Here is a 90529-nt window from a genome sequence, read left to right on the forward strand (position 1 = left end):
GCACCTGCGAGGCGCCGGCTGCAGCGCCGGCGGTGGCGCCGGAAGGTGCGGCGGGGGTGGCGTCGGAAGGTGCGGCGGGGGTGGCGTCGGAAGGTGCGGCGGGGGTGGCGTCAGGGGCCGGTTCGTTCAGCGAAGTCACCGTCCCAGTCTGCCACCCCCGACGCCGGAGTTGCCCTATCACTATTGGTCCCTAAAACGCTCACATAGGAACCAAAAGTGATAGGGCAACGGGAAGGGTCTAGCCGCGGAACACCTGGATCACGGACGGCCGCGGTGCGCGGGCCTGGCCTAGAGCGGGCGTCGCCCCTGCCGGGACGTAGTCCGGGAAGAAGGACACCTGGCTCTCGAAGGAACCGTCCTCGCCCGGGTGCTGCACGGCAACGAACACGGTCCGCTCTTCGTCGTGGATGACGGGGCCGCACGTCTCGGCATCACGCGGGACGGCGAGGAACTGTTCGACCTTGCCGCGCTCGGGGCCCTCAACGGTGACCTTGAACAGGCCGTCAGCCTTCTTGATGCCGGAGGGGGCGCCGTCGGTGGAGATCCAGAGGTTGCCCACCGAGTCGAAGGCCAGGTTGTCCGGGCAGGAGATGGGCGAGACCTTGTCCACCGGGAAGCCGGAGAAGTAGGTGACGTCGCCCTGCTTGGGGTCGCCGCAGACCATGAGCAGGTTCCAGTTGAACGTGGTGGAGGTCTGGTCACCGGTTTCGATGATTTCCACGATGTGTCCGTCGCGGTTCTGGTTGCGCGGGTTGACCTCGGTGGCGCCTTCGTTCGAACCCACGCCGCGGTTGGAGTTGTTGGTGCAGGCGACGTAGACCTTGCCGGTGTGCAGGCTCGGCTGGACATCCTCTGCGCGGTCCATCTTGGTGGGGCCAACCTTGTCGGCGGCCAGGCGGGTGTAGACCAGGACCTGTTCCACCGTCATCCCCGGAACGGCGGACTTGCCGTCGACCACCAGGGGCAGCCATTCGCCGATGCCATCGAAGGCGCCGTCGGCCGGGACAGCTCCCGTGCCGGTGATCTCGGCGGCAGGTGAGTTGCCCGTGAACCGGGCGACGTACAGGTTGCCGGCGGACAGGAGGGTCATGTTGTGCTTGCGGTCACCCTCGATGTACTTGTCCTTGGAGACGAACTTGTACAGGTAGTCGAAGCGCTCGTCATCTCCCGAGTAGGCCACCACGTGGCCGGACTCGGCGATGATGACGTTGGCACCCTCGTGCTTGAAGCGGCCCAGGGAGGAGTGCTTCTTCGGGGTGGAGGTGGGATCGAAGGGGTCCACTTCCACGATCCAGCCGAAGCGGTTGGCTTCGTTTTCGTAGCCGGGGTTCCGGGTGTCCCAGCGCGGGTCGTCCAGTTCCCACTGGCGGGCGGTGGCCTTTGAAGTCAGGCCGTAGCGCTTGTCCTCGGCGGACGTGCCCGGGGCGACAAAGTAGCCCTGGAAGTTCTCCTCGCCCGAGAGGATGGTGCCCCACGGGGTGGTGCCGCCGGCGCAGTTGCCCAGGGTGCCCTTGATGAAGCGGCCGGCGGGGTCCTCAACCGTCTTGACCAGCGCGGAGCCGGCGGCCGGGCCGGTGAGTTCGTAGACGGTGGAGTTCAGGAAGCGGCGGTTCAGCCCGGCGCCCTTCACATAGGTCCACGGCTTGTTCTTGTTCTGGCGCTCGAGCTCCACCACTGACAGGCCGTGGGCGGCGGCGCCCACGGCACGCTGCTGCTCAGCCGGCATGGTGGGCGGGAACATGATGGCGTCGTTGGTGTACTCGTGGTTGGAGAAGAGCACCGCGCGGCGGCCCTTGCTGCCCGGAATTTCCAGGATGTCCGTGTAGTCGTTGTTGTAACCGAACTGCTTTTCCTGGGCTGCCGCCGTCTGGTTGTTGAGGTCGAACGCCGGGGCGTCGTTGAAGATGGGGTCGCCCCAGCGGATCACAGGCTGCCAGGTGAAGCCCTCCGGCACGGTGACGGCGTCGACCATCGCATCCACCGGGGGAATCGCCGTGAACTGAAGCTTGGAAGCACCGAAGCCCTCCTTGGCGGCCTTGGACAGACCCGCGGCGCTTGCGGAGTCCGGCGAGGTGACGGCGCTGCCGAGGACGACGGCGAGAGCACCGGCGGCGCCGAAGCCCAGGGCGGCGCGGCGGGAGATTGTGGCGGAGGCGATGTCGCGGAAGTAGCTGTTGGAGCTGGTGTTGCAGACGTCGCCGGCGCAGGCGTTGTCGCACTTGAGCGCGCAGGTGACGGCGCTGCGCTTGCCCTTGGTATGGCCGAGCATCGGCAGCAGGGTGAACTTGCGGGCAGTCGTTTCAGACATGGGTGCCTTCCAAAAAAATCGATGCGGTGCAACCACCCTTCCAGCCGGTCTCTACGTGAAGTAGTCGGTGAGGTGAACCGGGGGTAAACCCGCCGGTAACCCCCGGTGACCTGCGCGAATGTGCCTCGGCGACGGCTCAGGAGGCGAGGAGCGCGTGGACCCGACGGAGCCGGGCCAGCCACCAGTCCTGCCGGTCAGGCGACGCCGCATACCGCCGAAGCAGCCCTCCGTCGGCCGTGACGTCGCGCAGGCGGATGGCGCCGTCGTCGGCCACCAGCGGATCCGTGGTGACGTCCGACTCAAACAGGGACACCGTCCCCAGCCCGCACGCATACGGCAGCTCCGGAAGCGCCGCGGCCAGCGCCAGTCCGGCCCGGATGCCCACTGACGTGTCCAGCGCGGAGCTGACGACGGCGGGCAGGCCGGCCCGTGCCACGATGTCCAGCGCCCGCCGCACTCCCCCGAGCGGTGCTACCTTGACCACGATCAGGTCCGCGGCGCCGGCCCGGGCAACACGCAGCGGATCGTCCTCCTTGCGGACGCTTTCGTCCGCGGCAATGGGCACGGGGACGCCCTTGGCACGCAGCTGCGAGCGCACCTCGGCAAGGCCTGCAATGGTGGGCACGGGCTGCTCGGCGTATTCCAGCCCGACGGCGTTCAGCCGGGTCAGTGCCGCCACCGCGGCGGGCACGTCCCAGCCGCCATTGGCGTCCACCCGGATGGCGGCGTCCGGCAAAGCGGCGCGTACGGCGGCGACCCGGGCGGCGTCGTCGTCCAGCGTTTGCCCCTGCTCGGCGACCTTGACCTTTACGGCGTCCACCCGGCCAAAGCGGGCCAGGACCTCCGGTACCCGGTCCGCTGGAACGGCGGGGACCGTCGCGTTGACGGGAATGACTGACCGCAGCGGGGCGGGGAAGCCGTGCCAGGCGGCCTCGACGGCGGCGGCCAGCCAGCGGGAGGCCTCGGCGTCCCCGTACTCCGGGAAGGGGCAGAACTCGCCCCAGCCTGCAGGACCGCGCAGCAGAAGCGTTTCGCGTTCAAGGATGCCGCGAAACTTTACGCGCATGGGCAGCGAAACCACGCGGGCGCCTGCGAGCAGTTCATCAAGCGGCGGGACCGGGGTATGGGGCGCAGGCATGGGTTTCACTGTACCGGCGGGCGCAGGACTGCCAGCGGAAGAGGTCGAAGCCGTTCCGGCTCAGATCCATTTGTTGTGCCGGAACGTCCAGTACAGCGCCAGTCCCATCGCCAGCATGAGGCCCAGCGCGAACGGGTAGCCGAACACCCAATTGAGCTCCGGCATTGTTGTGAAGTTCATGCCGTAGATTGTGCCCACCAGGGTGGGTGCGAACAGGATGGCCGCCCAGGCGGAGATGCGTTTGACCTGCTCACTTTGGGCAAAGCTGGATTCGGTCAGCCGGCGCATCTCGTCGTTCTGCCGCTGTGCCACCAGGGCGGCGTTCACGGCCAGGGCGTTCTGGAGCAGGGTGCGGAAGGACGCCACGCGTTCGTTGAGCCGCAGGACATGGTCCAGGACGTCGCGGAAATGGTCCTGCAGCTCGGGGCCGGGAACCCGCTCCGGCGTGCCGGCCATCAGGACCTGCAGGATCCCCACGAGCGGGCTGGTGGCGCGCTGGAACGTGATGACCTGGCGGGACAGCTCGTAGATCCGGCGGGAGACGTCCGGGTCCGCGCCGAAGAGGTCGTCCTCGATTTCGTCGATGTCGTTCTCGAGTCCCGCCGCCACCGGCTCGTATTCGTCCACCACTTGGTCCAGGATGCCGTAGAGGACGGCGTCCGGGCCCAGGGCGAGGAACGCCGGCATGGCCTCCATCCGCCGGCGCACCCGGGCGAGGTCCGGCGATTCGGCGTGCCGGACGGTCACCACGTAGTCCTGCCCCACGAAGACGTGGATCTCGCCGAAGTCCACCTTCTCGACGTCGTCCAGGTAGCGGGCGGGCCGCAGGACCAGGAACACGGATTCGCCGTAGTGCTCCAGCTTGGCGCGCTGGTGGCCGGCGAGTGCATCCTCCACGGCGAGGGGGTTGAGGTCGAACTCCTCGGCGACGGACTGCAGTTCCCCGGCGTCGGGCCGGTACAGCCCGATCCAGGCCATTCCCTCGCGCTGCCGGAGGATGAAGTAGGTTTCGTCCAGGCTTCCCGGATCCTCTGTGCGCAGCCCGCCGACGTACACGGCGTTGTCGATGATGGTCAATGCCGCGCCTCCTTTCGGAGTGTCCTTCTCGGTGGAAGCGTAGACCCTTCAGGGACGAAGCGACAGGCTCTTCCAAAGCATATCCATATAGATATACAATTGGCCCATGGCACGGGCTGCAACAACCGCGGACACCTTCAATGCGGTGGCTGAGCCCCGCCGTCGGGAAATCCTGGACGCCCTTTCCGCCGGCGAGAGGCCGGTTAACGAACTGGTGGACCTGCTGGGCCTGGCCCAGCCGCATGTCTCACGCCACCTGCGCGTCCTGCGCGAGGTAGGGGCCGTCGTCGTCCGTGACGAAGGCCGGAAGCGCCTCTACCGGCTGAACCCCGAAGCCCTGAAGCCCATCCATGACTGGGTTGCGGGGTACCGGCACCTTTGGGAGGAGCGGTTCGACCTCCTGGAGGACGTCCTGGACGACCTGGAAGAGGAAGACACACAAGGCTAAGGAGCACGGCAATGGCACAGACCAGCACCATGGACATCAGCTTCCCCAGTGACACCGAAATCCTGATCACCAGGACCGTGGACGCGCCCCGGCACCTCGTGTACAGGGCCTGGACCACGCCGGACCTCGTGAGAAGGTGGTGGCCCGGCCGCCGCGGAGAGATGACGGCAGTCGAGATGGACTTCCGGGTCGGCGGGCGGTGGCGGTATGCCATGCTGGCCCATGGACAGTCCGAGGTGGCCTTCCACGGGACCTACCGCGAGATCGTGCCCAACGAGCGGATCGTGCACACCGAGGTGATGGAGTTGGACGGCGCCGCCCCGGACAGCGAGGAAGGCGCGATACTCAACACGGTCACCTTCGAGGAGGCCGACGGCGGCGCCACCAGGGTGCGCATCCGGACCGATGCGGGCAGCAAGGCCGTCCGGGACATGATCGCCCAGTCCGGCATGGAAGGCGGCGTGCGCGAGCAGTTCGAGATTATCGGGGAGATCGCGGCTTCACTTTCCTGACACGGCGGCAGGCATGTCCCCGGGTTCGCGTTCATGCGGCGGTCACGGCCTCAGCATCTATTCAGCGCCTACCTCGCGCCTGCGCATCAGTCCGGCGGCGGCCGCTGTGCAGAGGACGGCGATCGCCAGCATCCACCAGGCCCCGCTCCAGTCCGTGCCCGGTCCGCCGGGAACGGGTGAGTGGGTGAACGGGGACAGGTCGCGGACCGACTGGTCCAGCCCCACCATGCCGCCAAAAATCCCGAACACCACGCCGATCCCCAGAAGGACCCAGCTGAGGCCAATCGTTGCAGCGGGCCAGAGGACAAAAACCAGGGCGGGTACAGCAAGATAGATCAGCGCCGCCGGGACCTGCGCAGCGGCGGTCTCCCAGACCGCCGAGGCCTCGACAGAAGTATCGCCCGAACCTGCCAGCGTGGCCCAGGCGCCGAGCCCCGCCAGGGCCATGACCAGCACAACCGCCGACGTTCCAAGCAAGAGGTAGCCGGCCAGCCACTTCACCCGCCCCACCGGCGTGGACAGCAGGAGCTCGGCGGTTCCGGCGGCCTCCTCCTGCCGCATCCGGATGACTGCCTGCAGGGCGCATGTGGCAGCCAGGACCCCGGCCATCGAAAACAGCACCGACACCACAAGCTGGGTCAGGGATGTGCCTTGTGCCTGGATGATCGCGCGCAGCGCGGCGGTCACGTCGCTGTCGGCGAGGTCGACGGCGGCGATCGCCTTCCCCAGCGACCCCGCCAGGAGGCCGGCCGCCAGGCCGCCCAGCCCCCAGCCGATGATTGATCCTGCCTGCAGCCGCGACGCCAGCGCCCCCGGACGGTTCAGCCAGGGCCTGGCAGCTGTCCGTGCGGGCCGGGCACCCCAGACACTGTCGCCGGTGTCCCGGACGGCCATGATCCGCCAGGCAGCAGCCAGGCACACCACGGCGAGCGCCAGCGGCAGGAGCAGCGGCCACCAGCGGTTTCCGGAGAAGGCGAAGGTCTGCTGGCCCCAGCCAATCGGCGAAAACCAACTTGCCGCGCCCTCCGTCATCCTGGTTCCGGTCGAATCGGGCGTTCCCATGGCGTCACCGATGCCGCGCAGCACATAGGCGAGGACCACAAGCGCCGAGGAAACACCGTTCGCGCCGCGGGACGTGCCCATGAACTGGGACACCAGCAGTCCCACGGCCAGGAAGGCAATTCCGACGGCGCCCACGGCGGCTCCTGCGGTCAGGGCACCTTCCGGGTCCAGGCCCTGGGAGGAAAACCCGGCGGCCACGGCTAGCGCCACCAGGACATTGGCGGAAAGGCCGTGCAGGCACGTTGCGATCATCGGGATGAGGCGTCCGGCCGGTGTCGCGCCGATCAGCTCGGCGCTGCCGGTTTCCTCTTCGGCCCGTGAGTGCCGCACCGCGAGGAACGTGCTCATCAGGCCGGCCAGCAGAGCCAGGAACGCGTAGATCTGGAAAAACGTGAACGCACCCTGGTCCGCGCCGCGCGGCAGGCCACGCAGCATCAGGATTGCAGGAGTGGCCGTGGCGACTTGCAGGATCTCGGCGCGGTCGGCCTGGTCGCCGTACGTCTGGTGGATCGCCGCGGCCGAGAACATCGCCAGCGCGCCAATGCCGGCGGCCCAGGTGAGCAGCTGCCAGCGGTCCCGGCGCAGGCGCTGGCCCCACAGCACGGGAAGGACGCCCATCTCAGCCACGTCCCCGGGCGCCCAGCAAGTGCCGCCCGCGCCTCTGGCTGTCGTCCGCGCCGTCCGTTCCGGACTCCGCGCTGATGGACGTATCGCCGTAGTGTCTCAGGAAAAGCTCTTCGAGCGAGGGCGGAGTGATGGTCAAGCCCTGCACGCCAAGGGCGCCGAGGACCGGAAGCACCTCGGAGACCCGGTCAGAATCCGCACCGAACCTGACCCGTCCGCCGTCGACCATCAGGTCGTGGACCGCGCCGAGCTTCGCCAGCGCCGCGGTGTCCACACCGTCCGCGGCGAAGGAAACTTGGGTGCGGGTGAGGTGGCGCAGGGAGTCCAGGGTGCCGCCGTCGACAATCCGGCCTGCCCGGATGATGCTCACCCGGTGGCACAGGACTTCCACTTCCGAGAGGATGTGGCTGGACAGGAGGACGGTGGCGCCCCGTTCCACCACAGCCAGCGTCTCGCGGCGGAAGACCGCCTCCATCAGCGGGTCGAGGCCGCTCGTGGGTTCGTCAAAGAGGTAAAGCTCAGCGTCAGTGGCCAGCGCGGCGATCAACGCAACCTTTTGGCGGTTGCCCTTCGAATATGCCCGGCCCTTCTTGCCCGGATCGAAGTCGAACGCATCGCAGAGGCGGGCCTTGCGGTGCCGGTAGCCCGGCCCGTCCGCCGTGCCCCCGCGCAGCCGTGACAGCAGGTCGATCGTCTCCCCGCCTGAAAGGTTGGGCCACAGCCTGACATCCCCGGGGACATAGGCGAGGCGCCGGTGCAGGTCGACCGCCTGGGTCCAGGGCTCGAGGCCGAGGACGCGGGCTGAGCCGGAGGTGGCCTTTGCGAGGCCGAGCAGGATGCGGAGGGTGGTGGATTTTCCGGCGCCGTTGGGGCCGAGGAAACCGTGGATCTCTCCGTGCTCGACTTCGAGGTTGAGCCCGTCCAGGGCACGGACCCTGCCGAAGTGCTTATGCAAATCAACGGTCTGAACAACGGTGTTCATACTCGAAGGCTACGCCTCTTCCCAAAGTTCTGAGGAGTCCGAAGCCGGGACCGGCCACACTGTATCCAGTAACAACTGTTACACTCACGGATGTGATTTCCAATGCGCCTGACTCCTGGCTGGTGATGTTCGTACAGGTCCCGTCCGAGCCCTCCCGGCACCGCGTGGCCGTGTGGCGGGAACTCCGGCGCTTCGGCGCCGTCCCCCTGGGCCAGGGGGCATGGACCGCCCCGGATGTTCCGCTGTGCCGGGAAGGCGCCGGAAAGGCGAAGGCGCTGGCGCGCAGCGGCAACGGCGAACTTCTCCTGCTCACCACCGCGGCGGCGGAAGACGACGCGGCCACTCTTCGGGCCGCGTTCGACGCAGCCCGCGCGGAGGAGTGGGGCGAATTCACCGCCGATTGCGGCAAGTTCACGGCTGAGATCGCCAAGGAAATTGCCAAGAAGAAGTTCACGCTGGCCGAACTCGAGGAAGAAGAGCAAAGCCTGGAACGGTTGCGGCGCTGGTACCGGGCCATCCGTGGCCGTGACGTCTTTGGCAGTCCGGCAGCGGACCAGGCTGAACAGCAGATGGCTGCCTGCTCGGCTGCCCTGGATGGGTTCGCCGCCCAGGTTTACAAGGGAGTGCATTCGTGACCGGCGGTCCGGCCGGAAGCACCGGAACAAGCGCCGCGGTCAGCCGCGCCGCCACCGCCCCGCTTTACGCCGCGGGCTTCGTTACCGCCTTCGGGGCCCACAGCATCGCCGCGGGGCTGGGCACGGAAAGCGGCAACATCGGCCTGACCCTGCTGAACCTTGGCATCCTGCTCGCCCTGTACGACATCTCCGAGGTCTTCCTTAAACCTGTCTTCGGCGCGCTGAGCGACCGGGTCGGCGCCAAGCCCGTCATTGTGGGCGGGCTGTTGGCGTTCGCCGGGTTGTCGCTGATCGGCCTGTGGGCAGCAAATCCGCTGATGCTTGCCCTCGCCCGGCTGGGACAGGGCGCCGCGGCGTCGGCGTTCTCGCCGTCGTCGTCCGCCATGGTGGCCCGGCTGGCGCGGGGCGGCAAGGCTGGAACCTACTTCGGGCGGTACGGTTCCTGGAAGAGCCTGGGGTACATCATTGGCCCGGTGCTGGGCGCGGGGCTCATCCTGGTTGGAGGCTTCCCCCTGCTGTTCGGCACCCTCTCGGCGCTTGCCGCGGTCACGGCGGTGTGGGTCCTGGTGGCGGTGCCGCACCTGGCCCCGCTTCCCCGGCAGCGTTACACGGTGATGGACCTGGCACGGCAGGTGGGTGAGCGCCGTTTCCTGGTGCCCACGCTGGTCCTTGCCGCCTCCACCGCCGCCCTGGGTGCCGCCGTCGGTTTCCTTCCGGCACTGGCCACGAGGCACGGCCTGGACACGTTCGCGGGAACCGCCGCCGTCAGTGTTGTGGCGCTCTGCTCCGTGCTGGTGCAGCCGCGGGTGGGGAGGCTGCGGGACCACGGCAGGGTCAGCGACAACAGGGGTACGACGGCGGGGCTCCTCCTGATTGCCGCCGGTGTGGGCCTGCTGGCGGTTGCCCCCGGCGTGGTCACCATTTTTGTTGCGGCTGCGGCCATCGGTACGGGCATCGGCGCGGCCACCCCGCTGGCGTTCGCGCACCTGGCGGACAGCACGCCGCCGGAGCGGATGGGCCGGACGATGGGCTCGGCGGAGCTCGGCCGCGAACTCGGCGACGCCGGCGGCCCGCTGCTGGTGGGCGGGGTGGCGACACTCACGGCCCTGCCGATCGGACTGGGGGCACTGGCGCTGGTGGTGGCCGCGGCCTCTGTCCCCCGCCTCCAGCAGCCTTCCAGCTTTTTATGACAACCTTGAAGCGATGACTCTTTCACGGCCGGCACGCACGAGGATTGTTTCCCAGCCCGCCCCGGGCTCGGGTTTCCTGTTTTTGCTGTCCACCCTGGCGTGCGTTGCGGGCCTCATGGCCACCTATTACTTCTTTGTCCAGACCACCACGGGCCAGTTCATCGACGAGTCCGCGCTGGTGGAGGCCGTGGCCATCCACGGCCCGGCGGGCAAGGCGAGCACCAGGTTCCTGGACCTGCTGCCCACCATCTCACTGGTGATGGCCGCCGTCGTGGTCCTGTTCGTCACGGTCATCCGGCGGCACTGGACCGAGGCCGGCATTGCCGTGGCCGCCTGCATCGGCGCGAACATCGCCACGCAGGTGCTGAAGGCCCTGCTGCCGGCCCGGCCGGACAAGGGCGTGGTGACCCTGGAACTGAACTCGCTGCCGTCCGGCCACACCACGCTGGCGGCGTCGGCCGCGGCTGCGGTGTTCCTCATGGCCTCGCCCCGCTGGCGGCCGATGGCCGGTTTTGTGGGCGGCACATTTGCGATCGCTTCCGGCGTGTCCACCCTGATCAACCAGTGGCACCGGCCGGCGGATGTGGTGGCGGCGTTCCTGCTGGTGGGCGCGTTCATGATCCCTGCCGGCTGGCTCATCATCAAGCGTGGCGCCTGGAATGCCTGGGACGGCTTCGGCCACCACATCGGCTCGGCGCGGGCCTGGGTGACGCTCCCGGTGCTGATCGGGCTGGCCTCGGCCGCGGTGGCGGTGTACTCGCTGATCAGGATCGCACCGAGCCCCTGGCAGGAGACCAGCACCACCAACTACTTTTGGGCCGGGATCTCCCTGATTGTCATCGCCGGGTACCTGGCCACCGTGGCCACCACATCCCTGTTCGCTTTCGCCGCCCGGCGCCGCAGTTCTGGTTAATATTTCCGCATCGCGGATTTATCTTTCCGGAAACAATGGTTCCTTAGCGTGGTGGTGATCCCGCGGCACGTACTGTGCCGTTGTCCCCCACCGAACAGGCCACGGCATGAACAGCACTGCGCCCTCAGCGGCACTTCCGACACCGAGGAAGCCGCTCTATCAGTCCCTTTTCTTCCAGATTCTCGTTGCAGTAGCAGCCGGAGTTGTAATCGGTCACTTCTGGCCGGATATCGGCGCGGCGCTCCGGCCGTTGGGGGACGGGTTTATCCAGCTCATCAAGATGATCATCGCCCCGTTGATCTTCCTGGTCATCGTCACCGGCATCGCAGCTGTCAGTGACGTCAAAGCCGTGGGCCGCGTGGGCGTCAAGGCGCTGGTCTATTTCACCGCCGCCACGTCCTTCGCCCTGGTGTTCGGACTGGTGGTGGGAAACCTCGTCCAACCAGGCGCAGGGTTGAACATCGATCCCGCGTCGCTCTCCCAGGACGCCCTCAACGCGAAGACGTCCACCGCACCGCCCAAGGATGCAGGTGCTTTTGTGCTGGGCATCATCCCCACCAGCGTCGTCGGCGCCTTCGCCAGCAACAGCCTCCTCCAGGTGCTCTGCTTCGCGGTGTTTTTTGGTGCGGCAATCGTTGTTGTAGGCCGCGAGCGTTGCCTTCCGGTGCTCACGCTGATGGAAACGGTGCTGGAGCTGTTCTTCAAGATCATGGCCTGGGTCATGCGGGTAGCCCCGGTGGGCGCCTTCGGCGCGATGGCGTTCATCATCGGCCAGTACGGACTGGGCTCGCTGGGCACCTATGCTCTGCTGATCGCAGCCTGCTACGGCGCCGCAATCGTGTTTATCGGCCTGCTGTTTCTCGTGGCCTGGGTGTATCCGCGGGTGCCGTTGTGGCAGTTCATGAAGTACACCCGCGAGGAATTCCTCCTGGCCCTGGGTACCGCGTCCACCGAATCGGTGCTGCCCCGCATTATGACCAAGCTGACCAATGCCGGATGTTCCCGCGCCACCACGGGTTTGGTGGTTCCCACCGGTTATTCCTTCAACCTGGACGGCGCCGCCCTGTACCTGTCCATTTCTCTGCTGTTCCTGGCCCAGGCCTTCGGATACAACCTCGACCTGGGTCAGCAGCTTGCAGCGCTGGGCGTCCTGATGTTGACGTCCAAGGGTATGGCAGGGGTTCCCGGATCAGCGTTCCTCGCGCTGTCCGCCACGGCAGGTGCACTCGGGATTTTCCCGGTCGCCGGCGTCGCACTCCTGCTCGGAGCTGACCGGCTGATGGACTCCATGCGGGTTGTGGTGAATCTTCTCGGCAACTGCGTTGCAACGTTCGTGGTGGCCAAATGGGAAGGCCAGTTCGACCGCGCCGCCATGCTGCACGCGTTTGCCGGAGGACCCACGCCGGTCGAGGAAGCCGGGAATCCTGCCCCGATTTTGAGCGCTTCTTGAGGGATTACGCCTGTTTTATTGATCTCTTGGCTGGATAGTTTCTTTACCGGCGGCGCAAGCCCCGGTCCAGGATGGCTCTCCTGCAAGCCATGAGACTCCTGGCGGCGTCTTGAAGTGGGCGCCGCCAGGAACCCCTTCTGTCAGAAATCCCGGCCGTTGGGTCCCGGACCGCCCGGCCACGGCACGTGCTTCCGGGCGTACTACGGCAGCGTGAGGATCTCCGCCCCGTCGTCCGTGATGGCGATGGTGTGTTCGCTGTGTGCGGTCAGGCAGCCCGTGGCGCTGCGGAGCGTCCACCCGTCGGCGTCGGTGACGAGTTCGGCAGTATCTGCCATCACCCACGGCTCCAGTGCCAGCATCAGCCCGGGCCGCAACTGGTATCCGCGGCCGGGCCGGCCCGTGTTGGGAACGTGCGGATCCTGGTGCATGGTTGATCCGATGCCGTGCCCGCCGAACTGAGTGTTGATCGGATAACCTGCCTCTTTGAGGACCGAGCCGATCGCGTACGAGATGTCGCCGATCCGCGCGCCGGGCCCTGCCGCGGCGATACCGGCTTCGAGCGCCCGCTGGGTGGCCTCGATCAGTGCCGCGCCGGCCGGAGGCTGCGTGTCACCCACGATGAAACTGATTGCCGAGTCAGCAGCAACGCCTCCTTTGGACACGGCAAGGTCAAGGGTCAGCAGGTCGCCGTCCCGAAGTGCGTAATCATGCGGGAGTCCATGAAGCACCGCGTCATTGACCCCGGTGCAGATGTAATGGCCGAACGGGCCGCGCCCGAAAGACGGTGCATAGTCCACATAGCAGGACTGCGCCCCGCCGTCGACAATCATCTCCGCCGCCCACCGGTCGATCTCCAGGAGGTTCGTACCCACCGTGCTGCGGTCCTTCAGGGCCTGCAGGATGCCGGCCACCAGGGCGCCTGTTTCTTTTGCCTGCGCCAGTTCGGCGCGGTTCAGGATCTCGATCACGGCAAGCCTTTCTCTCGAATGCACCCATCATGTCGCACGCGGGCGCATCCGCAGAACCGGGCCGCTTAAAAGGGCCAAGCCCGGCAGAAGCTGGCGCCGCTACGTAGGGGGGGGAAGTAGCGGCGCCTGCTTCCGCCGAGCTGGGCGGGTGGGTCAGGCCAGGGGCGATACGCCCCGCTGGCGACAACAATGCCTGCCCATACTCAGGAACTGCCGAGGCAAAGAGTCAAAGAACCCTCAAGGTATCCGAAAGGCAAACCAGCCCTTCCCAGCCCTTTTGTCCTGCCAACTGCGCCTCCTCCCCCAACTAGGTAGCAGTAGATGTCGTTATCAGGGCTCAAAACGACACTTACTGCTACCTAGTTGGGGGAACTGGCGGATGGGCGGCCGGGTTCAAACAGGTCGATGATCGGCAGGTGCCCGTCGGTGCGGATGGCGTCGCCGCCGCCGTTGCGGTGGTGGTAGCCCGTGGAGTAGTTGAGGATGACGTGCACCGATTCCACAGCCCGCGCGGCCCGGAGCGTCTCGATGATGAAGTCGCGCTCCTCATCCGTCCGGTCGGCGATCTTGTGGGTGATCTGGAACGTAAAGAGGGACAGGCCAACGCTCCGGTCGTAAGTGCCGGCACCCACAAAATCGACGGCAAGGCCGCCGGGCAGCATCCACCCCTCCGGGCATTGCCAGAACCTGACGTGGTGCCGCTTCCGCGGATTGCCGTCGATCTCCCGCTGGAAGGCCAGGTCCTGCCTGTTGCCGAACACGTAGAGCGAACTGACCGGGGCCTGCGGATAGCTGCGGCCCAGCAGCGTGGAGGTGAGGGTCCGCCAGGTCGTGGCCGGCGTGATGGGGTCCGCTTCCACCCAGCCGGCGGACAGCATGGCCCGGCGCAGCTCCGCCTTTGTTCCCACCACGGCCAGGTTCACGGGGTCGCCCAGCACACCGTCGCCCGTCCGGGTCCGGCCAATGAAGTAATCCGGAATGTAGAGGCTGCTGAGGATTTTGTGGATGCGCGGCAGCAGGGCGTAAGCCAGGATCAGCCACACCGGCAGGAACACCCACGCCTGCTCCGGCCCGCGGGACAGCCGGGACAAGAGGAAGAACCACACGGCCCAGCCGACAGCAACAGTGACCAGCAGGTACAGCAGCCGCTGCAGCACCGCCAGGACGGTGGCCCACCGGCTCTGCCGCCGCTCCCCCGCGTTCCCGGCACGCGAGTGGTCAGGCTCCTCCGGAGCCGGCCGCCCGGCGTCGTACTCCTTACCCAAAGAACCTCCAGCCAAGGGAAGTCACGTGGCGTCCGGGGTCAGCCGCTCCACGATGATCCGCGCCGTCTCCGGGTCGCCCAGGATCCGGAAATGCCCGGCGGCGGGCAGCTCGATGTTGGTTGCGCCGGGAAGGACGCTGCCCTCAGGAATGTGCGGATCGAAGGGGCCGTAGACGGAGGTGATCCGGCTGTTGATGGTCTCCTCACGGGCAAGCTCGAGGGTGAGGGCGTTGCGCGGCGAGAAGATCCGCAGGCTTGGCAGCAGCATGTAGCGGGCATAGCTGGAGCCGGAGAACGGCGTGCAGACCGCGACCATCCGGGAAATCCGCTGCTCGGGATCCAGGTTCAGCATGGCGTACTTGCCGATCAGGCCGCCCTTGCTGTGCGCCACGATTGCAGCGTCCCGCAGGCCCGCTTCCTCGATGTGCTGGGCCACCAGCCGGGCCGCGGCCGGGACCTTCAGCTTGTTCCGCTGCAGCACCGTGACCACGTGGACCGGATGCCCGGCGTCGTGGATGGACTGGATCAGCGGCAGCATGAACTGCCAGTTCTCGTAGACTCCCGGAATGATGACAACGGGGTTCCGGTGGCCCTGGTGGAAGGAGCCCGGCTGCACCCGGGACAGCATGCCCTGGACCTGGCAGACCGCGGCGTAGGCATAGTCCTGCAGCCACCACAGGCCCTTCTGCAGCGCACTGATCCGAGTGGGGATCCCCGTTTCACTCATCTGTCGAGGATAACGCGCACGTCAGTAGTTGCGGCGGTGCTTGAGTCGGGGAATCACGACGGCGAACACGGCCGCCGCCGCAAAGCCCAGGACGCCGGTGGCTGAGATCCCCGCCCCCAGGGAGGCGAGGGCGGTCACCCCGGAGAGGAGCACCGGCCCGCCCGTGGAACCGGCGTCGGCCATGAACCGCCAGAGCCCCAGGAACTGGCCGCGGCCGGGGCTGGGTGAGAAATCCGCGCCCAGCGTCATCACCAGCCCGGAGCTGATGCCGTTGCCGAAGCCGATCAGCAAGGCGGCCAGCAGCAGCCCCACAAAGGACCCGGTCAGCGGAATCAGGAGCAGCGCCGTCCCCATCAGCAGCGTGGACGGGACGGCCACGAACTGCCTGCCCTTGCGGTCCATCAGTTTCCCGGCCGGGTAGAACACCAGCATGTCAATGGCCCCGGAAAGCCCGTAGATCAGGGAAGCGGAGGTGGCATCCATCCCCAGGTGGTCCGCCCAGAGCGGGATCACCACCTGCCGGGAGGACCGCAGCGCACTCAGCAGCAGGATGCCCGTGCCCAGCGACAGGAACACGCCCGCATGCGACACCGCCACGCTCCGGAGCGTCGGCTGCGGACCTGGCCTGCCGCCGTCGTCCGGGTCAGCGGCGGCGAGGTCCGGGATGGTGAGCGACAGCAGCGCGGCGGCCGCCATCGCCACCACGCCCACCCAGTACGCCCCGCCGATGCCGGAAAACTGCATCACCGCGGCGCCAAGGAACGGCCCGATGAACACGCCGATCCGGTTCACCCCGCCCAGCGTGGACAGCGCCCGCGCACGGAACTGCACCGGCACGGCCTCCGTGAGGTACTTCTGCCGGGCCAGGCCAAAGACGCTGCCGGCCATCCCGACGACGGCCATTGCAGCCGCGAGCAGCCAGAGGCCGTCAGGCACCAGGAAGGAGAGCCCCGCTGCCGCCATCGCCAGCCCGGCCGCGGCGGCCGCACCAACAATCGACCAGCGCTCACCGAACCTGAGCGTCACCAGCGAGGCGGGCAGGTTGAAGATCCACGAGCCCAGCCCCATGAGGGTGACGATCAGCGCGGCCACGGCCACTGTCGCCCCCAGGTCCCGGGCGGTCAAAGCCACCACGGGAAGGATGGCGCCCTGCCCGATGCCGAACAGCAACGTGGGCCCGAAGGCCGCCACGGCAATGGAGCGGAGGCTGAAGGGCTGCGGGTCACCGGGGGAAGTCATCAGATTTATCCTAGGGCCGCCGAAGGCCCCGCATTCTGCCGCCGTGTCCGGATAAAGATGCGCGCCGCAGAGCCACCGCCCGCCGTGCGAGCGGGGAAAGTTATTGCCTGGTCCGGGGCGCGAAACCTGCCAGGGACCGGAACAGGGCGCCGATCTCCACCAGGGCACCGATGCCGGAGCCCACGAAGCCAAGCACCAGGAGCACGCGCACCACCACCGGCCAGCCGGACCAGCTGCCACCAAAATCGAAGGGGAAGACATCCCAGAGCCGGAACAGGGCGGCCGTGCCGAAGCCGATAACCACCAGGTTCCCAATGGCCTGCAGGCCCCTCGACCGGACCACCACGAAAATGAGGTTCACGACCATGCCCGCAACCAGGGAGGCGTTGACGGCGTCGAGGACGCGGGCCATGTCCGCGGTCAGGAACGGGACGGCCTTCCATCCGGGCCAGATGTTGATGGCCCACAGCAGCAGGGCATTGACAATAACAGAGCCAATGCTGCCGCTGCGGGTGGTCGCTGCCATACCAGCAGGGTCGCTCCGGACTGTGTGGCGCAGAAGTGCCGAAGGTCCCGCTGGACGTTGGTCCCACCCGCGGATCCCGCCTTCCACACGGGAAAAATTCGGGGGTCACAAACGGTCCGCGGAGGAGTAGATTTCGCCTTAGGGGCGCTGATCCGCGCCCGCAGCCAAGGGGAGGTCATTCGATGGGTGAAGTGTGGATCCGCACGCTCGGCAACGGGCTGGTCCGGGCAAACAGAGTCACCGAAATTTCATCCACCCGCGGATCCCTGCACGAGGACCAGGGCTACTCGCTCAAGGTCATCGTGGACGGTAAAGGCCACGTCGTGATCGACGACGCAGACCTGCAGGGTTCCCTGGCCGAGCGGCTCGAGTATGCACGGCACATGGAGGACGCGCTGCTCCTCGCCATGGACGAGGCACGCGACAGCGAAGCCTCCGTGGTCATCTCCTACGAGCCCGAACGCGAGCGCTGGTCCTCGGCGTCCGTCTCGGTGTTAACCGGCCGGCTTCCCGAGGTGGTCGGCTGAGCCCAGCGGTTCCCCCTGCCTGCTGGCATGTACGACGGCGGGCAGCGGCCGGGGCGGTGCTGTGTCCGGTTCCGGCGCCACCGTTCCTGCAGTAAGAGCCTGCTCCGGCGTGCGTGCCGGCAGCCCGGTGATGCTGGTGCGGGTGAAACAGAGCGCCCACAGCGCCACAACCGACACCACCACCAGGACCCACGGCAGGTCCGGCCAGGCCAGCATGAACGGCACAGCCACCGCCACCACCGTCACAATGACCAGGTACCAGGTGACGGACCACCACGGATTGGCCGGCAGGTTCCGCGTGGGATCACTGGATTGCCGGACGGAGGGCTTCCGGAGGCGCTGCAGCCGGTTGTGCAGCACACCCCACACCGGCCCGTTCAACAGCCCGATCAGGGCCCCGGCGAACACCACCGTCGTCAGCAGCAGGACGCCCCAGTCCTGCCAGTGCCCCCAATGGTAGGACGGGCCGGAGCAGAGCCAGGAGGACCACCATGGGTCCTCCCCTGCGCCGGGCGGACCGCACCGGACCAGGTTCCGCGCCCACTCCTCGGAGCCCAGCCATGCCAGGGCGGCCGGAGCGCTGAGCGCGGAGGTGACCACGGACAGCAGCCGCGTCACGCCCAGGCTCTTGACCATGACGCGGTGCGGACGAAGCCGCCGGTCGCCGTCGAGCCCCCGGAATGCCAGGCTGTGCCCGTCCCCTGACTGGTCCGGCGGCGGGTCCAGGATCAGCCGGGCCAGCGGGTCCAGGACCTCCACGCGGTTCCTGGAGTACACGATGTGGTCGTAGATGAGCCCGGACCGGTTGTAGACCGGATGCTCTTCCGGGCCGGGACCGCCGTCACCCGCCGAGTCACGGGCGTAGATCTTGCCGAACACCGGCAACGGCCCATTGGCGTGGGTGGAGATGGGCCCGGCCGGGACAAAGTCGAACTTGCCCCACACGTTGATCCAGCGTGGCCGGCACGGGTTGGCGAGCCAGTCGGTCACCGGGTCCTCGCCCGTCCCGCCGCCCCACTGTGCATAGCCCAGCAGGTCAAGGCCGCTGCCCACGCTGACGAAGTTGGTGGCCCGCGCCTGGTTCTGGAACAGCACCTGCCCGGTGATCGCGGCACCCTGGCTGTGCGCCACCACCGTTACCTGGGTGCCGCCGTCGTGGTCCCACCGCCGCAGCGTGTCCACCACGCGCTGCCGCATCGCCGCAGCCTGCAGCGGCCTGCGCTTCCACACCTGCGGGTCGCCCAGGAAGTCCGCGAACAGGGACACCAGTTTGCCCACCCACCGGCCCGGCCCGGGAATCCACGCCAGGATGATGATGAGCAACAGCACCAGCAGCACAGCCAGCAGGATGAACAGGCCGGCAAACGCCACCATGGCGGTGAGCAGCAGCTGCCGAAGCCGCGCTGCGGCCCAGCCGATGCTCGCGCGCCGCTGCCCGGGATACAGGTTCCAGCGCAGCAGCTGCAGGGAGCGCTTGTAGACGCGCAGCGCGGTGCGCAGCGCCCACGAGTAGGTGGAAGCTGCCGACGCCGGCTCGAAGTCCGTGCCCCAAGACGCCTCTGTCATCAGGACGGTGAGATACTCCGGGGTGCCGTCCGCCGAGCCGTGCAGCACCTTTACTTCGACTTCGGGTGCGTCGCCGACGGCGTTGGCCCGGGTGATTACCAGGTGCGGGTGCGGGACATCAGGGACGAGGTCGAGGGAGAGGTCGTGGAGGCTGAGCATCAGCGGCTGCGCCCACTCCTGCAGCGTTCCGCCCTTCAGGGCGCGGCCCATGCCGTGGACAAAGACGACCGCATGGTCCGGCCGGTTCCCCGTCCTGCTTCCGCTCCTGTCCGTTGCCGCGTCCCCCAGGCCGTCGCTTCCGCTCGTGCCCATGGGCTAATGATGGACCCGGCGGTGCAGGAGGGGAAGAACGCGCGGGTACTAAGAAAGACCATTGGATGTAATAAAGGTCACGGTGTTGCGTGTGTCACATCCTGCCCCTACTCTGGATGAGGCTGATGCAAACGGCCATAGCAAGAAGCTGCAGCGTCGCAGCCAATGCCGGGGAAGGCTTTACAACTTGAACTCAAAGCTCAACATTGTTGTCCGAATCGATCTCGACCAAGCACGTGCCAAGGTGGTTGCAAAGGGGCATATCACCGTTCACAGCGTCAACGCCCTCTATGTAGTCGCAAAGCGGGCCAATTCATTGAAGGAAGGCCTGGACCTGGAGCTGGATATCTCCCACGCCCGCGTGGATGAAGCAGCGCTGGAGATGCTCCAGGCGTCCTCCGAGACCCATCACTTACCGGTAAAGATCGATCCGCAGCAGGCGCCGTGCACCATCAGCGTGCTGGCGCCGCGCGGGAAGGCCGCCGCGCCGGCAGCCGCCATGGCCGCATAGGCCGCCGCACCGCAGACCCTTAGCGCCCACTGTGGGGCCCCGGGCCTGCCACCCACCCGATTTCCGCCTCTTCCGCCCTGCTCACCATTTACGGTTGTATCCGCCAATACGGGTAGCCGTAGGAGCAGGGCGGTGAGCGCGGAGCAGCACGTTTTCTTTTTAACCACCCACGTAATGCCGTCCGGCATGGGCGTCCAGCCACTCCTTGAGCAACGGTGCGGGAAGCGGACACGCAAAATGGAAGCCTTGGGCCAGGTCACAGCCCATGGCACGCAACGTCTCCAGCTGGCCCCGCGTTTCCACGCCCTCGGCCACCGCCCGGATTCCAACGGCATGCGCCAAACCGATGCAGCTTCCCACAATTGCTGAATCGCCCGAATCCGAGCCCAGGCCCGTGATGAAGGACCGGTCGATCTTCAATTCATCAATCGGGAACTTCTTCAGGTATGTCAGGCTCGAGTAGCCGGTACCAAAGTCGTCAACCGCCAGGCTCACGCCAAGGTTCTTGAGCGCGGTCAGGGACTCCAGGGCCGCTGAGGGATCGGACATGAGGGCCGTTTCCGTGATTTCCAGCAGCAGGAGGGCCGGGTCCACCCGGCGCAGCTGCAGGGCGCCTTTCACGGTTGCCACAAGTTCGGGGTCGTTCAACTGCCGGGCCGAGAGGTTGACCGCAAATTCCAGGCCCGCCTTGTGGGGGTCCTCCCGGCGCAGCATGTCCGCCTGCCGCATCGTTTCGTTCAGCACCCAGGCCCCGAGCGGCCGGACCAGGCCGGAGTCCTCCGCCATGGTGATGAACTCCGACGGCGGCAGCAGCCCCCGTGTCGGATGCTGCCACCGGACCAGTGCCTCCACCCCGCTGGTTCGCCCGGTACGCAGGTCGATCCGGGGCTGGTAGTGCACACGCAAGGCCCCTTCCCTGATGCCGCGGCGCAGTTCACCGAGGGCCCGAAGCCGGTCCACCGTGGGATCCGATGCGGCGGGCTCATGCAGCTCCCACCGGTTGCGGCCCCTCTCCTTTGCCCGATACATGGCGATGTCCGCCCGGCGGATCAGGTCCTCGAGGGTTTCGTCAGCGCTGTCAGCCACGGCGATACCGATGCTGGCGGAGGTGACGATTTCCAGCCCCTCGATCTGCATCGGCGCCCTGAGGACGTCCAGCAGCCGGGCAGCCACCGCCGTGGCCTCAGCTTTGTCGGCGACGTGCCCCGCCACAACGAACTCGTCGCCGGAGAGCCGGGCGACCGTCCCCCGCTCCGGCGCCGCTGCCAGCAGCCGCCGGGCCGTGGCCACCAGCAGCTCATCCCCCGCTGCGTGCCCCAGGCTGTCATTGACTGCCTTAAAGCGGTCCAGGTCGATGAAGTGGACCGACGGCGACCTGCCGCCCGGGCCGTCATGGAGGAGCGGTCCGATTGCAGCTTTCAGGCCGGCACGGTTGGGCAGGCCGGTCAGGCCGTCATGGTGGGCCAGCCGCTCGAGTTCCTTCTCGGCCTGCCCGCGCCGGGCATCGGATTCCTCCGCTGCGCGGAGGGCTGTCACGAGTTCCTTCTCGTACATCCGCCGCTCGTGCGCACTGAAGATGATCACCCGGACCGTGCCGGTCCCGTCCTCAGTGTCCCGGCTGCGGGACGCGGACAGAAGGGCGGCGCGGCGTCCGCCGTCGGCCGCGATGATGTCCACGGCTATCTCGGAGACGGAGCCGTTGATGCCCAGTTGCGGGATGCAATGCGTGGAGTACAGGATCTGGTCACCCACGGGCATGAGGCTCTGCAGCGTCCGCCCCTCCAGCTCCGCGCGGCTGTAGCCGGTCCAGCGGACGAAAGTGTCGTTGACAGCGGTGACGCGGCCGTCGTCGTCCGTCACCAGGTACCCGCACGGCGCCTGGTGGAACAGCGCCTCAAACTGGTCCGCGGGCGGGCCGGGCGTGTCTGTCACGGACGGGAGGCCAGGTAGTCGAGGATGGCGGCTGCCGTGTCTGCGGGAGCGCTGACGTGCGGGCAGTGGCCGGTGGCCTGCAGCTGCACCAGGGTGCTCCGGCCCAGGTGCCGGTGCACGTAGGAACCCACTTCCGGAGGCGCGAGGAGGTCGTCCGAGCATTGCAGGATCAGGCTGTCGCACGCAACCTCGTCCAGCAGCGGCCGGGTGTCCGAGAGGAACGTGACGCGCGCGAAGTGCCGGGCGATTGACGGGTTGGTGCGGCAGAAGCTGCTGCGAAGTTCCTCGGCGAGCTCGGGCGAATCGGGGTTCCCCATGGCCATCGGTGCGAGTGCTTCCGCCCAGGCGAAGTAGTTGCTGTCCAGTGAGGCCAGCAGTCCTTCGATGTCCTCCTGCGAGAACCCGCCCACATAACCGTCGGCGGCGTCGTTGGTGTAGCGGGGCGACGGGGCGACCAGGACCAGCCGGGAGAACCTGTCCGGTTCCCGGACCGCCGCGATCACTGCGATCATTGCGCTCACGCTGTGACCCACGAGGATAACGTCGCGGAGGTTTAGCGACTCACAGATCTCCAGCAGGTCCGCCGCGTAGCCGCCGAGAGTGCCGTACTTTTCCCGGTCATAGGCCTCCACGTCCGAACGGCCCGCGCCCACGTGGTCGAAGAGCACCAGCCTGTAGTCGTCGGCGAAGTACGGTACCAGCCTGCGCCACATGTCCTGGTCGCAGCCGTACCCGTGGGCGAACACCATCACCGGCCCGTCGGGACGACCGGACAGCGTGACGTTGTTCCGGCGGATCACTTCCGAAACGGCTTCCGTTGCTGCTTCGACCATTCTTTACCACCTGGAAGTAGTAAGCAGGGTGAGTTTCTTCCTCTGATAGTAGCGGCGGAGGGCGCCGGGCCGCCCGGATTAGCCGAAAACAAGTGCCGGCAGTGGGAGGGCGTGCCGGGACTTGGTGCGAAAGGTGAGGGAGCGCGCCGGAGGGGGCGGCATCCGCCGGCGCCCCGGGGGAGGCACCGGCGGACGTTTTGAGACCTCGGGACTGTTCCCGTGAATTTTGTCCCCCGCCCGGCCAGCCGGGCTGTGCCGCACTCTGCTGCACGGCGTGCCTTTACTGTCGCTTCTTCTCCTCAAGAAAGGCTCAAGATGCGCGCAAGGCTTTGCCATTTTTCGGCGGCGGGTCCCGGCTCCCCGTCAGGGGGATTTTTCGTGGCAGCCACGCCAGCGGTGAAGAATGGTCCCATGGCACCAGGAACACCTCGAAAGCACTCGGGGAACGCACCGTGACGGACACCGTGCCCCGCCAGGAGAAGATCGTGGTGGGCGTCAGCGGAGTTTCTGCGGACCAGGACCTGGTCAGGCGGGCCGCCGGCCTGTCGGCTGCCGTCCCCGGCGGAGAACTCCACGTGGTGAACGTCCGCAGCGCAACTCTCGCGGCGGACCAGCCCGGCAAGGAGATGGAACGACTTCGCCAGCTCACCCGTGATGCCGGCGGCACCTTCTATGCCATCGGCGGGCAGGATGTCGCCGACTCGCTGCTGCGGTTCGCCCGCAGCGTGGACGCCACCCAGATCGTGTTGGGCACGTCCGCTTCCCGGCGGCACCGCGGCAGCGTCGCCGACCGTGTCCGGCAGCAGGCCGGCGGCCTCGATGTCCACCTTGTATCCCGGGAAACCGCCCCTGCCCAACCCGACCGGCGCAGCAGCCCCCAGACGCTGGGGAGGCGGAGGAAGACCGCGGGATTCATCCTGGGAGCGGTGCTGCCGCCGTCCCTGCAGTTCATCCTGGACGAACTCCCGCATGACCAGCTGTCCACGGACATGCTGGTCCAGATGACCGGCGTGGTGGCCGTCGCCCTTGTCGGCGGGTTGTGGCCTGCCGTTGCCACGGCGGCGCTTGCAAGCCTGGTGGTGAATTACTTCAGCGTGCTGCCGGTGGGTTCCTTCGAGATCCTGGACCCGGAAAATGTCCTGGCCCTGGTGGTGTTCCTGCTGGTGGCGGTGGCCGTGTCCCTGGTGGTGGACCGTTCCGCCAGGCTCAGCAAGGAAGCACGCCAGGCCGGAGCCGAAGCGGCCATCCTGGGCGAGATGAGCCGCCGCGCCGTGGCGGAGGGGAACAGCATTCCGGCGTTCCTGAACCAGGTCCGCGACCACTTCCAGGTGGATAACGCGGCGTTGTGGGCGAGGAACCGGGAGGCTGCCGGCGGAACGGCCGGCTGGACCCTGCTGGCGCACTCGGGGGCGGCAGCCCCGCCGTCGATCTCCGCCGCGTCCACCGTGGATGACCTTGATGCGTGGCGGGCCCTGGCCTTGACGGGCCGGGAGCTGGGGGTGGACGAGCGCCGCCTGCTGGCCGCCTTCGGCGCGCACCTGCTGGCCATGCTGCAGCGGGAGGAACTGTCCGCGAGCCAGCAGGAGAACCTGCGCCTGGCCGAGGGCAACAAGATGCGCACGTCCATCCTGCGTGCCGTCTCCCACGATCTCCGGACTCCGTTGGCGGGCATCAAACTGGCCGCGAGCAGCCTGCGGGATCCCGCCATCACGCTGCCCCGGGAAGAACAGCAGGAACTCCTGGCCACCATCGAAACCGGCGCGGACCGGCTCGACCGGCTGGTCAGCAACCTCCTGGACATGTCGCGGATCACGGCCGACTCCATCTCCCCGCTGATCCGCCCCGTGTACTGGGCCGATGTGGTGGGTGAGGCGGTCCGGGGTGCAGACCCGGACCGGGTGCGGATCCTCCTGCCGGACAACATGCCCCCGGTGGAGGCGGACCCGGGGCTGTTGGAGCGGGTCATCGCGAACCTGGTGGAAAACGCCCTCAAGTACGCGCCCGAGTCGGACGTGGTGATTGCCGGGGACGTCGGCGGGGCGGGCAGCGCCGTCATCGGCGGGGTTCCGGCCAGTGAGCTGAAGGTGGTGGACCATGGGGCCGGCATCCCCGCCAGCCAGGTCCTGAGCATGTTCCGCCCGTTCCAGCGCGCCGATGACACGTCTGCCGGGTCAGGAATCGGGTTGGGCCTGGCGGTGGCCAAAGGCTTTACCGAGGCGATGGGCGGTGTGCTGGTCGCCGAGCAGACCCCCGGCGGCGGGCTGACCATGGTGGTTCGCCTTCCGCTGTCCACCGGTGCAGCGCCCACACCGGTTTCCGGAGGACACCATGGCTGACGTGCTCATCGTCGACGACGAAATCCAGATCCTGCGCGCCCTGCAGATCAACCTCAACGCACGCGGATATTCGACCTTCACCGCGCTCACGGGACACCAGGCCCTGGAGGAGGCGGCCCGCCACCGGCCGGACGTCATCATCCTCGACCTTGGCCTGCCGGACATCGACGGCGTCGAGGTCATCCGGCGGCTGCGCCGCTGGAGCGGGGTACCCGTCGTCGTGCTGTCTGCCCGGCACGGCTCGGACGACAAAATCCAGGCCCTCGACGCCGGCGCGGACGACTACGTCACCAAACCCTTCGGCATGGACGAACTCCTGGCCCGGCTCCGCGCGGCCCAGCGCCGCGGGTCCGCCGGCCAAGACACCGTTCCCGTGGTCAGGACGGCAGGCTTCACCGTGGACCTGGCCAACAAGGAGGTTATCCGGGCCGGGACGCAGGTGAAACTTACTCCCACGGAGTGGAACATCCTGGAGCTGCTGGCCAGAAACTGCGGGGCCCTGGTGACACACGCACAAATCCTGGCTGAGGTGTGGGGCCCTGCCTATGCCGACGAGACAGCCTACCTCCGGGTCTACCTGGCCCAGTTGCGCCGGAAGCTGGAGGTTGATCCGGCCAATCCAAGGCACCTGCTGACCGAAACGGGGCTTGGCTACCGGCTGCGGGAATAGCGGTATTCCATGGTGCCAAGGGGTTGCGACGGCGAGCGTTAAGAAAGCATTAAGAACCCGGATTCGACCCCATTGGGGTGTAAATGCCGGTGCTACGCTCCGGGAGTTAGCAGCACTGAGGCCTGCCCGGAAAACCGCGGCAGGCAGCACAGAAAGACACTCCGTTGACGGCTCCTGCCCAGTTCTCCATTCCCGCGACCCTCCCCAATCCCCAGCGGGAAACCGACTCCGGCAATCCCCTTGTCCGATGGCTGCTGGAGCACCGGGTCCACCAGCCCGTGGGCCCGGAGACCGCAGAAGATCATGGCGCCCAGCAAAGCTGGTGGAAGGTCATGTGCCTGACCGGGGTGGACTACTTCTCCACGCTGTCCTACCTTCCCGGCATCGCCGCCTTGGCAGCGGGCGCCCTGTCCCCGCTGGCCACCCTCCTCATCGTGGCCCTGACGCTGCTGGGCATGCTGCCGATGTACCGCAGGGTGGCCAAGGAAAGCCCGCACGGCCAGGGGTCGGTGGCGATGCTGGAACGGCTGCTGCCGTTCTGGCGCGGCAAGGTGTTCGTCCTGGTCCTGCTGGGCTTCGTCGCCACCTCCTGGATCGTCACCATCACGCTGTCAGCGGCGGACGCCACCGTGCACCTGCTGGAAAACCCCTATCTTCCCCCCGCCCTTGAGGGCCAGGCCGTTCCCATCACCGTGGTCCTGCTCCTGATCCTGGGCGGCGTCTTCCTGCTCGGCTTCTCCGAGGCGGTGGCCGTCGCCATCCCCCTGGTGGCTGTGTTCCTCACCATGAACGCCATCATCATCGGTGCAGGCGCCGTTGAAGTTTTCACCACTCCAGCTGCCCTGTCCAACTGGACTGACGCGCTCACAAGCGCCGGCGGCGGATTCGGCGGCGTCCTGGGACCGGCCCTGGTCGCGTTCCCGCTCCTGGTGCTGGGGCTCTCCGGGTTCGAAACGGGCGTGAGCATGATGCCGCTCGTGGCGTCCAAGGGCAGCACTCCGGAGGAGAAACTCGCCAACAGGGTCCAGAACACCCGCAAGCTCCTCACCGCGGCAGCCCTGATCATGAGCCTCTACCTGATCGGGAGCAGTTTTGTCACCACGGTGCTGATCCCGGCTGAGGCATTCCAGGAGGGCGGGGAAGCCAACGGACGTGCCCTGGCCTACCTGGCCCACGAACACCTGGGCAACGGCTTCGGCTCGGTCTACGACGTCAGCAGCATCCTGATCCTGTGGTTTGCCGGTGCATCCGCGATGGCGGGCCTGATTAACATCGTCCCCCGTTACCTGCCCTCCTACGGCATGGCACCGGAATGGTCCCGCGCGGTGCGCCCGGTGGTCCTGGTCTACACCGCCATCAGCATCCTCATCACGCTCGGCTTCAAGGCCGACGTCAACGCCCAGGCCGGCGCCTACGCGACAGGGATCCTGGCCATGATGGTCTCCGGCGCCATCGCCGTCACTATCTCCGCCATCGGCAAGAAGCAGCGCGGACCCGCCGTCGGCTTTTCCGTCCTGACCCTGGTCATGCTTTATGCCCTGGCCGCGAACGTCATCGCGAAGCCCGACGGCATCACCATCTCCGCGTTCTTCATCCTGGGGATCGTGGTGGTGTCCCTCGTTTCACGTGTCAGCAGGACCACCGAACTGCGGGTGCACAGGATTGAGTTCGACAACACCGCGCGGCAGTTCATCAGCGACACCCTGGCGTTCGACGGGCGCATCAACCTCATCGCCAACCGTCCGCAGGCCCGGGACGCGGCAGAATACGCCGGCAAGGAAGAGGAACAGCGCGCCAACAATCCGGTCCCCGGCACCGCTGATGTGATATTCCTCGAAATCGACGTCAGCGATCCGTCCGGGTTCAGCGATGTCCTGCAGGTGCGGGGCGTGGACGTGGACGGCCACCGCGTCCTCCGCGCCGAAAGCCCTGCGGCACCGAATGCCATCGCCGCGATACTCCTGGCCCTGCGGGATAACACCGGAGTCAAGCCGCACGCATACTTTGAATGGTCGGAGGGCAACCCGCTGGCCCACCTCATGCGGTACCTGCTCCTGGGCCGGGGGGACACGGCGCCCGTGGTCCGGGAAATCATCCGCGAGCACGAACCCGATCCCGACCGCCGCCCCGGCATCCACGTGGGATGAGCCAGAAATCGGAACGGCTGCCCCGGGATCCGGGCAGCCACGCCCCCGCCAGCTTCAACATTGCCCCCGAAGACCGGGAGGCCGTGCGGAAGATGACCGGCCGCGACGGTACCAGCCGGAAGGAGAACTTCGCCAGGCGCCTGCTCTCCCATCCGGTGCGGGCCGTCCCTGTGGCGTTCCTGCTGGCCATACTGGCGGGCGCGGCACTGCTGATGCTGCCTGCGGCTCGGACCTCGGCTGAGGGCGACGTTGTCCTCACTGCCCTTTTCACCTCAGTTTCGGCTGTTTGTGTCACTGGCCTCATCACTGTGGACACCGCCACTTACTGGACGCCGTTCGGTCAGGGAATCATCCTGTGCCTCATCCAGGTGGGCGGGTTCGGAATCATGACACTTGCCACCCTCCTGGCCCTGCTGGTCCGGAAGAACATCGGGCTGCGCGGGCAGCTCGTGGCCCAGACGGAAACCCACACCGTAAACCTGGGCGATGTCCGGGCCGTCCTGCTCCGGGTTGCGAAAATCATGCTCGCGTTCGAGGGCGCCACCGCCGTGGTCCTCACGGCCCGGTTCTGGCTGGCCTACAACCAGGACCCCGCAACGGCCGTGTGGCACGGCGCCTTCCACGCTGTTTCCTCGTTCAATAACGCCGGTTTCTCCCTCAACAGCGACAACCTCATCGGGTTCGCCGAGGACCCCTGGATCATCCTGCCCGTCTGCCTGGCAATTATCGGCGGTGGACTAGGCTTCCCGGTCATCATCCAGCTGGTCCGCGGCGAAACGCGCCCCCGTAACTGGACCGTGCACCTGCGCCTCACTATCTACGGCACACTCCTGCTCCTCGCGGCTGGCACCGCCCTGTTCGCCGCCTTCGAATGGAACCGCGCCGAAACCCTCGGGAACATGTCCGTGACCGGCAAGCTGCTGAATTCCTTCGCGGGCAGCGTCTTCCCCCGCACCGCCGGCTTTAACAGCATCGATTACGGGGCCGCCGCGCCCGAAACCCTCCTGGTCACCGACATTCTGATGTTCATCGGCGGCGGCAGCGCAGGCACGGCCGGCGGCATCAAGATCACCACGTTCCTGGTGCTGGGCTTCGCCATCTGGAACGAGGTCCGGGGGCGCGACCAGGTGACTGTCGCGCACCGGTCCATCAGCTCCTCCTCGCAGCGGCAGGCGCTGTCCGTCGCGCTCCTGGGGGTCGCCGCCGTCGTCAGTGGCACCCTGCTGCTGCTCATGTTCACCGACCACAGCCTGGAAAAGGTGCTCTTCGAATCGATTTCCGCGTTCGCCACGGTTGGCATGAGCACGGGCATCACCTATGACATGCCGCCGGCCGGGCAGTGGGTCCTGATGGTCCTGATGTTCACCGGGCGCATCGGCACTGTCGCCGTGGCGTCTGCCCTGGCCCTGTCCGCCAGGCCCCGCCTGTTCCGTCTCCCGGAGGAACGGCCGATCATCGGCTGACATCCGCCTTTACGAAGGCAGGATCTGAGGGAGCGTCTACAGCTCGGGTGCCGGACGTGCGTTGGGGGTGGGCCAGGCTCCCGGGCTTGTTCAGAAGCCGCCCCGTGAAGGTTCGGATCTGCGAACAACGCCCGTACGGCGGGAAGAAGAACCTAGGCTTCCGCGGCTGCGCTGTCTGCGGCCGCAGCCTCGGTGTATTCCTCCGACACCCGGCGGTACACCGGGGTGAGGAAGGCCAGGAGCGCCGCCGCGATCAGCAGGATCCCGGCCACCAGGAACACCAGGGCGATGCCCCGGGAGGTGCCCTCCCCCAGCAGCGGCGCCAACTGGGCCGATCCCTCCGCGGACCGCGCGTACGGGATGATCCAGAACTGGGCGACTGGAGCGATCAGGAACGCCGTGATGGGCGCGGCCGCGGATTCGAACGCCATCGCAAACCCGAACACGCGGCCCTGTTTGGGCAGCGGAACCACCCGCTGGATGACAGTCTGCTCCGCGGCCTCCACAACGGGCACCAGGGTCAGGTACAGGAAGATGCCCAGGACATACAGCCACGCCCACTCGCGCACTGTGAAGACCGCGCCGAGGAAGCCCATCACCACCACGGCCCAGAGCAGGGTCCGCAGCGGGTTCTTTCCCAGCCCGAACTTCGCGACCAGCCCGCCGCCCACCAGGAACCCGCTGGACCCCACAGCCAGGAAGATCCCCCACAGCTCCACGGGGAACATCTCCAGGCCATACGGGTCCATCAGCGCCATGTAGACGCCGCCCACAAAGTTGTTGAACGTGGAGAACAGGATCAGGGCGAACAGGCCGGAGATGGCGAGCACCGCGGCCAGGGCGCCGCGGAAGTCGAACCCGCCCTGGGCGTCCGACGCTGCGGCGCGCACTTCCTCGGGCATGCGCAGCGTCAGCAGGTGGGCGAGAGCCACGGCCGTCAGGGCGATGGCGACGGCGATGGTCCAGCCCATCCCCAGGAGCCCCACCGACAGACCGGACAATACCGAGGTGACCAGGAACATCAGCCCCTGGACCATGCCCACCATGCCGTTGGCGTTGGCCCGCCGGTCCGGCTCGATGAGGATGGTGACGGTGGTGGACAGCGCAATGTTGCGCAGGTTCTCCACCACCGCGCCGATGAGGATGATCAGGGTGAAGATCCAGAACCAGGGCTGGGCCAGGTCCAGCAGCCGGGGACCCGGGACCAGCAGGAACACCACGCCGGACAGTGCGAACATCCCCAGCGTGAACACGGCCGCGAACCGCATGACGGCCAGCTTCCGGTACCGGTCCACGAACGTGCCGAAACTGATGCTGGACAGTGCGATCAGCAGCATGTAGGCACCACCCACTACACCTGTGGCGATGACGTTGCGCGTCTCCAGGTACACCCAGAACGTGAGGGCGAACCACAGGTAGCTTGTGGTGATGTTCGCCAGCGCCGTGTTCACCAGGATCCCGGCGAAAGTCCGGGAGCGCTGCGCCGGGGTGCGCAGGGAAGTGTCGACGGCGGCCGGATCAGCCAGGTGCCCGTCCCCGCCTTCGCCGGGCGGCCCGGACGCGGGCGCGGCGCCGCGTGGAAGACGGGCGTCGTCGTCGTAAGCAGCGGCCCTCCCCCGGACCGGTTCCTGCTCAGTCATGCGTTCCAGTCTAGGAGAACCGGCCGGGGGACACACCGGGAATTTCCCCCTATGTGGACGGACTCCTGCTGCAGTCCCCGTTCCCGGCGGGCTTAGGATTCCCGTATGAGGATTGCCGTTGCAGGGGGAACCGGTACCGTTGGACGCCACGTGGTGGAGCTGGCGAAGGAACGCGGGCACGATGTGGTGAGCCTGAGCCGTGCGGAGGGTGTCGACCTGGCTGCCGGCCGCGGCCTGGATGCGGCACTCGAGGGTGTTGACACCGTCATCGACGTTTCCGGGATCAACACCATTTCCACGAAGAAGGCCGTGGACTTCTTCACGAACGCCTCGCAGAACCTCCTGGCCGCGGAACAGCGGGCGGGCGTAAAGCACCACGTGGTGCTTTCGATCGTGGGCATCGACAAGGCCCCGTCCGGCCTCTACGCCGGAAAACTGGTCCAGGAGGATACCGTCAAGCACGGCGACATTCCCTGGACGCTGCTGCGGTCAACCCAGTTCCACGAGTTCGTCCCGCTCGTCCTGAAGACCGCTTCGGCAGGGCCGGTGGTGGTGGTGCCCAAGATGTTCACGCAGCCGGTGGCCGCCCGTGAAGTGGCCGAGTCGCTGGTCGCGGCAGCGGAGGCGGGGCCGCAGGGACGCGTCGCAGACCTGGGCGGCCCCCGGACGGAGGAACTCGACGGCATGGTCCGCGCATACCTGGACAGGACCGGCCAGCACAAGAAGGTGGTGGAGATGCCCTTCCCCGGCCCCATGGGAAAGGCCATGCGGAGCGGTGCGCTGGTCCCGGCGCCGGGTGCCGCCGTCGGACGCCAGACGTTCCGTGAGTGGCTCGAAGCAAGTAGTACCCGCAGCGGGCAGGAAAAGTAGAGTACCCGCTACTCGTGCCCTCACAGGTGGCGCCCCCTAAATTCAAGGAAAAGCCTGCACCGTGGCAGGTGGGACCGGGGACCGACGGGGGATGAAACGTGGCAGTACAACCGATAGCGGGCAGCAAGCGTAGCGGCCGCACCGGCTTCCTGCTTGACCTGATCACCGGTGCTGAAACCGACCACGCGTCCGTGCAGCGCCTGGCGGAGGCCGCCGCGCTGGCGCTGAGCGGGTCGGCAGGGATTGACTGCGCGGCCACGCTGCACCGCCCCGGCAATCCGCCCGTTACCGCCGGGAGCGTCGGCACCGCGGAGTGCCTGGCCGAGTCGGAGGACAGGTACGGGGACGGGCCCATGGTCCAGGCCGCCTCGGCGGCCGAGCCCGTGCAGATAACGGGGGACGGTGCGTCGCAGCGCTGGCAGGCATACCGACGGCGGCTGGTCGCCTCGGGCTACGGGGCTGCACTGGCCGTCCGGCTCGAGCTGGAGGGCCGCACCTCCTGCACGCTGGTGTTCCTGGGGCCTGTGGGATTCGACTTCACGCCGGACCTGGTGGCCGAAGCCACGTGGTTTGCGGCGGTGGCGTCGGAGAGCATGAAGCTGGCCATCGAGGTGCGCAGCGTCCGGTCCGCCGGTGACAACCTGAAGGCAGTGCTGGAGAGCCGGACTTCCATTGACGTGGCCTGCGGCGTGATCATGGCCCAGAACCGCTGCTCCTACACAGACGCCTTCGGCAAGCTCGCCGCCGTCTCCCGCCAGCGGAACCTCAAGGTCCGCAACGTCGCCGAAAACATCCTCAAGGCCCTGACCGGAAGTTCTCCCGCCACCCGGTTCGAGCCGCCGGCGCTGGCTTAGCCGCCCGCAGCGGTTCCGGCGCTTTACCCGGGCACTGGCCCCTTACCTGGTCATCGCGTAGATGGCGACAACCAGCCCGATGCCGAGGACGATGTTGACCAGGACATAGGGCTGGATGCCGCGTTTGATGTCCGCCCTGCGGCGGCCGTGCTTGCGGGCGATTACTTCTGCCATGGCTCGAACTTAGGCAGCATCCCCTTCCGTGCACCCGCGTAATCGCTACTCGTTTTATAAATGCCTGCTACGTGGTTTTCTTTCTTGCGCTGCAGCCGCAGGCCCCGGGCAACGGGAAAGCCCCTCCTAAGAGGGGCTTTCAACGTAGTGGTCAATTGTCATTCGGTTATGGTCAGCGGTGATGCACTCCCCCTTCCCGGACGCCCCCGGCGCCCATCCGGAATATGACAACAACGACTTTAAAACCTCGGCACAGGATCCGTAAAGGGGTTCCGGGCGGTAACTTTTCATGCGCATCCGGGTGGCAGGGCACGCCACGCCCCTGGGTAGGCACAGCGGCTGTTCAGGGGCCCTTGTGGGAAGCCGCAGCGGGCCCTTGACATCGCCGCCGGACAGGTCGACGCTGTGGGAATGTTCCACGAACCCGAGGTCCGGGCACTGCTGGCCATCGTCGAGCGGCTTGCCGGGCGGTTCCCAGGCCACGAACGTTCGGTCATTGAGCAGATTGTGGCCGAGGAGCACCTGGTGTTCGACGGCGTCGCCGTCCGGGACTACGTTCCGATCCTGGTGGAGAAGGCCGCCAAATCCCGCCTTACCCGGGCAGGGGCCTCATCCGTTGAAGCCTGGCGCTAAGGGTTCCTGGCCCAGATCGACACCCAGTCAACGTACACATGGCCGGCGGTTTCGGGTGCCGGGCAGCCTGTCAGGCACGACTCGGTCTGCAACAGGTAGCGCATCGGCTTGTCCGGAACCATGGAGTTGGCGACGCCGATGGACTTGCCGTCCAGGAAGAACTCGATCCGGCCGGGACTCCACTCGGTGGTGGCAACGTGCCAGGACGTGAACGGAACATTGGGACGGAAGACGTCGAACTTGTGGCCCTCCGCGGTGACGCCGTGCAGCGCGGCATAAATGACCTTTGACAGGTCACCTTCGGGGAAGTCGATTTCGCCGTCCTGCGGCCACTGCTTGCTGACGGGCCACAGCAGCCAGGCCACCTTGAACCCGGCCAGGGCATCGGCCTTGAACCGCACGGAGTAGCGCCCGTACAGCTGGCTGTTGTACGGGGCCTCGGTGACTCCGGCAAACCTGGGCGAGGGTGCCGCGCCCATGGACACGCCGTTTTCGGAGTGCAGGTACATGTCCAGGAGCCCGTCATGGACGCTCAACACCTTGGAGGGGTAATAGCCGGACGTTCTGGCGTCCTTGTCCTGCGTCTTGGCGTGCGTGTCCGGCGTGCCGTCGCGGTACGTTTCGTGCCAGCGCTGGCCATATACAGGCCCGGGGAATCCGCCCAGCGGAACATCCCCGTCCGTGAAGTCTTCTGTGAACACCTGCCGCCAGCCGGGCAGGTCACCCACCGGCATGGCCTCCCCATACGTAACGTCAGCGTTCGTGGAAGCCCCGGGCGTGCTGGAGTCCGCAGAGGGCGTTGCTGATCCGGAATTGGCGGTGGCTTGCGCGGAACCCGTGGAGGGCGGCGCCGGCGCGGCGTCCGTGGATGGCGCAGCAGAGCCTGCGTCCGCCGTCGGCTCCGCGGATGCGGAGCTGTTGGTCGGCCGGGCGGAACTGGTCGCCGTGGTGGCCGGGCCGGCGCCGTCCGACTGCGTGCTTTGGGTGGGAGTTATGTCAGCGGCGACGCTGGCCGTTCCGATGGCGAGCGCCGACAAAGCCACCACCGCAACGAGCGCACGGGCCCTGCGGTCATGACTGATTGCCTGCCATGGCGTTCTTTTGCCTTCAGCCGGTTGCAGGTGCGCCTTCCGCTGCTCATGACCCCACGGAAAGTGGGAGCTGCGCCGGCTGTCTGCCATGGTGTCCTCCCATCCCTGGTCCGGAGCAGGAAAGGCGCGGCGGCCTCATCCCTGATGCGGTTCATTTTAGGAGGGCTGTCCCGTCCGGGTCACGAGTACCCGGCTACTCGACTTTCAGGTCACCTTACCTGCACCCGGCTACCCGGATTACTTGGTTTAGGAGACCTGGTGCCGTGCCTTTACCCGGATCACTGCGGCGGCCAGGAGCCCGACGGCCCCGAGTGAACCCAGCATGCTTGCAAGTGCTGCGACGTATTCAGTGATGGTCATTGCGTCCGCTCCCCCTGGACCTGGAACTGCCTTGATGGCCCCAAGCTACGCCTGCAGGCCCACGGAGGGCCGAAGGATCGCCCCAGTCTTAGGTCAAGATTTGGAAAAGTCCTGCGGGCCCGCCAAATTGAGCAACTCTTGATGCCTTCTTGATCAGAACCCCACAAACCCTTGAGGAGGGCAGGCCACAGTAGTCGGTGAAAGGCTTGGCGCATGGGGGTGCAGCTGGAACTGGGTCCAGTAGTACCAGGCCTTGATTCGGGAAACCGAGGGTCTCAGCGTGGGGCGGCGCCGCAGGAAGCGGCACGCCCCACGCGCCACCCGAACCCCTCTCTAAAGCAAGCAGGCTGGGGCCGATGACGGAGGCGGCGGATCAGCGTCGATCCGCAAAAAGTCATCGGCCCCCTGCACCTGCACCCCGACGGTTGAGTCAGCTTGCGAGGATTCGCGGGTGGAACTTGGCCCCGCCCCCTGAAGAGCATCAGCGGGCGGAGGACCGTTCAGTCGAACCCTCCGACCGCACTGCTGCTTATTCGATTTATTGGGCGGACCCCTGCGCTAGGAAAGTTCCTGGCAGAGATCAGTCACATCTCCGGTGCCACTGAAGACCCTCTCTTCGGTTCCATCCGCCTTGAGGGCAAAGTTGAAGTTCCCTTCCAACAGGTAGATTCCAGGGAGCACGGAATTGCTTTCCCTCGCGTTGAGGACGATATTCAAACCGGTCACCGTGAATTCGGTGGTTCCGTCTGCCTGCAGCTCGGCGTGGGTGGAACCCGTGATGAGATAGGTTGCCTCCTCACCCGTTTTGAGATTCGTGATGGTCACTCGTTGACCTGGTGAACCGACAAAGAACCGGTCATTCGGAAGCTCAAAGAAGTTCGACTTGCCGGTTACCGTCAACTGGACCGGGTACTTACAAAGCTCGTTAGCCTTGTAGGTCAAAATCACCGAAGCATCACCAGGGGCCGCAGCCGCAGGTCCGGTGCCTGCAATAACCGCGAAGAAAAGGGCGCAGAAAACTAACAGTTTCTTCACCGGGAACTCCAATCATTAATCTGAGTTGGCACACCAAACGCAAAGGGAAAGCGGATGTGCACACAAAGGCTGCTGAATACTCGACCTTGAAAAATTTCAGCATCGGCAGAATCACCGGGTAGTGGCAATCCCGTTGATGGCTTGCGGGGATGAGGCACATGAACCCGACCTGCCCGCACATTTCTTACTAATCAGTAAGTTCAGTTGCTGCATCGGCTGATATTGCGATGGCTAGCTGGATATTAACCCACGCGTTAGTCACGTGTGAAGCATTAGGTAGACATGTGGGGGGCTTTGACTGGAAATAGGGGGCTGTATCCCCCGCGACTGGCAGCGCCGCCGCCGAGGACCCGCCGCGTGCGTAAACAGTGGGAGAAAACTGTGCAGATCCTGTCCCGAATTGGCCACGCCATCCCCCGACTGCCCAGCAGACTTAACCGGTGGGGGTTTTGGTCCGGCCCCTCCTCCAGCGCGCCCGTTCGCCGCCCTTCAAAGCCGGACCAGTAAAAACGGAGGTCTCGTGAAACTACTCAGAAACATGCTGTGCTTCGTCCTGCTGCTTGCGTGGGCGGTGCCCCTCGGCGCCGCCCCGGCCCAGGCCGCAACACCCATCCTCACCCTCAGCCCGGACAGCGGCCCGGTTGGCACGTCCGTAACGGTCACCGGTACGGGCTTCCCCAAGAAGGCGTCCGGAACAGTCACCGCCGGCACCGCGAGCGTACCCTTCAAGACCAGCGCGTCCGGCTACTTCACAGCGGAGCTTGTCATGCCGGAAAGCGCCGAACCCACCATAACCGTCAGGGCCACCTCAGGCACGGCGGGCGCCTCGGCACCTTTCACGCTCACCTACAGTTCCCCCTCCGCCACAGAGGAAGAGGCACCGGCCGCCGCACCGGCGCCGGTAACCCAGCCGGCACCCGTGGCGCCTGCCCCTGCCACCCTGCGGTTCGGCGTCGGGACCCCCGGAGGGCCGTTCGCGGCAGCCGAACTTGACGAGGTGGCAGCGCTGGCGGGCGAGGCGCCGTCCATCATCCTGTCCTACAAGGACTTCAACCAGGCTCCCCCGCTCGCCGAACTGGAGGCAGTCCGCGCCCGCGGCGCCGTCACCCTGCTCACCTGGGAACCGTGGGCCTGGGGCGGCGGAACCGACCAGCCCGCCTACACCCTCGACAATGTGGCCGCCGGCAACTTTGACGCGTACCTCGCCACCTGGGGCAAGGCCCTGGCCGATTGGGGCCACCCGGTAATGCTGCGGTTCGGGCACGAGATGAACGGCAACTGGTACCCCTGGTCCGAGCAGGTCAACAGCAACGGTTCCGGGGACTACGTGGCGGCGTGGCGGCACGTGCATGACGTGGTCACGGCGGCGGGTGCCACCAACGTCACCTGGGTGTGGAACCCCAACGTCCCGTATTGGGGCTCCATCCCCCTCACCGGGCTCTACCCCGGGAACGCATACGTGGATGCGGTAGCCCTCGACGGCTACAACTGGGGCACCTCGGCGTCGTGGAGCAGCTGGACCGCCCCGTCGCAGCTCTTCGGCGACGGACTGTCCCAGCTCCGCGCCCTCGCCCCCGGCAAGCAGATCCTTATCGCCGAAACTTCCTCGGCCGAACAGGGCGGATCCAAGGCCGACTGGATCACCGCGCTCTTCAGCTACCTCAACGCCCAGCCGGACGTCACGGCCGTGACATGGTTCCACTACAACAAGGAAACCGACTGGCGCATCAACAGCAGCACCGCCTCCGCCGATGCCTTCAGGCAGGCCATGGCGAGCCGCCGCTAGCCGGCCGCCGCTAAAAGGGGACGTACGACGTCGGGACGCCTCCGCCGTCGTACGTCCCTTTGGCCGGGCCCGGCAGCAGGGTCAGGAAGCCCGTCCGGCGGACACCAGTCCAGGCACCCGCGCCGGAGCGGGCTGCACGACGGCGGGGGCGAACCGTGCGTTGGCCCAGCGGCGGACGGGCGCCTCCACCAGCCGGTGCGAGACAACCGCGGCCAGCACCGTCAGGGCAGCGGTGAGCGGCACGCACAGCCACGGCGAAGGAACGAGCGGCAGCAGCAGGAGGTACACCGGCATGTGCCACAGGTACATGCCATAGGAAAGCTCGCGGCCGGGCCAGGCAAGCCAGGGATGGCTGAGGAACCTGCCCAGGAACCCGGCAGGCTGAAGGACCAGGGACCCGATCAGCAGCGCGGCCAGCACGGACAGCACAGCGGGTCCCACAGCCCAGAAGACACTGAACCACGGGCCGGCGTGGGTGGGTTCTTCCAGCAGGAACACTGCGGCCAGCAGCGCCGCCGCGGCCAGCGGACCGGCCCGGCGGGCGGCGGCCGCAAGGGATGCGTGGAGCCTGGATCCCTGGCGGAGGCAAGTGAACATCAGCGCCAGGGCGCAGCCAATGAGCAGCTCGTCCGCCCGGGTGTCGGGGCCGTTGTAGAGCCGGTTCAGAGGCGCCCCCGCTGCCACCAGGATGATCCGTTCCAGCACAAACGCCCCGGCCAGGCCGGCGGTGATCCAGGCGGCCGTCCGCACCTTCCAGAACCGCAGCAGCGCCAGCAGGAGCAGCGGCCACACCAGGTAGAACTGCTCCTCGACGGCGAGCGTCCAGGTGGGGCCCAGCGTTCCGCCGGTGATGGATTCGGCAAATGCTCCGGTGCGGGCCAGGTTCATGACGTAGGCCGCCGCGGGCAGCACGAACCCGGCCTCCCCGCCCCACCCCGACGACGGGAAGAGGAGCCCGCCGGCAAGAACCGCTGCGCACACCACCAGCAGCGCCGGCCACAGCCGGGCCAGCCGTTTGCCGTAAAAGACACCCAGGCCCAGCCGGCCGGTGGCCAGGCGTTCCTTCAGGATCAGGAGCGTGATGACAAACCCGCTCAGGGTGAAGAAGACGTCCACGCCGATCGAGCCGCCCGGCACCAGGGCGGTGGCGGTATGGAACAAAAAGACGCCCGCCACGGCGATGGTCCGGATCCCGTCGAGCGCATGCATGCGCCCCGAAACCAGGCTTGTTCCGGGGTGTGAGGGGTACTCCGAAGATGACAAATTTCCGCTGCTTGACCTAAAAACCACCTACCCAGCCTACATAACGTTTCGGTAACTGCGCTGGACGGAAGCTGGACGTATGCTCAAAACGGCGGCCTGGAGCGGGTGCCGTGCAGGTGCCTGCTGCCGAACGGAACGTACGACGGCGGGGGCCTCCGCCGTCGTACGTCACCTCCCAAGGCACCCCCACAGTCAAGAGTTTTTGTCCAGATAAGCAGGGCTAATCGACTTATAACCCTGCATATCTGGACAAAAACTCCGAGGGAAGGGGGCTACATAATGCCGGTCGGCACCAGCAGCGCCCAGGCCAGGACCGGGGCGGCCAGCACGATCGCGCCGGCGTAGATCATCAGCTGGCGGTAGACCCGCTGCCGGTCGTCCTCCCGGGCGTTGGCCACCACCAGGGCGCCGTCGGTGGAGAAGGGCGAGACGTCGACGACGGTCGCGGCCACCGCGAGCGCCGCAACGGTTCCGGAGGCGCTGAGCGTGCTGGTGGCCAGCAGCGGGCCCGCCATCGGGATGAACGCGGTGAGCAGGGCGGTGGAGGACGCGAAGGCGGAGCCGATGCCGATGACGTAGCAGAGCACCAGGGCGATCAGCAGCGGCGCACCCAGGGCCAGCGCCATCTCGGCGAGCGTGTCGATGACGCCCACGTGCTGCAGCAGCGAGACGTAGGTGATCATGCCGGCCACCAGCAGGACGGTCGACCAGGAAATGCCGCCGATGAAGGTGTGGTGCTCCTTGATGTTGACCAGGGCCAGCAGCAGGCCGGCGGAGAGGGCGACAAACCCGATGGGCATGTGGAAGCCCAGGGTGCAGACAAGCATCACGGCGATCAGCACGAGGGTGAGGATCTGCTGGCCCCGCGGACGGACGGCTGCCGAGGTGTCGAGGTCCATGCGCCCGCCTTCACCTTCGTGGAGCCTGCCGAGCAGGGCAAAAGCGACGATGGTGAGCACGGACAGGATGAGGTTGATCGCGAAGCTGGCGGCGAACAGCGAGCCCTGCGAGATGGGGAAGCCGTTCTCCTCGGCGATGTTGTGCACCAGCACGCCGGCCACGGACAGCGGGGAGAAGCCGCCGGCGTGGGCGCCGTTGATGATGAAGGCACCCATGACCACCGGGTGGATGCGGGACTCGTACGCGAAGCCAATGGCTGCCGGGGCGAGGAGCGCGACGGCGGCCGGCGAGAAGGTGCCGAGCGCCGTCAGGGCGGCGGCCAGCAGGAAGAACACCCAGGGCAGCACCATCGTCTTGCCCCGGACCAGGCGAACGCAGGACTGCACAACGATGTCGATGGTCCCGTTCCGCTGCGCCATGCTGAAGAAGTAGGTGACGCCGATGATGGTCAGGACGATGCTCGCCGGGAACTCGCCCAGGATTTCCTTGTCGCTCATGCCAAGCATGAAATAGCCCACCCCGAACGAGGCCACGAGCCCCATCACGCCGATGTTCAGCGGCCATTTGGTGGCGACGACGAACATCACCACGAGGATGGCAAGCGGGATAATCTGGGTCGCGGTCAAGGTCGGCTCCGATCCGGTGGCGGCCGCCGGGTCGAAGAGGCTCCCGCCCAGCACGAGCGCGGCCAGGCCCAGGATCAGGAAACCGGCCACTGCCACCAAAAGCATACGGCGGCGGGGGCGGCGCCCGGGGTTTTGCTCCGCGGTTCCGGCCGCGGGTGCGGCGGTGCGGTCCTCTGTCTTGATCACGGTTCACTCCTCGTGGCTTTGGGTGCGCGCCGGGATACGGTGACGCCGTCGCTGTGCAGGAACAGGGCACGGCCCTTGCCATGGTCTTTGTGGATCCACAACATGCTGCCGTCATGGGCGAGCAGGTCGATGCGGCCGGTGGCTATCGTCCGGCCGTTGTGCCGGATCTCCACTTCGTCCTTCTTGGACAGGGTGCACCAGTTGGGGACGGGTTGGGGCCGTACAGGTGTCCTGGCCGGGCCTGGCTGGAGTCGGGTGGTGGACAAGGCAATCGTTCCTTTTATTGCTGGCATGACGGGATGTAGGAAAGGAGGCAGGGGCCGCGGGGCCTCCTGCCTCCTTCAACTGCGCGCCCCTCCCCCGCGCCCGTCCTTCGGGGTTCCTGTTGCGATGGAATGCGGGGTGGGGCTGCGCCTGCCGGACAGGACCCGGCAGCCGGAGCGGGGCCGCCGGGCGGCCCCGCCGGAGGGTTCAGTTGAGCCGGTCGGCGCGGACGGCGAGGACCGGGCAGGTGGCGTCCAGCAGGATGCGCTGGACGGTGCTTCCGAGGATGAGCTTGCCCACCATGGAGCGGTGCCGCAGGCCAATGACGATCATGTCCACGTCCTTGTCCTGCGCAATCTGGATGACTGCGTCTCCGGGGTCGGAGAGGACCGAGGACTCCAGGGTCAGGTCCTGTCCTGCAGCCCGCAACCGGGCTTCGATGTCCTGCACTTCCTGGGGCTCGAGGCCGTGGTGCCCGCGGCCCACGTTGACGATCAGGAGGTCGGTCTTTCGAAGGACTGCTTCGGCAATGCCCTGGGTGAGGGCTTCCCGGCCTTCGGGGGCCGGGGCGTAGGCGACGAGAACCGTCATGGTCTTGCTTCTTTCCGGTAGGTGGTCAGGGCGGGTTGGGCTAGACGAGCGTGTTGAGCCAGCCCTGCGGCAGGTCGATGGGGAGCAACGAGGGCAGGGCGAGCAGCACGATGTACAGCGCCAGTGTGTAGATGATGGCCACCTTGAGGCGTGCCCTGGCGACGACCAGCAGGAACGCCGGGATGAACACCGTGACGGCGACGAGGTAGCCGAACGCGGCGGTCAGGGCCAGGAACGCCGTCATCCACAGGAAGGTCTTCATGGCGAAGCCGGCGTCGAGCGTCCATCCTGCTCCGGCTGTCCTGGCCCGGAGCCGGGTCCTGACCTCGGTAAAGAGCAGGATGCCGGAGAACACCAGCCCGCCGATGCTTACCAGTTGCGGCACCAGGCGTGCTTCGGGTGAGAAGGACTGGGAGGCAATCAGCGCTGCGGCGAAAGCGACGACGAAGATGCCTGCCGCGGCGAGGGACCAGGTGGAGTTCTTCAGCGGGCTCTCGTCGTCTTCGGGGCGCTCGTCGCGGTGGCCGTCGTCGAGGTTGGTGTTGCGGCGGGCGCGGATGAACTTAATGAACGCCCAGATCATGGGCAGCACCAGGATGGCGAGGAAGACGAGCACGCCGGGGCGTGCCATCCAGTCCAGGCCGTTGTAGAGGCTGTCAGTGAGGAAGTAGTAGCGCTCCAGCGGGATGGCCAGGACGAAGCCGATCAGGAACGGTGCCCGCGGGAAGCCTGTGGACTTCAGCAGCCATCCGAAGACGCCCAGGATGATCATCACCCACAAGTCGCCAAGCTGGCCGCCCTCCTGGAAGGAGCCGAGCAGCATGACGGCGACCAGGCCAGCCGCGAGGACGGCGAAGGGAACCTTGGTGAGCCGGGCGAGCTGCTTGACGCTGAGGAAGCAGAACAGGGCGCCGAGGATCGAGGCGATCGCGAAGGACCACACGATCAGGTACATCAGGTCCAGGTGCTCGGTGATGATGGACGGGCCCGGCTGGATGCCGTAGGTGAGGAGCATGCCCAGGAGCATCGCCGACGGGACGCCGCCGGGAATGCCGAACAGCAGGGTGGGGATCAGGTCGCCGGCCTCTACCGAGTTGTTGGCGCTTTCGGGGCCCACGATGCCGCGCGGGTCGCCCTTGCCGAACTTGCGCTTGTCCTTCGCGGTGGCAACGGCCTGGCCGTAGGCCAGCCACGTTCCTGCGGTGGCGCCGACGCCGGGCAGGACCCCGGCCCAGATGCCGATCAGGGCGCCGCGGATGACCTGGGTCCAGTGGGACAGCCATTCCTTGATGCCCTGGCCCCAGCCGCCGCCGAGGGTGATGTTCTCCTTCTGGCCGCGCCGCTGGCTGGCGCGGGAGGCGATCTCGGCCAGGCCGAAGATACCCAGCGCCACCGCGACGAGGGAGAGTCCGTCGCCGAGGAACAGGCTGCCGAAGGTGAAGCGTTCCTCCGCGGTGGTGGGCGAGGTGCCCACCATGCCGAGGACCAGGCCAAGCAGGCCGGCGGAGATGCCCTTGATGATGTTGCCGCGGGAGAGCACGGCGGCGAGGGCGACGCCGAGGACCGTCAGCATGAAGAGCTCGGGGCTGGCGAAGGAAAGGACCAGGGGCCGGGCCAGCGGAATAGCCAGGGTCAGGCCGATGGCGCCGATGATGCCGCCGGCCATGGAGGACAGGAACGCCAGTGTCAGTGCCCGGGCGGCCTGGCCTTTCCGGGCCATGGAGTAGCCGTCCAGCATGGTGACGCTGGCGGATGCGGAGCCGGGTGCACCGAGCAGCACGGCCGAGACGGTGTCGGAGGTATGGACGACGGCGAGCGCGCCGATCAGGAGCGCGAGCGCCTGGGGCGGTTCCATGCCGAAGGTGATGGGCAGGAGGATCGCGACGGCGCCGGTGCCGCCCAGTCCCGGGATGAGGCCCATGACAAGACCGGCGACGACGCCGATCAGGAGCATCAGCAGCAGGGACGGATCAGCAAGTGATGCCAGCGCTGCCATAGCGGAATCAAGCATGGTGGTCCTTATTCAACGTGGATGTTGTATTTGCTCTCGAGCAGGTCCTTGACGTAGGTCCTGACGGAGCTGCTGACGGTGTAGGCGGCCCGGACGCGGTCTGCCATGTCGGCGTCCGCCACCAGGGGGTAGCCGCCGAGGACTTTGGCGGCTTTGGCCTGGAAGTCCTTGTCCGCGCCGAGTTTTTCGCTGGATTCGCGGAGCAGCGTCACGGCCTTTTCGGGTGTCTTTTCCGGGACCCAGAGGCCCTTCTGGTAGGTGTAGGTCAGGCCCAGGAGGGTCTTGTAGGCTTCGAACTTTTCGCCGGAGGGCTTCTTGCCGTGCAGCTCTTCGTAGGCCTCGGGGACCGTGGGAACATCCGGGAAGTTCGGGTCCCGGACGACTTCGCCGGAGCTGTCCAGCTGGCCGAAGGACATCAGCACGGTGGCTTTGCCCTCCTTGGCGATGCCTTCGACCGCGGACCCGTAGGCCGACGTGGTCTGGTAGTCCAGGTCGATTTCGCCGCGCTGCAGCGCCAGGTTGACCGGGCCGCGGCCCTCAAAGCCGAAGGTGGAGGTGACGTCGGCTTCAAGGAGGTCGAATGCCACCAGGGTGGTGATGTCCAGGCCGGTGGCGCTGATGCCGCCGAACTCGAGGGGCTTGTCCCGGTTGATGAGGTCCTTGACGCCGGTGACGCCTGCTTCGGTCCGCGCGTAGATGACACCGCCGGTGCCGTTGACGACGACGGGCTGCAGGTTTTCGAAGGAGTACTTCACTGCGGTGCGGCCCAGGACCCACGGCACCACGGTCGAGGCGGTGCCCACCAGGATCTCGGTGCCGTCGGTTTTGGCGGACCGGGCGAACTTGTTGGTGCCGGAGATGCCTTCACCGCCGGGCTCGTTGACGGGCGCGAACCCGGGACGGCCGGGCACGTAGTTGGTCAGTTCGGTGCCGATGAACCGTGCCCAGGTGTCGGTTCCGCCGCCGGATGCCAGCGGGATGAGGAATTCCAGGGTTTCCCCCTCGAAGTTTCCGTCTTCGGTGCTGGACGGCGGGTTGAGGAGGCCCTCGCCCAGGACCGTGGTGCCCAGCCCAAGGATGGCCAGGGCGCCCACTGCGGTGAGGATGGTGCGGCGGGAATGCTTCGGCGGATCGGGGAGTTCCGTGGGCTCAGGTGACTGCATGTCCCCAGGAGGTTCCAGGGAGGATTTTTGGCTCGTCATTGAGGTGTCCTTTGTTGGGAGACCGGCGCCTTGCGGCGGCCGGAGTGGTGTGGACTGTTACCAGGTGTCGGGGAGCAGCAGTTCTGCGTCTGCCAGGCGGCGGGCGCTGCGGAGGGCGCCGACAACCGGGGTGCCGTCCCGGTTTTCGGCCCAGGTCTGGACCAGGCCGGCGGGGGTCCGCATGGTGACTCCGGCGGACACATCCCCGGTGATGAGGTTGGAGGCAACGGTTCCGGGGTGCTGGGCGGCCATGGTCAGGGCGACGCTTCCGGTGATCGCGAGGGCGGGGTGGAGGCGGCCCATGGAGAGCATCCGGACCACCAGGTCGGCGTCGTCGCCGTCGCCGGCCCTGGCCACGAGGGCAAGCTTGGGGATGGCGCGTTCCGCGTCCGCCCGGGTTTCCGCGAGCCCCATCTGGACGGCGGCGTCCCGGCGCATGTCGTCCAGGTGCACCAGGAGTTCGGTGCGGGAGTCAATCTCCGCGGCGGTCTCGTGGCCGGTGAGTCCGACTGACTCGGCTTCGACGATGACGACGGGGGCGCCGGCGTCGATGAAGGTTGCAGGCACCTGGCGGCCGTCGAAGGTGACCTTGTCCTGCGGTTCCCCGGTGGGGAACAGCTTGCCTGTGGTCCTTCCGGCGGGGTCGAAGAAGCCCATGCCGACCGGCATGCCGGGGAACGGGACGCCGGGAATCATCTGCGTGCCCGAGTGCCCAAGTTCGCCACCGGGGGTATCCACCTTCTGCAGGATGAGCTGGTTGGTGTTCGTGTTCAGGGTGCGCACCGCCGTGGTCTCAGGGCCGGCGGCGACCCAGCCGCGCTCGATCGCGTAGGGGGCGACGACGGCGGAGCAGTTGCCGCAGTTGCTGCCCCAGTCAACGCGCTGCTCGTCGATGCCGACCTGTGCGAAGGTGTAGTCGACGTCGGCGTCCTCGCTGACGGACCTGGCCAGGATGACGGCTTTGCTGGTGGTGGACGTGCCGCCACCCACGCCGTCGATCTGGCGGTTGTCGGGGCTTCCGAAGAGGCGAAGGAGCACCTCGTCCACGGTCTTGCCCGGAACCTGGAGGCTGTCCCATTCGAAGACCCAGCACTTGCTGGTTCCTCCACGCATCCACGTAGCTGGGATCTTGAACATGTTTGCTTTCACCTTTCCCGGGGCCCGGATTGAGGCCCTCAGCCGTACTGGCTTAACCAAGTGTGATGCGCACCGCAGATGAATTACAAACGCTAAAAAATGCAGGTCTATGCACTTTTACTTCAATCATCGGCGGTGAAAATGCCCTGGTTGGACTGACTTTCGGCAGAGCTGGCCCGCGAGCCCGATAGAACGCCCGCGAAAGCACGCCAAAGATGAAGTACTTGTATAAAATCAGCAGGAGGGTGTTACAAACGCTTCAAGGAGGAACGGGCTGTGCTGAACATTAGAAGGCTGGAACTGCTGCTGGATGTGGTGGAACTGGGGTCCATCACCGCCGCGGCGGACAAGCACGTGTACTCGCCGTCGGGTGTTTCGCAGCAGCTGCGCCGCCTGGAGGCAGAAGTGGGACAGCCGCTCCTGCAGCGCCAGGCCCGGGGCATGGTGCCCACGGACGCCGGGCACGTCCTGACCGCGCACGCCCGCCGGATCCTGCGCCAGATGGCGGCCGCCGAGGCGGACCTGGCCGAGATTGCCGGCCTGAACCGGGGAAGCCTCACCATGGGGACCTTCCCCACCCTCGGCGGGTCCTTCCTTCCCCTGGTCATCAGCAAATTCAAAGCCCAGTACCCGGCCATCGACCTGCACGTGCGCAGCAGCCGGTTCAACGACCTCATTGAGATGCTGGAGAACGGCCAGGTGGGCATGTCGCTGTTGTGGGACTACGAGTGGAACCGGATCAGTCCGGAAAACTTCGCGCTCACCACCGTGTTTGAGGACGCCACTGCCCTGATCGTCGGCAAGGACCACCGGTTCGCGCGGCGCAAGCAGGTGGACATGGCGGACCTGGCCGGTGAGGAATGGATCGTCCGCGAGGAGGAGCACCCGGTGGTCGAGGTACTGCACCGCAGCGCCCAGGCCGCGGGGTTTTCGCCCAGGATCTCCTTCCACGCCAACGACTACCAGGAGGCGCAGGCGATGGTCAGCGTGGGACTGGGTGTGGCACTCGCGCCGCGGACCGCCGTCGTCAACAAGCATCCCGGCGTGAGCATCGTGTCGCTGGGCTCCAGCGCCCCGTCCCGGCGCGTGCTGCTGGCCCACCGCCACGACAGGGTCCGGGCCGCGGCAGAGATCGCGTTCCAGGCGACCCTGCTCGAAGTGGCCAAGGAGAACAGCGCCGACTTCCGGTAAACACCTCCCCCTCGGAGTTTTTGTCCAGGTATGCAGGGTTCACCTGTGCTTAACCCTGCATACCTGGACAAAAACTCGATCTCGGCGGGGTTATTGGACGAGCGCGCGCCAGGCTTCCAGGAACTTCGCCGCGATATAGGCGTGTCCGGCAGCGTTCGGGTGTGCCCCGTCGAAGTCGTACCCGGGGCTGTTGGCAGCGGTGAACCAGCCGCCCTCGACGGCGTCAACAAAAGGAGCGCCGGCCGCTTCGGCTCCGGCGCGGACCGCTGTGTTCACCGTGCGGAGTTCCTCGGCCAGCGGCTGCGGCGCAGACGGCCCCAGGACCACCACCTGCACGCCCGGCCAGAACCGGCGTGCGGCTTCAATGGTCTGCGTGGTGGCAGCCCGGACTTCATCCTGGCTCGTGACCTGGGCATCGTTCTGTCCGCCCTGCAGGATCAGCACGTTGGGGACAAAGGAGGGATTGGCCGCAACGGCGCGCAGCCGGGTTTCGTACTCGCCATCCAATTCGTCCTGCGCCCCGCCGCCCCAGGCGAACCCGGTTCCGCCCACGCCGTCGATGTTGGCGGGATAGCCGAGCTCCTTGGCCACCACGTTTGCCCATCCCTGGCCTGGGCTGCCGGCACCGTCCCCGGCCGTGTACGAATCACCGAGAATCAGGACGACGGGCTCGGCCGGCAGCGCGATCTTTGGCCGGGACACGGGTGTACCTGTGGCCGTAACTGTGGCGGTCGCGGTGGGTGTGGGCGTCGCAGCGGGGGTTGCCGTGGCTGCCGGTACCACAAGCGAAACTGCGGGTTCGGGGGCAGCTGCGCCGATACCGCGCGGGTTCATCAGGGCGAGCGCCGCCACCCCGAATGCCGCCACGGCCAGCACGAACAGTGCAGCGTACTTGATCCAGTCCCGCTTCGTCATGCCACGCCCCCATTTCCCTTAATCGGGGCCATATTACCGTCCGGGCCACGGTGGACCGGCATACCCGGGCGGCGGTCGCGGGGCACTTTGGCGGCTGCCGCCGTCGTAAATCAGGAAGAAAGGCGGCGTGTCCGTGTGAAAGTGCCCCACGACGGCCGTAACGGTGCAGTAACGCTCCTCTGGTGCACTACTTGCTGTGGGTTCCCTCGCAGCTGAGGACGGGGTAATGGGGCAGCCATGGAGTTCGATCCGGGTGGCGGGCTTGGTGATGGACGTCCCTGGCCAGTTCGCGCCCTCGGCCGAGCGCGGCATCGAGGGCAGCGCCGCCGTCCTCGAAGGCGCCGGAATGCGCCTGACCGTTGACGCCAGCCCGTTCGCCGACCCGCTTACCGGCTATGCAGCCAAACCCGGCTACGCGCATTGGCGGGAGTCCCTGGGCACCAGTACGGCGGACTTCGTCCTCTTCGAGGAGGAGGGCATCCTCACCGTTGCCGCCAGGATCCCGGGCCAGGGCACCGCCGTCATCCATCAACGCGCCGGTGCAGGCCGGGATACCGCCCTGCAGATCCTGCGCAGCATCCGAACAGATCAAGGAGAGTCAAATGCCTGAAGAGCAGTACAGTTCGGCCCCTTACCTGGCCGCCGTCGAAAACACCTCCCCGGGTGAACGGAGTCCGGGATTCAGCAAGGTCCAAAGCTACCTGGAACGCTTCGGCTACCTTGGACCGTCAACGGCCAGGGAACTCGGCGTCCTGGACGATCCCACCGCCGGGGCCCTGCGCAGCTTCCAGGAGTTCTTCCACCTTCCGGTGACAGGGGTTTTCGACGACGCCACCCGGGAAGCCATGATGCGGCCCCGCTGCGGGCTTCCGGACATGCGCAACGGCGACCTGGCGTTCTCCACCACCTGCGCCTGGGCGGACCGGACGCTCACGTTTGCCTTCGACACCGGAACGGATGATGTGGCAGGCAGCGCCGAGTTTGATGCCATCCGGCGGGCCATCACCACCTGGCAGAACCTGGGCGGGCTGACGTTCACCGAGGTGGCCCTCGGCTCCAGCCCGGACATCAGGATCGGCTGGCGGCCGGCCGCGGACCCGGACCACTCGATGGTGGGCGGCGTCCTGGCCCACGCCGACTTTCCGCCTGGCTGCAGCGTCATCACCAACACGCTGCCCAAACCTGTCCACTTCGACGACAGCGAACACGTCTGGAGCGTCGGCGCCGTAGCCAGCGCCTTCGACATCGAAACGGTGGCGCTGCACGAGTTCGGCCACATCGTCGGGCTCGCGCACTCCAGTGTGGCCAACGCCGTGATGGCCCCCACGGTGTCCGCGAATTTCACCAAACGGGCCCTCACCCAGGACGACATCGACGGGTTCCGGGGACTCTACCCGCCAGCCCCGGAGGCCTGGTCCGGCTGGAACTCGCTCGGCGGCGTCATCACCTCCGATGTCACCCTGGGCAGGAACAAGGACGGCCGGCTGGAGGCCTTCGCCCGCGGCACCGACGGCGCCGTATGGCACCGGTGGCAGACGGCGCCCAACGGCAACTGGGCAGGCTGGAACTCCCTGGGCGGCGTCATCACCACCGAGATCGCGGCGGCGAACAACCTGGACGGCCGGCAGGAAATTTTCGCCCGCGGCACGGACAACGCCCTGTGGCACCGGTGGCAGACCACACCCAACGGCAACTGGGCAGGCTGGAACTCCCTGGGCGGCGTCATCACGGGTCCCCCGGCCACCGGCCGCAACGCCGACGGCCGGCTCGAGGTGTTCGCCCGCGGCACCGACGGCGCCGTGTGGCACCGATGGCAGACCACGCCCAACGGCAACTGGTCCGGCTGGGCGTCACTGGGCGGGGTGATCACCTCGGAGATCGCGGTGGGCAAGAACGCGGACGGCCGGCTCGAAGTCTTCGCCCGCGGCACCGACAACGCCCTCTGGCACAAGTGGCAGACGGCGCCCAACGGCAACTGGTCCGGCTGGGTCTCCCTGGGCGGCGTCCTGACCTCCAACATCACTGTGGCCAGCAACGCCGACGGCCGCCTCGAGGCCTTCGTCCGCGGCACCGACAACGCCCTCTGGCACAAGTGGCAGACCGCACCGAACAGCGGCTGGTCCGGCTGGGCGTCCCTTGGCGGCATCCTCACCTCGGATATCGCCGTGGGCAAGAATGCAAGCGGCCGCCTCGAGGCCTTCGTCCGCGGCACCGACAACGCCCTGTGGCACATGTGGCAGACCGCACCCAACAGCGGATGGTCCGGCTGGCACTCCCTGGGCGGCATCCTCACCTCCAACATCACGGTGGCGAGCAACGCCGACGGCCGCCTCGAGGCCTTCGTCCGCGGCACGGACAACGCGCTCTGGCACCGGTGGCAGAACCGGCCATTCCTCACCGAAGAGACCACTGGTGCTGCCGGCGCCGCGGCCATGACCGGGGACACGGACCGGGAGAGCAGCGCTGGCGGCGCCCTGAAGACGGCCGACATGCCGGCAGGCGCCATGGGCGGGACGGCCACCAACGGCCAGCGCCAGCCGGCCGCCCCGGGCATGCCCGCCGGGGCCATGGACAGCGGAGCCCAGGACGGCGGGGTGAAGGACAGCGGAAAGAAGGACGCCGGTACCGCTGGCAGCGCCCCGGAACCCGCTGCGGAACTGATGCCGGCAAACGGCATGCAGGCACCGGTTGGTTGAGCCGGCCCGGCACGGGGTAAGAACCGGACGAAGAACCCCGCGGACAGAGACCCGATGCGGGGTTCTTCGCTTGCGTACGACGGCGGCAAGCGTCCGCTGTCGTGACCTCGCCTGGGGCGGTGCTAGCGGTCGGACCAGCCGGTGGGCGCGGGAGCGTCAAGGAACGTGAGCACTACGTCACGGACGAGGTCAGTCCGCGCCAGCCCGAAAAAGTGCGTGGTGCCGGGGAAGACCGCAAGCTGGGAGGCGGGGACGCCCTCGAAGTCGCCGTTCACGTCTCCCCCGCGGAGCTGGAGGAACTTCACGGCGTGGTCCAGCCTGACCATGTCGCAGTCGCCCACGGTGATCAGGGTGGGGGCGGCGATGCCGCGGATCTCGTCGTCGCTCCACCCGGCCTCGCCCTCACCGTAGTGCGCGAGTTTGTCCAGGAGGCCCTGCAGGTGCTCCCGGTCGGGATGCGGCGACACGGCGAGGTAGCGTTCCTCCATTGGGGTGCCGGCGATCATGTCCACCGTCATCTCGGCGACCGCTTCGCTGTTGCCGCCCCGGTCGCCGTCGGGCCGGAATGCCACCGACGACACGATGAGCTTGCGCACAAGCTCCGGGTGCCTGACCGCGAGGTGCAGGGCCACTGCACCTCCCACGCTGAACCCGAACACATCAACCTTGCTGACGCCAAGGTGCCCAAGCAGCCCGACGACGTCGGATGCCAGGTCCGCCGTGCGCAGCGGCCGGTCGATGTCGTTGGTCCGGCCGTGCCCCTGGAAATCGGCGGCGATCACCCGGCGCCCCGCCAACAGGGCGGGAATCAGCTGCCCGAACTGCTGTTCAATGTCGAAGAGCCCGCCGTGGAGGAGGAGCAGCGGAGTAGTGTCGCTGCCGGCATTGCCGTGCAGCTCGTGGTACATCCGGAGCCCGTTGACATTGGCGTATCCGGTTTCGGGTGCGGCAGGTGCCTCGGCGGTCATCCTCGAACTCCTTTGGCCTGGGTAGGTGGCGGATTCTCAAATCCTGACACGGTCTCCCAGGTTTGGCCGTACACGATTGCGTGAATACATCCATGGATGTACTTTGGGTCCATGGAGACGCTCACCCACGCGCCGGTGCTGTCCCGGTTCGGTTTCGCGGTCTCGGACCCGACCCGCGCCCGCATCCTTTTGGCACTCTCGGAGGCGCCGTCCTGTCCCTCGGATCTGGCGGAATCACTCGGTGTTTCGAGGCAGAGCATGTCGAACCACCTGGCGTGCCTGCGGGGATGCGGGCTGGTCGTCGCAGTGCCGGATGGGCGGCGGACCCGGTATGAGCTCGCCGATGCGCGGCTGGGACATGCCATCAAGGACCTGCTCGGCGTTGTCCTGGCCGTCGACCCCGCCTGCTGCGCGCCTGATGGGGAGTGCGTCGCATGAGCACGCTGGTGCGGACGCCTGATGTGGAACGCCGGGCGGTCCTGACCCGCCGGATCCGGCTGTTCGCTGCCGCAACCATCACCTACAACCTCATCGAAGCTGTCGTGGCGCTCTGGGCAGGCGGCGTCGCCGACTCCTCGGCGCTGATCGGCTTCGGGCTTGATTCGGTGATCGAGGTGGCGTCCGCACTGGCCTTGTCGTGGCAGTTCTCGGCAAAGGATCCTGAACGGCGGGAGCACCTGACCCTGCGGATCATCGCCGTCTCCTTCTTTGCCCTCGCCGCCTTTGTGGCAGTGGACGCTGTTCGTTCCCTCACTGGGGCTGGCGAAGCGCAGCACTCGACGCCAGGGATTATCATCGCGGCGCTGAGCCTGGCGATCATGCCCGTGCTTTCCTGGGCACAGCGCCGGGCGGGCCGGGAGCTTGGGTCACTGACGGCTGTGGCCGATTCCAAGCAGACCCTTCTCTGCACCTACCTCTCAGCCTTCCTGCTGGTGGGCCTGGTCCTGAACAGCGCCCTCGGCTGGTGGTGGGCTGACGCAGGGGCCGCCCTGGTGATTGCCGGTATCGCCGTTCGGGAAGGCATCAATGCCTGGCGGGGTGACGCCTGCTGCACCATCCCTGGAACGGGCGCAGAGGACAACAACGGCTGTGACTGCTGTGCTGGCGCTGCAACGGATTCCAAGCCCGCTCCCGTCCCGGCGAGGATCACCCTCGACCAGGCCCGGGAAAGCGGTGAACGGTGTCGGAACGATGGTTGAGTGCCGTGCAATGTGAACTGCGGGTCATCCCCCACTGCCCCCATGCCACTCCCGCCCTGGAGCTGTTCCGCGGGGCCCTGGCTGCCGAAGCCATGGATGGTGCCGTGCAGGTTGTCGAGGTGGTTGATGGGCAGGGTGCGGTGGCGCTGATGTTCCGCGGTTCGCCCTCGTTTATCGCCGATGGACGCGATTTGTTCCCCTCGTCCGCCCCGCCGGGCTTCGCATGCAGGGTCTATCCCACCGCCGAAGGACCTGCCGGGCTTCCGTCCCTGCAGGACCTCAAGGCCGCCCTGCGCTCCGTGGAGACCCGCCGCTAATGGACTCTTGCCCGATTTCGGCCAGCGGTGCCGCTGCGGCGGCAATAAACACCGCCACGCCGGCGGCTGCCGCCATGGCCCAGGCCATGGCGGTGTAGCTGCCCAGCCAGCCCGCTATTGCCGGCCCGGCGGCCGGTGCAAGGGCTGCGACGGCGGTTAGCGGGGCCGCGAACATGCCCTGCAGGGTGCCGAGGTTTTGGCTGCCCCACCGCTGGCCCACGATTGTGGCCTGCAGGAGCGTTTGGCACCCGCGGACAGCACCGGCCAGCACGCCGGCAGCAATGAGAAGGGGCGCGGGCCCGGGAAGGAGCGCAAGCAGAAGGGCAGCAGCGGCGGCGGTTCCGGTGATCACCAGGATGCGCGCGCGGGCAGGGATGGCGGCAAAGAGCAGGCGGCCGCCCACCTGTCCGGCCCCGACAAGTCCCAGGCCGAGTGCGGCCGCTGCGTAGTCAACGCCCTTTTCCATGAGCAAGGGAATGATGTTCAGCGTCACGGGTACAGCCCCAGGCAGAGCAGGACCATGAGTGCTTGCAAGCCCAAGAATTCGCGGCTGCGCCGGATCGCACGGACGGTCGCCCGGCTACCGTCCGTCAAGGCCTCCGGCAGGGGCGGAGCCCAGTCCCGGTTCAGGTAGCGAACATGCAGGGGCACCGTGACCACGGCCAGCACAACGGCGAGGGCAAGGAAGGCGCCACGCCAGCCCAAAGCGGAACAGAGGGCAGCAGTAAGAGGGGCGAAGATGGTGGACGCGAAACCGGCAACAAGCGTCAGGACGGTGAGCGGCCGCACCCGGGCAGGCCCGTACCAGCGGCTGATCACGGTGAACGCCGGCTGGTACAGCACCGCGGCCTGCGCCGTTCCGGCCAGCAGCCAACCCGCCGCGAACAGGGGCAGGTTCGGCGCCGCGGCCACCACGACCAGCGCGAGCACACCCCCGAGGGACCCCGTGGTCATCAGGTTCCGCGGACCGGCCCGGTCCAGGAATCGCCCGACGGCGACCCCCGCCGCCGCGGACACAACAAGGCCCGCGGAAAAGGCTGCCGTAATCAGTGTGGGGTCCCACCCGGTGTCGCTGCTGATGGGCCGGACCGCGGCCAGCAGCGCGTAGTAGAGCACGCCCCACGCGGTGGTTTGGGTGATGCAGAGCGCGGCGAGGCCGCCGCGGGGTGCTCCTTCCGCGACCAGGATCCGGGATACCGCGGGGGCGGGCACGGCTACTTCCCGGTGAGCTCCGGGTAGAGGGCCTGCACCCGGGTTTTGATGTCGTCCCGGACCAGCCGCATCCGCTCCATGCCTTCGATGCCCCGCTCCGAGGGTTCGTCGGTTTCCCAGATCTCGAAGCGTTTGCCCTCACGCGGTTCGAGCTGGGCTTCGGTGCCCAGGACGATGATTGCATCGACGCTGTCCAGCACCTCATTGGTGACGGGTTTGGGGTGTTCGCCTTCAACGCCTATGCCGAGCTCGGCGAGGGAGTCCACGGCCTGGGGGTTCAGGGACTTGCCGGGTTTGGTGCCGGCGGAATGGACGGTGACAGTATCGGCGGCCAGGTCCCGCATGAGGGCGGCCGCGAGCTGGGATTTGCCGCCGTTCTTGCTGCAGACGAACAGCACAGCCGGTTTTTTGGATGTGGTTTCTTCAGTCATGAGTGGGAAGTTTCCTTGGTGAGTGAATCGACGAGGGTTTTGACGTGGTCGTGGATTTGGTCGCGGATTTCCCGCACTTTCTCGGGGGGCTGGCCTGCCGGGTCGGGCAGGTCCCAGTCCTCGTAGCGTTTGCCCGGGTAGATGGGGCAGGAGTCCCCGCAGCCCATGGTGATCACGACGTCGGACGCGCGCACCACGTCGTCGGTGAGGGGCTTCGGATAATTCCGGGTCAGGTCCACGCCCATCTCGTTCATGACTGTGGCAACGGCCGGGTCGAGCCGCTCTGCAGGCAGGGAGCCCGCGGAACGGACGTGGATCCTGCCCTTGGCCTCGACAGTGAGCAGCGCCGCGGCCATCTGGGACCGCCCGGCGTTCTGTACACAGACGAACAGGACCTCGGGGACCTCCGACGCGATGGCGCCCTTGGATTTGGCCAGGGCGCTGAGCCGGTCACCGGCGAAATGTTCGGTCGTGGCGGGCAGATAGGCGCTGATCTTCGCGGTCCGCGCCAGGGCGGTGTAGGACTCGAAGACGTACCGCTCGACCGTTTCGGCAGCGAAGATCCCGGCAAACTTTTCACCGAGGCGGGCACTGATCCGGTGCAGGAGCTCGGTATTGTCCTGCAGCCCAAGCTGTACTTGATGTTCGTTCATCGCAGCGCTCCAGTGTCGAGGTTCATGAGAGGCTCGGGTCAGTCAAGGCCGGAGCGGCCGTGGGTCAGCCCCGTGGGGAACCCGACGAGCACCGGTTCCGGCGTGCCGCAGCAGCCGTCCGCAGCGGCGGCCGACGGCGGGATGGCACCTTCCGCCGTCGTCATTCCCACCGCGGCGGGGACATCGCAGCTGGTGCCGGCGTCAGTGGAGCAGACGCCTGTTTCCGGAAGCTCGAGCTGGACGGTGTCGGCGGCTTCGCGGTCCCCGGCGAGGGCGGCGACAACGGAGCGGACCTGTTCGTAGCCGGTGGCCAGCAGGAAGGTGGGTGCCCGGCCGTAGGATTTCATGCCGACGATGTAGAAGTCCTTGTCCGGGTGGGCGAGGAGCTTCGCGCCGTGCGGCGGGACGGTGCCGCAGGAGTGGAATTCGGGGTCGATCAGCGGGCCCAGCTCCATGGGCGCTTCGACGGCGGGGTCGAGGTTGAGCCGGAGTTCGCGCAGGATGTCCAGGTCCGGGCGGAAGCCGGTACACGGGACGATAACGTCGGCTTCCAGGGTGCGGCCATCCACGGCAGCGACGGTCACGCCTGAGTCCAGGGCTTTGAGCGACGCGATGCCGAAGCCGGTTTGCAGCCCAATCTTGCCGGCCTCGACGAGGCGCCGGAGCCGGCCGCCCAGCTGGCCCCGGGCGGGCAGCCCATCGGCGTCGCCGCCGCCATAGACCTTCTCAGCGGTTGCTCCGCGGACGGCCCACAGGATGGTGGTTGCCGGCGCCTCCTTGGCAAGGTCGGCGAGGCTGATCAGCGTGTTGGCCGCGGAGTGTCCCGCGCCGACGACCAGGACGCGGCGGCCGGCGAACGCTGCCCGGTCCCGGCCGGTGACGTCAGGAAGGGGCGAGGAGATCCGGTCCGCGGCGGTGTCTTCGCCGATGGCGGGCAGGCCGGAGGTCCCCAGCGGGTTGCGGCCGGACCAGGTGCCGGACGCGTCGATGACCGCCGCGACGGTGTGGTCCCGGGTTTCACCGTCGGCGTGCTCGACGCGGACCGTGAACGGGGTCTCGTCCCGGTTCCGGACGTGGGTTTTGTCCAGGCCCTGCCGGGTTACGGCCACCACCCGGGCGCCGGTCTGCAGCCGGGACGCGATCTCCGGCAGCGCGGCCAGCGGCGCGACGTAGTTGTCGATGAGTTCCCCGCCGTAGGGAAGGGCGGTGGGGCGCGGAGATTCCCAGCCGGCGGCCTCGAGCAGACGCTGGGCCGCGGGGTCGATGTTGAACCGCCAGGGTGAGAACAGCCGGATGTGGCGCCATTGCTCGATGGCCGCGCCCGCCGCCGGTCCTGCCTCGAAGACCACGGGCTCCAGGCCGCGCTCGAGCAGGTGGGCCGCGGCCGCCAGGCCAACGGGTCCGGCGCCGATCACGGCAACGGGGAGGTTCTTGCTCGAATCCATGCTGTCCTCTTTCGTGGGTAGGTGGGTGGTGCGGTTCGGTGGGGCACCTGCCCAACTAGGTAGCAGTAAGTGTCGTTTTGGAGCGTCAAAACGACAGTTACTGCTACCTAGTTGGGTGGGGACGGGGTTCAGCAGTCCTGATCGTCATCGCAGCAGTCATCGCTGCAGCATCCGGCTGGCATTCGGCTCACCTCCTCCCGTACTGGTTATTTGGAGGCGGGGATGAGGGATTCGATCAGGTCCTCGATGCGGGTCTTGATCTGGTCCCGGATGGGGCGGACGGACTCGACGCCTTTGCCGGCCGGATCCTCGAGCCCCCAGTCCTCGTAGCGCTTGCCAGGGAAGTACGGGCACTCGTCGCCGCAGCCCATGGTGATGACCACGTCGGATTCCTTCACGGCTTCGGTGGTCAGGACCTTGGGGACCTCGGCGGACATGTCGATGCCGAGTTCGGCCATCGCCTCGACGGCGGCGGGGTTGATCTTGTCCGCGGGCTGGGACCCGGCGGAGCGGACCTCGATCCGGCCCTTGCCGAGGGTGGCCAGGAAGGCGGCGGCCATCTGGGAGCGGCCGGCGTTGTGGACGCAGACGAACAGGACGGAAGGCTTCTTGGCGGTTTCGGTGCTCACTGGTTGTCTCCTGGAGATCGGTTACTGAGGGGTGGAATCTGTTGAGGTATCCACGCCCGCACGCCCTGCGACCAAATATTGATGTTGATCGATGTAAGGAGTATCGGACGCTTTATTGATGGTTGTCAATATTAACTTTGGGGCGGCAGCCCGCCCGCTTGATCAGGCCGCGCGCAGCCGGGGCGCAAGGTCATGGATTCGGCCGGAAATGTCCTTGAAGGCGGCCTCGAACGCTTCCTCCGTATTGAGCCGCAACGGGTCCGGCACCGACCAGTGGACACCCCCGAGCGCGGGAAGCTCCTCGTGGGCGTTGTCGCATACCGTCACGATGAAGTCGCCCCCGTCGCGGGACGCGGCCAGCTTCCGCGGTGCGACGTCGGGCAGGTCCAGCCCATGGCGGCGGGCGACGTCGACAGCTCCCCGCGAGATCCGGTCCGCCGGGTGCGTGCCGGCGGAGGTGGACGGAATGTCGCTGACCTGCCGCCACAGGGCGGCGGCAAGCTGCGAGCGGGCACTGTTGCGGGTGCAGACAAACAGGATGCGCTCGGCCCCGTGTTCGACGCCGGGTGCGAGCCCCTCCAGCGCATCCGCGGCAAGGCGGATGTAGCTGCGCCGCTTGTCGGCTTCGGAGCGGTGGCGGGTGGCCAGCCCCGCGGCCTCGAGCGTCCGCAAATGATGCGAGAGCAGGTTGGACGGCATGTCCAGTTCGGCCTGCAGCTCGGTGGGCGATAAGTCACCCAGGGTCAGCAGGTCCACAATCCGCAGCCGGGCAGGATCGGCGAGCGCTGCGTGCTTGGCTACCCGGGCACGGAAAGCATCAGCTGGATCAGTTTTCATTGACTCAATTTTGACTGAGTTAATTATTTCGGTCAAGCTTGATGCCATGACTTCCTCCCCACCGCCCCTTTGGCGCCGCGCCACAGCCGAGCTCCTTGGCACCAGCCTGCTCGTGATGATCGTGGTCGGCTCCGGGATCGCGGCCCAGCAGCTCTCCCCCAATGATGTCGGACTGCAGTTGCTCCAGAACAGCACCGCCACCGTCCTGGGCCTGACGGTCCTGATCCTGGTGTTCGGGCCCGTCAGCGGCGCGCACTTCAACCCGGTGGTCTCGCTCGCGGACTGGATTTTGGGGCGCCGCTCCGGCTCCGGCCTCACCATTCCGGAGCTCGGCACCTATGTGGCGGCCCAGGCCCTGGGCGCCGTCAGCGGCAGCGTGGTGGCGAACGCCATGTTCGACGTCGGGACCGCCATCTCGGGCAAGGACCGCGCCACCGGCGGGCACCTCCTGGGTGAAGTAGTGGCAACGGCCGGGCTCATCCTGCTGATCTTCAGCCTGGCCGCCACCAAACGGGGGGTCCTTGCCGCGCCCGCGGTGGGCGCATATATCGGCGCGGGGTACTGGTTCACGTCATCAACATCGTTCGCGAACCCGGCCGTGACGGTTGGCAGGATCTTCAGCGACACCTTTGCCGGCATCGCACCGGGCTCCGTGCCGCCCTTCATCGCCGCGCAGCTCGTCGGCGCGGCGGCAGGTTTGGGCCTGGTGCTGCTGCTGTTTCCCTCCGCCGGACGGGCGGCAGACGACGTCGTCCTTCCGCACGGGGCAGGCAAGCCGGCATCCTAGCCGCCGTCCGCCAAGCGGGGCGCAGCACATTGATGACCGTCAATATTGGCGCATAATGGGTACATGAAGCTGCTGCCCGTTCTTGACCCTGCCACGGAAGAAACCTGCTGCGCACCGGCAGGGACAGCGCTGGGAGCCGAAGAGGCAAAACAACAGGCCGCCGTCTTCAAGGCGCTGGCCGACCCTAACCGGCTGCGGTTGCTTTCCATCATCAAGTCCTCGTCTTCCGGCGCAACCTGCGTCTGTGACCTCACCGATCCGCTGGACCTGAGCCAGCCCACGGTGTCGCACCACCTCAAGATCCTGGTTGACGCCGGGTTGCTGCAGCGCGAAAAGCGCGGAACGTGGGCTTACTTCTCGCTGGTTCCCGGCGCCCTGGACGACGTCGGCGGCCTCCTGGCAAACCTGTGAGGGTACCCTGCGCGAAACTCCATCGAATTGAGAAGTTGGCCAAACCGTAACCTGCGGAGCATTCCTTCGCCGGAGAACACCGACTACTGTCGTCAGCACCATCCGGCACCAACGGAAAAGAGGCGGCGATGAGCATCGACATCGAAATTGGTAGCAGCCTCAGCAACGAGGACGCAGCGCACTTTGCAGCCAAGGCGGAAGCAATCACCACGGCGATGCAGCAGGTCCGGGACCTGCACCCGGCGTACAGCTGGGTGTGGACGGACGAGATCCGCTGCCGCGGCTGCAATGCCAGCCTTGAGATCCCCCTTCTCGCCAGCACCAACGCCAACGCGGACAAGGCACTGGCGGCGCACCAGTCGGCGCAGCTGGACGTTTTCCTGGCCGGCGGCGGTACCACGCAGCTGTAGCGAGAGTACGACGGCGGCGCGCGGCCGCCGTCGTCCGCTTCCGTTTCGAAGCCCGCCTACCCGTCCAGGGTGGCGCTGGTGCTGCCCTGCGGCACGACGACGTGGACGGCGTTGCGGTTGATGGTGAAGTCCGTGGGCGTGGCCGTGGCGATCTCGCCGTCGAGGTTCACGGGCATCGGCGGGTCGGTGAGCAGGCGGACGCGCTGGCTGGTCAGGTGATGGACGCCGCTGCGTTCCACGAAGCTGCCGTCCTTGAGCATCCGCGCGATCCGCACATGCTCGCGGAGCGGTGCGCCGGGGATGGCGTAGATGTCCAGGGTGTGGTCGTCGATCCCGGCGGTGGGTGACACGGCATTCCCGCCGCCGTAGTGCCGGCCGTTGCCCACCGCCACCTGCAGCATGTTCTCCAGCTCCAGCGTTTCGTGGTCGCCGCCGGGGAATTCGAGCCGGGCGCGGAACGGCTTGTGCCGGGCGTAGGCGCGGACAGCGGCCACCCCGTAGGCCAGCGGCCCGAGCCGGCGCTTCAGCTTGGGGCTGAGGCTCTCGGTCACCCCGACCGAGAGGCCCACGGAAGCGACGTTGAGGAACGGCTGGCCGTTGGCGCGGCCGAGGTCGATGTCCACCACCTTGCCGTCGGCCAGGGCAGCGCAGGCCTCGGGCAGGGTGCTTGGGATTTCCAGGGTGCGGGCGAGGTCGTTGGCGGTGCCCAGCGGGAGGACGCCGAGCACAACGCGGGTCCCGGCGAGCCTGCCGGCGGCGTAGCTGACGGTCCCGTCGCCGCCGCCGACCACCACCAGGTCGTGGCCGTCGGCGAGCACCCGGTCGAGGGTTCCGGGAAGCTCAGCCCCGGACACCAGGTGGTGCACGGAGGAGACCGGGAGGCCCGCCTGCTGCAGCCTCCCCACCGCCTGCTCCCGGGCCGAAACCCCGAGCCGGGCGCCGGCGTTGATCACCACGGCGGCGGATTCCGCGTTTCGGGCAAGCTTCATGGGGAACATTGTCCGTCCGGTGGTTGGGCTTGTCGAAGCCCCGGTGGTTGGGCCCGTCGAAACCCTTAGCCCTCCCTGCGGGTTTCCTGCAGCCGCTTGATGAACCAGCGGGACTGTTCCGGCCCGTAGGGCAGGACCGGGATGGCTTTGGTGGCGTCGTCCGGGGTGTCGCGGATGGACTGGCGTGCCTGGCGAACAGCGGTGGTCATGGTGTTGGCCATGGTCTTGACAAACCCGTCACTGCAGGGCTTCCCGTGCCCGGGGATCAGGAACTCGTAGCGGTGGCGCAGCGCCGAGATGTGGCGGAGCGCGTCGGCCCACTCCTCCGGGTAGGAGTCCTCGAAGGACGGGTGGGCGCCCTGCTCCACGAGGTCCCCCACGAACAGGGTGGTGGGGCTGCCCACCAGGAGGTCGCCGTCGGTGTGGCCGCGGCCCAGGTAGAACAGGGTGGCGGCCAGCCCGCCAAGGTCCACCAGCACCGGCTGGTCCTTGACGATGGCGTTGGGAACCACCAGTTCAACGTTGTCGCCTTCGCCGGCGGACATTTCCGGTTCCAGCGTGCCCACGAAGCGGCGCTGCAGGTCCCCGCGTTCGCTGATCTCGGTGGCGCAGTTCTGGTGCGCCCAGAATTCGGTGACGCCGGCCTCGGCGAACACGGCGTTGCCGAAGAAGTGGTCGTAGTGCGCGTGGGTGTTGACGACGACGAGCGGCAGTTGGGTCTTTTCCCGCACCGCTTCAAGGATTTCCCGCCCCTGCCGCGGTCCGCAGCCGGTGTCGATCACCATGGCCCGTTCGGATCCCACGATCAGTCCGGTGTTCAGCAGCGATCCTTCGGTGACCAGCACATAGTTGTCCGCACCGACTTCGAGCCATTCCGACATTGTTTCTCCGTACCTCCGGCTAAGCAGTGATCGTTCGTCTGGCCCCCGATTCTATCCATGGTCCGGTGGTTGAGCATGCCGAAACTCCGGGAGGCTTACCGGCCGGCGGGTGGTTGGACGTTCCTGGACCCTGTTCATTGCGCCGGAACCCGGGAAGGATGGGGGCATGGCAGCCCGGGTTGGGCCCGAAGAGTTCTATGACGCCCTCGCCTCCGAGTACCACCTCCTCTTCGAGGACTGGTGGTCCGCGGCGCAGTGGCACGGGCAGGTCATCGCACAGGTCCTCTCGCGGCGGGGTTTCCCCTCGGCTCGCCTCCTGGACTGCACCTGCGGCATCGGAACCCAGGCGCTGCCGCTGGCCCGGCGTGGCTACAGCGTGACAGCCAGCGATGTGAGCCGCGGGGCGGTGGAACGGGCCCGGCGGGAGGCGGCCGCGCGGGGCATCAGCGCAGGGTTCAGGACCTGCGACATCCGCGATGTCCGCGGGCATGTGGACGGCACCTTCGACGTCGTCATTTCCTGCGACAACGCCCTTCCCCACCTGCTGACGGACGAGGACCTGGAACGTGCCCTGCGCAGCGTCCATGCGTGCCTTGGAACCGGCGGGCTGTTGCTGGTTTCGCTTCGTGACTACGACGCACTAAGGATCACCCGGCCTCCCGGGGTGCCGCTCTCGGTGCACGGCGCCGTCGGGCGGCGGCACGGGTCCGGCCAGGCGTGGAGCTGGTCGGAGGACGCCGAGTATGTGGACATCGAGTTGTTCACCTTCACCGAGGTGGAGGCCGGCTCGTGGCGGGCGCACTCGCGCGGCACCCGCTACCGGGCGTTGGGCCGGGCGAAGCTTGAGGCCCTGCTCGCATCGGCAGGGTTCACCGGCCCCGAGTGGCTGATGCCCGGCGACAGTGGCTACTACCAGCCGATCGTGCTGGCAAAAGCCGGCGGGGCCGGCAGCTAAAGAGTCTCGGGAACCGGCCGCCCCGTCGAAGACGGTGGTTGAGCTTTGTCGAAACCGGGTTTCGACAAGCTCAACCACCGGGAACCGTTACTGGAACGTGAGGACGAGCTTGGGAGCTGCAGTGCTGCCCGCCTCCTTGGAACTGAGTGCCAGGCCGTCGGTGCTGGGGGTGTCCAGGCCGAGCGTGAGCTGCTGGCCGAGTTCACCGGCCAGGCCGTCAACGGTCAGGGGGACCGTGTAGCTCGAGCCGATGGTTGTCGGCCCGAAGATGCCCAGGCTGGAACCGGGTGCGGGCCGGTTGTTGTAGTTGAGCCCGCCTTCGGTCCAGCTGTCGTCACCTACCAGCTTCACGTTCTGCTTGCCCACGGAAGCGTTGTCGGCGACGCTCACCTGCAGCGCAGCACTGGCCAGTGTCCTGCCCGCATACGCAGAGAGGTCGAACTTCAGGTACATGACTTCCACGGGACTGTTGTCCACCCACAGCTTGGGCATCGCGCCGTAGTTCTTGTTCGGCGTCTGGCTCGACACGTAGCTGTCAGCGGCAGGGGTAAGCGTAACGGTTTCGGGACCGGGCGGGGCGGCAGGGGCGGTGGTGAAGGTCCAGGTCACGTCGGACGCCAACGGGTTGCCGGCTGCATCCTTGGCCCCGTCGGGGCCGCCCTTGATCGTCGCCGTGTAGGTGGTTCCCGCCGCCAGGTCCGTACCAGGATCCAGCGTGGCAGCGTTCGCCGTGCTGTCGTAGGCGACCGCAGCCGGAACCGCCGTCGTCCCGGACTGCAGCGTGAACGTGGCGGAAGAAACGGTTGCCGGGTCCATGGCCTCAGAGAAGGTCCCGGCCACGTTGGCCGTCACCGGGACGGACGTCGCGTCAGCCGCCGGAGAGGTTCCAGTCACCGTCGGAGCCGTGGTGTCACCGGTGGCGGCGGGCTCGTAGAAGTGCCAGTAGCGGCTGGTGGCGTTCACGTCGGCCAGGAGCAGCAGGCCGCTGTCCCCGGTGCCCCGCCCGGCGGCGTTGATGTTCTGCTTGGTGGACGTGACGTTGTGGACGTACTGGTCCGCGTCCATGATGCGGAGCGTCTTGGGCGCGGCGGCAAAGTCGATGGCGCCCAGCGGCGTGGACTTCTCGTAGATCGCGCCGCCGGAGCTGCTGCAAACGCCGGCGTTCGTGGTGCCGGCGGGCTTCGGGTAGGTGGCGAACGTCCGCAGCATCTGGGTGCTCTCGTCGATCATGACCATCACCCTGTTGGGGCATTCGGCCACCGTGGCGATGGTGTGCGCGGCCCAGGCGGTGCCGTTCAGTGCCAGCAGCTGGATCAGCGGCTGGGCTGCGGACGTGTAGGAAGTCTTGACGGCGGCGAACACCCGCCCTCCGGAGGAGTCCAGCCATTTCAGGCTGATGTGGTCGTCACCGCTGCGGAGCCCGGAAACGGCTGCCACGGGGGCGCTCCATTCAGCGCTGGGGGCACCGTCGACATGGAAGCTCCAGTACATGCCGTCGGTCTCGTTCCCCAGTTCGCGGCTCCACATCAGGCCCATCTTGTTGCCGTCGAACGCGACGACAGCCGAGATATCGTCTACGGAAACGTTGGCCAACTCCGCGGGATGGCGGAAGGGCGTGCCCCAGGTCTTGCCGTCCGTTTCGGTGACGTTCAAATAGATCTGGTTCCCCTGCTGCCAGGTTGCCCAGACGCGGCCGGTGGAGTCCTTGTCGATGGTCAGGACCTCAACCCTCGAGTTGTTGATCTGGGTGGAGCTCAGCAGCGTGTAGGTCTTCTTGATGGGATCGTAGCTGTACCGCCGCAGCGTGGTGGGGTAATTGGGTTCTGCCGGCAGGCCGTCGTTAACGAACCGGTAGCTCGCCACGTTCAGCGTGTTGCCGTCCCAGAGCACGTCGTGGTGGGTATTGGCCCTGCCGTCCGTCACCACACCGGTGCTGGCCCAGGATCCTGTCGCGGCGTCGAACCGGAAGATCTGGAACTTGGAGGTGGCCGTGTCCCACAGGTTCCCCCACCAGATGCCGTCATTGAACCACAGGAGGCTGGTCGCCCGTTTCGTGCCTGTCGGGGTCCCGGTGCCAACGTGCGACGGGCCTTCAACCCCCGCATCACCCTCGGCCGCCGATCCGGCCAGAGGGACCACGAAGATACCTCCCAAAGCCAGAAGCAGCGCTGTCAGCAGTGCACGGAGACGCAGGAACTTGAACACAGTCCACCCTCTTCAACTGGAACAGGGCGCGTGCGAGGACATGGCACGCGCCCCTCGCCGCTGTGATGCTCGAAAGTACCAAGCAGCGCTTCCAGCCGTCACCAGTAGGGCGTACTCGCTTCCCTGTGTGGGTGCTACCTGCTGGTTTCGGCAGGCGGAGCCACCGAGTCGCGGGGCACCAGCGGGCAGTCCAGAAGGGTGGGCTGACGGGCCATCCGGGCCAGGTCGGCCTTGCCTTCGATGGCGTCAATAAGCTGCCGTGCCGCCCACGCGCCCATCTCGTAGTGCGGGAGCGCCACGGTGGTGAGGCCCGGGTGCAGATTTGCGGCGATGAGTTGCTGGTCATCGAAGCCGACGACGGACAGGTCCTCCGGGATGCGGAGGCCCAGTTCGGCGGCGGCCCGGTAGGCGCCCATCGCCATCCGGTCGTTGTAGCAGAACAGGGCCGAAGGCCTGTCAGCGCGGCCGGTGCCGCCCAGAATCCGTCGCGCCGCCTCGTAGCCGTCCTGCACCTCGGATGGCGCTGACTCCACAGGTGCCGCGCCGCCGTCGAGCCCTGCCTCGGCGAGCGCGGCCCGGAAACCCTTCAGGCGCAGGCGGGTGGCCGGGACGTCGTCGGTGTTGTTCAGGAAGCCGATCCGGGTATGGCCCGCCTTCAGCAAGGCGGACACCGCGGTCCGGGCGCCGCCTTCCTCGTCCGGGACGACGGCGGTGATGTTTCCGCCGGTAGAGACGGAGTCCACCAGGACCGAGGGCACGCTGTCCAGGTTCGCCGGAAGTTCCACGCTGCGGTGGTACATGGTGGCGTAGAGGATGCCGTCCACCCGCCGTTCGAGCAGGGCGCCGACGTCGGCCGTCCGGGAGTCGAGGCTGGCCGCGGCAGAGGTGTTGATGATCATGAGGTTGTAGCCGCGGTCCCTGGCGGCCTCGTCCGCGCCCAGGATGATGCGGCCGGCGTGCGGAGTGGTGGCGATGTCCTCGCTCACCAGCCCAATCATCCCGGTCCGCTGGGTGCGCAGGGCCTGGGCCAGGCGGTTGGGGCCGTAGCCCAGCTCCTCGGCAACGGCCCGGACCTTTTCCTTGGTCTCGGGGCTGACCCGGGCGTAGGCAACGTCATTGAGGACGTGGGAGACCGTGGTCACCGACACCCCGGCCGCCCGCGCCACGTCCTTGATGCCGATGCTCTTGTTGCTCATCTGTCTCCCACGTCCTTATGGCAAGTGCGCCTCCTAGAAACCTACCGTGGGTGTGGCCCGAATGGCGTTGGCAGCCCTGTCGGCGGCAACCTGGGTGTCGGTTCCGGAGTCAAGGATCGTGTTCCGGGCCGATTCCGCATCAACGAGCACGGCCGTGACGGGAAGCCCGTCGGAGGCGCCGCCGGTGAGCAGGGCGTCCACCTGGGCCTCGAAGCAGGAGTCGCTCGCCTTGGCGTGGACGTCCAGGGCCACCACGTGGTTGTTGGAGACGAAGTTGCCGGTCCCGGACTGCAGCCGGATGATGACGGGCGCCGCCCCCGCAGGCCGGATGGTGGCGGCGTCGATGGCCTCGGAGAAGTGGTTGCCGATCACGGAGTTGTGGCTGCCGCTGACGCAGAGGATTCCGGTGAGGTCGTCCAGGCCGTTGGTGACGCCCAGGAAGGGTGTCCAGGGCTCGTGGTCGCGGAGGAAGTGGTTGGTGGCGACGAGGTTTTCCGAACTGTCCGCCTCCAGCAGCACCATGCCGGGGTAGAACGAATGCAGCCGGTTGTTGGTGATGCTGGAACGGGTGACGCCGTTGAAGCGGACGCTGCTGGCGCCGCGGGGAAAGACGTTGTTGGCGGTGACCAGGAGCCCGCCGTGTTTCTCCGCGTAAATGGAGTGGCCTTTCGGGCCGGCCCCGATCAGGTTGTCGGTGATCTTTGAGGCCTGTCCCCAGCCGCGCAGCTCAATGCAGCTGCCGCATTCGGCGATGAAGTTGTGGTGGATGGACAGCGCGTCGGCGTTGTGGATGGTGAGGGCGTTTTCCAGGTAGATGAAGCCCATGTCGGTGACGCGGAAGGAGTCGTTGGCGCTGGCGACGTAGATGCCGGTCTTGCCGTTGACGTAGGTGTTTTCCGGGTGCATGCCGGAACCGTCCGCGGCGAAATGCAGCCCGTCGATGCAGAAGTTGGCGAACTCCACGGAACTGATCCTGGGGCTCCCGCTCCGCTCGACGTAGAAGGCGGCACCCGCCGCTTCGTCTCCGCCGGCGGGCAGGTCGTTGATGATCCGGCTGCCCCCGGGCCACAGTTCATGCAGGTCCGGCCACTCCTCCTGGGGGACGTTGAACCGGATGCTCGAGGAGGTGAACCCGTGTCCCGAGCCCTGGATGCGGAGGAAACTGATGTCGATAACCACCTGCGTGCGGAGGTGGTAGTCCCCCGGCGGAAGGTAGATCACGGCGCCGGGCTTGCCGCCGTCGTCCACGTCGGTGGCGTTCTGCCGGTCCTTGATGTCCGCGATGATGCTGTTGATGACTTCGCCGACGTCCTTGGCCGGGTTGCCGACCGGCCAGGCCGTCACGTCGTAGTAGTTGTTGCTCGGCATTGGTTCTTTCCTCGGGTGGTGGGGGCTCAGCAAGAATCTACGGGGCTGCAGGCTGGTGCTCGGGGAGGTCCGCCTGCAGTTCCTCCAGGGTGGGAGGATTGGCGCCGGGACGCCGCACGGTGATGGCCGCGGCCTTGGCGGCCATCCGGCCCAGCGACTCCAGCACGGACGGGGCCAGGCCGTCCGCCCCGCGCATCAGGAGTCCGTAGATCAGGGCGGACATGTAAGAGTCACCGGCACCGATGGTGTCCGCGACGGCGGACGGGACCGACGGCACGGCCACCTGCGCGGACGGCGTGGTGAGCAGGGATCCTTCCGCGCCCAGGGTGACGGCGGCCAGTCCCGTTCCGAGTCCCAGGATGTGACGGGACACCTCCTCCACATCACGCCGCGGATAGAGCCAGCGTGCGTCCTCGTCGCTGAGCTTGACCACCTCGGTGAACGGGACGAGGTCCTCGAAGATTGCCACGGCCTCGGCGTGGCTGCCCAGCAGCGCAGGGCGGATGTTGGGATCGTAAGTGACCAGGCAGCGCCGGTGCGACTGCTCCAGCAACTCGCGGACCACGGCCGCGCCCGGCGCCAGGAAGGTGGCGATCGAGCCGGTGTGCAGGATCCTGGGCAGGGTGGCCGGGGCGGTCCGCGGCAGGTCCCACCGGATATCGAAGTCGTAGGAGGCCGACCCGTCGGACGCCAGGGTCGCAGTCGCGGTGGCTGTCCCGCCGGAGCGCCGGGATCCGGGCAGGAGGTGGACGCCGGCGCTGCGCAGGTGCGTCCCGATGGCGGCGGCATGGTGGTCGTCACCGATCGACGTCAGCAGTCCGGTGGCCACGCCCAGGCGGCCAAGTCCGTAGGCAACGTTGGCGGGCGAGCCGCCGGGGTGCTCCACGGTGCCGTGGGGAGAAACGACAATATCCACGAGGGCCTCGCCGACGACCACAACGTCCGCGCCTGGATGCTGGCCGCCGCCGGGCTGGAGGCCGCCGCCGGTGTGCTGGTTTGCTGGCATGGGTGACCTTTCCGGATAGTTCACTGGTTGTTTCCTAGCTGAGCGGGGTGACGGTGAGCGTGCGGACGGTGGCTGTCCCGCCGGTGGCCGTCAGCCGGTTGGTTGCCTGGGTGGGACCGGGGAAGACGAGGTCGGTCAGGACCACTTTGCCGCCCTGCGCGAAGACCTCCACCGAGCAACGGTCGACGACGATGCGCAGCTTGAGTGCCCCGTCCTCGAGTTCCAGCGGGGCTGACTCCGTGGAGGAGAACTTGGCGTGGAAGTCCGTGTTGCCCGAGCATCTGCGGTCCAGGACCAGCCGGCCTGTCTCGGAGTCGTAGGAAAGCACTGTCCCAAGGCTTCCGTCTTCGGCGCCGAGCAGGTGGAAAGCAATGCGGCCGGCGGTCCCGGGCAGGATGTCCGCCTCGATCACCTGGGCGGTGCCGGGGACCGCGTCCGGCAGCAGGACGGCTGAATCCCGCAGTTGGAACGGGGCCGACGGCACTTCGCGCTGCACGGCGGACGCTGTAGCGCCGGCCAGCACCGGCTCCTGGGCCAGTACAGGCTCCTGGGCAAGTACAGGCTCCTGGGCAAGTACAGGCTCCTGGGCAAGGCGGGCGGACCCGTTCACCGTGGTGAGGCGCAGTTCGCGGGCGAGGGTCATGCCGGACCGCCAGGGATGGGTGGGCAGTTCGTTGGCGTAGTCCCAGTTGTTCATCCAGCCGATGATGATGCGCCGGCCGTCCGGGACGTTGCTGAAGGAGACTGAGGCGTAGCAGTCGCGGCCCCAGTCCAGCCACAGGCACTGCTGCAGCGCCGCCGCGGCGGCGGCAGGGTCGTCCAGGGCGCTGACCCCGCCCGGCGCCGCAAGTGAGGAGCCGTCCGGAACGAACCGGACGCCGTCGAACTCCCCCACGAAGTACTGGCCGCCCGAGCCGCCGGCCACCGCCCCGGGGTTGACGTTGACGATCAGCACCCACTTGATGTTGTCCGGGTCCCCGTCCACCGGCAGCGGAAACAGGTCCGGGCACTCCCACTCCCCCGCGTCGGCGTTGGCCGGGCCGAAGTCGCTCAGGAATGTCCAGGATTTCAGGTCGTCGGAGCGGTAGAGCACCACCTTCTGCTGCTGCGCCTCGACGGCGACCATGATCCAGCGGTCCTCGTGGCGGAAGACCTTCGGGTCCCGGAAATGCGCGGAGTCCCGGGAAAGGACAGGGTTGGCGTGGTACTTCCGCCAGGTCATGCCGGCGTCCGTGCTGTAGGCCAGGGACTGCGCCTGTGTGCCGCTGTGCCGCGACGACGCCTTGAAGGCGCTCGTGTAGACCGCCACCAGCGCAGGCCCGTCCGCCGTGCCGAAGCCGGACGTGTTGCCGTGGTCCACCACGACGCTGCCGGAGAAGATGTCCTCCGTTTCGTCGCAGGCGATGGCCACGGGGTGCTCGGTCCAGTGCAGCAGGTCCGGCGAGGTCGCGTGGCCCCAGGACATGTTGCCCCAGGTGTTGCCGTAGGGGTTGTTCTGGAAGAAGAGGTGGTAGAGGCCGCCGTAGTAGACCAGGCCGTTGGGGTCGTTCAGCCAGGTGTCCCGTGCCGTGAAGTGGATGGCGGGCCGGAGCCAGGGGGTGCCGGGGCCGGCTTCGGCGGGGACTGTTTCCGGGAGTGCGGCGTCAAGGCTGCTGGACATGGATGGCGTTCCTCTGGGGACGAAAGTAGGGACTGGGCTAGGGGTTCAGCGCCCGGGCGGCGCGACGGAATCGCGGCGCACCAGGGGGCAGCCCAGGATGGTCGGGTGGAGTGCCATGAGGGACAGGTCGGTCTGCCCCTCCACGGCGTCAATCAGGTGCCCGGTGGCCCAGGCGCCCATTTCGTAGTGCGGCAGGGCCACGGTGGTGAGGGCCGGGGTGAAGTTCGCGGCGATCAGTTCCTGGTCATCGAAGCCGACGACGGACAGGTCGTCTGGGATACTCAGGCCCAGTTCGGCGGCGGCCCGGTAGGCGCCCATGGCCATGCGGTCGTTGTAGCAGAAGAGTGCCGTAGGCCTGTCAGCGCTGTCGGTGCGGTCCAGGATCCGGCGGGCCGCCTCGTAGCCGCCGTGCACCTCGGAGACCGCCGACTCCACAGGTGCCGCGCCGCCGTCGAGCCCTGCCTCGGCCAGCATGTCCCGGAAGGCGCGGAGGCGCTGGCGGGTGGCGGGAACGTCGTCGGTGTTGTTGAGGAACCCGATCCGGGTGTGGCCCGCCTCGAGGAGGGCGCCGACGGCGGCACGCGCCCCGCCTTCCTCGTCCGGGATGACCGAGGTGATGTTCCCGCCGGTGGACACGGAGTCCACCAGGACCGAGGGCACGGTGGCGAGGTTGGCCGGCAGTTCCACGGTGCGGTGGTACATGGTGGCGTAGAGGATGCCGTCCACCCGCCGTTCCAGGAGGGCCTCGACGTCGGCCTGCCGGGATTCGAGGCTGGCCGAGCCGGAGGTGTTGATGATCATGAGGTTGTAGCCGCGGGCTTTGGCGGCCTCGTCCGCGCCGAGGATGATCCGGCCGGCGTGCGGGGTGGTGGCGATGTCCTCGCTCACCAGCCCCAGCATCCCGGTCCGCTGGGTCCGGAGGGCCTGGGCCAGGCGGTTGGGGCCGTAGCCCAGTTCCTCCGCGGCGGCCCGGACCTTGTCCCGGGTTTCCGGGCTGACCCGGGCGTAGGAGACCTCGTTGAGGACGTGGGAGACGGTGGTCACGGAGACGCCCGCGGCGGTGGCCACATCCTTGATGCCGATATTCCGGTTCATGTCAGGTCAGTTTCGTTCCGCGCTTCAGCCCTTGACCGCGCCGAGCGTCATGCCGGCCACGATCTTGCGCTGCAGGAGCAGGGTGAGGAGGATGACCGGGATGGAGTAGACGGCGGCGAGCGCGGTCATGGAGCCCCAGTCCAGGCCGAACTGGGTCTGGAAGTTGGCGATCACCACGGGCGTGGTCTGGGAGCGGATGGCCGTCATCAGGAGGGCGAACAGGAACTCGTTCCAGGAGGCCAGGAAGGCGAAGATCGCGGTGACGGCGATGCCGCCGGAAACCACCGGGATCACCACCCGCCACAGGGCGCCGAGCCTGCTGCAGCCGTCCACGGTTGCCGCTTCCTCCAGGTCCTTGGGCACGGCTTCGAAGAAGCTGGACATCAGCCAGATGGAGAGCGGCAGCGAGATGGTGGTGTGGGCGATGGACAGGGCGATGGGCGTATCGGACAGGCCGAGGGTCCCCATCATCGAGGCCAGCGGGATGCCGATCGCCACCGGCGGCACCATGCGGGTGACCAGGGCGGCCATGATGAAGATCCTGCCGCTGAGGGTCTTGTACCGGGTGATGCCGTAGGCGGCGGGCACGGCCAGGACCAGGGACAGCACGGTGCTGATGATCGCGGTCTGGATGCTGTTGATGAAGGAGGCCAGGACCCCGTTGCGGCCCAGCGCGTTGGTGTAGTTCTCCAGCGTCCATTCCTTGGGAAGGATGGTGGGCGGCACCGCGATGGTGTCGATCGGCGTCTTGAAGGACGTGAACAGCAGGTACAGGAACGGGAAACCGTAGAGCACCATGGCGGCGGCGAGGAGGATCCAGAGCAGGGTCCGGGTGCTCCGCCGGCCCGCTTCCAGGCCTTCGCGGTTGACGCCGCGGCGCTTGCGGGGACGGACGACGGCGGCCGGCGCGGCAGGTGCCGCGGCCGCCTGGGCCGGGGTCCCGGCGTCGTGCTTAATTCTTTCGGCGACGCGCATCAGGTGTCCTTTCCTGGCCGCCAGATGGTGGTCACCGCGACGAACGCGACGGCGAGCATGGCCAGCAGGTAGATGGTGCCCATGGCGCTGGCCAGGCCGGGATCGCCGAAGCGGATCATGGTCCGGTAGATCAGCAGGCTCATGGTCTCGGAGGCGGACTGCGGGCCGCCGTTGGTCTGGATGAGGATGGTGTCGAAGGCCCGGGCCGCGTCGATGCCGCGGACCACCAGGGCGACGGCGATGACGGGGCGCAGCAGCGGCAGGATGATCCGGAACAGCAGGGCCGGTGCGCGGGCGCCGTCGAGCCGTGCGGCCTCGATGAGGTCACCGGGGATGTTCTGGAGGCCGGCGAAGAGGACCAGGCACATAAACGACGTGGTGAGCCAGATGTCCGGGATGGCGACCGAGTAGAGCACGATGCCGGGGTCTGACAGCCAGCCGATCTGGTTGGGGTTGGACAGGATGCCCGCCTGGTGCAGGAGGGTTCCGATGAGGCCGAAGTTGTCGATCATCAGGAACTTCCACAGCAGGCCGGCGACGATCGGGGCGATCATCAGCGGGTACATGAACACGGTCCGCCAGATCTGGGAGCTCTTGCCGAGCATGGTGAACAGCAGGGCCATGCCCAGGCCGAGGGCGAACTCGAGGGTGACCACGATCAGGGTGTAGGCGAGGGTGCGCCAGCCGGCGCCGGTGAAGGCCTCGGAGGCGAAGGCGCGGACGTAGTTGTCCAGGCCGACGAAGTCGCGGGGGCCGCCGGCGATCGGGGAGATTTTGAAGAAGCTGTCGGCGATGAGGCGGAACAGCGGGAAGGCCACGAAGACTGCCAGGAACAGTGCCGCGGGTGTCATCAGGAACAAGGCGAAGCGGCGATCGGAGATGCGCACGGTTTTCTCTTCTGCTGGTTGGGGGCCGCGGCCGGCACCGGCTAGGACCAGGTGCCGGCCGCGGGGGCTTTACTTGAGGAGGTCCTCGATCTGCTTCTTGGCGTCGGCGAGGAGGGTGGCGGAGTCACCGCCGGCCACGGCCTTCTGCAGCATGGGAACCAGGACGGTGTCCACGATCTGCTGCCACTTCTCGGTGGCGGGGCGGGTGGTGGTGGCTTCGCCGTTGAGGGTTTCGATCAGCGGGCCGAAGCTTTCGTAGCCTTCCTTGTCCTGGTACTTCTCGAAGGCGGAGATCCGGGAGGCGAGGCCGAGGTTGGACTCGATGCCCTTGTCGTTGTAGTCGTAGGCGCACTGGACGAACTTCTTGGCGGCCTCGGAGTTCTTGGTGGCCTTCGGGACCGTCAGGTACCAGGGTCCGGGGACGCCGCCGACGCCGGCGGATCCGGCGATCATGGGGGCCGCGCCCACCTTGCCGGCCACCGCGGAGTCGGCGGGGATCTGCCGGTAGGCATGGGCCCAGAAGCGGGTCATCGCCGTCTTGCCCTGGTTGAACAGGTTCTGCGCGGCGGCCCAGTCCACCTGGGCTGCGCCGGAGGGGGCGTCCTTGACCAGGCTGACGTAGAAGTCCAGGGCTTCCTTGTGGGCGGCGTTGTCAATGACCACCTTGTTGTTTTCGTCCAGGATCATGGGGCCGCCGGCCTGCAGGACGTGGGCCAGCCATTCGGTTTCCACACCGCCCTTGACGTCCGTGCCGTACATTCCGTCCTTGGTGAAGAACTCGGAGATGTCCTGGTACTGCTTCCAGGTGGTGGGGGCGGCGAGCTCATAGCCGTACTTGGCCTGGAAGTCGGCCTTGTTCTTGGCGTCCTCGAACAGGTCCTTGCGGTAGAGGATGATTTCGGCGTTGGTCCAGGCGGGCAGGCCGATGAAGTGCCCGTCCACGTTGGCTTCCTTGACCAGGGACGGGAAGATGTCCTTCTTGGCCTCGTCGGTGAAGATTTCGTCGATGGGCTGGACGGCGTCCTTGAAGCTGGGCAGCCAGACGGAGTCCAGGGCAGCGACGTCGAAGGAGACGTTGCCGGAGGAGAATTCGCTGGAGAGCCGGTTGAACATGCCGTCGTAGGGCAGTTCGACGAAGTTCACGTCAACGCCGGCGTCCTTCTTGCACTCCTCGGCGACGCCGGTGAGCACGGCGTGGCCGCCTGCTTCGACGAGGACGTTGACGGTGTTGGTGCCGGCGGTGCCGGACGTGGTGGCCGGGCCCCCTGCGCCGCAGGCGGTGGCGGACAGTGCGACGGCGGTGCAGATGCCGCCGACGGCGAGCCTGCTGATGAAGGTACGAGTGGACATCTCTGTCGACTCTCTTTCTCTCGAACGGAAGTGGGTGAGAATGATGCGGGGTGAAAAAACGTTTTGCCAAAACGTTGTGGCACTCACACTAGGACTTCACTGGTTTGCGTGTCAAGCGTCACTTCGAGTGGAATTTTCTATTGACGCCGCGCGTCCGGCAGCCCTAACGTGAAGCCCAGCGGCCGTGAAAAACCGTTTTGGCACACTTTGGCACTTTTCACCAGGTTTTTCCGAGGCAGTGCCCCTCTTGCGGCCGCTTTCGACCATTCCCACCAAAGGAGTTTTGTCGTGCCCTTTCCATCCCTCCAACCCGGCCGGCGCGAGGTGCTTCGCGCCGGTTCGGCGTCCCTGGCCGCCCTTGCCGCGGGTCTGTTCCTGGCCGCGCAACCTGCGGCTGCGGAGGAGCCGGTTCCTGCGCCAAACCCCGGAGCTGCCGTCAGCGGGCCAGGCCACCGGCACCTTATCGGCGTGCTCTAACAGGCCCTGCGCCACCAAACAGCAGGCACATCCCCCAACGACGCGAGGAGTACAGCTTTGCCCACCGTTTATGACGTCACCACCTGGTCTGTCCCAGGAAATCCCTCAGCAACCCCTTACAACGACATCGGCCTCATCATCAACAGCATCATTGCGGATGTGAAGTCCCAGCAGACCAGCCAGGCCTCGAAGCCGGGGGCGGTGATCTACATTCCGCCCGGAGACTACTCCTTGAAGACCCGGGTCAACGTGGACGTCAGCTTCCTGACCATCCGCGGTTCAGGTCATGGCTTCACCTCCAGCAGCATCCGCTACAACGCCGGCAACACCTCCAGCTGGCACGAGATCTACCCCGGCGGCAGCCGCGTCCGCGTGGAGAACACAGACGGCAACGCCGAAGCATTCCGGGTGTACCGCACCGGTGATCCCCGGCTCAGTTCAATCGTGTTCCAGAATTTCTGCCTGGACGGGGTGTCCTTCGGCTCCAATGAGAATTCCTACGTCAACGGCAAGACCGGAATCAGGTTCGATTCGGCAAACGATGCCTGCCGGGTCGAAGGCATGGGCATGGTCTACCTCGAGCGTGGCCTCGTGGTGAAGGACACCGATGCCCTGAGCGTCAGTGGCAACTTCCTTGCCGAATGCGGAAGCTGCATCGAACTGACCGGTTCCGGCCAGGCTTCGAAGGTCACCGATAACCTCATCGGCGCCGGGTATGTTGGCTTCTCCATCTTCGCTGAGGGCCACATGGGCCTGCTGGTCTCCGCAAACAACGTTTTTCCGAGGGGCAAGAGCAGCGTGCACTTCAAGAACTGCACCCGCTCCACCGTCACGTCCAACCGTTTCCATGCCTTCTATCCGGCAATGGTGAACTTTGAGGGCAACTGCACGGAGAACCTGGTGGGTTCCAACCACTTCCTGCGGCAGATGGAACCCTTCGACCCGCTCAAGCCCTACAACAACGGGCTGGACGATCTCTTCGGCCTGGTCCATCTCGCGGGCAGCGGCAACACGGTGTCCGGCAACCACTTCTCCTTCGATGTGCCCGCGGCGTCGGTCAATCCCCCGGGGCAGCCGCCCACCATCATTTTGGTGGCTTCGGGTGCCAACAACTACATCGCGGCGAACAACACAATCGCGTCGGTTGCTGTGAAGACGGTGGTCCTCGACGGATCCACAACGGGCACCAGGGTCCTGGACAGCGGCACCGCGGCGGAGTTCGCCTCCTACACGAGCTCCCACTCGTTCCGGCCCACGCCGTAGCGTGCCGCCGCTCCTCCGTTGCCGGCGTTGACACGGCGGGAACGGAGGAGCGGCCTTCTTCAACTTCATAGCGACAAAGGACAAATCAATGATGATGAGTCGTACGAGAACGCGGTGGGGCATTACGACGGCGGCGGTGCTTGCGATGGCCGCCGTCGCCCTGGCGCCCGTCCCGGCACAGGCGACGGACCCCGACCCGGCCACCCAGCAGTACCGGCCCCTGGTGCATTACACACCCCAGAAGAACTGGATGAACGATCCCAACGGGCTGGTCTACCACAACGGGACCTACCACATGTACTACCAGTACAACCCCTACGGAACCACGTGGGGCAACATGAGCTGGGGGCATGCCACCTCAACCGACCTGCTGCACTGGCAGGAGAAACCGCTTGCCATCCCGCAGACGCTCAACGGGTCCGGGCAGTCCGTCGAGGACATCTTCTCCGGATCCGTTGTGGTGGACACCAACAACACCAGCGGCTTCGGCAGCCTCCAGAACCCGCCGTTGGTGGCTGTCTACACCAGCAACTTCACCGGAGCCCACCCCACCCTGGCCGGCAAGCAGGCCCAGTCACTCGCGTACAGCACGGACAACGGGGAAACCTGGACCAAGTACGCCGGAAACCCCGTCCTCAACCGCAACACCACCGACTTCCGGGATCCCAAGGTGTTCTGGTACCAGGGTCCGTCCGGGTCCTACTGGGTGATGGCAGCCGTCGAGGCAAACGAACACCGAGTGCTCTTTTACAAGAGCACCAACCTGAAGAACTGGGACTACCTGGACGATTTCAAACCGGCCAACGCCACCGGCGGCCAGTGGGAATGCCCGGACCTGTTTCCGCTCGCGGTGGACGGCGACCCGAACAACATCAAATGGGTGCTGGTGGTCAACATCAACCCCGGCGCAGTGGCCGGTGGCAGCGGCGGACAGTACTTCGTCGGGTCTTTCGACGGGACCACCTTCAGCTCGGAGACCACGGATCCGGTGGACGTTGCGCCGCCGGGTACGCCTCTTGGCGGTTTCAACGCCGGCAGTTACAGCGGGTGGACCGTGCAGAACGATCCCGCCAACCCCTCCGGCCCCTGGGGAAGTGCACCGGCGGCCGGCACGCTTCCGGGGCAGCAGGCAGTGTCCGGTGCCATCGGAGCAGGGTTCGTGAACAGCTTCCACGGCGGTGACCTGCCTGTAGGCACCATGGATTCCGCGCCGTTCACCGTGACCAAGGACCACATCAATTTCCTTGCGGGCGGCGGCAACCATTTGCGGCTGCCCGGCGAACAGCCCGGCAACCAGCCGCCTCCCGGATACCTGCTGTTCGATGGCTTCGACTACCCCGGGACCCTGACGGACGCGGGCTGGCAGCTGACCGGCGACTTTGAGGCCGCCCGCAATCCCTCCACCGCCGGCGGCGAGTTCGCCATCGGCAAGCGCATCAACACGTTCGAGGGCGGTCCCAAGGCGGACGACAACACAGGCACCATCACCTCGCCCGAGTTCTACCTCACCAACACCAACATTGGGTTCCTGCTGGGCGGCGGTGCCAGGAACGATGGACAGCTCCAGGTGGAACTGCTGGTGGGCGGGGTGCCGGTGCGCAGCACCACCGGCACCAACTCGGGTGACCTGAACTGGAAGAACTGGGACGTGTCGCAGTACTTCGGCCAGATCGCCCGGATCCGGATCGTGGACAACGCCACGGGACCGTGGGGCCACCTCACCCTGGACAACATGGTGCTCGGCTCTGAACCGGCCAAGCCGCGAAGCAGCGAGACCACGGTCAACCTCGTGGTGGACGGGCAGACGGTCCGGACAACAACGGGCTCCGATTCGGAGCACCTGGCATGGAAGTCCTGGGACGTCGCCGAGTTCAAGGGAAGCCAGGCAACGCTCAGGATCGTGGACAACAACCGCGGCGGCTGGGGGCACATCCTGGCTGACGAGTTCGTGCTGTCCGACGTCACCCGCATGGAACAGCACGACTGGCTCGACTGGGGCAGGGACTACTACGCCACCGTCTCCTTCAGCAACGTCCCTGACGGCAAGCGGATCATGCTGGGCTGGATGAACAACTGGGACTACGGCCAGGCCACGCCCACGTCAACGTGGCGCGGCACCATGGCGCTGCCCCGTGAAGTAACGCTGACCCAAACACCGCAGGGGCCACGGCTTCGGCAGAAGGTGGTGGCGCAGGCGGACACCCTGAAGAACAACGGCGCCGCCTACTCCATCAGCCAGGCCCAGGACATCCAGCCGGGCACCAGCAACCTGCCCATTTCCGGAGACCTTGTCCAGATCGATGCCGAGTTCTCGCCGGGGACCGCAGCGGTGTTCGGCTTGAAGGTGCTGGGCAACGGAACTGAATCGACCCGCGTGGGCTACTCAGCTGCAAGCGGCCGTACCTTCATCGACAGGACCAACTCAGGGAACGAGGACTTTCATCCGGCGTTCGCCTCCCTCGACGATGTGCCTGTTCAGCTCATCAACGGCAAGCTGCGCCTGAGGCTCTACGTGGACAGAGCTTCCGTTGAAGTCTTCGCCCAGGACGGCCTGGCCACGCTGACCGACCAGGTCTTTCCGGCGGCCGGCTCCACCACACTGTCCGTTTTTGCGGAAGGAGGGACAGCCAGGCTGGAGAGCCTCACCGTGACACCGCTCAGCAAAGCCATGTGGTGATCCCGAGTTACGACACGCAAAAGCGCTGGCGCTACCCAACTTGGGTAGCGCCAGCCGCTTCGCGCATCGCGGGCACTTATGCGTGTCGGGAACGACGGCGGCAGGCACCGTCCAAGCCAGACCGCTCACTTCGACGCCGCTTCCGTGCTGCACAGGTCCTTGGCCGTGGACCGGACGGCGTCCTCCATCTCCGCGAGAAGAGGCGGCGCGTCGGGTGAGTTCAGCTCCTGCGGAGGAGGCACCATGGCCACTGACACCTGCTGCCGGCCGTCCAGGGAGGAAAGGGACTGGACGGCATACGGGAATCCTCCGCCGGACGCCATGGCGTGACTTCCGGCGGAGCAGAGATCTTCGATCCCGATGCCGCCCAGGGAATACGAACTGTCCCGGGTCATGGTTTGCCACGTCCCGTCACGGACCAGCCGCCCGCCAGCCAATGCCGCGAAGAAGCTGCTGAGATCCTCGACGGTGGAGATGACGCCGGCATCCGCGGACCCCGCAGCAACGTCAATCCGGCTGAAGTCGAGCCGGCTCCCGCCCGACAGGAAGTAGCCGTGGAGCATGGGCTCGGGCGGTTGTCCCGGGACCGCCACATGGGTGCTGTCCATGCCTGCGGGTTCGAAAACATCGGACCTGAGCACATCCGCGAGCGCCCGGTTGTGTTTCCGTTCGAGAATCCAGCCCAGCACTTCCCAGTCCGTGGCGGACCATGCGAAGTAGTTCAGGGGCCCGGGCGCGCCGCCCACACCGGCCGCAATCCGAAGCCGTTCCTCGAACGTCAACGCACCGGTCCGCAGCTCTTCCGCCGTCCTGGTTTCGGCAAGCGGCGGGAAGTAGTCGGGCAATCCCGACCTGCTGCCCAAGAGATGCCTGACCGCAATGCCGTCCGAACCGGGAAAGATGGCACCGAACTCGTGCAGGTGGGTGGAGACGGGGTCGTCCAGGCCCAGGGTGCCGCTCTCCACCAGTTTCATCACGGACACGGCCACCATCGGCGTCCCGGCACCCGTGATCCACACCTTGTCCCCGGCTTCCGCCCGCCCTTGGGACTCGAGGTCCCTGACACCATAGGCTTTCAGTTCCTGCCGGTCCCCGTCGCGGACGTGAAAGACGACGGCGGGCGCCCCGTTCGCCAGCGCGTTCTCGGCGAAGGCGTCCAACCGGGAAGTGAGCGGCGGCGTGGTGGCGGTTTCCGCAGGAACACCGGGAGTGCAGCCAGCAAGAATGAGTGCCGCCGCCAGAACCGAAGCGTGGCGTCCCATGGCACTACGGAACCGGTCCCCACGTGCTCCCCGGCCGGTCGCCGTCGGCCAAATGCCCCGACCAGGCGGCACTCTTGCGGTCATACTTTCCGCAGTGGGTGCAGCGCCGGCGGTAGCCTCCGTCGGGAGCCAGTTCGGCAAGCCAATGGTGCCCGACGTTGATTCTGCACAGGAATGCCCGCAGCATGGCCCGTTCAGCCCATTCCCGCGATGCCGGCCCACGTGCCCGAACCGCCGGTTCCGCCGCCGCCCCGGTCATCGTCCTTCCCGCAGCGGAGGCACCTCTTGTACACGCCGCCGTCGTCCGTATGTTCTATTTGCCACTGATGACGGAGATTCAGCCGGCACAGCAGGTTCAGGCTGCCCATGTCCTCACGCTCCTCGACGGTTGAGATACCCCCAAGCCTGGACTTCCCGCGCCGCCGGCGCGTCCACCGCCGGTTCGACATCGTGCCGTACACCCCGGGATGTAGAGAGGAGACCCTAGGAAAGCCCGGCGGTCCCGGCGCTCACGACGGCGGCGCGTGCCGCCGTCGTAAGCCTCACCTTTTGGAGGCCGCGGGGTGGGCAGCCCGCCTACCGGTTCACGTAGTAGCCGGCGCAGGCCGCTTCCGCGGCAGGAGTTCCGTAGACGTACAGCTCGTTGTTCTCGCCCGCGACGCCCAGGTGCACCAGCACGTGGAGGGGGTGGGTCCGGCCCGCCGTCGCGGGCGCATCCACGTTGGGATTGTTTTCAAACACGGACGCGGGCAGGTTCACGTTCTCCTCCCCCGTGCCTTCCGCCATCACAACACAGCCGTCGTTGCCGACTACTTTGACGTGCGTGTGCGAGGCGGAGGCCGCTCCCCCGGTTGCCAGGAGGAGGAGCGCCGAAGCAGCCGATGCCGCCACTGCCGTCCGGACTGCACTTGTTGCTTTCATGACAGGCCCTTTCTCTTTCAGGTGAACAGGAGCTGCGGGCCGCAACCCCTGGTGTGGGCGTCCACACATCTCTTGAGCGTTAGGGATCGGGGCGGGTAAACCCGGCCCATCCGTGCCGCTCCGCGTCCATCCTCGCTTGGTCACGGGCCGAAGCCCAGAGCAAGGCCCCCAACACCATCCATGCCACGCCGAACGGAACAACGAAGAGGACGCGTTCGTTCTGGTCATTGGCCCCGAACAGGAGCAGCGCCGCAACAGCCAACATGGCCCCCGCCCAGACAGGGAGTGCCCGCGAGGATGCAAGGCTGAACCCCATGACGGCATAAGCAACAATGACCCCTAAAACCAAAGCCAACCCGGCAAAATACGCTATGCCTATCAGCGCGAAGCCGGAGAACAACGCCGTGGCCGCAACCACGGCGCTCATCCGCAACGCCCGCGTGCCTGCCGCCGGGATGGCAAGGAAGGCCAGGGTTGCCCCGATGATCAGGACTATGGCCGCCAGGAAGAGCGAGCCTTCCACGGGTCCGGCTGTCCGGTAGGTGCGCCCCGCGCACTCCTCAGCGATGCATCCGGGCGCCTGCATCGCCTGGATAACGGCGTAACCAGTCAGGGACAGGCCGCCCGCGACTCCGGCAGCGCCGCCGGCACGGACGATGCCCCTGGCCCTGCTGGTCATCGCTGTGCGCTGATTCTTCACTGGTGCTTCTTTCTGTGGCCTGGACTTTCAGGCGTGAAGCCAGCTTGGCCTGGCCGGGCCCGGACCGCGTCCACCACCGGTTCGATTCCCTGGGTACATCCCCGGGTGGACGAGGGGGCTCAGACTGCTGACAGGCGGCGGGGCAGGGAGGATACTTTCGGTCATGGACGATGATCCGGGACCAACCGGGTCTGCTGGGGGCCTGGAGAATGCGGCAAAGGTGCGCATCGTCCTGGCTGACGACGAGCGGCTGGTCCGGGCGGGCCTGTCGCTGCTGCTCGCGGCCGAACCCGACTTGGAGGTCGTGGGTGAAGCGGCAAACGGCGCCGAATGCCTTGAGGTGGCCGGGACTGCGAAACCGGATGTCGTCGTCATGGACATCCGGATGCCGGTCATGGACGGTATCGAGGCGACCGCCCGATTGACGTCAGACGCCTCCGGGACCGGGAACGGCGTTCCGGCGGTCCTCATCCTGACCACATTCAGCGAGGACCACAACGTCACCACCGCCATGCGCGCCGGCGCGGCCGGATTCCTTTTGAAGAACTCCGCGCCGCAAACGCTGGCCACCGCAATTCGCGCCCTTGCGAAAGGCGAAGGCTGGCTGGACCCGACAGTCACCAGGTCGTTGCTGCGCCACTTCAGCGCCCGAAACCCGGACGGCCAGACGGTTCCGGCCGCGGACATCGGCGTCCTGACCGCCCGCGAACGTGAGGTCCTGGGAGCCATGGCCCTTGGGCTGAAGAACCCCGAGATAGCGCACCTGCTGTTCCTCAGCGAAACGACGGTCAAGACGCACGTGCACCGCATCCTGTTGAAGCTGGGCCTGTCTGACCGTTCACAGGCTGTGGCGGTGGCTTACAGGTCCGGGCTTATCCGTTCCGACTGACGGCGGGCAGCGATGACGTCACAGGAAAAAAGTGGTCTTGCGGCGGCCCCCGTTGGAACCCCTCCGGGGCTGCCCACCCCGTCCAGGAATGATGTCCTCACGGCGGCGGCCGCCGCTGCCCTGGACTTTGCGGCGTTTATGATCGCGTGGTTCAGCGGTGACATGCCCCAACCGCCATGGCTGGTGTTTCTGTACACCGCAGCCATGGGCATCTTCCTGGTGTGGCGCCATTATTTCCCGCTGTCGGTCTATGCCCTGACACTCGTGCTTCAGCTGCTCTTCCCGCTGATTGCGCTGAATTGGCACGTGCCCCTAGACCCCGCCCTGGGCGCGACCTATTTGACCATGGCCCAGCTGTATACGCCCGTGGCCATCCTGCTCGTCGCGCTGGCAGCCGTGGCGTCGGACCGGTCGTTGTGGTGGTCCGTTACCTCCGCCGTCGTCGGTTATGCGGCGTGGGCCGGGCTGATCGTCCTGAACCGCCTCTGGGATGTGCCGAACGTCTTTCTGGTGCAGGCCGCCGTCTTCTTCTCGACGTGGCTTGTGGGCAGGATGGCGGGCCGGAGTGGCCAGCGCATCCAGACCCTCGAAAAGTCCCGGTCAGAGGCTGAAGCGGCAATAGCCAGGGAGCACGCATTGCTTGCGTCCGAACTGCACGACATCGTTTCGCATGCCGTCACCGTGATGACGCTCCACGCTGCCGGCGCCCGACGAGTGATCAAGGGTGACCCTGAACGGGCCGAGCAGGCACTCACGGTGATCGAGGCGGCCGGGACCCAGGCGATGGACGAACTGAGACGGCTGCTTGAAGCCCTGCGCGCCGGGATCGGCCCCTACACCGCGTTCCCGTCCCCCGCCGGCATCGACATGGCGGAGCCACTCCTGGAACCGCTCCGGGGCGCCGGGTTCACAGTGACCTGGCGGGTCGAAGGGAGGCCGCAGGTGCTGGCAGACAGTGTCAACCACACCGCCTACCGTGTGGTGCAGGAATCGCTGACCAACGTGGTCAAGCATTCGGGGTCGGGCGCACACGTGGAGGTGGTCCTGCACTGGTCCCCGGATTCGCTCGCCATGGCTATTACCGACGACGGCGGGGAGGGCCGCGCTGCCGTTCAGCAGCGCGGCTTCGGTCTGATAGGGCTGCGGGAGCGCGTGGCGATCGTCGGCGGGAACCTCACCTACGGTCCTGTTGGGCCGGGCTTCGGTGTTCACGCTGAGCTTCCCCTCGGCATCGGTGGCTGAGTCCGTCCACCGGTGGTTGAGCCTGTCGATGCCGACGACGGCGGCACGCAGCCGCCGTCGTCGGCTCCCTGAAGCGCCTTAACCGGTTTCAAGTAAGGGAGCGTCCGAGAGGTTAGCGGACCTTCCCCTTGGTCACGGTGATTGTGATGCGGTCCGTTACCGCGTCCGGGCTGACGCCATTGGAGGCGGTCACGGTAAACGTGAACTTGCCGGCCTTCAGCGGGGTTCCGGACAGGATTCCCGTGGCGGCGTCCAGGCTTAGGCCTTCGGGCAACGTACCGGAGGTTACGTGGAAGGTCGGGGCCGGGTCGCCCGTGGCGGCGAACGTGTAGCTGTAGGCGACACGCGCGGTGGCCTTGGCCGGCGGCGTGGCCGCGGTGAACACCGGTGCCGGGTCCTCGATGACCGACACCGTCCCGGAAGCGGTGTTGACGACGTAGACTGCCGATCCATCGGGAGCGACAGCAACACCAGTCGGATGCGCCCCGACCTGAACGGCAGCAGTTACCGTACCCGTCGCCACGTCGATGACCGACACCGTGTCGGAACCGGAGTTGGTGACGTAGGCCGTCGATCCATCCGGGGCGATAGCCACACTGTCGGGAGCCCACCCGACCGGGATCGTGGAGGTCACCCTGTCCGTTGCCACTTTGATGACCGACACTGAGTCACCCTCATTGTTGGCAACGAAGGCTTTCGACCCGTCCGGGGTGAATGCAACGCTTGTCGGGGACGACCCAACCGGGATCGTGGAGGTCCATGTGCTGGTATCCACGTCGATGATCGACACCATGTTGGAGTCCTGCCCGTTGGTGACGTAGGCCTTGGACCCGTCCTGTGTGAACGCCACATCGTTCGGCAGCGGCCCCACGGGGATCGTGCCTGTCACGGTGCCCGAGTCCACGTGGATGACCGTCACCGTGCCGGATTCGCCGTCGCCGCCGGTGACGTAGGCTGTCAACCCGTCCGGGGCGAAGGCTACAGCGAGCGGAGTCTCCCCGACCGCGATCGTGTTAGTCACCGTCCCCGTGGCGACATCGAGGACCGACACAGTGTCGGAACCGGCGCTTGTGACGTATGCCGTCGACCCATCGGGCGTGACCGCAACATCGAGCGGCGACCCTACGACCGAAATAGTCGTAGCAACCGTGCCCGGGCCGACATCGATGACCGACACCGTGCTGTCTTCCCAGTTGGTGACATAGGCACTGGACCCGTCCGGAGTGAACGCAACGCTCCTCGGGCTGGATCCGACCGGGATCGTGGAGGTCACCGTGGGTGCAGCGGTTGCCGGGAGATTGCCCACCAGCATGAGTGCTGCAAACATCGCACCAACGATGGCCGCACGCCGCCGGAATGATCGACTAATCACGTTCATGAGGTCCTCCTGCGCGGAAAAGCGAAGTCTGGGCCTCATCACCGTTGGCCGACGTCTGGCCCAATCTGGACTCTATGAACCAGGACGACCAACGGTCACGAGTAATTGCCACCTGTCTTTTGGGCCGTCACTACCTGTTTCTGGCGCCGGGTCGATTGCTCCGCCGGTAACGCGCCAATAACGCCCCCCGGCGTGGGCTGGAGGCGTTATGGCGGGGGCGCGCTTGATGCCCAAAAGAAAAGGAGCGATAAGAGCGATGAGGAATCCATGGGTTGGAAGATCGGGAAGCCGCCTGCATAGTCATGGGCAAGGCTTGTTTGCGGGACGGCTTGGTGCCGTAGCCGCGGTTGTTGGTGGCCTCTTGGCCGGTCCTGCGGCCATACCAGCAGCCGCACAGGACGGCGGACCGCTGGATTATGTTGCTTTCGGGGATTCCTACACGGCGGGCATCGGCGCGGGAGTTCCAGGACCTTCCGAACTGTTGGCAGACTGCTTCCAGACATCGGCGGGCTACGTCAACGTGCTGGATCAGCGGGACGACGTCGACCTGGCCGTTAACGCCGCATGCGCCGGGTGGACCGCGGCCATGGTGCCCATCCAGGTCGCGAGCGCGTCCACTGCCGGTTACCTGAATGCTGGAACAGACCTGGTTACCATTACAGCCGGCGCAAACGACGTAAATTTCGTAGACGCTCTCCAGGTCTGCCTGACCCTAAGTGAGGCGGAATGCAGGACAGCGGTCAACTCTGCCAAGGTTATTGCCACCACCGTGGTGCCCACCGCGCTGACCCAGGCCTACGGAGCTATCCAAGCCCAGGCACCTGGTGCCACGATCGCTGCACTGGGATATCCGCACCTCTTCTCCACCGAATTAGGCTTCAACCCTTACATCTCGGTCGAGAACGCAGAGATCTTCAACGCGGGCACTGACAGCCTCAACAAGGTCATCAGGAACGCGGCCAAGTCCTCGGGCGCAGTCTATGTCGATGTCACCGACGATTTCGCGGGTCACGGCATCGGCTCGTCCGAGCCCTGGATCAACTTCAATCCGCTGGACCCCCTGCTCGGGACCAATTTCCACCCGACTGTCACTGGCCAGGCCGATGGCTATGCCGCGGCAGTCGTCGAAGAAGTGGAACTCGCTGAACTGGTGCACTAACGCACTAGGGCAGGTACGACGGCGGCACGCAGCCGCCGTCGCATGCCTCGCCGAGCCGCCGTCCCCGGCTTCGAGTGCGAGAGCGTTCGAAGCAAACCGACATCAGCTGATAGGGGCGTTTGGATTGGAAACGCATCAGCTGATAGAGCATTTGGGTTGGAAGGGCATCAACTGATAGGGCGTTCGAATGAAGGGGCCGGTCGCAGATGGGCGTACCCATTGGCCAGGAAAGCCTCCCGTCAGGCCGGCGCCCGACCCTGGGAATGCGGACCCGGGGGGCAGCTTGATTCACGGGGAATCAGCGTCGGGGTTGATTTTCTGACCCGGGGTTCCGCGGCCGTGTCCGTGATGAGGTCGATGGCTGTCCTGGCGATCTGGTCCAGGGGCACGCGGACGGAGGTCAGGGGTGTGGGGAGCCGTGCTGACAGGGGCGTGTCGTTGTAGCCGACCAAGGAAAGATCCGGGCCGATGCGCAGGTCATGGCGGTGCGCTGCGGCCATGATGCCCAGAGCGATGTTGTCATTGGCGGCGAAGATCGCCGTCGGGCGCTTTTTCGCTCGCAGCAAGTGTTCTCCAGCTTCGAAGCCGTTCTCGATCCCGTACCCGCCGGCAATGATCCATGGCCCGGGGAGTTTGGTCCCGGCTTCGTCCATTGCCTTCCGGGCGCCGGCGAGCCGTGCGTTCGCTGTTGAGGTGAAGTCGGGGCCGGTGACGACGGCGATGGCACGGTGGCCCAGGTCCAGCAGGTGACGCACGGCAAGGTAACCACCGAGTTCGTCGTCGCCAAGCGCCGAGGGGCTGACCCCGTCGGTGCGCAGCACCAGGGCGTGCACCACGCGGCGTTCCCGCAGCAGCCGGGGAAGCTCGTCATCAAGGCGGGCGGTGGCCAGGATCAGCCCGTCCACGTTCCGGTCAAGAAGTGTTTCAGCCGCACGCCGCTCATCCCCCGGATCGTCGCCGCTGGTGGCAACCATGGCGAAGTAGCCACGGGAGGAGGCAGCCCGCTCCAGTTCCTCGAACATCAGCGCCATGACCGTGTCGCTGAGCCGCGGAACCAGGACGCCCAGGGTGCGGGTCTCGCCGCGGCGGAGGCTGGAGGCGAACGAGTTCCGCCGGTAGCCGAGCTCCTCGGCGATTTTCCGGACATGCGCGGCGGCCGCGGAGCGTGAGGTGGTGCGTTCGTCCAGGGCACGGCTGGCAGTGGAGATGCTTACACCGCTGGCCGCCGCGACGTCCTTGAGCGTGACGATAGCGCCGGGGGCTGCCGGTTCCATAGCGGGTCTCCTTCCGAGCAAAGGCGTAAGAGACACTCTATTCCTCCTTCTTGCAAACGTTCTCTTGACAGTGAGCTGCGACACGTGCAAACTTGAAAACGTTCCCGCAAACGTTTTCATGATAGCGGGACTACCGACCATCAATGAAGACAAGAAGGTAGCTGAAATGACACTCGATCTCCGCGGACTCAGCCCCGCCCCTGTCACCCCGTTCACCGAAGACGGCGCTGTCGACTACGCTGCGATCCAGCGCCTGGGTTCGTGGCTCGGATCGATTGAGGGCGTGAAGAGCCTGGTCGTCCTGGGACACGCCGGCGAAGGCACGTTCCTCACCGAAGAGGAGCAGCTGGACGTTATCCGCGCGTTCGTGGCGTCGACCGACGGCCGGGTACCGGTCGTGGCGGGCATCACCAAGGAGGGCAACAAGACCGCGGCCCTCGAGGCCAAGAAGGCCGTCGAAGCCGGCGCGGCAGCCGGCCTCGTCTACCCCTCGCACGGGTGGTTGCGCTTCGGCTACCAGCAGGGCGCCCCGCAGTCGCGCTACAAGGAAATCTATGAAGAGTCCGGTCTGCCGCTGATCCTCTTCCAGTACCCGGACAACACCAAGGCCACCTACGACCTCGACACCCAGCTGGAGATCGCGGGCCAGGAGGGCGTCTTCGCCACGAAGAACGGTGTCCGGAACATGCGCCGGTGGTACACCGAGATCCCCGCGCTGCGCGCCGCGTACCCCGAGCTGCAGATCCTGTCCTGCCACGATGAGTACCTGCTGCCGACCATGTTCGATGTGGACGGCCTGCTCGTCGGCTACGGCAACATCGCCCCCGAGCTGCTCGTCGAACTGATCGAGGCCGGCAAGGCGCAGGACTACAAGCGTGCCCACGCCATCCACGAGCGGCTGCTGCCGGTCACCAAGAACGTGTACCACCGCGGCTCCCACATGGAGGGCACCGTCGCCCTGAAGTGGGGCCTGGTGAACCGCGGCATCCTGGACCACGCCACGGTGCGCACCCCGCTCCTGCCCCTGCCGGAGGGCGCCGATAAAGAAATCGCGGAAGCCTTCGCCGCCGCAAACCTCGGCAAGGTCACTGCCACCGCTGCCGTCTGACCCACCCAATACGGGTCCTCACGGGTGGCGGGCCCCTCGGCCCGCCGCCCGTGCCCCAGCTTTTCACTCTCCACCCCGGGCCAACGACGCCCCTCAGCAACGTCGCTGTATAAGGAGGACTCGCGATGCGCGAGCAGAATAAGACCATCACCCGTTCAGGTCACAGGGAAGAACAGATGGCAACCCCGCAAGGAAACCACTCCACCGCCACGGCTCCAAGGCGCCGCACCTTCCTGGGCTACCTTGCCCTGATGGGCCCGGCCTTCGTCGTCGGCGCCTGGCAGTTCGGCCCCGGCAACCTCACCACCGCCGTGCAGGCCGGCAGCCGCTTTGACTACAGCCTGGTCTGGGTCATCGCCGTCTCCACCATCCTGATGATCTTCTTCACCGACATGAGCGTCCGGCTCGGCATCGCAACACCCACCTCCCTGATCACCTCCATCAAGGACCACCTCGGCAAATGGGTCGGCGTCCTGGCAGGCGTCGGCGTCTTCGGCATCACCCTGATGTTCTCCGTCGGCAACGCCGTCGGATCCGGCCTCGGCCTGTCCCTGGTCTTCGGTGGCTCCCCCGTCCTCTGGACCATTGTCTGTACCATCGCCGTCGGCATCGTCCTGGCCTTCCGCAACGTCTACGGCATCGTCGAAAAAGCCCTCCTGGCCATCGTCGTCCTGATGGGGCTGGCCTTCATCGCCAGCACCGTCGTCGCGAAGCCCGATTGGTACCGCGCCCTCGAAGGCGCCGTCCCCACCCTCCCGGCAGGCAGCGAAATCCTCGTCGTCGCCCTGGTCGGCACCAACTTCTCCATCAACGCCGCCTTCTACACCTCCTACGGCGTCAAGGAACACCGCCGCACCCGCGCCGACTACCGCGACATCACCCTGGCCGACACCATCCCCGGCATCGTCGCCCCCGGCATCATGACGGCCCTGGTCATCATGGTCGCCGCCGCCGTCCTCGGCAGGACCGGCGCCGAGGCAGGAACCATAAACGCTCTCGCGTCCGTGTTCACGCCCCTCGCAGGCCCCGTCGGCTCCATGGTCTTCGCCCTCGGCCTGTCCGGCGCGGCGTTCTCCTCGATGATCGCCAACGCGACGGCGGGCGGGACCATGGTCTCGGACGCCCTCGGCCGCGGCGCCAAGGCCGGCTCACCCATGGCCCGCATCTTCACCGGCATGATCCTGGCCTTCGGCCTGATCATCACCCTGTCCTTCCAGTCCTCCCCCGTCGCCCTAATCGTCGTTGCCCAGTCCCTCACCGTCCTCATCGCACCGCTGCTGGGCGTCCTCATCGTCGTGATGGCCAACAGAGCCTCCCTCATGGGCGACCTGCGCAACAAGTGGTGGCATAACCTCTTCGCCGCCATCGGCCTTATCGCCATCATCGCCTCCTCCATCCGCCTCATCACCACACTCATCGGCTAGGACAGCCCGCGAGCACCAACAAGTAGTGGGGGGGGGGGGGGGGGGGGGGGGGGGGGGGGGGGGGGGGGGGGGGGGGGGGGGGGGGGAGGGGGGGGGGGGGGGGG

Annotated in this window: 85 protein-coding genes; 35 read left to right on the top strand and 50 right to left on the bottom strand. The window is 66.9% G+C overall.

Going from position 1 to position 90529, the window contains the following annotated elements:
- Positions 1-238: 238 nt before the first annotated feature.
- The 3 genes from ACYQ1Z_RS01185 to ACYQ1Z_RS01195 form a co-directional block, all read right to left on the bottom strand.
- A complete protein-coding gene (locus tag ACYQ1Z_RS01185; RefSeq protein WP_459790523.1) occupies positions 239-2308 on the bottom strand; it encodes a PhoX family protein in 2070 nt (689 codons plus the stop codon).
- A gap of 136 nt (positions 2309-2444) precedes the next feature.
- Positions 2445-3446: an o-succinylbenzoate synthase gene (locus ACYQ1Z_RS01190; protein ID WP_459790524.1), complete on the bottom strand. Its 1002-nt coding sequence runs from the start codon at positions 3444-3446 to the stop codon at positions 2445-2447.
- 60 nt (positions 3447-3506) lie between these two features.
- Entirely contained in the window at positions 3507-4523 is a 1017-nt protein-coding gene (locus tag ACYQ1Z_RS01195) for a magnesium and cobalt transport protein CorA (protein ID WP_459790525.1), read from the bottom strand.
- 106 nt (positions 4524-4629) lie between these two features.
- Here ACYQ1Z_RS01195 and ACYQ1Z_RS01200 point away from each other — a divergent pair, with 106 nt between their 5' ends.
- Both ACYQ1Z_RS01200 and ACYQ1Z_RS01205 read left to right on the top strand, forming a co-directional pair.
- The gene (locus ACYQ1Z_RS01200; protein WP_459790526.1) at positions 4630-4971 is read left to right on the top strand and encodes an ArsR/SmtB family transcription factor; all 342 of its coding nucleotides are present in this window, start codon (positions 4630-4632) and stop codon (positions 4969-4971) included.
- 11 nt (positions 4972-4982) lie between these two features.
- Complete coding sequence (locus ACYQ1Z_RS01205; RefSeq protein ID WP_459790527.1) at positions 4983-5483, top strand: SRPBCC family protein; 501 nt, start codon at positions 4983-4985, stop codon at positions 5481-5483.
- Between the two features lie 57 nt (positions 5484-5540).
- On the opposite strand, the gene ACYQ1Z_RS01210 is transcribed toward ACYQ1Z_RS01205, so the two are convergent.
- Both ACYQ1Z_RS01210 and ACYQ1Z_RS01215 read right to left on the bottom strand, forming a co-directional pair.
- Positions 5541-7163: an ABC transporter permease gene (locus ACYQ1Z_RS01210; RefSeq protein ID WP_459790712.1), complete on the bottom strand. Its 1623-nt coding sequence runs from the start codon at positions 7161-7163 to the stop codon at positions 5541-5543.
- 1 nt (position 7164) lies between these two features.
- Positions 7165-8151 carry an ABC transporter ATP-binding protein gene (locus tag ACYQ1Z_RS01215; RefSeq protein WP_459790528.1) on the bottom strand — a complete coding sequence of 329 codons (987 nt, stop codon included), beginning with the start codon at positions 8149-8151 and terminating at the stop codon, positions 7165-7167.
- Positions 8152-8243: 92 nt separating this feature from the next.
- Between ACYQ1Z_RS01215 and ACYQ1Z_RS01220 the strand changes: the two genes are divergently transcribed.
- From ACYQ1Z_RS01220 to ACYQ1Z_RS01235, 4 genes are all read left to right on the top strand, one after another.
- A complete protein-coding gene (locus ACYQ1Z_RS01220; RefSeq protein ID WP_459790529.1) occupies positions 8244-8786 on the top strand; it encodes a Chromate resistance protein ChrB in 543 nt (180 codons plus the stop codon).
- Positions 8783-9976: an MFS transporter gene (locus ACYQ1Z_RS01225; RefSeq protein WP_459790530.1), complete on the top strand. Its 1194-nt coding sequence runs from the start codon at positions 8783-8785 to the stop codon at positions 9974-9976. Before ACYQ1Z_RS01220 ends, ACYQ1Z_RS01225 begins: the two co-directional genes overlap by 4 nt.
- A gap of 13 nt (positions 9977-9989) precedes the next feature.
- Positions 9990-10889 carry a phosphatase PAP2 family protein gene (locus ACYQ1Z_RS01230; protein ID WP_459790531.1) on the top strand — a complete coding sequence of 300 codons (900 nt, stop codon included), beginning with the start codon at positions 9990-9992 and terminating at the stop codon, positions 10887-10889.
- Positions 10890-10995: 106 nt separating this feature from the next.
- Positions 10996-12339 (top strand): cation:dicarboxylate symporter family transporter, encoded by a 1344-nt coding sequence (locus ACYQ1Z_RS01235; protein ID WP_459790532.1) that lies wholly within the window; start codon positions 10996-10998, stop codon positions 12337-12339.
- Between the two features lie 200 nt (positions 12340-12539).
- Here the strand turns inward: ACYQ1Z_RS01235 and map are convergent, their stop codons facing one another.
- From map to ACYQ1Z_RS01260, 5 genes are all read right to left on the bottom strand, one after another.
- On the bottom strand, positions 12540-13307 hold the full coding sequence (map, locus tag ACYQ1Z_RS01240; RefSeq protein ID WP_459790533.1) for a type I methionyl aminopeptidase: 768 nt from the start codon (positions 13305-13307) through the stop codon (positions 12540-12542).
- 359 nt (positions 13308-13666) lie between these two features.
- Positions 13667-14572: an LssY C-terminal domain-containing protein gene (locus ACYQ1Z_RS01245; RefSeq protein ID WP_459790534.1), complete on the bottom strand. Its 906-nt coding sequence runs from the start codon at positions 14570-14572 to the stop codon at positions 13667-13669.
- 21 nt (positions 14573-14593) lie between these two features.
- Positions 14594-15298 (bottom strand): esterase/lipase family protein, encoded by a 705-nt coding sequence (locus tag ACYQ1Z_RS01250; RefSeq protein WP_459790536.1) that lies wholly within the window; start codon positions 15296-15298, stop codon positions 14594-14596.
- A 21-nt stretch (positions 15299-15319) separates the two neighbouring features.
- Complete coding sequence (locus ACYQ1Z_RS01255) at positions 15320-16537, bottom strand: MFS transporter (protein ID WP_459790537.1); 1218 nt, start codon at positions 16535-16537, stop codon at positions 15320-15322.
- A gap of 100 nt (positions 16538-16637) precedes the next feature.
- Complete coding sequence (locus ACYQ1Z_RS01260; protein ID WP_459790539.1) at positions 16638-17063, bottom strand: hypothetical protein; 426 nt, start codon at positions 17061-17063, stop codon at positions 16638-16640.
- Between the two features lie 182 nt (positions 17064-17245).
- Between ACYQ1Z_RS01260 and ACYQ1Z_RS01265 the strand changes: the two genes are divergently transcribed.
- Positions 17246-17590 (top strand): thioredoxin domain-containing protein, encoded by a 345-nt coding sequence (locus tag ACYQ1Z_RS01265; RefSeq protein WP_459790541.1) that lies wholly within the window; start codon positions 17246-17248, stop codon positions 17588-17590.
- Here the strand turns inward: ACYQ1Z_RS01265 and ACYQ1Z_RS01270 are convergent.
- Entirely contained in the window at positions 17558-19468 is a 1911-nt protein-coding gene (locus ACYQ1Z_RS01270; RefSeq protein WP_459790542.1) for a hypothetical protein, read from the bottom strand. The genes ACYQ1Z_RS01265 and ACYQ1Z_RS01270 overlap by 33 nt on opposite strands.
- Positions 19469-19655: 187 nt before the next feature.
- Between ACYQ1Z_RS01270 and ACYQ1Z_RS01275 the strand changes: the two genes are divergently transcribed.
- Positions 19656-19979: a hypothetical protein gene (locus ACYQ1Z_RS01275; protein WP_459790543.1), complete on the top strand. Its 324-nt coding sequence runs from the start codon at positions 19656-19658 to the stop codon at positions 19977-19979.
- Between the two features lie 159 nt (positions 19980-20138).
- Here the strand turns inward: ACYQ1Z_RS01275 and ACYQ1Z_RS01280 are convergent, their stop codons facing one another.
- Together ACYQ1Z_RS01280 and ACYQ1Z_RS01285 are read right to left on the bottom strand one after the other, a co-directional pair.
- Positions 20139-21911 carry an EAL domain-containing protein gene (locus ACYQ1Z_RS01280; RefSeq protein ID WP_459790545.1) on the bottom strand — a complete coding sequence of 591 codons (1773 nt, stop codon included), beginning with the start codon at positions 21909-21911 and terminating at the stop codon, positions 20139-20141.
- Positions 21908-22744 carry an alpha/beta fold hydrolase gene (locus ACYQ1Z_RS01285; protein ID WP_459790547.1) on the bottom strand — a complete coding sequence of 279 codons (837 nt, stop codon included), beginning with the start codon at positions 22742-22744 and terminating at the stop codon, positions 21908-21910. Before ACYQ1Z_RS01285 ends, ACYQ1Z_RS01280 begins: the two co-directional genes overlap by 4 nt.
- 452 nt (positions 22745-23196) lie before the next feature.
- Here ACYQ1Z_RS01285 and ACYQ1Z_RS01290 point away from each other — a divergent pair, with 452 nt between their 5' ends.
- The 4 genes from ACYQ1Z_RS01290 (at position 23197) to ACYQ1Z_RS01305 (ending at position 29360) form a co-directional block, all read left to right on the top strand.
- Positions 23197-25080 (top strand): DUF4118 domain-containing protein, encoded by a 1884-nt coding sequence (locus tag ACYQ1Z_RS01290; RefSeq protein ID WP_459790548.1) that lies wholly within the window; start codon positions 23197-23199, stop codon positions 25078-25080.
- Positions 25073-25750 carry a response regulator gene (locus tag ACYQ1Z_RS01295; protein ID WP_459790549.1) on the top strand — a complete coding sequence of 226 codons (678 nt, stop codon included), beginning with the start codon at positions 25073-25075 and terminating at the stop codon, positions 25748-25750. The genes ACYQ1Z_RS01290 and ACYQ1Z_RS01295 overlap by 8 nt, the downstream gene beginning before the upstream one ends.
- Positions 25751-25914: 164 nt before the next feature.
- On the top strand, positions 25915-27897 hold the full coding sequence (locus ACYQ1Z_RS01300) for an APC family permease (protein WP_459790550.1): 1983 nt from the start codon (positions 25915-25917) through the stop codon (positions 27895-27897).
- Positions 27894-29360, top strand: a complete 1467-nt coding sequence (locus ACYQ1Z_RS01305) for a TrkH family potassium uptake protein (protein WP_459790551.1) — start codon at positions 27894-27896, stop codon at positions 29358-29360. Before ACYQ1Z_RS01300 ends, ACYQ1Z_RS01305 begins: the two co-directional genes overlap by 4 nt.
- 152 nt (positions 29361-29512) lie before the next feature.
- On the opposite strand, the gene ACYQ1Z_RS01310 is transcribed toward ACYQ1Z_RS01305, so the two are convergent.
- Complete coding sequence (locus ACYQ1Z_RS01310) at positions 29513-31000, bottom strand: MFS transporter (RefSeq protein WP_459790552.1); 1488 nt, start codon at positions 30998-31000, stop codon at positions 29513-29515.
- A 105-nt stretch (positions 31001-31105) separates the two neighbouring features.
- Here ACYQ1Z_RS01310 and ACYQ1Z_RS01315 point away from each other — a divergent pair, with 105 nt between their 5' ends.
- A complete protein-coding gene (locus ACYQ1Z_RS01315) occupies positions 31106-31870 on the top strand; it encodes an SDR family oxidoreductase (RefSeq protein ID WP_459790553.1) in 765 nt (254 codons plus the stop codon).
- Positions 31871-31968: 98 nt separating this feature from the next.
- Positions 31969-32724, top strand: a complete 756-nt coding sequence (locus ACYQ1Z_RS01320) for an ANTAR domain-containing protein (protein ID WP_459790554.1) — start codon at positions 31969-31971, stop codon at positions 32722-32724.
- Positions 32725-32766: 42 nt separating this feature from the next.
- Here the strand turns inward: ACYQ1Z_RS01320 and ACYQ1Z_RS01325 are convergent, their stop codons facing one another.
- Entirely contained in the window at positions 32767-32898 is a 132-nt protein-coding gene (locus tag ACYQ1Z_RS01325) for a hypothetical protein (protein ID WP_459790555.1), read from the bottom strand.
- Between the two features lie 411 nt (positions 32899-33309).
- Here ACYQ1Z_RS01325 and ACYQ1Z_RS01330 point away from each other — a divergent pair, with 411 nt between their 5' ends.
- Positions 33310-33531, top strand: a complete 222-nt coding sequence (locus ACYQ1Z_RS01330) for a three-helix bundle dimerization domain-containing protein (RefSeq protein ID WP_459790556.1) — start codon at positions 33310-33312, stop codon at positions 33529-33531.
- Here the strand turns inward: ACYQ1Z_RS01330 and ACYQ1Z_RS01335 are convergent.
- Entirely contained in the window at positions 33528-34265 is a 738-nt protein-coding gene (locus ACYQ1Z_RS01335) for a glycoside hydrolase family 16 protein (protein ID WP_459790558.1), read from the bottom strand. The genes ACYQ1Z_RS01330 and ACYQ1Z_RS01335 overlap by 4 nt on opposite strands.
- Between ACYQ1Z_RS01335 and ACYQ1Z_RS01340 the strand changes: the two genes are divergently transcribed.
- Positions 34264-34608: a hypothetical protein gene (locus ACYQ1Z_RS01340; RefSeq protein WP_459790559.1), complete on the top strand. Its 345-nt coding sequence runs from the start codon at positions 34264-34266 to the stop codon at positions 34606-34608. The two genes, ACYQ1Z_RS01335 and ACYQ1Z_RS01340, sit on opposite strands and share 2 nt — an antisense overlap.
- Before the next feature lie 932 nt (positions 34609-35540).
- Here ACYQ1Z_RS01340 and ACYQ1Z_RS01345 read toward each other — a convergent pair.
- Positions 35541-36017, bottom strand: coding sequence for a hypothetical protein (locus ACYQ1Z_RS01345; RefSeq protein ID WP_459790560.1), 477 nt, complete (start codon positions 36015-36017; stop codon positions 35541-35543).
- 520 nt (positions 36018-36537) lie between these two features.
- Between ACYQ1Z_RS01345 and ACYQ1Z_RS01350 the strand changes: the two genes are divergently transcribed.
- Entirely contained in the window at positions 36538-37803 is a 1266-nt protein-coding gene (locus ACYQ1Z_RS01350) for a glycosyl hydrolase (protein ID WP_459790562.1), read from the top strand.
- Positions 37804-37884: 81 nt separating this feature from the next.
- Here ACYQ1Z_RS01350 and ACYQ1Z_RS01355 read toward each other — a convergent pair whose 3' ends face one another.
- From ACYQ1Z_RS01355 to ACYQ1Z_RS01385, 7 genes are all read right to left on the bottom strand, one after another.
- Complete coding sequence (locus ACYQ1Z_RS01355; protein WP_459790563.1) at positions 37885-39012, bottom strand: acyltransferase family protein; 1128 nt, start codon at positions 39010-39012, stop codon at positions 37885-37887.
- Positions 39013-39338: 326 nt separating this feature from the next.
- A complete protein-coding gene (locus ACYQ1Z_RS01360; RefSeq protein WP_459790564.1) occupies positions 39339-40778 on the bottom strand; it encodes an SLC13 family permease in 1440 nt (479 codons plus the stop codon).
- On the bottom strand, positions 40775-41044 hold the full coding sequence (locus tag ACYQ1Z_RS01365; RefSeq protein WP_459790565.1) for a hypothetical protein: 270 nt from the start codon (positions 41042-41044) through the stop codon (positions 40775-40777). Before ACYQ1Z_RS01365 ends, ACYQ1Z_RS01360 begins: the two co-directional genes overlap by 4 nt.
- A 205-nt stretch (positions 41045-41249) precedes the next feature.
- A complete protein-coding gene (locus tag ACYQ1Z_RS01370; RefSeq protein WP_459790566.1) occupies positions 41250-41633 on the bottom strand; it encodes a universal stress protein in 384 nt (127 codons plus the stop codon).
- Between the two features lie 40 nt (positions 41634-41673).
- The gene (locus tag ACYQ1Z_RS01375) at positions 41674-43644 is read right to left on the bottom strand and encodes a tripartite tricarboxylate transporter permease (protein WP_459790567.1); all 1971 of its coding nucleotides are present in this window, start codon (positions 43642-43644) and stop codon (positions 41674-41676) included.
- A gap of 8 nt (positions 43645-43652) precedes the next feature.
- Positions 43653-44846: a Bug family tripartite tricarboxylate transporter substrate binding protein gene (locus ACYQ1Z_RS01380; protein WP_459790568.1), complete on the bottom strand. Its 1194-nt coding sequence runs from the start codon at positions 44844-44846 to the stop codon at positions 43653-43655.
- Positions 44847-44903: 57 nt separating this feature from the next.
- On the bottom strand, positions 44904-45983 hold the full coding sequence (locus tag ACYQ1Z_RS01385) for a PrpF domain-containing protein (protein ID WP_459790569.1): 1080 nt from the start codon (positions 45981-45983) through the stop codon (positions 44904-44906).
- Positions 45984-46259: 276 nt separating this feature from the next.
- On the opposite strand from ACYQ1Z_RS01385, the gene ACYQ1Z_RS01390 reads away from it, so the two are divergent.
- Positions 46260-47174, top strand: a complete 915-nt coding sequence (locus ACYQ1Z_RS01390; protein WP_459790571.1) for a LysR substrate-binding domain-containing protein — start codon at positions 46260-46262, stop codon at positions 47172-47174.
- A gap of 90 nt (positions 47175-47264) precedes the next feature.
- On the opposite strand, the gene ACYQ1Z_RS01395 is transcribed toward ACYQ1Z_RS01390, so the two are convergent.
- Complete coding sequence (locus tag ACYQ1Z_RS01395; protein ID WP_459790572.1) at positions 47265-48089, bottom strand: SGNH/GDSL hydrolase family protein; 825 nt, start codon at positions 48087-48089, stop codon at positions 47265-47267.
- Positions 48090-48315: 226 nt separating this feature from the next.
- Between ACYQ1Z_RS01395 and ACYQ1Z_RS01400 the strand changes: the two genes are divergently transcribed.
- Positions 48316-48699: a hypothetical protein gene (locus ACYQ1Z_RS01400; protein ID WP_459790573.1), complete on the top strand. Its 384-nt coding sequence runs from the start codon at positions 48316-48318 to the stop codon at positions 48697-48699.
- Entirely contained in the window at positions 48692-50785 is a 2094-nt protein-coding gene (locus ACYQ1Z_RS01405; RefSeq protein WP_459790574.1) for a matrixin family metalloprotease, read from the top strand. Before ACYQ1Z_RS01400 ends, ACYQ1Z_RS01405 begins: the two co-directional genes overlap by 8 nt.
- A 122-nt stretch (positions 50786-50907) precedes the next feature.
- Here ACYQ1Z_RS01405 and ACYQ1Z_RS01410 read toward each other — a convergent pair whose 3' ends face one another.
- Positions 50908-51753, bottom strand: a complete 846-nt coding sequence (locus tag ACYQ1Z_RS01410) for an alpha/beta fold hydrolase (RefSeq protein WP_459790575.1) — start codon at positions 51751-51753, stop codon at positions 50908-50910.
- A 111-nt stretch (positions 51754-51864) separates the two neighbouring features.
- Between ACYQ1Z_RS01410 and ACYQ1Z_RS01415 the strand changes: the two genes are divergently transcribed.
- The 3 genes from ACYQ1Z_RS01415 to ACYQ1Z_RS01425 are packed head-to-tail and all read left to right on the top strand — an operon-like array spanning position 51865 to position 53269.
- Entirely contained in the window at positions 51865-52191 is a 327-nt protein-coding gene (locus ACYQ1Z_RS01415; RefSeq protein WP_459790713.1) for an ArsR/SmtB family transcription factor, read from the top strand.
- Positions 52188-52952: a cation diffusion facilitator family transporter gene (locus ACYQ1Z_RS01420; RefSeq protein ID WP_459790577.1), complete on the top strand. Its 765-nt coding sequence runs from the start codon at positions 52188-52190 to the stop codon at positions 52950-52952. Before ACYQ1Z_RS01415 ends, ACYQ1Z_RS01420 begins: the two co-directional genes overlap by 4 nt.
- Positions 52953-52957: 5 nt before the next feature.
- Positions 52958-53269, top strand: a complete 312-nt coding sequence (locus ACYQ1Z_RS01425) for a hypothetical protein (RefSeq protein ID WP_459790578.1) — start codon at positions 52958-52960, stop codon at positions 53267-53269.
- On the opposite strand, the gene ACYQ1Z_RS01430 is transcribed toward ACYQ1Z_RS01425, so the two are convergent.
- The 7 genes from ACYQ1Z_RS01430 to ACYQ1Z_RS01460 form a co-directional block, all read right to left on the bottom strand.
- A complete protein-coding gene (locus tag ACYQ1Z_RS01430) occupies positions 53232-53762 on the bottom strand; it encodes a hypothetical protein (RefSeq protein ID WP_459790579.1) in 531 nt (176 codons plus the stop codon). The genes ACYQ1Z_RS01425 and ACYQ1Z_RS01430 overlap by 38 nt on opposite strands.
- Positions 53759-54481, bottom strand: a complete 723-nt coding sequence (locus ACYQ1Z_RS01435) for an MFS transporter (RefSeq protein ID WP_459790580.1) — start codon at positions 54479-54481, stop codon at positions 53759-53761. Before ACYQ1Z_RS01435 ends, ACYQ1Z_RS01430 begins: the two co-directional genes overlap by 4 nt.
- 2 nt (positions 54482-54483) lie before the next feature.
- Positions 54484-54912 carry an arsenate-mycothiol transferase ArsC gene (locus ACYQ1Z_RS01440; protein ID WP_459790581.1) on the bottom strand — a complete coding sequence of 143 codons (429 nt, stop codon included), beginning with the start codon at positions 54910-54912 and terminating at the stop codon, positions 54484-54486.
- Complete coding sequence (locus tag ACYQ1Z_RS01445) at positions 54909-55565, bottom strand: arsenate reductase ArsC (protein ID WP_459790582.1); 657 nt, start codon at positions 55563-55565, stop codon at positions 54909-54911. Before ACYQ1Z_RS01445 ends, ACYQ1Z_RS01440 begins: the two co-directional genes overlap by 4 nt.
- A gap of 38 nt (positions 55566-55603) precedes the next feature.
- Complete coding sequence (locus ACYQ1Z_RS01450) at positions 55604-57010, bottom strand: FAD-dependent oxidoreductase (RefSeq protein WP_459790583.1); 1407 nt, start codon at positions 57008-57010, stop codon at positions 55604-55606.
- A gap of 206 nt (positions 57011-57216) precedes the next feature.
- Positions 57217-57639 carry an arsenate reductase ArsC gene (locus ACYQ1Z_RS01455; protein WP_459790584.1) on the bottom strand — a complete coding sequence of 141 codons (423 nt, stop codon included), beginning with the start codon at positions 57637-57639 and terminating at the stop codon, positions 57217-57219.
- 162 nt (positions 57640-57801) lie between these two features.
- On the bottom strand, positions 57802-58476 hold the full coding sequence (locus ACYQ1Z_RS01460; RefSeq protein ID WP_459790585.1) for an arsenate reductase/protein-tyrosine-phosphatase family protein: 675 nt from the start codon (positions 58474-58476) through the stop codon (positions 57802-57804).
- A 46-nt stretch (positions 58477-58522) separates the two neighbouring features.
- On the opposite strand from ACYQ1Z_RS01460, the gene ACYQ1Z_RS01465 reads away from it, so the two are divergent.
- The 3 genes from ACYQ1Z_RS01465 (at position 58523) to ACYQ1Z_RS01475 (ending at position 60084) form a co-directional block, all read left to right on the top strand.
- Positions 58523-59263: an aquaporin gene (locus ACYQ1Z_RS01465; protein ID WP_459790586.1), complete on the top strand. Its 741-nt coding sequence runs from the start codon at positions 58523-58525 to the stop codon at positions 59261-59263.
- Positions 59264-59326: 63 nt separating this feature from the next.
- Entirely contained in the window at positions 59327-59674 is a 348-nt protein-coding gene (locus ACYQ1Z_RS01470; RefSeq protein WP_459790588.1) for an ArsR/SmtB family transcription factor, read from the top strand.
- Between the two features lie 128 nt (positions 59675-59802).
- Positions 59803-60084 carry a hypothetical protein gene (locus tag ACYQ1Z_RS01475; RefSeq protein ID WP_459790589.1) on the top strand — a complete coding sequence of 94 codons (282 nt, stop codon included), beginning with the start codon at positions 59803-59805 and terminating at the stop codon, positions 60082-60084.
- Between the two features lie 56 nt (positions 60085-60140).
- Here ACYQ1Z_RS01475 and ACYQ1Z_RS01480 read toward each other — a convergent pair whose 3' ends face one another.
- Both ACYQ1Z_RS01480 and ACYQ1Z_RS01485 read right to left on the bottom strand, forming a co-directional pair.
- Positions 60141-61073, bottom strand: a complete 933-nt coding sequence (locus ACYQ1Z_RS01480) for a lipid kinase (protein ID WP_459790590.1) — start codon at positions 61071-61073, stop codon at positions 60141-60143.
- Positions 61074-61138: 65 nt separating this feature from the next.
- The gene (locus ACYQ1Z_RS01485; protein WP_459790591.1) at positions 61139-61954 is read right to left on the bottom strand and encodes an MBL fold metallo-hydrolase; all 816 of its coding nucleotides are present in this window, start codon (positions 61952-61954) and stop codon (positions 61139-61141) included.
- Positions 61955-62120: 166 nt separating this feature from the next.
- On the opposite strand from ACYQ1Z_RS01485, the gene ACYQ1Z_RS01490 reads away from it, so the two are divergent.
- Positions 62121-62909, top strand: a complete 789-nt coding sequence (locus ACYQ1Z_RS01490) for a class I SAM-dependent methyltransferase (RefSeq protein WP_459790592.1) — start codon at positions 62121-62123, stop codon at positions 62907-62909.
- Positions 62910-62996: 87 nt separating this feature from the next.
- On the opposite strand, the gene ACYQ1Z_RS01495 is transcribed toward ACYQ1Z_RS01490, so the two are convergent.
- The 9 genes from ACYQ1Z_RS01495 to ACYQ1Z_RS01535 all read right to left on the bottom strand — a co-directional run bounded on the left by ACYQ1Z_RS01495 (position 62997) and on the right by ACYQ1Z_RS01535 (position 74651).
- The gene (locus ACYQ1Z_RS01495; protein WP_459790593.1) at positions 62997-65114 is read right to left on the bottom strand and encodes an Ig-like domain-containing protein; all 2118 of its coding nucleotides are present in this window, start codon (positions 65112-65114) and stop codon (positions 62997-62999) included.
- A 134-nt stretch (positions 65115-65248) separates the two neighbouring features.
- Positions 65249-66310: a LacI family DNA-binding transcriptional regulator gene (locus ACYQ1Z_RS01500; RefSeq protein ID WP_459790594.1), complete on the bottom strand. Its 1062-nt coding sequence runs from the start codon at positions 66308-66310 to the stop codon at positions 65249-65251.
- A 33-nt stretch (positions 66311-66343) separates the two neighbouring features.
- Positions 66344-67678: a right-handed parallel beta-helix repeat-containing protein gene (locus ACYQ1Z_RS01505; RefSeq protein ID WP_459790595.1), complete on the bottom strand. Its 1335-nt coding sequence runs from the start codon at positions 67676-67678 to the stop codon at positions 66344-66346.
- Positions 67679-67715: 37 nt separating this feature from the next.
- On the bottom strand, positions 67716-68684 hold the full coding sequence (locus ACYQ1Z_RS01510) for a carbohydrate kinase family protein (protein ID WP_459790596.1): 969 nt from the start codon (positions 68682-68684) through the stop codon (positions 67716-67718).
- Positions 68685-68718: 34 nt separating this feature from the next.
- Positions 68719-70344, bottom strand: a complete 1626-nt coding sequence (locus ACYQ1Z_RS01515) for a glycoside hydrolase family 32 protein (protein ID WP_459790597.1) — start codon at positions 70342-70344, stop codon at positions 68719-68721.
- 45 nt (positions 70345-70389) lie between these two features.
- Positions 70390-71439 carry a LacI family DNA-binding transcriptional regulator gene (locus ACYQ1Z_RS01520; RefSeq protein ID WP_459790598.1) on the bottom strand — a complete coding sequence of 350 codons (1050 nt, stop codon included), beginning with the start codon at positions 71437-71439 and terminating at the stop codon, positions 70390-70392.
- Positions 71440-71463: 24 nt separating this feature from the next.
- Positions 71464-72414: a carbohydrate ABC transporter permease gene (locus ACYQ1Z_RS01525; RefSeq protein ID WP_459790599.1), complete on the bottom strand. Its 951-nt coding sequence runs from the start codon at positions 72412-72414 to the stop codon at positions 71464-71466.
- Complete coding sequence (locus ACYQ1Z_RS01530; protein ID WP_459790600.1) at positions 72414-73301, bottom strand: carbohydrate ABC transporter permease; 888 nt, start codon at positions 73299-73301, stop codon at positions 72414-72416. The genes ACYQ1Z_RS01525 and ACYQ1Z_RS01530 overlap by 1 nt, the downstream gene beginning before the upstream one ends.
- A gap of 69 nt (positions 73302-73370) precedes the next feature.
- A complete protein-coding gene (locus ACYQ1Z_RS01535) occupies positions 73371-74651 on the bottom strand; it encodes an ABC transporter substrate-binding protein (RefSeq protein WP_459790601.1) in 1281 nt (426 codons plus the stop codon).
- A gap of 288 nt (positions 74652-74939) precedes the next feature.
- Between ACYQ1Z_RS01535 and ACYQ1Z_RS01540 the strand changes: the two genes are divergently transcribed.
- The 3 genes from ACYQ1Z_RS01540 (at position 74940) to ACYQ1Z_RS01550 (ending at position 79068) form a co-directional block, all read left to right on the top strand.
- Positions 74940-75128, top strand: coding sequence for a hypothetical protein (locus ACYQ1Z_RS01540; protein WP_459790602.1), 189 nt, complete (start codon positions 74940-74942; stop codon positions 75126-75128).
- 57 nt (positions 75129-75185) lie between these two features.
- Positions 75186-76391 (top strand): NosD domain-containing protein, encoded by a 1206-nt coding sequence (locus tag ACYQ1Z_RS01545; RefSeq protein ID WP_459790603.1) that lies wholly within the window; start codon positions 75186-75188, stop codon positions 76389-76391.
- A gap of 88 nt (positions 76392-76479) precedes the next feature.
- Positions 76480-79068, top strand: a complete 2589-nt coding sequence (locus tag ACYQ1Z_RS01550) for a GH32 C-terminal domain-containing protein (protein ID WP_459790604.1) — start codon at positions 76480-76482, stop codon at positions 79066-79068.
- A gap of 125 nt (positions 79069-79193) precedes the next feature.
- Here the strand turns inward: ACYQ1Z_RS01550 and ACYQ1Z_RS01555 are convergent, their stop codons facing one another.
- The 4 genes from ACYQ1Z_RS01555 to ACYQ1Z_RS01570 form a co-directional block, all read right to left on the bottom strand.
- The gene (locus tag ACYQ1Z_RS01555; protein ID WP_459790605.1) at positions 79194-80330 is read right to left on the bottom strand and encodes a serine hydrolase domain-containing protein; all 1137 of its coding nucleotides are present in this window, start codon (positions 80328-80330) and stop codon (positions 79194-79196) included.
- A 194-nt stretch (positions 80331-80524) separates the two neighbouring features.
- Positions 80525-80698 carry a hypothetical protein gene (locus ACYQ1Z_RS01560; protein WP_459790606.1) on the bottom strand — a complete coding sequence of 58 codons (174 nt, stop codon included), beginning with the start codon at positions 80696-80698 and terminating at the stop codon, positions 80525-80527.
- 208 nt (positions 80699-80906) lie between these two features.
- Entirely contained in the window at positions 80907-81251 is a 345-nt protein-coding gene (locus ACYQ1Z_RS01565) for a hypothetical protein (protein WP_459790607.1), read from the bottom strand.
- 79 nt (positions 81252-81330) lie between these two features.
- The gene (locus tag ACYQ1Z_RS01570; protein WP_459790608.1) at positions 81331-81951 is read right to left on the bottom strand and encodes a hypothetical protein; all 621 of its coding nucleotides are present in this window, start codon (positions 81949-81951) and stop codon (positions 81331-81333) included.
- 163 nt (positions 81952-82114) lie between these two features.
- Between ACYQ1Z_RS01570 and ACYQ1Z_RS01575 the strand changes: the two genes are divergently transcribed.
- Entirely contained in the window at positions 82115-82840 is a 726-nt protein-coding gene (locus ACYQ1Z_RS01575) for a response regulator transcription factor (RefSeq protein ID WP_459790609.1), read from the top strand.
- A gap of 12 nt (positions 82841-82852) precedes the next feature.
- Positions 82853-84082, top strand: a complete 1230-nt coding sequence (locus ACYQ1Z_RS01580) for a sensor histidine kinase (RefSeq protein ID WP_459790610.1) — start codon at positions 82853-82855, stop codon at positions 84080-84082.
- Between the two features lie 112 nt (positions 84083-84194).
- Here the strand turns inward: ACYQ1Z_RS01580 and ACYQ1Z_RS01585 are convergent, their stop codons facing one another.
- Entirely contained in the window at positions 84195-85460 is a 1266-nt protein-coding gene (locus tag ACYQ1Z_RS01585; protein WP_459790611.1) for a beta-propeller fold lactonase family protein, read from the bottom strand.
- A 361-nt stretch (positions 85461-85821) separates the two neighbouring features.
- On the opposite strand from ACYQ1Z_RS01585, the gene ACYQ1Z_RS01590 reads away from it, so the two are divergent.
- Positions 85822-86619 (top strand): SGNH/GDSL hydrolase family protein, encoded by a 798-nt coding sequence (locus tag ACYQ1Z_RS01590; RefSeq protein ID WP_459790612.1) that lies wholly within the window; start codon positions 85822-85824, stop codon positions 86617-86619.
- A 239-nt stretch (positions 86620-86858) separates the two neighbouring features.
- On the opposite strand, the gene ACYQ1Z_RS01595 is transcribed toward ACYQ1Z_RS01590, so the two are convergent.
- A complete protein-coding gene (locus ACYQ1Z_RS01595; protein WP_459790613.1) occupies positions 86859-87893 on the bottom strand; it encodes a LacI family DNA-binding transcriptional regulator in 1035 nt (344 codons plus the stop codon).
- 166 nt (positions 87894-88059) lie between these two features.
- Here ACYQ1Z_RS01595 and ACYQ1Z_RS01600 point away from each other — a divergent pair, with 166 nt between their 5' ends.
- Together ACYQ1Z_RS01600 and ACYQ1Z_RS01605 are read left to right on the top strand one after the other, a co-directional pair.
- Positions 88060-89001, top strand: a complete 942-nt coding sequence (locus tag ACYQ1Z_RS01600) for a dihydrodipicolinate synthase family protein (protein ID WP_459790614.1) — start codon at positions 88060-88062, stop codon at positions 88999-89001.
- A gap of 125 nt (positions 89002-89126) precedes the next feature.
- Positions 89127-90425 (top strand): Nramp family divalent metal transporter, encoded by a 1299-nt coding sequence (locus tag ACYQ1Z_RS01605; RefSeq protein ID WP_459790615.1) that lies wholly within the window; start codon positions 89127-89129, stop codon positions 90423-90425.
- Positions 90426-90529 lie beyond the last annotated feature (104 nt).

The sequence above is a fragment of the Arthrobacter sp. AD-310 genome (assembly GCF_054656615.1).

Bases quoted from the DNA above. Each gene is read 5' to 3' on its own strand.
- ACYQ1Z_RS01185 (WP_459790523.1), bottom strand. From the start codon at position 2,308: ATGTCTGAAACGACTGCCCGCAAGTTCACCCTGCTGCCGATGCTCGGC.
- ACYQ1Z_RS01190 (WP_459790524.1), bottom strand. From the start codon at position 3,446: ATGCCTGCGCCCCATACCCCGGTCCCGCCGCTTGATGAACTGCTCGCA.
- ACYQ1Z_RS01200 (WP_459790526.1), top strand. From the start codon at position 4,630: ATGGCACGGGCTGCAACAACCGCGGACACCTTCAATGCGGTGGCTGAG.
- ACYQ1Z_RS01205 (WP_459790527.1), top strand. From the start codon at position 4,983: ATGGCACAGACCAGCACCATGGACATCAGCTTCCCCAGTGACACCGAA.
- ACYQ1Z_RS01210 (WP_459790712.1), bottom strand. From the start codon at position 7,163: ATGGGCGTCCTTCCCGTGCTGTGGGGCCAGCGCCTGCGCCGGGACCGC.
- ACYQ1Z_RS01215 (WP_459790528.1), bottom strand. From the start codon at position 8,151: ATGAACACCGTTGTTCAGACCGTTGATTTGCATAAGCACTTCGGCAGG.
- ACYQ1Z_RS01230 (WP_459790531.1), top strand. From the start codon at position 9,990: ATGACTCTTTCACGGCCGGCACGCACGAGGATTGTTTCCCAGCCCGCC.
- ACYQ1Z_RS01235 (WP_459790532.1), top strand. From the start codon at position 10,996: ATGAACAGCACTGCGCCCTCAGCGGCACTTCCGACACCGAGGAAGCCG.
- ACYQ1Z_RS01250 (WP_459790536.1), bottom strand. From the start codon at position 15,298: ATGAGTGAAACGGGGATCCCCACTCGGATCAGTGCGCTGCAGAAGGGC.
- ACYQ1Z_RS01255 (WP_459790537.1), bottom strand. From the start codon at position 16,537: ATGACTTCCCCCGGTGACCCGCAGCCCTTCAGCCTCCGCTCCATTGCC.
- ACYQ1Z_RS01260 (WP_459790539.1), bottom strand. From the start codon at position 17,063: ATGGCAGCGACCACCCGCAGCGGCAGCATTGGCTCTGTTATTGTCAAT.
- ACYQ1Z_RS01265 (WP_459790541.1), top strand. From the start codon at position 17,246: ATGGGTGAAGTGTGGATCCGCACGCTCGGCAACGGGCTGGTCCGGGCA.
- ACYQ1Z_RS01270 (WP_459790542.1), bottom strand. From the start codon at position 19,468: ATGGGCACGAGCGGAAGCGACGGCCTGGGGGACGCGGCAACGGACAGG.
- ACYQ1Z_RS01285 (WP_459790547.1), bottom strand. From the start codon at position 22,744: ATGGTCGAAGCAGCAACGGAAGCCGTTTCGGAAGTGATCCGCCGGAAC.
- ACYQ1Z_RS01295 (WP_459790549.1), top strand. From the start codon at position 25,073: ATGGCTGACGTGCTCATCGTCGACGACGAAATCCAGATCCTGCGCGCC.
- ACYQ1Z_RS01305 (WP_459790551.1), top strand. From the start codon at position 27,894: ATGAGCCAGAAATCGGAACGGCTGCCCCGGGATCCGGGCAGCCACGCC.
- ACYQ1Z_RS01310 (WP_459790552.1), bottom strand. From the start codon at position 31,000: ATGACTGAGCAGGAACCGGTCCGGGGGAGGGCCGCTGCTTACGACGAC.
- ACYQ1Z_RS01315 (WP_459790553.1), top strand. From the start codon at position 31,106: ATGAGGATTGCCGTTGCAGGGGGAACCGGTACCGTTGGACGCCACGTG.
- ACYQ1Z_RS01325 (WP_459790555.1), bottom strand. From the start codon at position 32,898: ATGGCAGAAGTAATCGCCCGCAAGCACGGCCGCCGCAGGGCGGACATC.
- ACYQ1Z_RS01330 (WP_459790556.1), top strand. From the start codon at position 33,310: ATGTTCCACGAACCCGAGGTCCGGGCACTGCTGGCCATCGTCGAGCGG.
- ACYQ1Z_RS01340 (WP_459790559.1), top strand. From the start codon at position 34,264: ATGGCCTCCCCATACGTAACGTCAGCGTTCGTGGAAGCCCCGGGCGTG.
- ACYQ1Z_RS01335 (WP_459790558.1), bottom strand. From the start codon at position 34,265: ATGCCGGTGGGTGACCTGCCCGGCTGGCGGCAGGTGTTCACAGAAGAC.
- ACYQ1Z_RS01355 (WP_459790563.1), bottom strand. From the start codon at position 39,012: ATGCATGCGCTCGACGGGATCCGGACCATCGCCGTGGCGGGCGTCTTT.
- ACYQ1Z_RS01370 (WP_459790566.1), bottom strand. From the start codon at position 41,633: ATGACGGTTCTCGTCGCCTACGCCCCGGCCCCCGAAGGCCGGGAAGCC.
- ACYQ1Z_RS01375 (WP_459790567.1), bottom strand. From the start codon at position 43,644: ATGCTTGATTCCGCTATGGCAGCGCTGGCATCACTTGCTGATCCGTCC.
- ACYQ1Z_RS01380 (WP_459790568.1), bottom strand. From the start codon at position 44,846: ATGACGAGCCAAAAATCCTCCCTGGAACCTCCTGGGGACATGCAGTCA.
- ACYQ1Z_RS01385 (WP_459790569.1), bottom strand. From the start codon at position 45,983: ATGTTCAAGATCCCAGCTACGTGGATGCGTGGAGGAACCAGCAAGTGC.
- ACYQ1Z_RS01395 (WP_459790572.1), bottom strand. From the start codon at position 48,089: ATGACGAAGCGGGACTGGATCAAGTACGCTGCACTGTTCGTGCTGGCC.
- ACYQ1Z_RS01400 (WP_459790573.1), top strand. From the start codon at position 48,316: ATGGGGCAGCCATGGAGTTCGATCCGGGTGGCGGGCTTGGTGATGGAC.
- ACYQ1Z_RS01405 (WP_459790574.1), top strand. From the start codon at position 48,692: ATGCCTGAAGAGCAGTACAGTTCGGCCCCTTACCTGGCCGCCGTCGAA.
- ACYQ1Z_RS01410 (WP_459790575.1), bottom strand. From the start codon at position 51,753: ATGACCGCCGAGGCACCTGCCGCACCCGAAACCGGATACGCCAATGTC.
- ACYQ1Z_RS01415 (WP_459790713.1), top strand. From the start codon at position 51,865: ATGGAGACGCTCACCCACGCGCCGGTGCTGTCCCGGTTCGGTTTCGCG.
- ACYQ1Z_RS01420 (WP_459790577.1), top strand. From the start codon at position 52,188: ATGAGCACGCTGGTGCGGACGCCTGATGTGGAACGCCGGGCGGTCCTG.
- ACYQ1Z_RS01440 (WP_459790581.1), bottom strand. From the start codon at position 54,912: ATGACTGAAGAAACCACATCCAAAAAACCGGCTGTGCTGTTCGTCTGC.
- ACYQ1Z_RS01445 (WP_459790582.1), bottom strand. From the start codon at position 55,565: ATGAACGAACATCAAGTACAGCTTGGGCTGCAGGACAATACCGAGCTC.
- ACYQ1Z_RS01450 (WP_459790583.1), bottom strand. From the start codon at position 57,010: ATGGATTCGAGCAAGAACCTCCCCGTTGCCGTGATCGGCGCCGGACCC.
- ACYQ1Z_RS01460 (WP_459790585.1), bottom strand. From the start codon at position 58,476: ATGAAAACTGATCCAGCTGATGCTTTCCGTGCCCGGGTAGCCAAGCAC.
- ACYQ1Z_RS01465 (WP_459790586.1), top strand. From the start codon at position 58,523: ATGACTTCCTCCCCACCGCCCCTTTGGCGCCGCGCCACAGCCGAGCTC.
- ACYQ1Z_RS01470 (WP_459790588.1), top strand. From the start codon at position 59,327: ATGAAGCTGCTGCCCGTTCTTGACCCTGCCACGGAAGAAACCTGCTGC.
- ACYQ1Z_RS01475 (WP_459790589.1), top strand. From the start codon at position 59,803: ATGAGCATCGACATCGAAATTGGTAGCAGCCTCAGCAACGAGGACGCA.
- ACYQ1Z_RS01480 (WP_459790590.1), bottom strand. From the start codon at position 61,073: ATGAAGCTTGCCCGAAACGCGGAATCCGCCGCCGTGGTGATCAACGCC.
- ACYQ1Z_RS01485 (WP_459790591.1), bottom strand. From the start codon at position 61,954: ATGTCGGAATGGCTCGAAGTCGGTGCGGACAACTATGTGCTGGTCACC.
- ACYQ1Z_RS01490 (WP_459790592.1), top strand. From the start codon at position 62,121: ATGGCAGCCCGGGTTGGGCCCGAAGAGTTCTATGACGCCCTCGCCTCC.
- ACYQ1Z_RS01500 (WP_459790594.1), bottom strand. From the start codon at position 66,310: ATGAGCAACAAGAGCATCGGCATCAAGGACGTGGCGCGGGCGGCCGGG.
- ACYQ1Z_RS01505 (WP_459790595.1), bottom strand. From the start codon at position 67,678: ATGCCGAGCAACAACTACTACGACGTGACGGCCTGGCCGGTCGGCAAC.
- ACYQ1Z_RS01510 (WP_459790596.1), bottom strand. From the start codon at position 68,684: ATGCCAGCAAACCAGCACACCGGCGGCGGCCTCCAGCCCGGCGGCGGC.
- ACYQ1Z_RS01515 (WP_459790597.1), bottom strand. From the start codon at position 70,344: ATGTCCAGCAGCCTTGACGCCGCACTCCCGGAAACAGTCCCCGCCGAA.
- ACYQ1Z_RS01520 (WP_459790598.1), bottom strand. From the start codon at position 71,439: ATGAACCGGAATATCGGCATCAAGGATGTGGCCACCGCCGCGGGCGTC.
- ACYQ1Z_RS01525 (WP_459790599.1), bottom strand. From the start codon at position 72,414: ATGCGCGTCGCCGAAAGAATTAAGCACGACGCCGGGACCCCGGCCCAG.
- ACYQ1Z_RS01535 (WP_459790601.1), bottom strand. From the start codon at position 74,651: ATGTCCACTCGTACCTTCATCAGCAGGCTCGCCGTCGGCGGCATCTGC.
- ACYQ1Z_RS01550 (WP_459790604.1), top strand. From the start codon at position 76,480: ATGATGATGAGTCGTACGAGAACGCGGTGGGGCATTACGACGGCGGCG.
- ACYQ1Z_RS01555 (WP_459790605.1), bottom strand. From the start codon at position 80,330: ATGGGACGCCACGCTTCGGTTCTGGCGGCGGCACTCATTCTTGCTGGC.
- ACYQ1Z_RS01560 (WP_459790606.1), bottom strand. From the start codon at position 80,698: ATGGGCAGCCTGAACCTGCTGTGCCGGCTGAATCTCCGTCATCAGTGG.
- ACYQ1Z_RS01565 (WP_459790607.1), bottom strand. From the start codon at position 81,251: ATGAAAGCAACAAGTGCAGTCCGGACGGCAGTGGCGGCATCGGCTGCT.
- ACYQ1Z_RS01575 (WP_459790609.1), top strand. From the start codon at position 82,115: ATGGACGATGATCCGGGACCAACCGGGTCTGCTGGGGGCCTGGAGAAT.
- ACYQ1Z_RS01580 (WP_459790610.1), top strand. From the start codon at position 82,853: ATGACGTCACAGGAAAAAAGTGGTCTTGCGGCGGCCCCCGTTGGAACC.
- ACYQ1Z_RS01585 (WP_459790611.1), bottom strand. From the start codon at position 85,460: ATGAACGTGATTAGTCGATCATTCCGGCGGCGTGCGGCCATCGTTGGT.
- ACYQ1Z_RS01595 (WP_459790613.1), bottom strand. From the start codon at position 87,893: ATGGAACCGGCAGCCCCCGGCGCTATCGTCACGCTCAAGGACGTCGCG.
- ACYQ1Z_RS01600 (WP_459790614.1), top strand. From the start codon at position 88,060: ATGACACTCGATCTCCGCGGACTCAGCCCCGCCCCTGTCACCCCGTTC.
- ACYQ1Z_RS01605 (WP_459790615.1), top strand. From the start codon at position 89,127: ATGCGCGAGCAGAATAAGACCATCACCCGTTCAGGTCACAGGGAAGAA.